General features: G+C 73.1%; 100 protein-coding genes and 3 pseudogenes (1 of these 103 only partly in view). 56 read left to right on the top strand and 47 right to left on the bottom strand.

The window, feature by feature from the left end; all coding sequences use genetic code 11:
* Together sucC and sucD are read left to right on the top strand one after the other, a co-directional pair.
* Window positions 1-858 carry the 3' portion of an ADP-forming succinate--CoA ligase subunit beta gene (gene sucC / locus ACIF6L_RS00515; protein WP_329488047.1) on the top strand. It extends 315 nt beyond the left edge of the window, so the window shows 858 of its 1,173 coding nt (coding positions 316-1,173); the start codon falls outside the window, past its left edge; the stop codon is at window positions 856-858.
* An 18-nt stretch (window positions 859-876) separates the two neighbouring features.
* A complete protein-coding gene (gene sucD / locus ACIF6L_RS00510) occupies window positions 877-1,761 on the top strand; it encodes a succinate--CoA ligase subunit alpha (protein WP_329488045.1) in 885 nt (294 codons plus the stop codon).
* 226 nt (window positions 1,762-1,987) lie between these two features.
* Here sucD and ACIF6L_RS00505 read toward each other — a convergent pair whose 3' ends face one another.
* Window positions 1,988-4,066, bottom strand: coding sequence for a LuxR C-terminal-related transcriptional regulator (locus ACIF6L_RS00505; RefSeq protein WP_396485582.1), 2,079 nt, complete (start codon window positions 4,064-4,066; stop codon window positions 1,988-1,990).
* A 135-nt stretch (window positions 4,067-4,201) separates the two neighbouring features.
* On the opposite strand from ACIF6L_RS00505, the gene ACIF6L_RS00500 reads away from it, so the two are divergent.
* A complete protein-coding gene (locus ACIF6L_RS00500; RefSeq protein ID WP_396485580.1) occupies window positions 4,202-5,803 on the top strand; it encodes a DUF6350 family protein in 1,602 nt (533 codons plus the stop codon).
* Window positions 5,804-5,833: 30 nt separating this feature from the next.
* Here the strand turns inward: ACIF6L_RS00500 and ACIF6L_RS00495 are convergent, their stop codons facing one another.
* Entirely contained in the window at window positions 5,834-6,508 is a 675-nt protein-coding gene (locus ACIF6L_RS00495) for a hypothetical protein (protein ID WP_396485578.1), read from the bottom strand.
* 535 nt (window positions 6,509-7,043) lie between these two features.
* Here ACIF6L_RS00495 and purN point away from each other — a divergent pair.
* Window positions 7,044-7,703 (top strand): phosphoribosylglycinamide formyltransferase, encoded by a 660-nt coding sequence (purN, locus tag ACIF6L_RS00490; RefSeq protein WP_359803543.1) that lies wholly within the window; start codon window positions 7,044-7,046, stop codon window positions 7,701-7,703.
* The gene (gene purH, locus ACIF6L_RS00485) at window positions 7,700-9,301 is read left to right on the top strand and encodes a bifunctional phosphoribosylaminoimidazolecarboxamide formyltransferase/IMP cyclohydrolase (protein WP_359803545.1); all 1,602 of its coding nucleotides are present in this window, start codon (window positions 7,700-7,702) and stop codon (window positions 9,299-9,301) included. The genes purN and purH overlap by 4 nt, the downstream gene beginning before the upstream one ends.
* A 119-nt stretch (window positions 9,302-9,420) precedes the next feature.
* On the opposite strand, the gene ACIF6L_RS00480 is transcribed toward purH, so the two are convergent.
* The gene (locus ACIF6L_RS00480) at window positions 9,421-10,167 is read right to left on the bottom strand and encodes an RDD family protein (RefSeq protein ID WP_329488037.1); all 747 of its coding nucleotides are present in this window, start codon (window positions 10,165-10,167) and stop codon (window positions 9,421-9,423) included.
* A 509-nt stretch (window positions 10,168-10,676) separates the two neighbouring features.
* Here ACIF6L_RS00480 and ACIF6L_RS00475 point away from each other — a divergent pair.
* The 6 genes from ACIF6L_RS00475 to ACIF6L_RS00450 all read left to right on the top strand — a co-directional run bounded on the left by ACIF6L_RS00475 (window position 10,677) and on the right by ACIF6L_RS00450 (window position 16,302).
* Window positions 10,677-11,531, top strand: a complete 855-nt coding sequence (locus ACIF6L_RS00475) for a bifunctional methylenetetrahydrofolate dehydrogenase/methenyltetrahydrofolate cyclohydrolase (protein WP_329488036.1) — start codon at window positions 10,677-10,679, stop codon at window positions 11,529-11,531.
* 151 nt (window positions 11,532-11,682) lie between these two features.
* Complete coding sequence (locus ACIF6L_RS00470) at window positions 11,683-12,069, top strand: DUF3017 domain-containing protein (protein WP_329488035.1); 387 nt, start codon at window positions 11,683-11,685, stop codon at window positions 12,067-12,069.
* A gap of 215 nt (window positions 12,070-12,284) precedes the next feature.
* Window positions 12,285-13,277, top strand: coding sequence for a malate dehydrogenase (locus tag ACIF6L_RS00465; protein ID WP_329488034.1), 993 nt, complete (start codon window positions 12,285-12,287; stop codon window positions 13,275-13,277).
* 80 nt (window positions 13,278-13,357) lie between these two features.
* Window positions 13,358-14,680 carry a hemolysin family protein gene (locus tag ACIF6L_RS00460; RefSeq protein ID WP_329488033.1) on the top strand — a complete coding sequence of 441 codons (1,323 nt, stop codon included), beginning with the start codon at window positions 13,358-13,360 and terminating at the stop codon, window positions 14,678-14,680.
* A gap of 30 nt (window positions 14,681-14,710) precedes the next feature.
* Window positions 14,711-15,751: a tryptophan--tRNA ligase gene (gene trpS / locus ACIF6L_RS00455; protein ID WP_396485574.1), complete on the top strand. Its 1,041-nt coding sequence runs from the start codon at window positions 14,711-14,713 to the stop codon at window positions 15,749-15,751.
* Between the two features lie 62 nt (window positions 15,752-15,813).
* Window positions 15,814-16,302 (top strand): 2'-5' RNA ligase family protein, encoded by a 489-nt coding sequence (locus ACIF6L_RS00450; protein WP_352291259.1) that lies wholly within the window; start codon window positions 15,814-15,816, stop codon window positions 16,300-16,302.
* Here ACIF6L_RS00450 and ACIF6L_RS00445 read toward each other — a convergent pair.
* Window positions 16,287-18,851 carry a CDP-glycerol glycerophosphotransferase family protein gene (locus ACIF6L_RS00445; protein WP_396485573.1) on the bottom strand — a complete coding sequence of 855 codons (2,565 nt, stop codon included), beginning with the start codon at window positions 18,849-18,851 and terminating at the stop codon, window positions 16,287-16,289. The genes ACIF6L_RS00450 and ACIF6L_RS00445 overlap by 16 nt on opposite strands.
* Before the next feature lie 306 nt (window positions 18,852-19,157).
* Window positions 19,158-22,730 (bottom strand): bifunctional glycosyltransferase family 2 protein/CDP-glycerol:glycerophosphate glycerophosphotransferase, encoded by a 3,573-nt coding sequence (locus ACIF6L_RS00440; RefSeq protein ID WP_329488029.1) that lies wholly within the window; start codon window positions 22,728-22,730, stop codon window positions 19,158-19,160.
* 196 nt (window positions 22,731-22,926) lie between these two features.
* On the opposite strand from ACIF6L_RS00440, the gene ACIF6L_RS00435 reads away from it, so the two are divergent.
* Entirely contained in the window at window positions 22,927-23,925 is a 999-nt protein-coding gene (locus tag ACIF6L_RS00435; RefSeq protein WP_329488028.1) for a glycosyltransferase, read from the top strand.
* An 86-nt stretch (window positions 23,926-24,011) separates the two neighbouring features.
* Entirely contained in the window at window positions 24,012-25,076 is a 1,065-nt protein-coding gene (locus ACIF6L_RS00430) for a YihY/virulence factor BrkB family protein (RefSeq protein ID WP_396485570.1), read from the top strand.
* A 25-nt stretch (window positions 25,077-25,101) separates the two neighbouring features.
* On the opposite strand, the gene ACIF6L_RS00425 is transcribed toward ACIF6L_RS00430, so the two are convergent.
* Complete coding sequence (locus ACIF6L_RS00425; protein ID WP_396485568.1) at window positions 25,102-26,316, bottom strand: D-alanyl-D-alanine carboxypeptidase family protein; 1,215 nt, start codon at window positions 26,314-26,316, stop codon at window positions 25,102-25,104.
* Window positions 26,317-26,458: 142 nt separating this feature from the next.
* Between ACIF6L_RS00425 and ACIF6L_RS00420 the strand changes: the two genes are divergently transcribed.
* The gene (locus ACIF6L_RS00420; protein ID WP_352291255.1) at window positions 26,459-26,716 is read left to right on the top strand and encodes an SCO4848 family membrane protein; all 258 of its coding nucleotides are present in this window, start codon (window positions 26,459-26,461) and stop codon (window positions 26,714-26,716) included.
* 64 nt (window positions 26,717-26,780) lie between these two features.
* Here ACIF6L_RS00420 and ACIF6L_RS00415 read toward each other — a convergent pair whose 3' ends face one another.
* From ACIF6L_RS00415 to sdhC, 4 genes are read right to left on the bottom strand one after another with little or no spacing between them, the layout of a single operon-like run.
* A complete protein-coding gene (locus ACIF6L_RS00415) occupies window positions 26,781-27,554 on the bottom strand; it encodes a succinate dehydrogenase iron-sulfur subunit (RefSeq protein WP_352291254.1) in 774 nt (257 codons plus the stop codon).
* Window positions 27,554-29,296 (bottom strand): succinate dehydrogenase flavoprotein subunit, encoded by a 1,743-nt coding sequence (sdhA, locus tag ACIF6L_RS00410; protein WP_329488024.1) that lies wholly within the window; start codon window positions 29,294-29,296, stop codon window positions 27,554-27,556. The genes ACIF6L_RS00415 and sdhA overlap by 1 nt, the downstream gene beginning before the upstream one ends.
* A gap of 32 nt (window positions 29,297-29,328) precedes the next feature.
* Entirely contained in the window at window positions 29,329-29,820 is a 492-nt protein-coding gene (locus ACIF6L_RS00405; RefSeq protein ID WP_329488023.1) for a succinate dehydrogenase hydrophobic membrane anchor subunit, read from the bottom strand.
* An 8-nt stretch (window positions 29,821-29,828) separates the two neighbouring features.
* A complete protein-coding gene (sdhC, locus tag ACIF6L_RS00400; RefSeq protein WP_329488022.1) occupies window positions 29,829-30,209 on the bottom strand; it encodes a succinate dehydrogenase, cytochrome b556 subunit in 381 nt (126 codons plus the stop codon).
* A 265-nt stretch (window positions 30,210-30,474) separates the two neighbouring features.
* Here sdhC and ACIF6L_RS00395 point away from each other — a divergent pair, with 265 nt between their 5' ends.
* Window positions 30,475-31,242 (top strand): hypothetical protein, encoded by a 768-nt coding sequence (locus tag ACIF6L_RS00395; RefSeq protein ID WP_396485565.1) that lies wholly within the window; start codon window positions 30,475-30,477, stop codon window positions 31,240-31,242.
* Window positions 31,243-31,255: 13 nt separating this feature from the next.
* Here ACIF6L_RS00395 and ACIF6L_RS00390 read toward each other — a convergent pair whose 3' ends face one another.
* From ACIF6L_RS00390 to ACIF6L_RS00380, 3 genes are all read right to left on the bottom strand, one after another.
* On the bottom strand, window positions 31,256-31,741 hold the full coding sequence (locus ACIF6L_RS00390) for a 2-oxo-4-hydroxy-4-carboxy-5-ureidoimidazoline decarboxylase (protein ID WP_329488020.1): 486 nt from the start codon (window positions 31,739-31,741) through the stop codon (window positions 31,256-31,258).
* 312 nt (window positions 31,742-32,053) lie between these two features.
* A complete protein-coding gene (locus tag ACIF6L_RS00385) occupies window positions 32,054-33,703 on the bottom strand; it encodes an alpha/beta hydrolase (RefSeq protein WP_396485563.1) in 1,650 nt (549 codons plus the stop codon).
* A gap of 78 nt (window positions 33,704-33,781) precedes the next feature.
* Entirely contained in the window at window positions 33,782-34,522 is a 741-nt protein-coding gene (locus ACIF6L_RS00380) for an SDR family oxidoreductase (RefSeq protein ID WP_396485561.1), read from the bottom strand.
* A gap of 354 nt (window positions 34,523-34,876) precedes the next feature.
* On the opposite strand from ACIF6L_RS00380, the gene ACIF6L_RS00375 reads away from it, so the two are divergent.
* The 7 genes from ACIF6L_RS00375 to ACIF6L_RS00345 all read left to right on the top strand — a co-directional run bounded on the left by ACIF6L_RS00375 (window position 34,877) and on the right by ACIF6L_RS00345 (window position 43,585).
* On the top strand, window positions 34,877-36,121 hold the full coding sequence (locus ACIF6L_RS00375) for an amidohydrolase (RefSeq protein ID WP_396486175.1): 1,245 nt from the start codon (window positions 34,877-34,879) through the stop codon (window positions 36,119-36,121).
* A 309-nt stretch (window positions 36,122-36,430) separates the two neighbouring features.
* Window positions 36,431-37,483, top strand: a complete 1,053-nt coding sequence (locus ACIF6L_RS00370; protein WP_329488017.1) for a BMP family ABC transporter substrate-binding protein — start codon at window positions 36,431-36,433, stop codon at window positions 37,481-37,483.
* 338 nt (window positions 37,484-37,821) lie between these two features.
* A complete protein-coding gene (locus tag ACIF6L_RS00365; RefSeq protein ID WP_396486174.1) occupies window positions 37,822-39,393 on the top strand; it encodes an ABC transporter ATP-binding protein in 1,572 nt (523 codons plus the stop codon).
* A gap of 4 nt (window positions 39,394-39,397) precedes the next feature.
* Window positions 39,398-40,552 carry an ABC transporter permease gene (locus ACIF6L_RS00360; RefSeq protein WP_329488016.1) on the top strand — a complete coding sequence of 385 codons (1,155 nt, stop codon included), beginning with the start codon at window positions 39,398-39,400 and terminating at the stop codon, window positions 40,550-40,552.
* Window positions 40,549-41,814 (top strand): ABC transporter permease, encoded by a 1,266-nt coding sequence (locus tag ACIF6L_RS00355; RefSeq protein WP_352291250.1) that lies wholly within the window; start codon window positions 40,549-40,551, stop codon window positions 41,812-41,814. The genes ACIF6L_RS00360 and ACIF6L_RS00355 overlap by 4 nt, the downstream gene beginning before the upstream one ends.
* Window positions 41,811-42,209: a cytidine deaminase gene (locus ACIF6L_RS00350; protein WP_329488014.1), complete on the top strand. Its 399-nt coding sequence runs from the start codon at window positions 41,811-41,813 to the stop codon at window positions 42,207-42,209. Before ACIF6L_RS00355 ends, ACIF6L_RS00350 begins: the two co-directional genes overlap by 4 nt.
* A 98-nt stretch (window positions 42,210-42,307) precedes the next feature.
* The gene (locus tag ACIF6L_RS00345) at window positions 42,308-43,585 is read left to right on the top strand and encodes a thymidine phosphorylase (RefSeq protein ID WP_359803565.1); all 1,278 of its coding nucleotides are present in this window, start codon (window positions 42,308-42,310) and stop codon (window positions 43,583-43,585) included.
* A gap of 27 nt (window positions 43,586-43,612) precedes the next feature.
* Here the strand turns inward: ACIF6L_RS00345 and ACIF6L_RS00340 are convergent, their stop codons facing one another.
* The 3 genes from ACIF6L_RS00340 to ACIF6L_RS00330 form a co-directional block, all read right to left on the bottom strand.
* Window positions 43,613-44,167: a Uma2 family endonuclease gene (locus ACIF6L_RS00340; protein WP_396485557.1), complete on the bottom strand. Its 555-nt coding sequence runs from the start codon at window positions 44,165-44,167 to the stop codon at window positions 43,613-43,615.
* Between the two features lie 41 nt (window positions 44,168-44,208).
* Window positions 44,209-44,883 carry an alpha/beta fold hydrolase gene (locus ACIF6L_RS00335; protein WP_396485556.1) on the bottom strand — a complete coding sequence of 225 codons (675 nt, stop codon included), beginning with the start codon at window positions 44,881-44,883 and terminating at the stop codon, window positions 44,209-44,211.
* Between the two features lie 115 nt (window positions 44,884-44,998).
* On the bottom strand, window positions 44,999-46,288 hold the full coding sequence (locus ACIF6L_RS00330; protein WP_396485554.1) for an MFS transporter: 1,290 nt from the start codon (window positions 46,286-46,288) through the stop codon (window positions 44,999-45,001).
* A 107-nt stretch (window positions 46,289-46,395) separates the two neighbouring features.
* On the opposite strand from ACIF6L_RS00330, the gene ACIF6L_RS00325 reads away from it, so the two are divergent.
* The 3 genes from ACIF6L_RS00325 (at window position 46,396) to ACIF6L_RS00315 (ending at window position 49,185) form a co-directional block, all read left to right on the top strand.
* The gene (locus tag ACIF6L_RS00325; protein ID WP_396485552.1) at window positions 46,396-47,358 is read left to right on the top strand and encodes a LysR family transcriptional regulator; all 963 of its coding nucleotides are present in this window, start codon (window positions 46,396-46,398) and stop codon (window positions 47,356-47,358) included.
* A 120-nt stretch (window positions 47,359-47,478) separates the two neighbouring features.
* Entirely contained in the window at window positions 47,479-48,627 is a 1,149-nt protein-coding gene (locus ACIF6L_RS00320; RefSeq protein WP_329488009.1) for an adenosine deaminase, read from the top strand.
* Between the two features lie 204 nt (window positions 48,628-48,831).
* Window positions 48,832-49,185 (top strand): ATP-binding protein, encoded by a 354-nt coding sequence (locus tag ACIF6L_RS00315; protein WP_396485549.1) that lies wholly within the window; start codon window positions 48,832-48,834, stop codon window positions 49,183-49,185.
* Window positions 49,186-49,340: 155 nt separating this feature from the next.
* On the opposite strand, the gene ACIF6L_RS00310 is transcribed toward ACIF6L_RS00315, so the two are convergent.
* A complete protein-coding gene (locus ACIF6L_RS00310) occupies window positions 49,341-49,523 on the bottom strand; it encodes a PspC domain-containing protein (protein ID WP_329488007.1) in 183 nt (60 codons plus the stop codon).
* 322 nt (window positions 49,524-49,845) lie between these two features.
* Here ACIF6L_RS00310 and ACIF6L_RS00305 point away from each other — a divergent pair, with 322 nt between their 5' ends.
* From ACIF6L_RS00305 to ACIF6L_RS00295, 3 genes are read left to right on the top strand one after another with little or no spacing between them, the layout of a single operon-like run.
* The gene (locus ACIF6L_RS00305) at window positions 49,846-50,256 is read left to right on the top strand and encodes a GntR family transcriptional regulator (RefSeq protein WP_396486173.1); all 411 of its coding nucleotides are present in this window, start codon (window positions 49,846-49,848) and stop codon (window positions 50,254-50,256) included.
* On the top strand, window positions 50,253-51,212 hold the full coding sequence (locus ACIF6L_RS00300) for an ABC transporter ATP-binding protein (protein WP_396485547.1): 960 nt from the start codon (window positions 50,253-50,255) through the stop codon (window positions 51,210-51,212). Before ACIF6L_RS00305 ends, ACIF6L_RS00300 begins: the two co-directional genes overlap by 4 nt.
* Window positions 51,209-52,300 carry a hypothetical protein gene (locus ACIF6L_RS00295; protein ID WP_396485545.1) on the top strand — a complete coding sequence of 364 codons (1,092 nt, stop codon included), beginning with the start codon at window positions 51,209-51,211 and terminating at the stop codon, window positions 52,298-52,300. The genes ACIF6L_RS00300 and ACIF6L_RS00295 overlap by 4 nt, the downstream gene beginning before the upstream one ends.
* A 167-nt stretch (window positions 52,301-52,467) precedes the next feature.
* On the opposite strand, the gene ACIF6L_RS00290 is transcribed toward ACIF6L_RS00295, so the two are convergent.
* From ACIF6L_RS00290 to ACIF6L_RS00280, 3 genes are all read right to left on the bottom strand, one after another.
* Entirely contained in the window at window positions 52,468-52,626 is a 159-nt protein-coding gene (locus ACIF6L_RS00290) for a hypothetical protein (RefSeq protein WP_396485543.1), read from the bottom strand.
* Window positions 52,620-52,859 (bottom strand): hypothetical protein, encoded by a 240-nt coding sequence (locus ACIF6L_RS00285; RefSeq protein WP_396485541.1) that lies wholly within the window; start codon window positions 52,857-52,859, stop codon window positions 52,620-52,622. Before ACIF6L_RS00285 ends, ACIF6L_RS00290 begins: the two co-directional genes overlap by 7 nt.
* Window positions 52,860-53,539: 680 nt before the next feature.
* Window positions 53,540-54,085 (bottom strand): glycine-rich domain-containing protein, encoded by a 546-nt coding sequence (locus ACIF6L_RS00280; RefSeq protein ID WP_396485539.1) that lies wholly within the window; start codon window positions 54,083-54,085, stop codon window positions 53,540-53,542.
* A gap of 917 nt (window positions 54,086-55,002) precedes the next feature.
* On the opposite strand from ACIF6L_RS00280, the gene ACIF6L_RS00275 reads away from it, so the two are divergent.
* Both ACIF6L_RS00275 and ACIF6L_RS00270 read left to right on the top strand, forming a co-directional pair.
* Window positions 55,003-55,758 (top strand): helix-turn-helix domain-containing protein, encoded by a 756-nt coding sequence (locus ACIF6L_RS00275; protein WP_396485537.1) that lies wholly within the window; start codon window positions 55,003-55,005, stop codon window positions 55,756-55,758.
* A 15-nt stretch (window positions 55,759-55,773) separates the two neighbouring features.
* On the top strand, window positions 55,774-56,184 hold the full coding sequence (locus tag ACIF6L_RS00270; RefSeq protein ID WP_396486172.1) for a DUF6879 family protein: 411 nt from the start codon (window positions 55,774-55,776) through the stop codon (window positions 56,182-56,184).
* A gap of 61 nt (window positions 56,185-56,245) precedes the next feature.
* Here the strand turns inward: ACIF6L_RS00270 and ACIF6L_RS00265 are convergent, their stop codons facing one another.
* Window positions 56,246-56,689, bottom strand: a complete 444-nt coding sequence (locus ACIF6L_RS00265) for a hypothetical protein (protein ID WP_396485535.1) — start codon at window positions 56,687-56,689, stop codon at window positions 56,246-56,248.
* 142 nt (window positions 56,690-56,831) lie between these two features.
* Here ACIF6L_RS00265 and ACIF6L_RS00260 point away from each other — a divergent pair, with 142 nt between their 5' ends.
* The 3 genes from ACIF6L_RS00260 to ACIF6L_RS00250 all read left to right on the top strand — a co-directional run bounded on the left by ACIF6L_RS00260 (window position 56,832) and on the right by ACIF6L_RS00250 (window position 59,554).
* Window positions 56,832-57,476, top strand: a complete 645-nt coding sequence (locus ACIF6L_RS00260) for a PhzF family phenazine biosynthesis protein (RefSeq protein ID WP_396485533.1) — start codon at window positions 56,832-56,834, stop codon at window positions 57,474-57,476.
* Between the two features lie 194 nt (window positions 57,477-57,670).
* Window positions 57,671-59,098 carry a hypothetical protein gene (locus ACIF6L_RS00255; RefSeq protein ID WP_396485531.1) on the top strand — a complete coding sequence of 476 codons (1,428 nt, stop codon included), beginning with the start codon at window positions 57,671-57,673 and terminating at the stop codon, window positions 59,096-59,098.
* Between the two features lie 99 nt (window positions 59,099-59,197).
* A complete protein-coding gene (locus tag ACIF6L_RS00250; protein WP_396485529.1) occupies window positions 59,198-59,554 on the top strand; it encodes a ribosomal protein L7/L12 in 357 nt (118 codons plus the stop codon).
* Here ACIF6L_RS00250 and ACIF6L_RS00245 read toward each other — a convergent pair.
* The 4 genes from ACIF6L_RS00245 to ACIF6L_RS00230 all read right to left on the bottom strand — a co-directional run bounded on the left by ACIF6L_RS00245 (window position 59,521) and on the right by ACIF6L_RS00230 (window position 63,043).
* Window positions 59,521-60,093 (bottom strand): VanZ family protein, encoded by a 573-nt coding sequence (locus ACIF6L_RS00245; RefSeq protein ID WP_359803606.1) that lies wholly within the window; start codon window positions 60,091-60,093, stop codon window positions 59,521-59,523. The two genes, ACIF6L_RS00250 and ACIF6L_RS00245, sit on opposite strands and share 34 nt — an antisense overlap.
* Before the next feature lie 188 nt (window positions 60,094-60,281).
* Window positions 60,282-60,710 (bottom strand): hypothetical protein, encoded by a 429-nt coding sequence (locus tag ACIF6L_RS00240; RefSeq protein WP_396485527.1) that lies wholly within the window; start codon window positions 60,708-60,710, stop codon window positions 60,282-60,284.
* Window positions 60,707-62,299 carry a HAMP domain-containing sensor histidine kinase gene (locus ACIF6L_RS00235; protein WP_359803610.1) on the bottom strand — a complete coding sequence of 531 codons (1,593 nt, stop codon included), beginning with the start codon at window positions 62,297-62,299 and terminating at the stop codon, window positions 60,707-60,709. The genes ACIF6L_RS00240 and ACIF6L_RS00235 overlap by 4 nt, the downstream gene beginning before the upstream one ends.
* A gap of 66 nt (window positions 62,300-62,365) precedes the next feature.
* Window positions 62,366-63,043, bottom strand: a complete 678-nt coding sequence (locus tag ACIF6L_RS00230) for a response regulator transcription factor (RefSeq protein ID WP_329487983.1) — start codon at window positions 63,041-63,043, stop codon at window positions 62,366-62,368.
* Window positions 63,044-63,601: 558 nt separating this feature from the next.
* Here ACIF6L_RS00230 and ACIF6L_RS00225 point away from each other — a divergent pair.
* Complete coding sequence (locus ACIF6L_RS00225; RefSeq protein ID WP_380386853.1) at window positions 63,602-64,306, top strand: SigE family RNA polymerase sigma factor; 705 nt, start codon at window positions 63,602-63,604, stop codon at window positions 64,304-64,306.
* Between the two features lie 215 nt (window positions 64,307-64,521).
* Here ACIF6L_RS00225 and ACIF6L_RS00220 read toward each other — a convergent pair whose 3' ends face one another.
* The 5 genes from ACIF6L_RS00220 to deoC all read right to left on the bottom strand — a co-directional run bounded on the left by ACIF6L_RS00220 (window position 64,522) and on the right by deoC (window position 69,274).
* Window positions 64,522-65,046, bottom strand: a complete 525-nt coding sequence (locus ACIF6L_RS00220) for an ATP-binding protein (RefSeq protein WP_396485525.1) — start codon at window positions 65,044-65,046, stop codon at window positions 64,522-64,524.
* A gap of 158 nt (window positions 65,047-65,204) precedes the next feature.
* Window positions 65,205-65,624: a hypothetical protein gene (locus ACIF6L_RS00215; protein WP_396485523.1), complete on the bottom strand. Its 420-nt coding sequence runs from the start codon at window positions 65,622-65,624 to the stop codon at window positions 65,205-65,207.
* A gap of 281 nt (window positions 65,625-65,905) precedes the next feature.
* Complete coding sequence (locus tag ACIF6L_RS00210; protein WP_329487980.1) at window positions 65,906-66,808, bottom strand: aldehyde dehydrogenase family protein; 903 nt, start codon at window positions 66,806-66,808, stop codon at window positions 65,906-65,908.
* Window positions 66,801-68,282 carry an aldehyde dehydrogenase family protein gene (locus ACIF6L_RS00205; protein WP_359803615.1) on the bottom strand — a complete coding sequence of 494 codons (1,482 nt, stop codon included), beginning with the start codon at window positions 68,280-68,282 and terminating at the stop codon, window positions 66,801-66,803. Before ACIF6L_RS00205 ends, ACIF6L_RS00210 begins: the two co-directional genes overlap by 8 nt.
* A gap of 5 nt (window positions 68,283-68,287) precedes the next feature.
* Window positions 68,288-69,274 (bottom strand): deoxyribose-phosphate aldolase, encoded by a 987-nt coding sequence (deoC, locus tag ACIF6L_RS00200; protein ID WP_329487978.1) that lies wholly within the window; start codon window positions 69,272-69,274, stop codon window positions 68,288-68,290.
* Window positions 69,275-69,522: 248 nt separating this feature from the next.
* On the opposite strand from deoC, the gene ACIF6L_RS00195 reads away from it, so the two are divergent.
* Window positions 69,523-70,200: a PH domain-containing protein gene (locus ACIF6L_RS00195; protein ID WP_329487977.1), complete on the top strand. Its 678-nt coding sequence runs from the start codon at window positions 69,523-69,525 to the stop codon at window positions 70,198-70,200.
* A 67-nt stretch (window positions 70,201-70,267) separates the two neighbouring features.
* On the opposite strand, the gene ACIF6L_RS00190 is transcribed toward ACIF6L_RS00195, so the two are convergent.
* From ACIF6L_RS00190 to ACIF6L_RS00180, 3 genes are all read right to left on the bottom strand, one after another.
* Window positions 70,268-71,983 (bottom strand): phospho-sugar mutase, encoded by a 1,716-nt coding sequence (locus ACIF6L_RS00190; protein WP_359803618.1) that lies wholly within the window; start codon window positions 71,981-71,983, stop codon window positions 70,268-70,270.
* Between the two features lie 154 nt (window positions 71,984-72,137).
* A complete protein-coding gene (locus ACIF6L_RS00185) occupies window positions 72,138-72,959 on the bottom strand; it encodes a purine-nucleoside phosphorylase (protein WP_329487975.1) in 822 nt (273 codons plus the stop codon).
* 250 nt (window positions 72,960-73,209) lie between these two features.
* Window positions 73,210-73,647: a gamma-glutamylcyclotransferase gene (locus ACIF6L_RS00180; RefSeq protein ID WP_329487974.1), complete on the bottom strand. Its 438-nt coding sequence runs from the start codon at window positions 73,645-73,647 to the stop codon at window positions 73,210-73,212.
* Between the two features lie 78 nt (window positions 73,648-73,725).
* Here ACIF6L_RS00180 and ACIF6L_RS00175 point away from each other — a divergent pair, with 78 nt between their 5' ends.
* The gene (locus tag ACIF6L_RS00175; protein ID WP_352295404.1) at window positions 73,726-75,180 is read left to right on the top strand and encodes an NAD(P)H-quinone dehydrogenase; all 1,455 of its coding nucleotides are present in this window, start codon (window positions 73,726-73,728) and stop codon (window positions 75,178-75,180) included.
* A gap of 236 nt (window positions 75,181-75,416) precedes the next feature.
* Entirely contained in the window at window positions 75,417-76,379 is a 963-nt protein-coding gene (locus ACIF6L_RS00170; protein WP_396486171.1) for a DeoR/GlpR family DNA-binding transcription regulator, read from the top strand.
* Window positions 76,380-76,502: 123 nt separating this feature from the next.
* Here the strand turns inward: ACIF6L_RS00170 and ACIF6L_RS00165 are convergent, their stop codons facing one another.
* From ACIF6L_RS00165 to ACIF6L_RS00140, 6 genes are all read right to left on the bottom strand, one after another.
* Window positions 76,503-78,278, bottom strand: a complete 1,776-nt coding sequence (locus ACIF6L_RS00165) for a biotin carboxylase N-terminal domain-containing protein (protein WP_329487972.1) — start codon at window positions 78,276-78,278, stop codon at window positions 76,503-76,505.
* Window positions 78,279-78,498: 220 nt separating this feature from the next.
* Window positions 78,499-79,236 carry a hypothetical protein gene (locus tag ACIF6L_RS00160; RefSeq protein WP_329487971.1) on the bottom strand — a complete coding sequence of 246 codons (738 nt, stop codon included), beginning with the start codon at window positions 79,234-79,236 and terminating at the stop codon, window positions 78,499-78,501.
* 118 nt (window positions 79,237-79,354) lie between these two features.
* Window positions 79,355-79,954, bottom strand: coding sequence for a nucleoside triphosphate pyrophosphatase (locus tag ACIF6L_RS00155; RefSeq protein WP_329487970.1), 600 nt, complete (start codon window positions 79,952-79,954; stop codon window positions 79,355-79,357).
* A gap of 80 nt (window positions 79,955-80,034) precedes the next feature.
* Window positions 80,035-80,160 carry a morphogenic membrane protein MmpB gene (gene mmpB / locus ACIF6L_RS00150; protein ID WP_329487969.1) on the bottom strand — a complete coding sequence of 42 codons (126 nt, stop codon included), beginning with the start codon at window positions 80,158-80,160 and terminating at the stop codon, window positions 80,035-80,037.
* Between the two features lie 127 nt (window positions 80,161-80,287).
* A complete protein-coding gene (locus tag ACIF6L_RS00145) occupies window positions 80,288-80,509 on the bottom strand; it encodes an acyl-CoA carboxylase subunit epsilon (RefSeq protein WP_093861821.1) in 222 nt (73 codons plus the stop codon).
* 24 nt (window positions 80,510-80,533) lie between these two features.
* Window positions 80,534-82,126, bottom strand: coding sequence for an acyl-CoA carboxylase subunit beta (locus ACIF6L_RS00140; protein WP_329487968.1), 1,593 nt, complete (start codon window positions 82,124-82,126; stop codon window positions 80,534-80,536).
* A 236-nt stretch (window positions 82,127-82,362) separates the two neighbouring features.
* Here ACIF6L_RS00140 and ACIF6L_RS00135 point away from each other — a divergent pair, with 236 nt between their 5' ends.
* The 4 genes and pseudogenes from ACIF6L_RS00135 to ACIF6L_RS00120 all read left to right on the top strand — a co-directional run bounded on the left by ACIF6L_RS00135 (window position 82,363) and on the right by ACIF6L_RS00120 (window position 87,243).
* Window positions 82,363-83,256 carry a biotin--[acetyl-CoA-carboxylase] ligase gene (locus ACIF6L_RS00135; protein WP_329487967.1) on the top strand — a complete coding sequence of 298 codons (894 nt, stop codon included), beginning with the start codon at window positions 82,363-82,365 and terminating at the stop codon, window positions 83,254-83,256.
* 169 nt (window positions 83,257-83,425) lie between these two features.
* Complete coding sequence (locus ACIF6L_RS00130) at window positions 83,426-84,550, top strand: adenylate/guanylate cyclase domain-containing protein (RefSeq protein ID WP_329487966.1); 1,125 nt, start codon at window positions 83,426-83,428, stop codon at window positions 84,548-84,550.
* 413 nt (window positions 84,551-84,963) lie between these two features.
* A pseudogene (locus ACIF6L_RS00125) lies at window positions 84,964-86,106 on the top strand (diguanylate cyclase domain-containing protein); the annotation flags it as partial.
* Between the two features lie 765 nt (window positions 86,107-86,871).
* The gene (locus tag ACIF6L_RS00120) at window positions 86,872-87,243 is read left to right on the top strand and encodes a hypothetical protein (protein WP_396485516.1); all 372 of its coding nucleotides are present in this window, start codon (window positions 86,872-86,874) and stop codon (window positions 87,241-87,243) included.
* Between the two features lie 51 nt (window positions 87,244-87,294).
* Here ACIF6L_RS00120 and ACIF6L_RS00115 read toward each other — a convergent pair whose 3' ends face one another.
* A complete protein-coding gene (locus tag ACIF6L_RS00115) occupies window positions 87,295-87,891 on the bottom strand; it encodes a TetR/AcrR family transcriptional regulator (RefSeq protein ID WP_396485514.1) in 597 nt (198 codons plus the stop codon).
* A gap of 116 nt (window positions 87,892-88,007) precedes the next feature.
* Window positions 88,008-88,832, bottom strand: a complete 825-nt coding sequence (fdhD, locus tag ACIF6L_RS00110) for a formate dehydrogenase accessory sulfurtransferase FdhD (protein ID WP_396485512.1) — start codon at window positions 88,830-88,832, stop codon at window positions 88,008-88,010.
* 324 nt (window positions 88,833-89,156) lie between these two features.
* On the opposite strand from fdhD, the gene hutH reads away from it, so the two are divergent.
* A complete protein-coding gene (gene hutH, locus ACIF6L_RS00105; protein WP_359803632.1) occupies window positions 89,157-90,740 on the top strand; it encodes a histidine ammonia-lyase in 1,584 nt (527 codons plus the stop codon).
* A gap of 31 nt (window positions 90,741-90,771) precedes the next feature.
* Here the strand turns inward: hutH and ACIF6L_RS00100 are convergent, their stop codons facing one another.
* Window positions 90,772-91,185: a hypothetical protein gene (locus tag ACIF6L_RS00100; RefSeq protein WP_359803634.1), complete on the bottom strand. Its 414-nt coding sequence runs from the start codon at window positions 91,183-91,185 to the stop codon at window positions 90,772-90,774.
* 210 nt (window positions 91,186-91,395) lie between these two features.
* Between ACIF6L_RS00100 and ACIF6L_RS00095 the strand changes: the two genes are divergently transcribed.
* From ACIF6L_RS00095 to hutI, 6 genes are all read left to right on the top strand, one after another.
* The gene (locus tag ACIF6L_RS00095; protein WP_359803636.1) at window positions 91,396-92,265 is read left to right on the top strand and encodes a MurR/RpiR family transcriptional regulator; all 870 of its coding nucleotides are present in this window, start codon (window positions 91,396-91,398) and stop codon (window positions 92,263-92,265) included.
* A gap of 69 nt (window positions 92,266-92,334) precedes the next feature.
* The gene (locus ACIF6L_RS00090; protein WP_396485509.1) at window positions 92,335-92,664 is read left to right on the top strand and encodes a hypothetical protein; all 330 of its coding nucleotides are present in this window, start codon (window positions 92,335-92,337) and stop codon (window positions 92,662-92,664) included.
* A gap of 341 nt (window positions 92,665-93,005) precedes the next feature.
* Complete coding sequence (gene hutU / locus ACIF6L_RS00085) at window positions 93,006-94,694, top strand: urocanate hydratase (RefSeq protein WP_352295424.1); 1,689 nt, start codon at window positions 93,006-93,008, stop codon at window positions 94,692-94,694.
* 11 nt (window positions 94,695-94,705) lie between these two features.
* Window positions 94,706-95,908 carry an allantoate amidohydrolase gene (locus ACIF6L_RS00080; RefSeq protein ID WP_359803686.1) on the top strand — a complete coding sequence of 401 codons (1,203 nt, stop codon included), beginning with the start codon at window positions 94,706-94,708 and terminating at the stop codon, window positions 95,906-95,908.
* 20 nt (window positions 95,909-95,928) lie between these two features.
* Window positions 95,929-97,275, top strand: coding sequence for a formimidoylglutamate deiminase (locus ACIF6L_RS00075; RefSeq protein WP_396485507.1), 1,347 nt, complete (start codon window positions 95,929-95,931; stop codon window positions 97,273-97,275).
* A gap of 104 nt (window positions 97,276-97,379) precedes the next feature.
* On the top strand, window positions 97,380-98,549 hold the full coding sequence (gene hutI / locus ACIF6L_RS00070) for an imidazolonepropionase (RefSeq protein ID WP_396486170.1): 1,170 nt from the start codon (window positions 97,380-97,382) through the stop codon (window positions 98,547-98,549).
* 56 nt (window positions 98,550-98,605) lie between these two features.
* On the opposite strand, the gene ACIF6L_RS00065 is transcribed toward hutI, so the two are convergent.
* Together ACIF6L_RS00065 and ACIF6L_RS00060 are read right to left on the bottom strand one after the other, a co-directional pair.
* Window positions 98,606-100,699, bottom strand: a complete 2,094-nt coding sequence (locus ACIF6L_RS00065; protein ID WP_396485505.1) for a prolyl oligopeptidase family serine peptidase — start codon at window positions 100,697-100,699, stop codon at window positions 98,606-98,608.
* A 118-nt stretch (window positions 100,700-100,817) separates the two neighbouring features.
* Window positions 100,818-102,326 carry an oligopeptide:H+ symporter gene (locus ACIF6L_RS00060; RefSeq protein WP_359803648.1) on the bottom strand — a complete coding sequence of 503 codons (1,509 nt, stop codon included), beginning with the start codon at window positions 102,324-102,326 and terminating at the stop codon, window positions 100,818-100,820.
* A 327-nt stretch (window positions 102,327-102,653) separates the two neighbouring features.
* Here ACIF6L_RS00060 and ACIF6L_RS00055 point away from each other — a divergent pair, with 327 nt between their 5' ends.
* A complete protein-coding gene (locus ACIF6L_RS00055; RefSeq protein ID WP_073924168.1) occupies window positions 102,654-103,328 on the top strand; it encodes a response regulator transcription factor in 675 nt (224 codons plus the stop codon).
* Between the two features lie 58 nt (window positions 103,329-103,386).
* Window positions 103,387-104,634, top strand: coding sequence for an ATP-binding protein (locus tag ACIF6L_RS00050; RefSeq protein WP_329487954.1), 1,248 nt, complete (start codon window positions 103,387-103,389; stop codon window positions 104,632-104,634).
* Window positions 104,635-104,694: 60 nt separating this feature from the next.
* Here the strand turns inward: ACIF6L_RS00050 and ACIF6L_RS00045 are convergent.
* Both ACIF6L_RS00045 and ACIF6L_RS00040 read right to left on the bottom strand, forming a co-directional pair.
* Window positions 104,695-104,979 (bottom strand): annotated as a pseudogene (locus ACIF6L_RS00045) (ester cyclase); the annotation flags it as partial.
* Between the two features lie 103 nt (window positions 104,980-105,082).
* Window positions 105,083-105,622 carry a GtrA family protein gene (locus ACIF6L_RS00040; protein WP_329487953.1) on the bottom strand — a complete coding sequence of 180 codons (540 nt, stop codon included), beginning with the start codon at window positions 105,620-105,622 and terminating at the stop codon, window positions 105,083-105,085.
* A gap of 207 nt (window positions 105,623-105,829) precedes the next feature.
* Here ACIF6L_RS00040 and ACIF6L_RS00035 point away from each other — a divergent pair, with 207 nt between their 5' ends.
* The 4 genes from ACIF6L_RS00035 to ACIF6L_RS00020 all read left to right on the top strand — a co-directional run bounded on the left by ACIF6L_RS00035 (window position 105,830) and on the right by ACIF6L_RS00020 (window position 109,383).
* A complete protein-coding gene (locus tag ACIF6L_RS00035) occupies window positions 105,830-107,020 on the top strand; it encodes a 5-(carboxyamino)imidazole ribonucleotide synthase (RefSeq protein WP_396485502.1) in 1,191 nt (396 codons plus the stop codon).
* Window positions 107,017-107,553, top strand: coding sequence for a 5-(carboxyamino)imidazole ribonucleotide mutase (purE, locus tag ACIF6L_RS00030; protein ID WP_329487951.1), 537 nt, complete (start codon window positions 107,017-107,019; stop codon window positions 107,551-107,553). Before ACIF6L_RS00035 ends, purE begins: the two co-directional genes overlap by 4 nt.
* A gap of 23 nt (window positions 107,554-107,576) precedes the next feature.
* Window positions 107,577-108,821, top strand: coding sequence for a dipeptidase (locus ACIF6L_RS00025; protein WP_396485499.1), 1,245 nt, complete (start codon window positions 107,577-107,579; stop codon window positions 108,819-108,821).
* Between the two features lie 130 nt (window positions 108,822-108,951).
* Window positions 108,952-109,383, top strand: a complete 432-nt coding sequence (locus ACIF6L_RS00020; RefSeq protein ID WP_396485497.1) for a CoA-binding protein — start codon at window positions 108,952-108,954, stop codon at window positions 109,381-109,383.
* A gap of 56 nt (window positions 109,384-109,439) precedes the next feature.
* Here ACIF6L_RS00020 and ACIF6L_RS00015 read toward each other — a convergent pair whose 3' ends face one another.
* Window positions 109,440-110,777 (bottom strand): UDP-glucose/GDP-mannose dehydrogenase family protein, encoded by a 1,338-nt coding sequence (locus ACIF6L_RS00015; RefSeq protein ID WP_329487948.1) that lies wholly within the window; start codon window positions 110,775-110,777, stop codon window positions 109,440-109,442.
* Between the two features lie 214 nt (window positions 110,778-110,991).
* Between ACIF6L_RS00015 and ACIF6L_RS00010 the strand changes: the two genes are divergently transcribed.
* Both ACIF6L_RS00010 and ACIF6L_RS00005 read left to right on the top strand, forming a co-directional pair.
* Window positions 110,992-112,236, top strand: coding sequence for an LCP family protein (locus ACIF6L_RS00010; protein ID WP_396485495.1), 1,245 nt, complete (start codon window positions 110,992-110,994; stop codon window positions 112,234-112,236).
* A gap of 74 nt (window positions 112,237-112,310) precedes the next feature.
* Window positions 112,311-112,428, top strand: a pseudogene (locus ACIF6L_RS00005) (acyl-CoA dehydrogenase); the annotation flags it as partial.

The raw sequence follows: 112,428 nt of genomic DNA, 5'->3' as shown, positions 1-112,428 counted from the left end.
CTGGACCGCACCAACCGCACCTTCCTGGCCATGGCCAGCGTGGAGGGCGGTGTGGAGATCGAGGTCGTCGCGGAGGAGAACCCCGAGGCGCTCGCCAAGATCCCGGTCGACGCCAACGAGGGCTGCACCCCGGAGAAGGCCGCCGAGATCGTCGCCGCCGCGAAGTTCCCGGCGGAGATCGCGGACCAGGTCGCCGATGTCCTGCAGAAGCTCTGGGTCGTCTTCATCAAGGAGGACGCCCTCCTCGTCGAGGTCAACCCGCTGATCAAGTCCGGCGACGGCAAGATCATCGCGCTCGACGGCAAGGTCTCCCTGGACGAGAACGCCGAGTTCCGCCAGCCCGAGCACGAGGCGCTCGAGGACAAGGCCGCCGCCAACCCGCTGGAGGCGGCGGCGAAGGCCAAGGGCCTGAACTACGTCAAGCTCGACGGCCAGGTCGGCATCATCGGCAACGGCGCGGGTCTCGTCATGAGCACCCTCGACGTGGTCGCCTACGCGGGCGAGAGCCACGGCGGCGTCAAGCCCGCCAACTTCCTCGACATCGGTGGCGGCGCGTCCGCCGAGGTCATGGCGAACGGCCTGGAGATCATCCTGGGCGACCCCGACGTCAAGTCGGTCTTCGTCAACGTCTTCGGTGGCATCACCGCGTGCGACGCCGTCGCGAACGGCATCGTGCAGGCCCTGGCCCTGCTGGAGTCCAAGGGCGAGAACGTCTCCAAGCCGCTGGTCGTCCGCCTGGACGGCAACAACGCCGAGCTTGGTCGCAAGATCCTCGACGACGCCAACCACCCGCTGGTGCAGCGCGTCGACACCATGGACGGCGCCGCCGACCGTGCCGCCGAGCTGGCCAACAAGTAAGGAAGGGGACTTAACACCATGGCTATCTTCCTTACCAAGGACAGCAAGGTCATCGTCCAGGGCATGACCGGCTCCGAGGGCATGAAGCACACCCGCCGCATGCTCGCCTCGGGCACCCAGATCGTCGGTGGCGTGAACCCGCGCAAGGCCGGCACCACGGTCGACGTCGACGGCACCGACGTGCCCGTCTTCGGCTCCGTCGCCGAGGCCATCGAGAAGACCGGTGCCGACGTCACCGTCATCTTCGTGCCGCCGAAGTTCACCAAGGACGCCGTCGTCGAGGCCATCGACGCCGAGATCGGCCTCGCGGTCGTCATCACCGAGGGTGTCCCGGTCCACGACTCGGCCGCCTTCTGGGCGTACGCGGGCTCGAAGGGCAACAAGACCCGGATCATCGGCCCGAACTGCCCGGGCCTGATCAGCCCCGGGCAGTCCAACGCCGGCATCATCCCGGCGGACATCACCCAGGCCGGCAAGATCGGCCTGGTGTCGAAGTCCGGCACCCTGACCTACCAGCTCATGTACGAGCTGCGGGACATCGGCTTCTCCTCGGCCGTGGGCATCGGCGGTGACCCGGTCATCGGGACCACCCACATCGACGCTCTCAAGGCCTTCCAGGAGGACCCGGAGACCGAGCTCATCGTCATGATCGGTGAGATCGGTGGCGACGCCGAGGAGCGTGCCGCGGCCTACATCGCCGAGCACGTCACCAAGCCGGTCGTCGGCTACGTCGCGGGCTTCACCGCCCCCGAGGGCAAGACCATGGGCCACGCCGGCGCCATCGTCTCCGGCTCCTCGGGCACCGCGCAGGCGAAGAAGGAGGCCCTGGAGGCCGCCGGCGTCAAGGTCGGCAAGACGCCGTCCGAGACCGCCCGCCTGGCGCGTGAGCTGATCAACGGCTGACGCTCGCCCCGCGCATCGAGCGCCCCGTCCGGATCTCCGGGCGGGGCGCTCGCCGTTGTGGCGGGGCCTGCGGCCGGGAGCGCGGCGGCCCCACGCGCGCCGATCCGGCCGCGGCTCCGGCCGTCGCCGGTGAGGTGTGGCCAGTCGCCCCGTCGCCCCGTCGCCCCGTCGCCCCGGCGTCCGACCTGGCCCGGGTCGGACGCCGGGGACTCCGTCGGCGGGCCGCTCAGCGGTCCGCCGGGCAGGGGAGGAGCGACCAGCGGGTGCAGGCCGCCGGCCCGCCCGCCGAGCCGGGCGGGGGCAGGGCCGCCGCGGCGCGCGCGGCGGCCGGCAGCTCCCACAGCGGCGCCCGGGGCGGCGGCGGGTCCGCCACGACCGGCTCGACCCCGGGCGTCGGACTGCACCAGAGGCTGCGGATGCCCGTCGGCGGACCGTCCGGGACGAGCGGCACGGCGGAGCCGTTGACCGCGCCGCAGACCGCCTGCTTCGGCGGCTCGGGGGCCCGGTGGAACAGCGACCCCGGGCCGCTGCCGGCCAGTGTCGCCGCCGCCGCGCCGCCGACCGCCACCGTGATCAGCACCGCCGCCCCGGTCCGGGTGGCGTTTGCCAGTCGGTGCCGGGCGCGCAGCACCGGCACCGGAGGCCGTTGCGGCTCCGGGCAGCCGCGGACGGCGGCCCGGTGCAGCAGTCCGGCGAGCCCGTCGGCGAAACCCTCGGCAGCCGGATCGGGCCCGACCAGGTCCGGCACCCACTCCGCCAACGCCGCCCGGGCGGCCCACACCCGGCCCTCGGCGGCCGCCACGGTCGACTCCACCTCGACGGCCACGGCGGCGGCGGGCAGGCCCAGGCCGTCGTGCAGCACCAGCGCCCGGCGCTGCGGGCGGGAGAGCCGCTTGAGCGCCTTGAGCAGTGCGCGGTCCCGGTCGGTGAGCCGGTCGTGGTCCGGCAGTACGGCCTGCGACTCGTCGGCCGGGCGGACCTTGATCCGCCGGTGCGGCAGCCGCCAGACGTGCGTCCGCCGCGGACCGCCCCGGTGCCACGGCGAGAGCGCCGCCTCACAGGCCCGCGCCCGCACCCAGCCCTCCGGATCGGCCCCGGCCGCCACCTCGTCCCAGTGCCGGCGCGCCTCGCCGAAGGCCAGCCGCACGCAGTGCACGGCGCGGTGCTTGCAGGAGGTGAGCAGGAAGACCTGTTGGACCAGGCGGGTGTGGGCGGCCTCGTACAGCTCCTCGAACGACGGTACGGGTACGGCGTCCAGGGGCTCCGAGGTCGCACCTGCCGCGTTCGCGGCGGCCAGCGCGGCGGCGGCGGGCCTGTGGTCGTTCGGCTCGGGGGCGCTCCCGCCGTCGGTGCGAGGCGACCCGGCGGGTGTGGGGCCCTCGGCGGGGTTCGTCCGGGCGGGCGGCTTCGCGGCGGTGCCGGCCGGCCTGCCGCCGTTCGGCCGGGACGGTGCGCCTGACGCCGGTCCGGTCCGGGGGGCGGTGCGGCCGTCGGTGCGGGGCGTCCCGGAGGCGGCGGGGGTGTTCACCGCGCCGGTGGCCGGGGCGTCGGGTGTGCGGCCGTCGGTGCGGGGCGTCCCGGAGGCGGCGGGGGTGTGCGCGGCACCGGCCTTGCCGCCGTTCGGCCGGGGTGTCCCGGGGCGCGTGGGGTTCGGGTCGGCGGCGGGTCGCGGCGTGGGGGCCTCCTCCCCGGGGCGCGGGGCTCCGTGGGAGGCGGCGTCGCCCGGGCCGGTCGGCCGGGCCTTGGTGTGCCCGCGCCGTTCCCGCCCGGCCGGTTGCTCCACCGGGGTGCCGAGCCCCGGCGTGTCCGGCGGGCCCGCCGGACCGCCGGAGGCGCCCTGAGCGGGGCTCAGCAGTGCGGCGAAGGCGACGATCTCGGCGTGGGTCCGCGTGCCGAGCTTGCGCATGGCCCGGTGCTGGTAGCTGCGTGCGGTGGCTGGGGTGACGCCGAGCGCCGCCGCCGACTGGGCGAGGTCCAGGCCCGCCGCGAGGTGGGCGAGGGCCTGGGCTTCACGCGGCGTCAACTGCCGCAGCAGCCGGAGCGCCTCGCTCTGCCCTACGGCCGGCCCGTTCGCCTCGGTGGCCCGGCCGGGCCCGGCGGCACCGGCGGCACCGGCGGCACCGGCGACACCCGCAGCACCTGCGGCGGCCTGCGCCCCCCGGCCCCGTTCGGTCCGGCCCTTTCCGGGGCGTTCCTTCCCGGGGCGTCCCTGGGGTGCCGGGGGGTCGGCGGATCCGGCGGTCCGGGCGGGGTGGTTGGCGGCGGCGGCGTCGGCCGGGCGCTCGGCGGTCGGCGGCGTGGTCATCAGACGCTCCGGGCCGGAGCGGGGGCGACGGCATGAGGGCAGGGTCTGAAAATGCGCATAAGCCAATAATCTGGGACACGACGGTGGTTTGCCTCTTCACGGAGCATGGCGAGTCGCCTTGGCACCATGAGGCGCATGACGCAGCTGATGGGCCGTCCGATCCTGGAAGTGCCGGGCGAGCTGGGCGCCAGACCCGTCCTGGCCGACGTGCTCACCGGGGTGCGGACGGCGCTGCTCGGCCTGGCGGTGGTCGCCGTCCCGGTCCTCGGGCTCTGGGTGGTGACCCCGTACGCGGACGACGGCGCGGCCGGCGCCGTCCGGCTGGCCGGGGCGCTCTGGCTGCTCGGGCACGGCGCGCCGGTGCTCCGCGGTGCCCTGGACGCCCCGCTGACCGTGACTCCGCTGCTGCTCGGCCTGCTGGCGGTGGGCCAGCTCCACCGCGCGGGTGCCCGGGCGGCGGCCCGGCGCCGGCTGCGGCCGCGCTGGAGCGGCCCGTTGGCGGTGTGGTCCGGCTACTGCGCGGTCGCCGTGGTGGTGGTCGCGCAGTGTTCGGGCGCGGGCCTGTTCCGCGCGCGGGTGCTGCCGGACGTCCTGGTGGTGGCGCTGGTGGCGGCCGTCGCGACGGCCGTCGGCGCCCGGGCGACCGGGGCGCCCTCGCCGAGGTCCGGACCGGCGTCCTGGCCGGCCTCCTGGACGGCGCCCTGGCAGGTGCTCCGGCGGCGGGCGCTGGACGGGCTGCCCGCCTGGGCCCGCCTGGACGGGGGCGCGGCGGCGATCCGGTCGGCGGCGCTGGCCGCCGGTGCGGGGCTGGTGGCGGCGGGTGCGGCGGTGGTCGCGGTGGCGGCGCTGCTGGACGCGGTGACCGGGGGCGGCCACGGCACGGTGGCGCTCGCGCAGGGCCCGGCCGCGGTCGCCGGACTGCTGCTGCTCAGCGTGGCACTGCTGCCGAACGCGGTGCTCTGGGGGGCGGCCTACGCGCTGGGCCCGGGGTTCGCGGCGGGTGCGGGGACGGTGGTGGCGCCGTCCGGAACGGTGCGGGGGCCGGTGCCGGACTTCCCGCTGTTCGCCCTGCTGGCGGAGCCCGGCGCGGGCGGTTGGCGGCAGCTGGTCTGCCTGCTGCCGGCCCTGGCCGGGGTGGTCCCGGCCGTCCTGATCGGCCGTGCGGCGGCCGGGGCCCGGTACCCGGGCGGCGCGGACCGGACCATCCGGCAGCGGGAGGAGCCGGCGCCGGCCCGGCCCGGTGCGTGGCGGCCGGCGGGGACGGCCGTCGCCGTGCTGGCGGTGGCCCTGCTGACCGGTGCGGCCGCCGCAGTGCTCGGCTGGCTCTCCGGCGGGGCGCTGGCCGGCGGCCGGATGGCGGAGCTGGGCCCGGTGCCGTGGCGGACGGGGCTGGCGGCGGCGGGTTGGATCGCCGCGGTGGCCGTCCCGGGCGCGCTGCTGACCCGGGCCCGGGTCGCGGCCCGGACGTCGGCCACCACGGCGGCGGCCGGTGCGGACACCGGACTCGATACCGACGCGGTCGGCCTGCCCCGGGGCGGGACTGTCGGCGTTCCCGGAACCGTCGGCGTGCCCGGGGCCGTCGTCGCCCCCGGGAGCGGCGCGATCGCCGGCCGCGCGCGCCGGGGCGTGCTGTGGCTGCGCGCCCGCGTGTACGCCGTGGTGCTGCGGCTGGGTCGGTCGGCCGACGGCGCGGAGGCGGCCGCGGAGGACGCGACCGGCCCGGAGGAGCTGGACTGACGGCGGCGCCGTCCGTCCGCCCGCTACCCGCTACTCGCTCTTCGAGGTGATGTCCACGTACCACTTCGGCGCGAGGCGCTCGCAGTTGTCCGCGCCGGTCGAGGTGAGCGAGTCCCGGACGCAGGTCACGTAGTCGTTGTAGTAGAGGCTGAGGCCGATCACCGAGGAGACGAAGACCACCGTCATCGCGCCGGTGAGCACCCCGGCGAGGGCGGCCGGGGTCAGCGGGTTGGGGGCGGCGGACTCGCCGGCGGCGGGTGCCGCCCCGCCGGTCGCGGTCGCGGCGGCCGGCTTGGGGGCCCGCATCGCGGCGACTCCCCAGACGATGGCCAGCGCGCCGACGAACAGCGCCACGTAGTGCAGCGAGGCGAACGCGCAGACCAGCGCGCCCATACCGGCCAGCGCGGCGTTGCGGGCCTTGCGCTGCGCCGGGTCGCTCGGGTCGAGCTTGGGCGGCTGCGGGGCGGGCGGGCGGGGGTGCCAGCCGCCGCCCTGGTAGCCGGGGCTCCACGGGTGCGGCGGCGGGACCTCGGGCCGCTCGTCCGGGTTCCCGCCGCCGTCGGTGCCGTCGGTGCCGTCGGCACCGCTGGAACCGCTGGAACCTCCGGTGGGCCCGGGGTTGCGGGGCTGCCACGGCTGGTCCGGGGCATCCGCCGGCGGCGGCGCGAAGGGGTTGCGCTCGCCGGTGTTGTCACCGCTGCTCATGGTTCAGCCATTCCTTCTCGGTCGGTGGGGCGGACGCCCGCGCCACCCTATGATCCCGCAGTCGCCCGTGGGGCCTTCGGCGGCCTGCCTTCGGGGCGCGTTCCACCGCACCGGCGAACCCGCGAGGGGCCGCCCGCCCGGCCGCACTCGACGTCCCGCCCCCGGGCCCGCCGCCCCACTCCGCCGGCGCCCCGCCCCGCCCGGCCGGCCACCGCCGGCAGCTCCGCACCACCCCGTCGCTGCCGTCGGCCCGCCGTCCGCGCACGGCCGGCGGGCGGACGCCGGGCCGACGGCGGGTGAACGGCGCCCCGATGGAGATCCCCGTCTCAACTACGCGCGTAGCGCCGCCAGGGCGTTTCAAGGGCCGTCCGACCAGCCGTTATCGTGGTGACGGTCAGCAGCTCAGATAGGTTCCCCGGGCCCGCATCGCGGCGGGTTCCTCCGGTGTTCCCCCTCGCTCGACCTGCCGTTCGTAGTGGCCCCACCGCCGGTGGATGTACCAGCGGGCGGCGCCCGACCTACGGAGAATCGCGCAGTGGCCGCCGCCCCCGCTCAACTCTTCCCGCCCCGCACTCCCGGCCCGGCCCGGCTGGTGGTGCTGGTCTCCGGCTCCGGCACCAACCTACAGGCGCTGATCGACGCCGTGGCCGATCCGGCCTTCGGCGCAAAGATCGTCGCCGTCGGTGCCGACCGTGACGGCATCGCGGGCCTGGAGCGCGCCGAGCGGGCCGGGCTGCCGGTCTTCGTGCACCGACTGAAGGACTTCGCCGACCGCGCCGCGTGGGACGGCGCGCTGACCGCCTCCGTCGCGGAGCACCGGCCGGACCTCGTGGTCACGGCGGGCTTCATGAAGATCCTCGGCCCCGCGTTCATCGCGGCCTTCGCCGGTCGGATCATCAACACCCACCCCGCACTGCTGCCCGCCTTCCCCGGCGCCCACGGCGTCACCGACGCGCTCGCGTACGGGGTGAAGGTCACCGGCTGCACCGTCCACCTGGTCGACGCCGGGGTGGACACCGGGCCGATCATCGCGCAGGGCGTCGTCGAGGTCACCGACGCCGACCACGCCGATGGCGGCGACGCGCTGCACGAGCGCATCAAGACTGTCGAGCGAAAGCTGCTCGTCGACATCGTGGGCCGGCTGGCCCGCGAGGGTCACCGCATCGAGGACCGAAAGGTATGGATCCCGGCATGAGCGCCGCCCCCAGCACCACGTCCCCCGTCACCGCCCCCCTCGACGAGGAGAGCGGCGTCCGCCCGATCCGTCGCGCGCTGATCAGCGTGTACGACAAGACCGGTCTGGAGGAGCTGGCCCAGGGCCTGCACGCCGCCGGGGTCGCCATCGTCTCCACCGGATCCACCGCCGGCCGGATCGCCGCCGCGGGCGTCCCGGTGACCGAGGTCTCCGAGCTGACCGGCTTCCCCGAGTGCCTCGACGGGCGCGTGAAGACGCTGCACCCCCGCGTGCACGCCGGTGTGCTCGCCGACCTGCGGCTGGAGTCGCACCGCGCGCAGCTCGCCGAGCTGGGCGTCGAGCCCTTCGAGCTGGTCGTGGTGAACCTCTACCCGTTCAAGGCCACCGTCGCCTCCGGCGCGAGCCCGGACGAGTGCGTCGAGCAGATCGACATCGGCGGCCCGAGCATGGTCCGCGCCGCGGCCAAGAACCACCCGTCGGTCGCCGTCGTGGTGGACCCGGCCCGCTACGGCGACGTGCTGAAGGCCGTCCAGGAGGGCGGCTTCGACCTGGCCACCCGCAAGCGCCTGGCCGGTGCCGCGTTCGCGCACACCGCCGCCTACGACGTCGCGGTGGCCTCCTGGTTCGAGGCCGGCTACGCGGCCGGCGACGTCGAGGGCTTCCCGGAGTTCCTGGGCGCCACCTACGAGCGCCAGAACGTGCTGCGCTACGGCGAGAACCCGCACCAGGGCGCCGCGCTCTACAGCGACGGCACCGGCGGCCTGGCCGGCGCCGAGCAGCTGCACGGCAAGGAGATGTCGTACAACAACTACGTCGACACCGATGCCGCCCGTCGCGCCGCGTACGACCACGCCGAGCCGGCCGTCGCGATCATCAAGCACGCCAACCCGTGCGGCATCGCCACCGGCGCGGACGTCGCCGAGGCGCACCGCAAGGCGCACGAGTGCGACCCGGTCTCCGCGTACGGCGGCGTGATCGCGGTCAACCGCCCGGTGACCGTCGAGCTGGCCGAGCAGATCGCCCCGATCTTCACCGAGGTCGTCGTCGCCCCCGGGTACGAGGACGGCGCCGTCGAGGTGCTGGCGCGCAAGAAGAACCTGCGGGTGCTGGTCGCACCGGAGGCGCCGGCCAACCGCCAGGAGGTGCGCCCGATCTCCGGTGGCGTGCTGCTCCAGGACGCCGACCGGATCCACGCCGCGGGCGACGACCCGGCGAGCTGGACGCTGGCCACCGGCGAGGCGCTCCCCGCGGCCGAGCTGGCCGAGCTGGCGTTCGCCTGGCGGGCCTGCCGGGCCGTCAAGTCCAACGCGATCCTGCTGGCCAAGGGCGGTGCCTCGGTGGGCGTCGGGATGGGCCAGGTCAACCGGGTCGACTCGGCGAAGCTCGCCGTGGAGCGGGCCGGCGAGCGGGCCCGGGGCTCCTACGCGGCCTCCGACGCCTTCTTCCCGTTCGCGGACGGCCTGCAGATCCTGCTCGACGGCGGCGTCAAGGCCGTGGTGCAGCCGGGCGGTTCGATCCGGGACGAGGAGGTCGTCGCGGCCGCCGCCGCGGCCGGCGTGACGATGTACTTCACCGGTACCCGCCACTTCTTCCACTGACGCCGACGCCGGTGCCGGGCCGGGAGGATCCCGGTCCGGCACCGGCGGTGTGACGGTACGACGGAGCGGCCCGGCCCCCTGGGAAGGGGACCGGGCCGCTCCGCTGTCGCCGGTGGGTGTTACTTCTTGATCACCAGGGTGCCGGCGGCACGGTCGTGCCAGCCCTGCAGCTTCCCGGAGTTGTCGAAGAACGGGGACAGGTAGACCAGCGCGGCGCCGATGTAGCAGAGGAACGCGCCGACGATCGGGATGATGAAGCGGATGAAGCCGCCGCCCAGGCCGGGGACCTGGCCGTTGCTCTCCTTGACGACGCGCAGGCCCAGGGCCATCTTGCCGAGGGTGGCGCCCGCGAAGGAGACCATCAGCCACTCGTACAGCAGGTTGAACACCGAGAGCACGCCGACCATGATCAGCATGGTGACGAAGAAGCCCGCGGCGGCGTCGTTGTTGGCGTTCAGGCAGTCGTAGTACGCCGAGTTGGAGCCGCCGTAGGTGTACTTGCCGCTGCAGTCCTGGGTGTCCTTGGCGATGCCGAGCGCGCTGGCCAGGCCGAGCGCCATCACCAGGGCGACGACCGCGCCGATCGCGAGGCCGTCGATCAGGCGGGCCAGGAAGCGCTGGCCCATGGTGGCGATCTTCACCGTGCCCAGCTGGGCGATGTTGATGTAGCCGTTGTTGGCCTGGAGGGTGCCCGGCATCGGCGCGTACCCGTACGCCGGCTGCTGCGGCACACCGTACTGCGGGGCCTGCGGCGGCTGCTGCGGGTAGCCGTACCCGGCGGCCGGCGGGGCCTGCTGGGGGTAGCCGTAGCCCTGCTGAGGGGGCTGCTGGCCGTACGGGTTGTTCGGGTCGGGCGGGTAACTCATCGATGCCTCCGGGCAGGGATGTGGGGACGTGGGACGGGACAGCGCTGGGTCCGGAACGCACCGGCGGGGCGAACTGCCGAGCGGACGGGACGATAGCGGAGCGCGGTGACAACGGGGGCGGACACGGTCCGGCGCCCGCCGGCACGGGCTGGCTCAGGAACGTGGGTGGCGCCGGTCCGGCGCGAACGGGAGCATCGACGGCTGCGGTCCTGGCAGCACGCGGCCGTGGCGGTCGGGCGGCACGGTGTGGTGTGGTCGGCTCACTCTGTTCTTCCCCCGGGTACGCCCCGCCGGTGTCCGTCGGCCCGTCACCGGGCCGGAGGCGGCAGGGAATGCCCGCTTATCGTCGACCGGGCGGCCCGGCGCTGTCCAGCCGCGCCCGCGTGGCGGACCGGACTGTGGCGCAACCGCAACGTGGTCCGAACGGTTTTCGAGCCGCCGGGGCTCCCCGGCACCGCTGTCGCCGGGGGCTGGCGCCGTCCGCCTCCGGCATCCGGGAGAATGGGGTCATGACTGCCCAGATTCTCGATGGCAAGGCCACCGCCGCCGCGATCAAGTCCGAACTCGCCGCCCGTGTGGTGGCCCTTCGTGCCAAGGGCGTCACGCCCGGTCTCGGCACCGTCCTGGTCGGCGACGATCCCGGCAGCCGCTGGTACGTCAACGGCAAGCACAAGGACTGCGCCGAGGTCGGCATCGCCTCCATCCAGCGCGAACTGCCCGCCACCGCCACCCAGGAGGACGTCGAGAACGTCGTCCGCGAGCTGAACGCCGACCCGGCCTGCACCGGCTACATCGTCCAGCTCCCGCTGCCCAAGGGCCTGGACCAGAACCCCGTCCTGGAGCTGATGGACCCGGACAAGGACGCCGACGGCCTGCACCCCACCTCGCTCGGCCGGCTCGCGCTGGGCATCGAGGGCCCGCTGCCCTGCACCCCGCTCGGCATCGTCGAGCTGCTGCGCCGCCACGACGTGGCGATCGACGGGGCCGAGGTGGTCGTGATCGGCCGCGGTGTCACCGTCGGCCGCTCGATCGGCCTGCTGCTCACCCGCCGCAGCGAGAACGCCACCGTGACCCTCTGCCACACCGGCACCCGGGACCTCGCCTACCACCTGCGCAAGGCCGACATCGTGGTCGCCGCCGCCGGGGTGCCGCACCTGGTCAAGCCGGAGGACGTCAAGCCCGGCGCGGCCGTGCTGGACGTCGGCGTCAGCCGCAGCGAGGGCAAGATCGTCGGTGACGTCCACCCGGGCGTGGCCGAGGTGGCCGGCTGGATCTCCCCGAACCCGGGCGGCGTCGGCCCGATGACCCGCGCCATGCTGCTGAACAACATCGTCGTGGCGGCCGAGCGCCGCGCCGGCCTCTGAACGACCGCGATCCGACTCCGGAAGGACGGCGAGCTATGAACGGGCGGACCGAGCGAAGGCCGGCGAGCCGCGCGTTTCACGACGCGGCGGCCGAGCGGGGCGGGGTGGGCCGATGAGCGGGCCACGGCCGGCGAGCTCCCGGCGCAGGCCGGTGAAGACCACCGGAACGCTGCCCCCCGAGGGCTCGGCGGCGGCGCTGGGGCGTGACCACGCCCTGCCGGTGCGCCAGTGGCCGATAACCCTCGTCCTGCTGGTGGTCGGCGCCGGGCTCGCCGTCACCTGGTTCGCCGACTTCAAGGACGGCTTCAAGTACGGGCTGCTGATCCTCGGCGGCGGCGTGCTGCTCGGCGCGCTGCTGCGGCTGGTGCTGCCCGAGGTCGGCATGCTGGCGGTGCGCAGCCGGTTCACCGACGTGATCGTGCTGACCTTCCTGGGCGTCTCGATCGTGCTGCTGACCCTGGTGGCCCAGCCCAACCCGTGGCTGGAGATCCCGCTGCTGGACAACGTCGGCGAGCTGGTCGGGCGGCCGAAGCACTGACCCGCCCGGCCCGCCCGCCCGGCCCGATCGGCCCCCGCCCGCACCGTCGGGACGGGGGCCGTCATCGTCTGTGACCAATCAGTCACGACGGCACCCGCGGCATACGCTTCGCTTTGCGATAACCTGACGCCGGTCTCTCGATGTCGAGAGATCATCCTCGGCTCCAGTGCGCCGGTGTGCCTGGGGCACCTGGCGATTTGCTGGAGAAGGTAGAAATGACCCGCACCCCCGTCAACGTCACCATCACCGGAGCGGCCGGCCAGATCGGCTACGCGCTGCTCTTCCGCATCGCCTCGGGCCACCTGCTCGGCGCCGACGTGCCGGTGAACCTGCGCCTCCTGGAGATCCCGCAGGGCCTGAAGGCCGCCGAGGGCACCGCGATGGAGCTTGTCGACTGCGCCTTCCCGCTGCTGCGCGACATCAAGATCACCGACAACGCCAACGAGGCCTTCGACGGCGCCAACGTCGCGCTGCTGGTCGGCGCCCGTCCGCGCACCGCCGGCATGGAGCGCGGCGACCTGCTGCAGGCCAACGGCGGCATCTTCGGCCCGCAGGGCAAGGCCATCAACGACCACGCCGCGGACGACATCAAGGTTCTGGTCGTCGGCAACCCGGCCAACACCAACGCCCTGATCGCCCAGCGCAACGCCCCGGACGTGCCGGCCGCGCGCTTCACCGCGATGACGCGCCTGGACCACAACCGCGCGCTCGGCCAGCTGGCCGCCAAGACCGGTGCCGCCGTGTCGGAGATCAAGAAGGTCACCATCTGGGGCAACCACTCGGCGACCCAGTACCCGGACATCTTCCAGGCCGAGATCGCCGGCAAGCCGGCCTTCGAGGCCGTCGGCGCCGACCAGGCGTGGCTGGAGGGCGACTTCATCCCGACCGTCGCCAAGCGCGGTGCGGCCATCATCGAGGCCCGTGGCGCCTCCTCGGCCGCCTCGGCCGCCAACGCCGCCATCGACCACGTGTACACCTGGGTCAACGGCACCGCCGAGGGCGACTGGACCTCCATGGGTGTCGTCTCCGACGGCTCCTACGGCGTTCCGGCCGGTCTGATCTCCTCCTTCCCGGTCACCACCAAGGACGGCGAGTTCCAGATCGTCCAGGGCCTGGAGATCTCCGACTTCTCCCGCGGCCGCATCGACGCCTCGGTCCAGGAGCTGGTCGAGGAGCGCGACGCCGTCACGGAGCTCGGCCTCATCTGAGCCCGTTCCCGGCAGGACCTTCGGCGGCCCGCCGCCTCCTTGACCGGAGGCGGCGGGCCGTCGCCCTACACTGACCCGCTGTGAACGAAACCCTGGAGGACGCGGCCCTCGTCCTCGTCTTCATCATGCTGGGTGGCCTGTTCAACGTCGCCGAGATCTCGCTGATCTCGCTGCGCGAGGGCCAGATCAGGTCACTGGAGGGGCGCGGGACCCGGCGCGCGGCCCGCGCCGCACACCTGGCTGCCGACCCGAACCGCTTCCTGGCCGCCGTGCAGGTCGGGGTGACCTGCATGGGCTTCCTGTCCGCCGCCTTCGGCGCGGACACCCTGGCCGGCAAGGTGGCGCCGCTGTTCGTCCGGGCCGGGCTGTCCGCGGGCGTCGCCGACGCGCTCGCCCTGGTCGGCCTCACCCTGCTGATCAGCTACGCCTCGCTGGTGCTCGGCGAGCTCACCCCCAAGCGGATCGGCCTCCAGCGCGCCGACTCCATCGCCGTCCTCGCCGCCCCCGTGGTGGACGTGATGTCGGTGGCGCTGCGCCCGGTGATCTGGCTGCTCGGCCACTCCACCAACCTGATGGTCCGCCTGCTCGGCGGCGACCCGGCGGCCGGGCGCGGCTCGATGAGCTCCGAGGAGCTCCGCGGCCTGGTCGCCACCAACACCGAACTCGGAAGCGACGAGCGGGCGTTGATCGCCGACGTGTTCGCCGCGGGGGAGCGCCAGCTGCGCGAGGTGATGGTCCCGCGCACCGAGGTGACCTTCCTGGACGCCGAGCGCCCGCTCGCCGAGGTCCGCGAGCAGGCCGACTCCTCGCCGCACTCGCGCTATCCGGTGGTCGAGGGCAGCTACGACGCGGTCACCGGCTTCGTCCACGTCCGCGACCTGTACGGTGCCCGCGGCGAGCAGGCGGTGAAGGTGCGCGACCTGGCCCGCCCGATCAAGCTGCTGCCCGGCACCAAGCGGGTGCTGGCGGCGATGGGCGAGATGCGCCGGGAGGGCCACCACCTGGCCATCGTGGTGGACGAGTACGGCGGCACCGCCGGCATCGTCACCCTGGAGGACCTGGTCGAGGAGGTGATCGGCGAGATCCGTGACGAGTACGACTCCCAGGAGCCGAGCACCACCCGCCGGCTGGCCGGCGGCGCCATGGAGCTGGACGGCCTGCTGAACCTCGGCGACTTCACCGAGGAGACCGGCGTCACCCTGCCCGAGGGCCCGTACGAGACGGTGGCCGGCTGCCTGGTGGCCGCGCTCGGCCGGCTGCCCGTCGACGGTGACCAGGTCCGGATCCCGATCGGCGCCGAGGAGGTCCGGCTGACGGTGGCCAAGCTGGAGGGCCGGCGGATCGCCCGGGTCGGGGTGAGTGCGGTCACACTGTCGGAACCTCCGGGGGCAGAGGTTTCCTGACCGGTCGGTGGAACTGGAACAATGGCCCGCATGGTCAACGCAGCGGTCACTGGTCCGGTCAAGGACCGTCCCCGGGTACTCTCCGGCATCCAGCCCACCTCCGGCTCGTTCCACCTGGGCAACTACCTCGGTGCCGTCCGCCAGTGGGTCGATCTCCAGGAGGCCAACGACGCCTTCTACATGGTGGTCGACCTGCACGCGATCACCGTGGAGCAGGACCCGGCGACGCTGCGCCAGAACACCCGGGTCTCCGCCGCCCAGCTGCTCGGCGCCGGCCTGGACCCGGAGCGCTGCACCCTGTTCGTCCAGTCCCACGTGCCCGAGCACGCGCAGCTCGGCTGGGTGATGAACTGCCTCACCGGCTTCGGCGAGGCCTCCCGGATGACCCAGTTCAAGGACAAGTCCGCCAAGCAGGGCGCCGCGAGCACCTCGGTCGGCCTCTTCACCTACCCGATCCTGCAGATCGCCGACATCCTGCTCTACCAGGCGGACGCGGTGCCGGTCGGCGAGGACCAGCGCCAGCACGTGGAGCTCACCCGGGACCTCGCGGAGCGCTTCAACACCCGCTACAGCCCGACCTTCACCGTCCCGAAGCCGTACATCCTCAAGGAGACGGCGAAGATCCAGGACCTCCAGGACCCGGGCATCAAGATGAGCAAGTCGGCCTCCTCGACCAAGGGCCTGGTCAGCCTGCTGGACGAGCCGAAGGTCAGCGCCAAGAAGTTCAAGAGCGCCGTCACCGACACCGGCACCGTCGTCTCCTACGACGAGGAGGAGAAGGCCGGCGTCTCCAACCTGCTGCGCATCCACTCCGCGCTCAGCGGCCAGTCGGTCGACCAGTTGGTGGCGCACTTCGAGGGCAAGATGTACGGCGCCCTGAAGACCGAGCTGGCCGAGCTGTTCACCGAGTGGGTGACGCCCTTCCAGGAGCGCACCCGCACCTTCCTGGACGACCCGGCCGAGCTGGACCGGGTGCTGGCGATCGGTGCGGAGAAGGCCCGCACGGTGGCGTCGCAGACGCTGGAGACGGTGTACGACCGGATCGGCTTCCTCCCGGCCGCCAAGCGGTGACAGCCCTGACGAGCCTGCCCGATGGTGACGATCTCCCCGAGCTCGTCACCATCGGCGTGTCCGTGAGCGTCCCGGATCCGTACGGCTCGGCGATCCAGGACGCGCGGGCCGGGTTCGGCGATCCGCTGGCCCGGTCGATACCCACGCACGTCACCCTGCTGCCGCCGACCGAGGTGGCGGCCGCCGAGCTGCCGAAGATCGAGGAGCACCTGGCGGCGGTGGCCCGGGCGCACCGGCCGTTCCGGATGCTGCTGCGCGGCAGCGGGACCTTCCGGCCGGTCTCGCCGGTGGTCTTCGTCCGGGTCGAGGGGGGCGCCCAGGAGTGCCGGCTGCTGGAGGCGGACATCCGCTCCGGCCCGCTGGCCCGGGAGCTGGCCTTCCCGTACCACCCGCACGTCACGGTGGCGCACGGGCTGGCGGAGGACGTGCTGGACCAGGCGTACGGGCAGACCCGTGGCTTCCGGGCGGCCTTCGCGGTGCCGGGCTTCGGCCTGTCCCGGTTCGACGCCGACGAGGTCTGGCGCCCCTGGCGCTCCTACGACTTCGGCTGACCCGCGCCGCCGCCGGCGGCCGCGCGGCCGCCGGGCCGCGGTGCCCCGTGCCCGCCCGCCCGGCCGAGGTCGAGCATCCGGTCGACCACCCGGCGCGCGGCCCCGCCGTCCTCCAGCCCGCAGTGCGTGGCGCGGAACGCGCGGTAGCGCTCCCGGTACCCGGGCGGCGGGCCGGAGCCGTCGCCGGCGAGCCCGCGCAGTGCGTCGAGCAGCCCGGCCGAGTCGGGAATGAGCGGGCCGGGAGCCTGCGCCTCGAAGTCGAAGGAGAAGCCGCGCAGCGTGTCGCGGTAGTGCTCCAGGTCGTAGGTGAAGAAGAGCACCGGGCGGCCGGTGATCGCGAAGTCGAACGTGATCGACGAGTAGTCGGTGACCAGCACGTCCGCGATCAGCAGCAGTTCCTGGACGTCGGGGTAGTCCCCGCAGTCGAGGACGAAGCCGTCCCCGGCGCCGGGCAGCGGCTCGCGGACGTGCGCGTGCGGGCGGATCAGCAGGACGTGGTCGTGGCCGAGGGCGCGCCGGGCCCGGTCCAGGTCGATCCGCAGGTCGAGGCGGAACCCGTCGCCGTCGCCGCGCCGCTGGTCCTCCCGCCAGGTCGGGGCGTAGAGCACCACGCGCCTGCCGTCGGGGATGCCGAGCCGGCGCCGGACGGCCGCCGCCCGCCCGGCGTCCGGCCGGGCCAGCACGTCGTTGCGCGGGTAGCCGGACTCCAGGACCTCGCCCCCGAAGCGGAACGCCCGGCGCAGCAGCGGGGTGGCGAACGGGCTGGGCGAGAGCAGCAGGCTCCACTGCGGGGTCTCCCGGTCGAGCGCCGCCAGGTAGCCGTGGTCGGCGAGCCAGGGGTTCTCGACGTCGTGCGCGATCCGCTTGAGCAGCGAGCCGTGCCAGGTCTGGACGACCACCTGGCCGTCCCGGCGGTCCAGGAAGTCGGGGAAGTGCGTGTTGCCGACCAGGTACCGGCTGGTGGCCAGCGCGCGGTACCACTCGGGGCTCCAGACCCGGACCGCGCGGACACCGGCGGGCAGTTCGGCCTGGGCGTCGTCGACCGCCCAGAGGTGCTCCAACGGCTCGCCGCGCCGGGCGAGTTCGGCGTGCACCGCGCGCGGTGAGTCGGCGTACCCGCGGCCGCCGAACACGTCGTACAGCACGGCGTCGCGCAGCGGCTCCCGGCGGGCGGCCGGGTACCCGTCGGCGCGCTGGCGGGCCTGGCTCCAGGCGCTGCGCTCGGCGGGCGAGAGGACGGGGGTGGAGTCCACCAGCAGGGTGTCGTGCCAGCGGCGTTGGAGCAGGATCCGCTTGCCGCCGGCCCCGGTGGCGGCGGGCAGCGCGGGGAGCGCCGCGGGGGCGGCGATCAGCGGCCGGGGTGCTCCCGGCCGGCCGGACGGCTGCAGCGAGGCCTCCCAGACGCCCTTGCGCAACGGTAGCGCGGTGCCGTCGGAGCCGGTGCGGGTGGCGGGCAGCCGGACGGTGAAGCGGCCGTCCGCCCCGCGGTCGACCCGGTGGCGGACCTCGCCGGCCGTCCCGGTGTGCCGCAGGACGAGGTCGAGCGGCTCGCGGCCGGGGCAGTGCCCGGTGAGCTCGAAGCCGCCGGCCCGCACCGCGATCCGCTCGACGTAGCCGGCCGCGGGCTGGACGCAGAACTGCAGCCGGCCGTCGGCGAGGTGCTTCAGGTAGAGGACCCGGTCCGCAGTGTCGGGCAGGGGGTGCTGACCGGCGACCGGGCCGCCGCGCTCGTCCAGGGTCAGCTGCTCGGTGGAGCCGTCCGGGCGCAGCAGTTCGGCGTCCCAGTGCTCCAGGTGGCCGGCGCCGCGCCCGTCGGCGGTGAACGGCCGGTACGGCAGGTGGAGGGCGAAGGTGTTGCCGGTCCGGGCGACCGGCCGCAGCAGGACGGCGTCGCTCTCCCGGTGGCGCAGCCGCAGCGCGGTGCCGGGCGGGCAGTGCCCGGCGGTGCCGCGCAGGTCGAGGCCGTCCGGGGCGGGGGCGGCGTGGGTGAGCCGGACGCCGGGGCGTTCGAGCCGCAGCCGTAGCCGGCCGTCGGCGAAGTGCGGCTGGAGGCGGACGTCGTGGTCGACCCAGCGGGCCGGCGGGTACTCGCCGGAGCCGCACCAGTGCGGGGCGAGGGCGCCGTACTGGCGGCGCAGCCGGGTGGGCCGGGGGCGGGTGAACAGGGTGACCCCGATCCGCCAGTCGCCGAGCAGCCACTCCTCGGCCTGCCGCAGCCGGCGCGGTTCGACCAGGGCGGTGAAGCCGGACCAGTCGTGGTTGTGGTCGGGCTGGGCGCTGTCGTCGGTGATCTCGGGCAGCCGGCGCGGCCGGGACCGGAGGTGGAGGGGCGGTTCGGCGTCGTCCCGGAGCAGGGTCAGCCAGGTCCAGGCCGAGCCGGGGCGGGCGGTGTTCAGGTCGTCGGGGCGGGCGAAGCCGGTGAGTTCGAGGCCGCGGGCGTGCCAGCGGGCGCGCAGCAGGCCGAAGGCGACGCCCTCGTCGGCGGCGGGCAGGTCGTCGTGCGAGTGGGGGGCGGCCTGCGGGAGGACGAACCGCGTGAGGACAGGCATGGGGTGGCCCTTCGGCAGCGGGATCCCGGCCCATGGCGGCGGTCCGGGGCGGCATGCGTACCGGGGGAGCGGACGAAGCCGATTCAATATCGAATACCGAAATGACACCCGGGGTCAACTGAGAAATCCGGAGGAATAGCTGGGAAATCCGTCGGCGAAACATGGGTTCGATTGAATTGTTCATATGAATCTCCGGCGACTCCCGGAAAGCGCCCAGAAAAGTCCGGAAAGCTGTCCGGAGCGGCCCGGAAAACACGGAGGCGCCCGACGCGGGATTCGCGTCGGGCGCCTCCGGGGCGGTACCGGTTACTGCTGGCGGAGCATGCCGTCCACCACGCGGGCCGCGGCCTGGCCGTCGTCCAGGTCGCAGTACGCCTCGCGGAACGCCGTGTACTTCTCGGCGTACTCACCCGTCAGCTCGTCAACCCGGCCCAGCGCCGCGACCAGCTCCTCGGAGGTGGCCAGCAGCGGGCCGGGCATCTCCGCCTCGTAGTCGAGGCTGAAGCCGCGCAGGTTGTCGCGGTAGTGCTCCAGGTCGTGCGTGAAGAACAGGACCGGCTTGCCGGTGGTGGCGAAGTCGAACACCGTCGCCGAGTAGTCGGTGACCAGGACGTCCGCGATCAGCAGCAGCTCGGCCATGTCGGGGTAGCTGCCGACGTCCCAGATGTAGCCGTTGCCGGCACCGGGGATCTGACCGCACATCACGCTGTGCCGGCGGACCAGCAGCACCTGGTCGTCGCCGAGCGCCGCCTTGGCCGCCTCCAGGTCGATCCGCAGGTCGATCTGGTAGCCGCCGTTCGGGCGGCGGCGGTCCTCACGGAAGGTCGGCGCGTAGAGCACGACCTTCTTGCCCTCGGGCAGCCCGAGCCGCTCGCGGACCTGCTCGGCGGTCTTCTCCCGGTCGGGGGCGAACAGCAGGTCGTTGCGCGGCGCGCCGCTCTCCAGGATCTCGCCCTTGAAATCGAACGCGCGGCGCAGCACCGGAGCCGACCAGCTGTTGCCGGCCACCAGCATGCTCCAGTTCGGGACCTCCTTGACGACGCCCTTCAGGTAGTTGGCGTCGGTGAACCAGACCTTCTCGAAGTCGTACCCGATCTGCTTCAGCGGGGTGCCGTGCCAGGTCTGCACGACCACCTGGCCGGGGCGCCGGACGAAGAAGTCCGGCAGGTGCGCGCTGGTGACGATGTACTTGGCGGTGGCCAGCGTCTCGAACCACTCGGGGCTCCAGAGCCGGATCGCGCCCGCCGTCTGCGGCAGTTCGGCCTGCAGGTCGTCGCTGCCCCAGAGGTGCTCCAGCGGCAGGCCGCGGCGGACCAGCTCCTCGTGGATCGCCCGCGGCGAGTCCGCGTAGAGGCCGCCCAGCGCGACGTTGTAGAGCACGGTGTCACGCAGCGGGAGCCGGCGGGCCGACGGGTAGTCGGTGGTGCGCAGCTGGCGCTGCCGGAAGCCGCTGCGCTCCTCGGGCAGCAGCGCGGAGTGCGACTCCAGCGAGAGGCCGTCGTAGTGGCGGCGCTCCAGCACGATCCGCTTGCCGCGCGACTCCACCTCCAGCGGCAGGGTGGCGAAGCACTCCGGGGCGATCAGCGCGTAGCGGGTCGCCAGGGTCTCGACCGGCTCGCCGAGCGGGCGGAAGAAGACGTCCCAGGTGCCCTGGGCGAGCGGCACCCGGCCGGCGAAGGAGGCCGTCGGCACCGCCGGCAGCGCGGCCCGGAACCCGCCGTCCGCGATCTCCACGGGGTAGACGTGCTCCTCCTCGCGCCAGTTGTGCCGCACGACGAGCTCCCAGCGGTGCGTGCCGGGCAGCGGGAAGGTGCCGCTGAGCAGGTAGCCGTCCGCGCCGCGCGAGGCGACCTCGGTCACCACCGGCTGCAGCAGCTGGTCGGAGAGCTGGAGGTAGCCGCCGGGGGAGGGCTTCGAGTACAGCGCGCGGCGCTCGTCGACCGGGGCGTCCGGGTTCAGCGGCAGGTGCAGCTGCTCGGGTGCGTTGCGGTCGTCCCAGGCCACCGGCACGGTGCTGCCGTCGGCGAGCAGTATGGCGGTGTCCCAGCGGTCCCGGGCCCGCTCCGGGGCGACCGGGTCCAGCTCGGCCCAGGCCTCGCGGACGGCCGTCAGCTCGTCGACCGGGGCGGTGACGGTGAACGGCTGGAGGGTGCCGACCGGGGCGGTGAGCTCCAGCGGGTAGACCACCTCGCGGTCCGACTCGACGTGGGTCAGCTTGAAGCGGGCCCCGGCGAGGTTCGGGCCGGAGCGGGCGGCGCCGGAGATCTCCAGCCGGCCGTCCCGCACGGCGAGCCCGGTCACCCTGGTCCGGACCGTCTCCACCCGCAGGTAGACGCTGCCGTCGCGGACCCACGGCACGATCCGCACGTCCGGCTCGACCCAGTGCGCGGGGAGGTACTGGGCGGTGTCGCTCCAGCCCGCCGAGATCCGGCCCTTGTAGACGCCGCCCTTGCCGGCGCCGGCCACCAGGACGCGCCAGTTGCCGTCCTTCCACTGGCCCCGGTGCTTGAGCCGCTTGGGGTCGATGGCGGCGGTGAAGCCGGCCCAGTCGCAGTTGTACAGGTCGTGGTGGCAGCTGGCGGTCGCCTCCGGGCTGTACTGCGTCCTGGTGGGCACGGCCAGCACGCGCCGGCCCTTGGTCTCGCGGAGCACCAGCACCCGGACCATGTCGTGCCGGTTCTCGGCGCCCAGCTGCTCCGGGTACGCGTGCCCGGTCAGCTGCAGCTTGCCGCCCTCCCAGGCCGACTCGTACAGCCGGCTGCGCATCACCAGCGAGTTGTCCAGCTTGAGGATGCCGGCCGGCACGCTCTTGCGGCCGCCGCGCAGGAACGGGTAGTCGGCGTACGGGCGCAGCAGGCCGCGCGCGGCGACGCCGCCGTTGCTCTCGCCCTCGTACTTGATCTGCTCGACGAACTCGTCGATCCGGCCCGCCAGGGTCAGGTGGTACTTCAGCCGCAGCGGCGCGCGCAGCTTGCGGACCTGCTCGGGGCCGATCGACCGGAGCAGCCGGCCGACGTTCTTCTGGTAGGCGTCCCGGTACTCCTTGTCGCCGTCCACGACGGACCAGAAGAACATCGGGATCTCCTCGACGAGGGTGTTCTCGTCGTAGGAGCGCAGGTACTCGGCGAAGCGCGGGTCGGTCTGCTTCTTCAGCCAGGTGCGGACCAGCTCCACCGAGGTGACGCGGTCGACCAGGCCCTTGGGGTTGGTCCGCATCTGTGTGATCGACATCTCGCCGACCTCGCGCTCGCGCCAGTGGTAGATCGGCTCGGAGAGCACGTCCACGCTCGTGGCGAGGTAGTGGTGCGGCACGCTGACCGGGGCGTCCTCGTACAGGATGCCCTCGGGGTAGAGGATGCCGGCCGCGTCGAAGAAGGAGCGGCGGTACACCTTGTTCCACGCCGTGCGGTCGGTGACCAGCGCGGGGATCTCGGTGATGTGGGTCTTGAGCCTGGTCTCCTTGAACGGCCGCGAGTGCCCGCCGGACTGGTAGTAGCCCACCGCGCGGAACCGCAGGACGTTGCCGGTGGCGAAGTCCGAGCCGGTCTCGTCGAGCGTGTTGATCATCAGCTCGTAGGCGCTCGGCGGCATCGAGTCGTCGGAGTCGACGAAGCAGAGGAACTCGCCGTCCGGGTCGATGTGGCGGATGCCGGTGTTGCGGGCCGCGCCGAGGCCCTTGTTCACCTGGCGGACCAGCCGGAACCGGGAGTCCTTGGCGGCGTACGCCTCGGCGAGTGCCGCGCTGCCGTCCTTCGAACCGTCGTCGACCATGACGCACTCGAAGTCCGTGAAGGTCTGGGCGGCGATCGAGTCGAGGCATTCCACGAGGTAGCGCTCGACGTTGTAGATCGGAACGACGATGGAGAGGCGGGGAGCCATCGGCTACGCAGGCCTTTCTTGGGAAGGAGCGTGGCAGCCCGGTCGGGGTCTGGCCGCACTTTGAACCGGTGCGTACGTGCCCACCGATCCTACCGTCCGGTCCCGGGGGCCCTCCGGGGCCGTCGGTCCGCCCGCGGGCGCCCGGGTGCCCGGGCGCGGTGGGTCCGGCCGTCCGGGGGGCCACTACTCTGTGGCCATGCCCCGCTTCAGCGTCATCGTCCCCGTCCACAAGGTCGAGGAGTACCTTCCCGAGTGCCTCGACTCGGTGCTCGGCCAGGGCGGTCCGGACTTCGAACTGATCGCGGTGGACGACCGCTCCCCGGACGGCTGCGGCGCGATCCTCGACGAGGCCGCCGCCCGCGACCCGCGCGTGCGGGTGCTGCACCTGGCGGAGAACGTCGGCCTCGGCCGGGCCCGCAACGCCGGTCTGGCGGTCGCCACCGGCGACTACGTGATCTTCCTGGACAGTGACGACACGCTCACCCCCGGCCTGCTCAAGGCCGTCGACGACCGGCTGGCGGCCGGCGGCGACCCGGACGTCCTGGTCTACGACTACGCCCGCACCTACGCCGACGGCCGGATCACCAAGGCCGCCTCGGCGCACGTCTTCGGCGCCGACTCCCCGGACGTCTTCGACCTCGACCGCCGCCCCGACCTGCTGGACCTCCTCCAGGTGGTCTGGAACAAGGCCTACCGCCGCGGCTTCGTCGCCGAGCAGGGCCTCACCTTCCCCGCCGGGTACTACGAGGACACCCCCTGGACCTACCCGGCGCTGCTCGCCGCCGGGAGCATCACCCTGCTCGACCAGGTCGGCGTCCACTACCGCCAGCGCCAGGAGGGCGGCAACATCCTCGCCACCGCCTCGCGCAAGCACTTCGACGTCTTCGCCCAGTACGACCTGGTCTTCGCCTTCCTGGACGGCCGCCCGGACCTCGACCGCTGGCGCCCGGTGGTCTACGGCCGGATGCTGCACCACCTGAACACCGTGGTCTCCAAGCCCGGCCGGGTCCCGCCCCGCGACCGCCGCGAGTACTTCCGCCGGGCCGCCGAGCACTGCGCCCGGCTGCGCCCGGCCGGCTACACGCCGCCCGCCGGGGTGGCGGGGGTGCGCACCGAGCTGCTGAGCCACGGCCGGTACGGCGCCTACCGCACGGTCCGGGTGCTGGCCGGGGCCCGCCGTCTGCTGAAGCGCTGACCCCGGCCGCCGCGGCGCCCGTCGAACCCCTTGCCGCCCGCCGAGCCTGACGGCCGTTCGGGCGAACGGCCGGTATAACCGGACAGGTGGACTTCCTCACCCGGCTCCCGGTCATCGGCCCGCTCGTGGCGCGGGTCCTGCGCAGCCACCCGTACCGCGTGTACGAGCACTTCACCGCCGCGCGCGGCAACCGGCTGGCGGGCGCGGTCACCTTCTTCGGCTTCCTGGCGCTCTTCCCGCTGCTCACCGTGGCGCTGGCGATCGCGGTCGCCACCCTGACCGACTCCCGGGTCGACGAGATCCAGAAGCACATCTCCGACCAGCTGCCGGGGATCTCGGACGCGCTCAACCTCAACGCGCTGGTGGCCAACGCGGGCGCCGTCGGCCTGGTCAGCGGCGTGCTGCTGCTGATCTCCGGCCTCGGCTGGGTCGACACCATGCGCACCTCGATCCGGGACGTCTGGCAGCTTCCGGAGGAGGAGGGCAACCCGATCCTGCGCAAGGCCTGGGACTGCCTGGTGCTGGGCGGCCTGGGCCTGGTCTCGCTGTTCTCGCTGGCGGCCTCCGCCGCCGGGACGACGCTGGCCGGCCGGATCGCCGGCTGGATCGGCCTGGGGACGGGCGGGCCCGGCGGCTACCTGCTGACCGGCGTCGGCCTGCTGATCGCCGTCGCCTCCGACATGGTGCTCTTCGCCTACCTGCTGGCGCCCTTCCCCCGGATCGGCGGCCAGCACCGGTGGGACGTGGTGCAGGGCGCGCTGATCGGCGGGGTCGGCTTCGAGCTGCTGAAGATCCTGCTCGCCTCCTACCTGGGCTCGGTCGCGGGCAAGAGCCTCTACGGGGCCTTCGGGGTGCCGGTGGCGCTGCTGCTCTGGATCAACTTCGTCTCCCGGCTGCTGATGTACTGCGTCGCCTGGACGGCGCTGGCCGACCCGGCCGCCGCCCGCGACCGGGCCCGCGAGCGCGCCGGGGCCATGCTGAAGGCCGCGAACGAGGCTGAGGCGGCCGAGCGGGACGACGCCGCCACCGCGGGCAAGGAAGGCAAGCACGGCAAGGACGGCAAGGACGGCAAGGACGGCGGGGGTGACGGGGACGGTGAGGGTGACGGGGACGGCGGGGACGGCACGCCGAAGGGCCGGCCCCAGGAGTGAGACCGGCCCCCGGACGGCACCGCCGTCAGTCGGCGGCGGGGCCGCCGCGCCGCCGTAGCAGGAACAGTGCACCGGCGCCGCCCGCCGCGAGGGCCAGCGCGATCCCCACCCAGCCGACCGGGCCGGGGCCCGAGCCCCCGTCACCACCGGCCGCGGCGGCCGCCGGGGCGGTCGGGGAGGCGCTCGGGGAGGGGTGCGGCGGCGGCGCGGGCGCACCGGCGGTGCCACCCGCCTGTCCGGTCGGCTCCCCGCCGGCCGGCGCCTCGTCCACCAGCCTGCCGACCGGGGTGACCTTGTCGGCCGCCGCGAACCCCCAGTCCAGCAGCGCCGCCGTCTCGTCGTAGACCTTCTGGTACGTCGAGGGGTGCATCACCGTCACCAGCAGGGTGCGGCCGTTCCGTTCGGCGGCGCCGACGAAGGTCGAGCCGGCCTCGGTGGTGAAACCGTTCTTCACGCCGATCAGGCCCGGGTACTTGCCGAGCAGCCGGTCGGTGTTGGCGATCCCGAAGCTGCCCCGCTGCCCGGTGTTCTTGTCCACCGCGCCGGGGAACTGCGCGTCCCGGGTGGCGCAGTACATCCGGAAGTCGGGATTGCGCAGTCCGGCCCGGGCGAACAGGGTCAGGTCGTAGGCCGAGGAGAGCTGGCCGTCCATGTCGTAGCCGTCCGGGGAGATCACCCGGGTGTCCCGGGCCTGCAGCGCGTCCGCGCGGGCCTGCATCTCGGCGACGGTCTGCTGGACCCCGCCGTTCATGTGCGACAGGACGTGCACCGCGTCGTTGCCCGAGCTGAGGAAGACCCCGCGCCAGAGGTCCTCGACCCGGTAGTCCAGGTTCTCCTTGATGCCGACCAGGCTGCTGCCGGCGCCGATCCCCTGGATCTCCGCGTCCTCGACCCGGTGCACCAGGTTGCGGTCGAACTTCGGCAGCACGGTGTCCGCGAAGAGGATCTTCAGGGTGCTGGCCGGCGCGAGCCGCAGATGGGGGTTGCTGGCCGCCAGCACATCTCCTGACGTCGCGTCGGCGACTATCCAGGACCGCCCGGTGAGATCCCCCGGCAGGGCCGGGGCGCCGGGCAGGGGTGCCACCTGGGCACCGGAGAGCCCCAGTCTCTCGCCCCCGATCGCGGCCGGCGGGGGCGGCGGCTCGTGCGGGGCCGCGACGGCCACCGGGGCGGCGAGGAGGACGGGGAGCGCCGCGGCGTACGCGACGAGCAGGTGTGCGAGCTTACGGCGTGTGGGCACCAGCAGACCGTACCCAGTCGGGGCCGCCGCCGTCCGCCCCTTCGGCCCCGTCCTCCGCAGGAGGGGGCCACCGTACGCCGAACGGCCGCCCGCGCATACTGGAACCGCACACCATCTTCACCTCAGCCGCCGAGGACGCTCCATGAAGCTCAGCCGCCGCACCTCCTGGTTCCTGACCGCCTTCGGCGTCTGGTCCATGATCATCTGGATCACCTTCGTCAAGAACCTCTGGAAGGACTCCGGCGGCCAGGCCTTCACCGACGGCGACCACTCCCAGCCGACCGCCTTCTTCTGGATCCACCTCCTGCTCGCCGTGACCTCCTTCGTCCTCGGCGTCGCCGTCGGCGCCATCGGTCTCCGCGGCCTCCGCGCCACCCGCCGCGAGCCCGCCGCCGAGTAGCCGCAACGCCGAGGCCCCGTCCGATCGGGTGATCGGACGGGGCCTCGGCGTGCTCGGGCAGGAACTAGAAGCGGCGGGTGACCAGGGCCCGCTTCACTTCCTGGATCGCCTTGGTGACCTCGATGCCGCGGGGGCAGGCCTCCGAGCAGTTGAAGGTGGTCCGGCAGCGCCAGACGCCCTCACGGTCGTTCAGGATCTCCAGCCGCTGCTCCGCACCCTCGTCGCGCGAGTCGAAGATGAAGCGGTGCGCGTTGACGATCGCGGCCGGGCCGAAGTACTGGCCGTCGTTCCAGAAGACCGGGCAGGACGACGTGCACGCGGCGCACAGGATGCACTTGGTGGTGTCGTCGAACCGCTCGCGGTCCTCGGCGGACTGCAGGCGCTCGCGGGTCGGGTCGTTCCCCTTGGTGATGAGGAACGGCATGACGTCCTTGTACGCCTGGAAGAACGGGTCCATGTCCACGACCAGGTCCTTGAGGACCGTGAGGCCCTTGATGGCCTCGATCGTGATCGGCTTCTCCGGGTTGACGTCCTTGATCAGGGTCTTGCACGCCAGCCGGTTGCGCCCGTTGATCCGCATCGCGTCGGAGCCGCAGATGCCGTGCGCGCAGGAGCGGCGGTAGGTGAGGGTGCCGTCCTGCTCCCACTTGATCTTGTTGAGCGCGTCCAGGACGCGCTCCTTCGGGTCCAGGGTCAGCTGGTAGTCGACCCACACCGGGTCCGGGTGCTCCTCCGGGTTGAACCGGCGGATCCGGAAGGTGACGGTGATCAGCTGGACGCCGCCCGCCTCGGCCGCGTCCAGAGCGGCCGAGTGCTTCTCCGCAGTAGGAGTGCTCATCAGTACTTACGCTCCATCGGCTGGTACCGGGTCGTGACGACCGGCTTGTAGTCGAGGCGGATGGAGGTGGTGCCGTCCTCGGCGACCTCCTGGTACGCCATGGTGTGCTGCATGAACTTCACGTCGTCACGGGTCGGGAAGTCCTCGCGGTAGTGACCGCCGCGCGACTCCTCGCGGGCGAGCGCGGAGACGGCCAGCACCTCGGCCAGGTCGAGCAGGTTGCCCAGCTCGACGGCCTCCAGGAGGTCCGTGTTGTAACGGAAGCCCTTGTCCTGGATGGAGACGTTCTTGTAGCGCTCGCGCAGCGCGGCGATGTCCTCGACCGCCTGCTTCAGCGTCGCGCCGGTGCGGTAGACCATGGCGTTGGTGTCCATGGTCTCCTGCAGCTCCTTGCGGATCTGCGCCACGGACTCGGTCCCGGTGGACTCGCGCAGGCCCTCGACCAGCGCCTGCACCTTCTCGGCCGGGTTCTCGGGCAGCTCGGTGTAGTCCACCGTCTGCGCGTAGTCGGCGGCGGCGATGCCCGCGCGCTTGCCGAACACGTTGATGTCCAGCAGCGAGTTGGTGCCCAGGCGGTTGGCGCCGTGCACCGAGACGCAGGCGACCTCGCCGGCCGCGTACAGGCCCGGGACGACGTCGGTGTTGTTGCGCAGCACCTCACCGGCGACGTTGGTCGGGATGCCGCCCATCGCGTAGTGCGCGGTGGGCTGGATCGGGATCGGGTCCGTGTAGGGCTCGATGCCGAGGTAGGTGCGCGCGAACTCGGTGATGTCCGGGAGCTTGGCGTCCAGCTGCTCCGGCGGCAGGTGGGTGAGGTCCAGGTAGACGTGGTCGCCGTCCGGACCGCAGCCGCGGCCTTCGCGGATCTCGGTGTAGATCGCGCGGGAGCAGACGTCACGGGACGCGAGGTCCTTCATGACGGGGGCGTAGCGCTCCATGAAGCGCTCGCCGTCCTTGTTGCGCAGGATGCCGCCCTCGCCGCGGGCGCCCTCGGTGAGGAGGATGCCCATGCGCCAGATGCCCGTCGGGTGGAACTGGAAGAACTCCATGTCCTCCAGCGGCAGGCCGCGGCGGTACACCAGGGCCTGGCCGTCACCGGTGAGGGTGTGGGCGTTGGAGGAGACCTTGAAGAACTTGCCGGTGCCGCCGGAGGCGAACACGACCGACTTGGCCTGGAAGACGTGGATCTCGCCGGTGGCCAGCTCGTAGGCGACGACGCCGGCCGTCCTGCCCTCGTTGATCAGCAGGTCGAGGACGTAGAACTCGTTGAAGAACTCGACACCGTGCTTGACGCAGTTCTGGAACAGCGTCTGGAGGATCATGTGGCCGGTGCGGTCCGCCGCGTAGCAGGACCGGCGGACCGGGGCCTCGCCGTGGTTGCGGGAGTGACCGCCGAAGCGGCGCTGGTCGATCCGGCCCTGCTCGGTGCGGGAGAAGGGCAGGCCCATCTTCTCCAGGTCGAGGACGGCGTCGATGGCCTCCTTGCACATGATCTCGGCGGCGTCCTGGTCGACCAGGTAGTCACCGCCCTTGACCGTGTCGAAGGTGTGCCACTCCCAGTTGTCCTCCTCGACGTTGGCGAGGGCGGCGCACATGCCGCCCTGGGCCGCGCCGGTGTGGGACCGGGTGGGGTAGAGCTTGGTGAGCACCGCGGTGCGGCTGCGCTGGGTCGACTCGATGGCCGCGCGCATGCCGGCGCCGCCGGCGCCGACGATGACGGTGTCGTACTGGTGAATCTGCATGGGGGTTCTAACTCGCCTCTGGCCTCTGCCGATTAGATGTTCGGGTCGAAGGTGAAGATGACCAGGGTGCCGAGCAGCACGGTGAAGACCGTTGCGGCGCCCATGAGGCCCTTCAGCCAGAGCCGGGTGGAGTCCTTCTCGGCGTAGTCGTTGATGACCGTCCGCATGCCGTTGGCGCCGTGCAGCATGGCGAGCCAGAGCATCAGGAGGTCCCAGCCCTGCCAGAACGGCGAGGCCCAGCGGCCGGCCACGAAGGCGAAGCCGATCTTGGAGACGCCACCGTCGAGCACCAGCATGATCAGCAGGTGGCCGAGGATCAGGACCACCAGGACGATGCCGGACAGGCGCATGAAGAGCCACGCCAGCATCTCGAAGTTGGTCCGGGTGCGGCGCGGGGTCTTCTTGGTCCGCTGGCGGGCCGGCTCGACCACGAAGGCGTCGGCGGGGTTGCCGGTGCCGAGGCCCTTGCCGGTGTGCGCGTGGGCGGAGGGAACCACCAGGGCGTCGGAGATTTCCGTGGACATGTCTCAGATCACTTCCCGAACCAGGTGGTCAGCGTGTGCTGAAGGATCGGGTAGAAGGCGCCCGCCATCAGGACGACCCACACCCCGACCACGGTCCAGAGCATCTGCTTCTGGAACTTCGGACCCTTCGACCAGAAGTCGACGGCGACGACCCGCAGGCCGTTGAGGGCGTGGAACAGGATGGCGGCCACCAGGCCGTACTCCATCAGGTTCACCAGGGGCGTCTTGTACGTCTGAATCACAGAGTCGTACGCCTCGGGCGACACTCGCACCAGTGCGGTGTCCAGGACATGAGCGAACAGGAAGAAGAAGATGAGGACGCCGGTGACTCGATGAGCCACCCAGCTCCACATGCCTTCCCGGCCGCGGTACAGCGTTCCAGCCGGCACGGAAAAACCCTCCGGAAGCGATTGGGGGCTCGGCCGGCTTCGGTGTCGGTCAGCCCGGCCGGGTACGGTCCACCGGCCGCCAGCATCCTATCGACGCGTTATTGCGAACCGCCTCCGGGGGCCCGAGGTGTGATCAATCAGGCACGACTGGCCTAGTGCGGCGGGAACCCGGGCGGCTCCGGAGGCCCCACGGCCACGCAGGGTGACCGTTCGACTGCGCTACCGTGGCCGCCGCTTCCGTCGCCGACACTCTGCCGAGGCCCCCGTGCCGCTCAGCCCGCCCCGCCGCCCGTCCCCCGCCGTCGCGGTCTGCGCCCTGCTGCTCGCCGCGGGCTGCACCACGGTCGGCGGCTCCGCCGACCGGGCCGCGCCGGCCCGCGAGCTGTCCGCCGCCGAGTTGCGGGCGGCCGCGGTGGCCGACGGCGACCTGGGGGCCGGGTACACGGTGACGGTGATGACGCCCGGTCACGGCGAGACCGGCTCGGGCGGCGGCCGGGAGGTCTCCGACCTGCCCGTCTGCCAGCCGCTGCTGGACGCGGTGACCCCGGCGGTGGCGGCGGGCGGCGCCACCGCCTCGCCGGGCTCGGGGGATCCGTACGCGGAGACCGATCTGAGCGTGGCGCGGGCGGCCGATCCCCAGGGGGGCGTGTACGGAGGACTGCTCGGCTACCGGACCGGGCGGGCGGCGCAGCTGCAGTCGGAGCTGGAGAAGCTGTTCGGCCCGTGCGCCTCGTTCGTCTCCAGCGCGCCGCCGCCGCCGGCGGAGAAGAGCCGCAAGCCGGTGCGGACCAGGCACCGGTTGACCCGGGACGACACGCCCACGCCCGGGGGAGCCGACGCGGTGACCGGGTTCACCCTGACGAGTGAGTCGGGCAGCGTGGTGCTCGCCCAGCGTGCCGTGGTGGCCCGGGTCGGACCGGTGCTGGCGGTGCTCACCACCGTCGGCGTCGGCGCGGAGCCCGCCCCCGTGCCGGACGAGCGGATCGTCCGGCAGCAGGTGGCGAAGCTCCGCGCCGCGCAGGCGCACGGGTGAGGGCGGGCCCTGCTCAGCGGGCTCCGGCTTCGGAGTGGGTGGCGACCAGGTGCTCCAACCGGGTCAGGGCGATCCGGCGGAGCTCGTCCGAGGCGATCAGCCGTTCCTCGTCCGGGTCGTGCGCCAGCCGGGTGCGGATCGAGCTGAGCACGGTGTCGAGCATCTCCTCGGGGGCGACCCCTTCCAGGCAGACCACGAAGACGTGCCCGAACCGGGCCTCGTACGCGGCGTGGGCGGCGCGAAGGGCGGTGTGCGCCGCCTGGCTGCCGGGTGCGCGCATGCCCAGGAGCGGCTGCGGCATCCAGCTCTCGTCCGCCAGCGCCTCGGCCAGGTCGGCCGGTCGCAGGTCGTAGGAGGCCTCGCTGGCCGCGGCCAGCAGGGACTCTATGTCGGGGTAGGGCCGGTGGGCGGTGAGCCGCAGGGCCCAGCGGTGGCTGCCGCAGCAGGCCAGGAGGGCCTCCTCGGCCGCGCCGGCGTCGGCCTCGTTGAAGCGGTGCAACCCGAGGAGGGTCGGCTCGGAGCTGGGATCGAGCCGCGGTGACGGGATGTCGCTGGCCAGCGGGTCCTCCTCGTGAGGGCGGGAAGGTGCCGGTGAAAGGGGGTGGTGAAGCAGGTGAAGTATGAGGCCGCGGGGCGGTGTTCGAGACCCGCCGGGCAGCGGCTCAACGGTAGTTGAGCGGTCATCAGTTGGGGAGAGCGCACGCGGAATTCATCCGATCGAGCTATCAAGTTGTGACGTTGACACCTCGGTGTCAGCGCCCTCCCCGTTCACATCTGCTAATCGTCCAGGCCTTTCGGCCGCCGGCTCCACTCAGGAGCAGCGCGTCCCCGGCGCCGGCATCGTCCCCTCGACGAGGTACGCGGTCAGCGCGGCGTCGACGCAGCCGTTGCCCTTGCCGAAGGCGCCGTGCCCCTCGCCGACCCGGGTCAGCAGGGTGGCGTCGGCGAAGCCCTTGGCGAGCGCCTCGGCGGAGGCGTACGGGGTGGCCGGGTCGCCGGTGGTGCCGACCACCAGGATCGGCGCGCTGCCCTCGGCGCGGACGGCGTGCGGCCGCTCCGTCGTCCGGAACGGCCAGCGGGCGCAGCCGGCCTCGCTGTAGTCCTCCACCGTGACGCCCTTGGAGACCAGCGGGGCCTCGGCCAGGAGCCTGGCCACCGCCTGCTGGGCGCGCTCCGCGGTGGGCGCCGGCGGGGCGGCGTCGGCGCAGCTGATCGCGCGGTTCGCCTCCTCCATCGGGCTGAAGTGGCCCTTCTCGTCGCGGCCGTCGTAGCCGTCGGCGGAGGCGAGCAGCGGGTCCACCTTGTGGCCGACCATGGCCCAGCCGAGCGCGTTGCGCAGGTACGTCCAGGACGTCTTCTCGTCGCCGTAGAGCGCGCTGATGACGCCCGTCCAGGCGAGGTCGCGGCCGACCTTCCGGCCGTCGGACGCGGTCATCGGGTGGCCGTACAGGCCGTCCAGGAAGTCGGCGGCCTTCTGGGCGGCCTTGGCCGGGTCCTTGCCGAGCGGGCACTCGGCCGCGTGGTTCTTCACGCAGTCGGCGGCGAAGCGCTCGAAGGACTTCTCGAAGCCGATCTGCTGGTCGACGCCGTGGTCCAGCCGGTCCTGGGCGGGGTCGACGGCGCCGTCCAGGATCAGCCGGCCGGTGTTCTGCGGGAACTCCTCGGCGTAGAGCGCGCCGAGGTAGGTGCCGTAGGAGATGCCGAGGTAGTTGAGCTTCCGGTCGCCGACGGCGGCGCGCAGCACGTCCAGGTCGCGGGCGGCGTTGCGGGTGCCGACGAAGGGCAGCAGCCGGCCGGACTTCGCCTGGCAGGCGGCGGCGTGGTCGGTGGCGTTCCCGACCCGGTCTGCGGTGCGGGCGGCCGGCTCCAGCGGGGTGTCACGCTGGTTGACCTCGTCGTGCTGCTTGTCGTCGTAGCAGACCACCGGGGAGCTCTCGCCGGTGCCGCGCGGGTCGAAGCCGACCACGTCGAAGCGGTCGTGCAGGGTGCCGTCGTACTCCGTGGCGCCGTACTTGACCATCTCGACGCCGGAGGCGCCCGGGCCGCCCGGGTTGACCATGAGCGAGCCGAGCCGCTGGTCCGGCCGGGCGGCGGGCAGCTTGATCAGCGCGAGGTCGAGGGCGTCGGCGGCGGGGGCGGTGTAGTCGAGCGGGACGTGCAGCCGGCCGCAGAGCATCGCGGATATGTCGATCTTGGCCCGGGCGGCCTGCGGGTCGGCCGGGCAGGCGGCCCAGGCGATCTGCTGGCCGTAGAACGGCTTGAGCGCGGGGTCGTCGGCGCCGGTGGGCTTGGCGGTCGGCGTCGGGGTGGCCGTCGGGGTGGCCGGGGCGGCCGACGGGGCCGCGGCGGCCCCGTCCTGGGCGGGCTTGGTGCTGTCGTTGCAGGCGGAGCCGAGAAGCAGGGTGCCGGCCGCGAAAGCGGTCAGCAGAAAGCGCGGGCGGGCGGCCCGAAGAGATCTCATCGCACGTATGTATCACTGCCGGGTGACCGCGTGGATCATGGCCCCGGCGTCGGACCGCCCGCCCGCGCCGCCCGGACGTCAGACCCGGTGCACCTTGTGGTTGGCGGCCTGGGCGCGTGGGCGGACGACCAGCAGGTCGATGTTGACGTGCGGGGGCCGGGTCACCGCCCAGGCGACGGTGTCCGCGACGTCGTCCGAGGTCAGCGGCTCGGCGACGCCCGCGTACACGGCCGCGGCCTTCTCCTCGTCGCCCCGGAAGCGGGTGACGGCGAAGCCCTCGGACTTGACCATGCCGGGGGCGATCTCGATCACCCGGATCGGCTCCCCGCACAGCTCCAGCCGCAGGGTGGCCGCGATGGTGTGGGCCGCGTGCTTGGCCGCCACGTAGCCGCCGCCGCCCTCGTACGCGGCCAGCGCCGCGGTGGAGGAGAGCACCAGCACGGTGCCGTCGCCGCTCGCCCGCAGCGCGGGCAGCAGGGCCTGCGTCATGTGCAGCACGCCGAGCACGTTCACCTGGTACATCGCCAGCCAGTCGGCCGGGTCGGCGGTCTCGACCGGCTCCGCGCCGATCGCCCCGCCGGCGTTGTTGACCAGGACGTCCACCCGGCCGACCTCGGCCGCGAAGGCGTCCACGGCCGCCCGGTCGGTGACGTCCAGGGTGTGGGCGCGGCCGCCGAGCTCCTTGGCGAGCTCCTCGATCCGCTCGGTGCGGCGGGCGGTCAGCACCACCTCGAAGCCCTCGGCCGCGAGCCGGCGGGCGGTCGCCGCGCCGATTCCACTGCTGGCTCCGGTGACCACGGCCACCTTCTGCTCGGTCATTGCCACTCCCTGGAGGAACGCGTCGGTCGGGGGAAGTACGTCGGTCGCTCGTCCGATCATCTCAATGACGCCGACCGGGCCCGCGCCGCGGTGGGGGACGTCCACCCCGGTGGGTCCTCCAGCCGTCCCGACCGGCGTCAATCCCCCGTCGGAGTGGCCCCGTGACCGCCGGTGCGGGTCGTCGTTGCACAGGGCACGCAACCCGGGGAAGGCGACTGAAACGAGATGTCATACCCACCTGCTCAGCCCCTATGCGCCCATACGGGGACTTCTTTTCGGGAAGTCGGGCCAAATCCCCCCAACAGGCCTACCCTTGTTGAGATGAACCGTCCTGAGTCCGCCCAGCCGGCCGTCATGCCCACCGCTGCCCGCCCCGTCGCCGCCCTGCGCGACCGTGTCGCGGCGCTGGAGCCGGAGCTGATCGCGTTCCGCCGCGATCTGCACCGCCACCCGGAGCTGGGCCGCCAGGAGTTCCGCACCACCGCCCTGCTGCGCGACCGGCTGACGGCCGCCGGTCTGGCCCCCCGGGTGCTGCCCGGCGGCACCGGGATGATCGTCGACATCGTCCCGGAGGGCGCCCCGCGCGGCGCCGAGTTCCTGGCCTTCCGCGCCGACATCGACGCGCTGCCCATCGACGACGCCAAGACGGACGTGCCGTACCGGTCGACCGTCGCCGGCCGGGCCCACGCCTGCGGGCACGACGTGCACACCTCCGTCGTGCTGGGCACCGCCCTGGTGCTCGCCGAGGCAGCCCGGTCCGGCGAGCTGCGCCGCCCGGTCCGGCTGATCTTCCAGCCCGCCGAGGAGCTGATGCCCGGCGGCGCGCTGGACGTGATCGCCGCCGGCGGGATGGACCGCGTCGGCCGGATCTTCGCGGTGCACTGCGACCCGAAGGTGGAGGCCGGCCGGATCGCGCTGCGCACCGGGGCGATCACCTCGGCCTGCGACCGCCTGGTGCTGCACCTGGACGGCCCCGGCGGCCACACCGCCCGCCCGCACCTGACCACCGACCTGGTGACCGCGATCGCCCGGATGGCCGCCGACCTGCCGGCCGCGCTGTCCCGCCGGATGGACCCGCGCTGGGGCGTCAGCCTGGTCTGGGGCCGGATCGCCTCGGGCTCGGCCCCCAACGTCATCCCGCAGCACGCCGAGCTGGAGGGCACCGTCCGCTGCCTGGAGCTGGAGGGCTGGCGCGAGGCGCCGGACCTGCTGCACGAGCTGATCGCCAAGCTGGCCGAGACCTACCGGGCGAAGTGGACGCTCGACTACCACCGCGGGGTGCCGCCGGTGGTCAACGAGGCCGTCTCGGTGGGCCTGCTGGAGGCCGCGATGACGGCCCGTTTCGGGCACCGGGACGAGGGGCGCGCCACGGCGGCCGCCGAGCAGGTGGTGGAGGACACCGAGCAGAGCCTCGGCGGCGAGGACTTCTCCTGGTACCTGGAGCACGCCCCGGGCGCGCTGGCCCGGCTCGGCGTCCGCACTCCCGGCGACAGCACGGTCCGTGACCTTCACCAGGGCCGTTTCGACGCGGACGAGCGGGCGATCGGGATCGGCGTGGAGCTGTTCGCGGCGCTGGCGCTGGAGACCGAGGGGGCGTAGTCCGCTCCCCGGTGGGCGTCCCGGGCCCGGTCCGCAACGGACCGGGCCCGCCGTCGGTTCACCGGGCCGGGCCTCGATCGAGCAACGCCCGATTTACCTGCTTCCTGGCTTTTTGTCCGGTTACGTACACTGGGCAGCGCCAGTTCCGATCACCCTCCGCGTACGGGAAAGGGGCCCCGGGAAGACTGTCAGACCACGGTTTGATAACAACCCGAATGCTCCGGCGACCTGTGACCCAACCGTGTTCTACGCGCGTTACGGTGGCGTCCGACCACGCTAAACGGGTGCGTGTGAGAAGGAGATACTCCCTTGCGCCGTTCTACTAAGCTCGCTGCGGTTGTGCTCTCGGGTTCCCTGGGCATCGCCTCGCTCGCCGCTTGCGGCGCAAAGAGCAACGACACCACCGCTTCCTCCGGCTCGTCCGAGGGCGGCCTGAAGGTCGGTATGGCCTACGACATCGGTGGTCGTGGCGACCAGTCGTTCAACGACTCCGCCGCCCGCGGTCTCGACAAGGCCAAGGCCGACCTGGGCGTCGCCGTCACCGAGGCCGACGCCAAGACCGGTGAGGCCGAGGCCGACAAGGAGACCCGGCTCAAGAACCTGGTCACCGCCGGCTACAACCCGATCATCGCGGTCGGCTTCGTGTACCAGGGCGCCGTCGAGAAGGTCGCCAAGGACAACCCGAACACCAAGTTCGCGATCATCGACTCGGCGTCCGACACCCAGCCGAGCAACGTCACCTCGCTGACGTTCTCGGAGCAGGAGGGTTCGTACCTGGCCGGTGTGGCCGCCGCCCTCAAGACGAAGACCAAGCACGTCGGCTTCATCGGCGGTGTGCAGTCCGAGCTGATCAAGAAGTTCGAGGCCGGTTACAAGGCGGGTGTGAAGTCCGTCGACCCGAGCATGGCGGTCGAGACCACCTACCTGACCACCCCCCCGGACTTCTCCGGCTTCAACTCGCCCGACAAGGGCAAGGAGGCCGCGCAGGGTCAGCTGGACAAGGGCGCGGACGTCATCTACACCGCCGCCGGCTCCTCCGGCAACGGTGCCATCGAGGCCGTCGCCAACGCCGGCAAGCTGGCGATCGGCGTCGACTCCGACCAGGCCGCCCAGCCCGCCCTGGCGAAGTACAAGGCCAGCATCCTCACCTCGATGGTGAAGAACGTCGACAAGGCCGTCTTCGCCTACATCGACTCCGCCAAGAAGGGCTCCCCCTTCACCGGCGTGAAGAACTTCGACCTGAAGGCCGACGGCGTCTCGCTCGCCACCACCGGCGGCAAGATCGACGACATCCAGGGCAAGCTCAACGACGCCGCCACCGCCATCAAGAGCGGCGCCACCACCGTCCCGACCGCTCCGTAAGGCGCGCCCGGACGTCGCTGCCGCTGCCGCCTGCCCGGCAGCGCAATGATTGACGCAGCATCAGGGAGGGGCCCGGAAGGGTGCGCTCAGTGCGTACCCCCGGGCCCCGTCCCGTACCCCACCGTTTTTTCTTGGCCCTCCAGCGCAACGACGCGCCTCCAGACCACCAGGAGATCGCCATCACCGCATCCGACCCCGCCCTCAGCAAGGGCGGTACCCCCAGCGCGGGGACGGCGACACCGGCCGTCGAACTGCGCGGCATCACCAAGCGCTTCCCCGGCGTCGTGGCCAACCACGACATCAACCTCACCGTCCGCACCGGCACCGTGCACGCCCTCATGGGTGAGAACGGCGCCGGCAAGTCGACGCTGATGAAGATCCTCTACGGCATGCAGAAGCCGGACGAGGGCACCATCGCGATCAACGGCGAGCAGTGCGAGTTCAACACCCCGGGTGACGCCATCTCGCGCGGCATCGGCATGGTGCACCAGCACTTCATGCTCGCCGACAACCTCACCGTCTGGGAGAACGTCGTCCTCGGCGGCGAGAAGCTCCACGGCATCGGGGCCAAGGCGAAGGCGAAGATCAAGGAGATCTCCGACCAGTACGGCCTGGGCGTGCGCCCGGACGCGCTGGTCGAGGACCTCGGCGTGGCCGACCGCCAGCGGGTCGAGATCCTCAAGGTGCTCTACCGCGGCGCCAAGATCCTGATCCTCGACGAGCCCACCGCGGTGCTCGTCCCGCAGGAGGTCGAGGCGCTCTTCGGCAACCTGCGCGAGCTCAAGGCCGAGGGCGTCACCGTCATCTTCATCTCGCACAAGCTGCACGAGGTGCTGTCGGTGGCGGACGCGATCAGCGTCATCCGGCGCGGCACCACGGTCGGCGACGCCGACCCGGCGAACGTCACCGCGCGCCAGCTGGCCGAGCTGATGGTCGGCGCCGAGCTGCCCTCCCCGGGGAGCCGCGAGTCGACCGTCACCACCACCGAGATGCTCGACGTCCGGGACCTGCGGATCGCCAAGACCGACGCCGAGGGCATCGAGCGCGTGGTGCTCGACGACATCTCGCTGCGGATCCACAAGGGCGAGATCCTCGGCATCGCCGGTGTCGAGGGCAACGGCCAGGCCGAGCTGGTCGAGGCCATCATGGGCATGCTGCCGCTGGACGGCGGCGCCGTCACACTGGACGGCAAGGACCTCTCCGGCTCGCTCACCCGCAGCCGCCGCGAGGCCGGCATCGGCTACATCCCCGAGGACCGCCACCGCCACGGCCTGCTGCTGGAGGCCCCGCTCTGGGAGAACCGGATCCTCGGTCACGTCACCGAGAGCCCGAACTCCAAGGGCCTGCTGCTCGACCCGGCCGGTGCCCGCAAGGACACCCAGCGGATCGTCGACGAGTACGACGTCCGCACCCCCGGCATCGAGGTCACCGCGGCATCGCTCTCCGGCGGCAACCAGCAGAAGCTGATCATCGGCCGCGAGATGAGCCACGACCCCAAGCTGCTGATCGCCGCCCACCCCACCCGCGGGGTGGACGTCGGCGCGCAGGCGCAGATCTGGGAGCACATCCGGACCGCCCAGCGGGCCGGTCTCGCGGTGCTGCTGATCTCCGCCGACCTGGACGAGCTGATCGGCCTCTCCGACACCATCCGGGTGATCTACCGCGGCCGTCTGGTGGCCGACGCCGACCCGGCCACGGTCACCGCCGAGGACCTGGGTACCGCGATGACCGGTGCCGCCCGCGGCCACATCGAGTCCGAGCCCGAGGCCGTCGAGGAGTTCCACGCGGTCACCGCGGAGGGCACCGAGGCCGAGGCCGCCGGGACCGGCTCCACCGAGGACGCCGCCGCCCAGGACGCCACCTCGTCCGACACCCCCACCGACACCGCCGACCCGCAGGCGGGGGAGTAGCCACATGACCAGTCCCAACCCCGCGGCCAAGAGCAAGCTGGCGCAGCGGTTCGACGGCGAGAAGATCGTGCTCGCCCTCGCAGCACCGGTGCTCGCCGTGCTGCTCTCCGTCGTGATCTGTTCGGTGCTCCTGGCGACCTCGGGCAAGAACCCGTTCGACGCCTGGAACGTGATGATCACGTACGCCACCAAGTCGGACGGCCAGGTGGCCATCCTCAACCGGTCCACCACGTACTACCTGGCCGCCGCGGCCGCCGCCTTCGGCTTCCGGATGAACCTCTTCAACATCGGTGTCGAGGGCCAGTACAAGGTCGCGGCGCTGTTCGCGGCGTTCGTCGGCAGCCGGCTCGACCTGCCGTCGTTCATCCAGATCCCGCTGCTGCTGATCACCGCCATGCTGGTCGGTGGCCTGTACGCGAGCATCGCCGGTCTGCTGAAGGTCTTCCGCGGCGTCAGCGAGGTCATCTCGACCATCATGCTGAACGCCATCGCGGTGGCGATCGTCGGTCTGCTGCTCGTCCCCGGCATCTTCGCGCCGGAGAAGAGCTCGACCAGCAACTCCATCCAGACCAGCCCGGTCTCGGAGTCCAGCCACTTCTTCGCGATCAACACCGACGGCGGGCCGCTCTACGGCTTCCTCTTCATCGCGATCCTGGTCGGCGTGGCCTTCCAGTTCACCCTGACCCGCACCCGCTTCGGCTTCGACCTGCGCGCCACCGGCCGCTCCGAGACCGCCGCGACCGCCTCCGGCGTGAACGTCAAGCGCATGGTCGTCACCTCGATGGTGGTCTCCGGTGCGCTGGCCGGCCTGATCGGCATGCCCGAGCTGCTGCAGAACTCGTACAACTTCGGTCAGAGCTTCCAGGGCGGCCTCGGCTTCCTCGGCATCTCGGTCGCCCTGCTCGGCCGCAACAGCCCGATCGGCATGGCCTTCGCCGCGCTGCTGTTCGCCTTCCTGGACGCCACCGGCTCGCAGCTGCCCCTCCAGGGCGGCTTCCCGTTCGAGATCGTCCCGGTCATGCAGGGCACCATCGTCATCTGCGTCGTCGTCGCCTACGAGCTGGTGCGCCGCTACGGCCTCAAGCGCCAGCAGCAGAAGGTCGGCGCCGAGCTCGCGGCCCAGGCTGCCGCCAACGAGAAGAAGGAGGTGTCCGCATGAGCACGGCCACCGCTGCCCGCGCGAAGGCGCCGGGCGCTCCCGCCAAGAAGCGCAAGTTGTCCTGGCCGGTGGTGCTGCTGCTGATCGCGGGCGCCCTGGTCCTCTTCTCCGCCGTGGGCATGGCCACCGGCAACCACTCGCTGACCTCCTCCGGCCAGGTCACCGCCGCGCTCAGCGCCGCCGTGCCGATCGGCATGGCCGGTCTGGGCGGCCTCTGGTCCGAGCGGGCCGGCGTGGTCAACATCGGCCTCGAAGGCATGATGGTCGCCGGCACCTTCTGCGGCGCCTGGGGCGGCTACCTGGTCAACCCGTGGTTCGGCCTGGTGGCCGGCATGCTCGGCGGTGCGCTCGGCGGTCTGCTGCACGCCGTCATCACGGTGACCTTCGGCGTCGACCACATCGTCTCCGGTGTCGGCGTCAACCTGCTGATCCCCGGCATCTGCGCGTACGTCAACCGGATCTACTACAAGGACTACATCTCCGTCGGCGCCGGGGCGAACCAGTCCCCGCCGGCCGATCCGCTGCCGTACATCACCATCCCCGGGCTCTCCTCCGGGCTGAAGGACATCGAGACCCACCACTGGTTCCTGGTGTCCGACGTCGCGGGCGTGCTCGGCGGTCTGGTCACCAACATCTCGGTGGTCGTGCTGCTGGCCGGCGCGCTGATCGTGGTCAGCTACTTCGCCCTCTGGCGCACCGTGTTCGGCCTGCGCCTGCGCTCCTGCGGCGAGAACCCGACGGCGGCCGAGTCGCTGGGCGTCAACGTCTACAAGTACAAGTACCTCGCGGTCATCACCTCGGGCGCCTTCGCGGGCCTCGGCGGCGCGTACCTCTCGCTGGTCGCGGCGCACTTCTACAAGGACGGCCAGACCAACGGCCGAGGCTTCATCGGCCTCGCGGCGATGATCTTCGGCAACTGGATGCCGGGCGGCCTCGCCATGGGCGCCGGTCTGTTCGGCTTCACCGACAGCCTCCAGCTGCGTGACCCGGAGTCGGTGCACGTGCTGATCCTGGTGGTCGCCATCGCGATGTTCCTGCTGGCCCTCTGGAACCTGTACCGCCGCAAGATCCCGGCCGCGCTGATCACCTTCGTGGTGGCCGGCGGCCTGGCGGTCTGGTACGCCACCACCGAGGAGGTGCAGCGTCCGCTGATCGTGGCGACGCCGTACGTGATCACCCTGGTGGTGCTCTCGCTGGCCTCGCAGCGGCTGCGGCCGCCGAAGGCCGACGGCCAGATCTACCGCAAGGGCCAGGGCAAGTGACGGCCCCCGCGGCGGCGGTCGACTGGGAGGCACTGCGGGCGGCGGCGCGCGAGGCGATGACCCACGCCTACGCCCCGTACAGCAGGTTCCCGGTCGGCGCGGCCGCGCTGGTGGACGACGGTCGGGTGGTCACCGGCTGCAACGTGGAGAACGCCTCGTACGGACTCGCGCTCTGCGCCGAGTGCGGCCTGGTCTCCATGCTGCACGCCACCGGTGGCGGCCGGCTGACCGCGTTCACCTGTGTGGACGGCAGCGGCGGTCTGCTGATGCCGTGCGGCCGCTGCCGCCAGCTGCTGTACGAGCACGGCGGGCCCGATCTGCTGGTCGAGCTGCCGTCCGGCGTGAAGCCGATGAGCGAGGTCCTGCCCGACGCGTTCGGGCCGGAGCGGCTCTAGTCTTTGTTTCTGTTACGCGCGTAGAGTGTCGCGAGTGGGGCCGCAATCCGGCCAGCTCGCGACACTCTTCGCATTTTGAACCCCCTCTTGGAGCAGCCATGGACGCCATCTCCGTCATCAGGACCAAGCGCGACCGCGGAGAGCTGAGCGACGCTCAGATCGACTGGGTCATCGACGCCTACACCCGCGGCGACGTCGCCGACGAGCAGATGTCCGCCCTCGCCATGGCGATCCTGCTGAACGGCATGAACCCGCGCGAGATCAGCCGCTGGACCGACGCGATGATCCGCTCCGGCGTCCGGATGGACTTCTCCTCCCTCGCGCAGCCCACCAGCGACAAGCACTCCACCGGTGGCGTCGGCGACAAGATCACCCTGCCGCTCGCCCCGCTGGTCGCCGCCTGCGGAGCCGCCGTCCCGCAGCTCTCCGGCCGCGGCCTCGGCCACACCGGCGGCACCCTGGACAAGCTGGAGTCGATCCCCGGCTGGCGCGCCCTGCTCTCCAACGACGAGATGATGAAGGTGCTGCACGACGCCGGCGCGGTCATCTGCGCCGCCGGTGACGGTCTGGCCCCCGCCGACAAGAAGCTGTACGCGCTGCGCGACGTCACCGGCACCGTCGAGGCCATCCCGCTGATCGCCTCCTCGATCATGTCCAAGAAGATCGCCGAGGGCACCGGCGCCCTCGTCCTGGACGTGAAGGTCGGCTCCGGCGCCTTCATGAAGAACCTGGACAACGCCCGCGAGCTGGCCCGCACCATGGTCGGCCTGGGCACCGCGGCCGGCGTCAACACCGTCGCGCTGCTGACCGACATGTCGACCCCGCTCGGCCTCACCGCCGGCAACGCGCTGGAGGTCCGCGAGTCGGTCGAGGTGCTGGCCGGCGGCGGCCCGGCCGACGTCGTCGAGCTCACCCTGGCGCTGGCCCGCGAGATGCTCGCCGCGGCCGGCGTGCACGGCAAGGACCCGGCCGACGCGCTGCGCGACGGCTCCGCGATGGACCACTGGCGCCGCATGATCTCCGCCCAGGGCGGCGACGTCGACGCCCCGCTGCCGGTCGCCCGCGAGCAGCACGTCATCCCGGCCCCGGCCTCGGGCGTGCTCACCGCGCTGGACGCGTACGCGGTGGGCGTCTGCGCCTGGCGCCTGGGCGCCGGCCGGGCCCGCAAGGAGGACCCGGTGCAGGCCGGCGCCGGCGTCGAGATGCACGCCAAGCCCGGCGACACCGTGGTGGCCGGCCAGCCGCTGCTGACCCTGCACACCGACACCCCCGAGCGCTACGACTACGCGATCGAGGCGCTGGCCGGCGGCATCGAGGTCGCCCCGGCGGGCACCGCGTTCACCCCGAACCCGATCGTGCTGGACCGCATCGCGTGACCCGCCGTCCTGCGCACGTGCGGCCGCTCAGGCGTACGTGCGCAGGACACCGGTGTCCAGCGTCCACGGGCCGACGGTGACGGTGTCGCCGAAGGCGAACGCCCTGCGGGACGGGTAGCCGGGCCCGTCGTGGACGATGCCGGTGCCCTTGCGGGGGTCGACCAGCAGGTAGAGCGGGATGCCCATGGCGGCGTAGTCGCGGACCTTGCCGTGGTAGTCGTTCTCCGGGTTCGACTTCGAGACGATCTCCGCCACCAGCAGGATCTCGTGGGGGAGCAGAGCTCGTCCCTCGTCGTCCAGGGCGGCTTCGGGGAACACCATCAGGTCGGGATTGCGCAGCCGTCCCAGTCCGACGTCCTCCAGATCCGCGCCACCGTGGGCGATGTAGCCGGGGTGGGTGTTCGGCAACTGGGCGTTCAGTTGCCGGGCCAGGCGGATCACGGCGAGCTCGTGCCGTTTCACCGGGGACATCATCATGACGATCTCGCCGTCAGCGATCTCGACCTTCCCTATTCCGGGAATCTGCGGCAGCTGATCGGCGATCTCGCGCAACCGGGCGTACGCAGCAGGATCGATGCTCATGCTCGGAGTGTATCGACGGGCCCCGGCAGCCGCGCCGTCGCTCAGCCGGCCGCCGTGAGGGCGATCTTCAGGAACTCCTCGGGGGCCTCGTGGATCAGATCGTGGCCGACCGGGAGGGTGTGCACGGCCCAGGCCGGGTCGTCGCGCAGGCGGTCGAAGGTCTCCAGCAGCGGGCTGTCCTCGAAGCGCTCGGCGTGGATGTAGACCCGGCGGGTGACGGCGTCGGCCGCACCGGTGAGGGCGATCGGCTGGAGGAGGCTGGCCACCGGGTGGACGGTGGCGCGCGGGTCGAGGGCGGGGTTCGATCCGACCACGGTGACACCGCCGCCCGCCGCGGCGCCGGCCAGGTAGCGCTGCTTCCAGACCTCGTTGACGATCCGGTAGGCCGACTCGCCGTCGCGGGGGACGAAGGCGTCCGCGTACACCAGCGCCCCGACCCGCTCCGGCACCCGGTCGGCGACCCCGGAGAGGACCATCCCGCCGTAGCTGTGCCCGACCAGCACCACGTCGGTGAGCCGCTCCGCCTCCAGCAGTCCGACCACGTCCTGCACGTGGGTGTCCAGGTCGACCGCCGCGTTGTTCAGGTGCCCGCGCTCGGAGACGCCGGTCAGCGTCACCGGGTACACCTCGTGCCCGGCGGCGCGGAGCCCCTGGGTGAGCGGCCGGTACCACCAGGCGCCGTGCAGCATGCCGGGGACGAGTACGTAGGTGGCCATGGCGTCTTCTTCCTCTGGTCCGTCGGTCGACGGTCGAACGGGCTGGGTGACGAGAGGAAGCTACGGCGGATACCCGACACCCTGTGTCAGGTATCCGCCGGGGAGAAGCCGATCGTCAGCGCCCCACCGGGACGGCCGCACGGCGGGTGGTGTGGGCGCGGCGGGTGGCGTAGAGGGTGACGCCGGCGGCGAGGGTCATCGCGGTGAGGCCGACGGCGGCCGCGCCGGGCCAGCCGGTGGAGTGGTAGGCGTCGGCGCCGATGGTGCCGCCGAGGCTGTTGCCCAGGTAGTAGGCGATCAGGTACAGCGCGGAGGCCTGGGCGCGGCCCTCGGTGGCGGTGCGGCCGACGGCGGAGGACGCGGTGGCGTGGCCGGCGAAGAAGCCGGCGGTGATCAGCACCAGGCCGAGCAGCGCGCAGAGCAGTGAGTCGGCGAGCGAGAGCAGCAGGCCGGCGGTGGTCACGCCGATCGCCACGTACAGCGCGCCGCGTCGGCCGAGGCGGCCGGAGAGCCGTCCGGCGGCGGCCGAGGTGCCGGTGCCGACCAGGTAGACGACGAAGATCGAGGCCGCCACCGACTCCGGCAGGTGGAACGGCGCGGAGATCAGGCGGTAGCCGACGGTGTTGTAGACCGCGCCGAACACCGCCATGAAGAGCAGCCCGAGCGCGTACAGCCGGACCAGCAGCGGGTTGCCCAGGTGGCGGCCGACGGTGCGGGCCAGCGCGCGGGCGTCCACCGGGGCGGGTGTGAAGTGGCGGGCGGGCGGGATCAGCAGCCGGAAGGCGAGCGCGGCCAGCAGCGCGAGGGCGGCGGAGGCGGCCAGGCCCCAGCGCCAGCCGAAGCCGGCGGCCGTCCAGCCGGAGATCAGCCGCCCGCCCATGCCGCCGATGCTGTTGCCCGCCACGTACAGCCCCATCGCGGAGGCCAGTGCGCTGGGGTGGATCTCCTCGGCGAGGTACGCCATCGCGGTGGCGGGGAGCCCGGCGAGGGCGGCGCCCTGGAGGACGCGCAGCACGACCAGGGTGGTGAGGTCCGGCGCGAAGGGCAGGGCCAGGGCGAGCGCGGAGGCGGCGAGCACGGAGGCCGTCATCACCGCGGTGCGTCCGTACCGGTCGGAGAGGGCGCTGGCCGGGAGCAGCGCGAGGGCGAGGCCGAGGGTGGCGGCGGAGGCCGTCCAGCTGGCCTGGCCGGGGGTGAGGTCGAGGTCGGCCGAGAGGACCGGCAGCAGGCCCTGGGTGGAGTAGAGGAGGACGAACGTCGCGATGCCGGCGGCGAAGAGGGCCAGGTTGGCGCGGCGGAAGGCGCGCTGCCCGGGGCGGTGGCGGGCGTCGTCGGTGGCGCGCGGGGACGGCTTGGTGAGGGCATCCGGCACGGTCGCGGACGCCCCGGTACTGGCGGGCTGCATGTCGTCGACGTTAGGACCGGCCGCGCTGATGCGTCCAATGCATGAATGCGGGAGAATCGATGCGCAGGAGTATGAGTGCAGGTCGAAGCGGTGAGGATGGCGCGGGAGTGGCGGAGGGCACGGACGAGGCCGATCGCCCGCACCGGCCGGCCGAGCTGGGGCCGGAGTTGCCGGCCGTCCAACTCGCGCCCCGGCTGGCGCAGTTCGCGGCGGTGGCCCGGCTGGAGCACATGACGCAGGCGGCCGCGCTGCTGGGCGTGCCACAGCCGACGCTGTCCCGGGCGGTGGCCCGGCTGGAGGCCGAGCTGGGCGTGGACCTGCTGGCCCGTCAGGGCCGGACCGTCCGGCTGACCAGGGCCGGCCGGCTGCTGCTGGCCTCGGTGGAGCGGGCGCTGGCCGAGGTCGAACGCGGTGCCGAGGCGGCCCGGGCGGAGGCGGACCCGGCGGCCGGGCGGGTGGTCTTCGGCTTCCTGCACACGATGGGGACGGACGCGGTGCCGGCGCTGCTGCGGGGGTTCCGGGCGGCGCACCCGCAGGTGCGGTTCCAGCTGGTGCAGGACTACGTCGGCGCGATGCTGGAGCGGTTGCTGGCCGGCGAGCTGGACCTCTGCCTGGTCTCGCCGGTGCCGGACGACCCGGCGCTGGTGGCCCGCCCGCTGGACGAGCAGCGGCTGCACCTGGTGGTGCCGGCCGACCACCGGCTGGCCGGGCGGCGCCGGATCCGGCTGGCCGAGGTGGCCCGGGACCCGTTCGTCGGGCTGGAGCGCGGCTACGGGCTGCGCGCGATCACCGACGGCTTCTGCGCCGAGGCCGGGTTCGTGCCGCGGCTCGCCTTCGAGGGCGAGGACGCCGAGACGCTGCGCGGCCTGGTCGCGGCCGGGCTCGGGGTGGCGCTGCTGCCGCCCGCGCTGGTGCCCCGGCCGGGGGTGGTCGAGCTGGAGGTGACGGCGCCGCGCACCCGGCGGGCGATCGGCCTGGCCTGGGCGGCGGGCCGGCCGCCGACCCCGCCGGTGGCGGCGTTCCGCGACTTCGTGCTTGCCCGCCGGGGGCGGTTGTTGCAGCACGACTGACCGGGCGCGCCGCGCGCCCGTGCGCCGCGCTCGGCCCTTCGGAGGAATTCCCGGTGCACATTGGCCGAACCGGCCGCGCGGGTGTGGCCTGTCTACGCGCGTAGGAGCTACACTCCCGCAATGGAGAACCAGACCCCTGTCACCACCGCGGGCACCGGCCCCCGGATCCCCACCCCCGACCAGATCGCCCGCGCCCCGAAGGTGCTCCTGCACGACCACCTCGACGGCGGGCTGCGGCCCGAGACCATCGTCGAGCTGGCCGCCGCGGTCGGCTACGAGGGCCTCCCCACCACCGACCCGAAGGAACTCGGCGAGTGGTTCCGCGAGGCCGCCGACTCCGGCTCGCTGGTCCGCTACCTGGAGACCTTCGCGCACACCTGTGCCGTGATGCAGACCCGCGAGGCCCTGATCAAGGTCGCCGCGGACTGCGCCGAGGACCTGGCCGCCGACGGCGTCGTGTACGCCGAGGTCCGCTACGCCCCCGAGCAGCACCTGGAGGCCGGCCTCACCCTCGACGAGGTCGTCGACGCCGTCAACGAGGGCTTCCGCCTCGGCGAGGCGAACGCCCGCGCGGCCGGTCACCGGATCCGCGTCGGCACCCTGATCACCGCGATGCGGCACGCGGCCCGCTCCTCGGAGATCGCCGAGCTGGCCAACCGCCACCGCGACCGCGGCGTGGTCGGCTTCGACATCGCCGGTGCCGAGGCGGGGTACCCCCCCACCCGCCACCAGGCCGCCTTCGACTACCTCAAGGGCGAGAACAACCACTTCACCATCCACGCGGGCGAGGCCTTCGGCCTGCCGTCGATCTGGGAGGCCCTGCAGTGCTGCGGCGCCGACCGGCTCGGCCACGGCGTGCGGATCGTCGACGACATCACGGTGAACGAGGACGGCAGCGTCGAGCTGGGCCGGCTGGCCGCGTACGTGCGCGACAAGCGCGTCCCGCTGGAGATGTGCCCGACCTCCAACCTGCAGACGGCGGCCGCCACGTCGTACGCCGAGCACCCGATCGGGCTGCTCAGCCGGCTGAAGTTCCGGGTCACGGTCAACACCGACAACCGGCTGATGAGCGGCACCAGCATGAGCCGCGAGTTCGGGCACCTGGTGGAGGCGTTCGGCTACACGCTGGGCGACATGGAGTGGTTCACCGTGAACGCGATGAAGTCGGCGTTCCTGCCGTTCGACGAGCGGCTGGCGATGATCAACGACGTGATCAAGCCGGGCTACGCCGAGCTCAAGGCGGAGTGGCTGTTCAGCGCGACCTCCTGAGGCGGTGCGGTCGGTCGGGTGAACGCCCTGGTCACCCCTGGGTGTTGGCGTTCATCTGACTACCCACTCGTGTGGGTTAACGGCCTTTGGTCCCCGTGCGATCCGATCACTACGGTGTGGCAGTCAACGCCGACCGGCGGAGGTGGCGGAACCCGCTACCCCGCCGTGAATGTCGGCCACCGACGAGGATCCAAGGGGACGAACATGAAGCAGGCCACTCTCAAGGCCGCCGGCACCGCCGTGCTCGGGCTCGCCATCGCGGCGGTCGGCGCCGGCAGCGCGTCCGCCGACCCGGTCGCCGCGGGTGGCCTCGGGCTTCCCACCGGTGCCGTGACCAACCCCGCCGTGACCGGCGCGGTCACCGACACCGCGAGCAAGCTGCCCGGCGGTGACAAGGTCGCCGGCACCCTCGGCACCCTGGCCCCGAGCGCCGGCCAGGCGATGGCCCCGGCCGCGGACGCCGCCCCCCGCGCCGGCGTGCCGAGCATCCCGGGTCTCGGCAGCACCCCGGTCGGTGGCCTGACCCAGGCCCTCCCGCTGCCCGGCCTCGGCGGCTGACGCTCCCGCCACGGCCGACGGGCCGCCCGCACCCCGGTGATCCCGGGGCGCGGGCGGCCCGTTTCGGCGTTCGGACTCAGTTGCGTGGGTGCGTGGGTGCGTGGGTGCGTGGGTGCTGGGCGCCAGAGGCGTAGGGGGCGTGGGGGCGCCGGGGCTCACGGCTCCTGGGGGAGCAGCAGCCAGAGCGCCAGGTAGATCAGGAACTGCGGGCCGGGGAGCAGGCAGGACGCGAGGAAGATGATCCGGACGGTCCACGGGGTCAGGCCGAAGCGCTCGGCGATCCCGGCGCAGACGCCGGCGATGACGCGGTTGTGGCGGGGGCGGGCGAGGCGGCTCATGGCGGTCTCCGTGTTCCTGGCGCCCGGTCCGGGCTCTCCGGAGGGCGTACTTCCATACTCCGCCGCCTCCACCCCCGGATCCTCAGCCTCGGCGGCGATCCCGACCCTGGCCTTTGTCCCCGGTGAGGAGGACCCGACCTCGGGGTTTGTCTCGGGGGTGCCCCGGAGGTTCGCCTGCGCAGGAGCGGGAAGTCGGGCGGGCCGACTTCCGGTGCGAGGGGGCTGGAGGGCCGCTCGCGGGGGCGACGGTCCGGTCCGGAGTTGACGGCCGATCATCTCAGGTGCACTATTCCACTAGTTAACTAGTGGAAAGGTGGATGTCATCGTCGAGTACCTCATCGACCGTCGCGGCGGCCTCTCGCCGTATCTGCAGATCATCGAGCAGACAAAGCGGGCACTGCGGCTCGGAGTGCTCCGACCCGGGGACCAACTCCCCACCGCCCGCGAGGTGGTGGAGGCGACGGCGATCAATCCGAACACCGTGCTCAAGGCCTACCGCGAGCTCGAACGCGAAGGCCTGGTCGAGAGCAGGAGGGGTGTCGGGACCTTCGTCCGGAAGTCCCTCGCCAAACCGCCGACCGTCGAGGACTCGGCCCTGCGCGTCGACCTCGCCGACTGGATCGCCCGGGCGCGGGACGCGGGCCTGGAACGCGAGGACGTCGCCGCTCTCGTCGACACCGCCCTCGACCGCGCCTACCCCACCAGCACCGAGGCCCCCGAGGAGTCCGGGTGAACCACCCCGCAGCAGAGCACCGACCGACCGAGGACGTCCCCGCGCTGGAGGCGACCGGCCTCGGTCTGAAGTACCGCCGGCGCTGGGCCCTGCGCGACTGCGAACTCCGGCTCCCGGCCGGCCGCGTCTGCGCGCTCGTCGGCCCGAACGGCGCCGGCAAGAGCACCCTGATGGCGCTCGCCGCCGGACTCCTCGCGCCGACCGAGGGAACGGTCGCGGTGTTCGGGACCGGACCGGGCGGAGCCGCCGCCCTGCGGCGCACCGCCTACCTGCGGCAGGACAAGCCGCTCTACCCGCGGTTCACCGTCGCGGAGACCCTGCGCGCCGGCCGGGAGCTCAACCCGGGCTGGGACCAGGAGATCGCGGAGCGGATCGTCCGGCTGGGCGACCTCCCGCAGAACGCCAGGGTGGGCACGCTCACCGCCGGCCAGCGCACCCGGGTCGCCCTCGCGCTCGTCCTCGGCAAGCGCCCCGACCTGCTGATGCTCGACGAGCCGCTCGCCGACGTCGACCCGGTGGCCCGTCAGGAACTCACCGGCATCCTGATGGCCGAGGCGGCGGAGCACGGGACGACCATCCTCATCTCCTCGCACGTCCTCGCCGAGCTGGACGGCGTCTGCGACCACGTCACCGTGCTGCGCGACGGGCGGATCCGGCTCAGCGGTGACGTCGACGACCTGCTGGACGACCACCGCCTGGTGGTCGGCGCCACCGAGGGCACCGACGGCACCCCGGCCGAGCTGGCGCGCCACGAGATCGTCGAGCTGCGCCGCACCGGCCGCCAGGCGACCGCGCTGCTCAGGCCCCACGGAGAGATCGACCCGCGCTGGGACGTCAGCCGGCCGAACCTGGAGGAGATTCTGATCGCCTATCTGCGTACCGCCGCCCCGCAGGGCCGGCCCCCGGTCGAGGTCGGCGCGCACACCGCCGGTCGCGAGGAGGTGGCGGCCCGATGAGTACCGCCGACCTCGCCACCCTGCCGCGGAGCCGCCCGTCCGGGCGTCGCCTGCTGAGCGGCACCACCTGGCTGGGCCTGCGTCAGGACCGCACGCCGCTCCTGATCGCCGGTTCCGTCCTGGTGCTGCTCTGCGGCTGGATGGTCTACCTGCACAGCCGGATCGCCGACCAGATAGCCGAATGGCATCTCCAGGGCTGCACCGTCGTCTACTTCCCGGCGGAGTGCGAGGCCAGTCAGGCGATCGCACTGGACGCGCACTGGGGCGTCGCCGTGATGATCACCGGCTGGCTGCTGGTGATCCTGCCGATCGCCTTCGGTCTCTTCTACGCGGCGCCCTTGCTGGCACGGGAGTTCGAGACCGGGACGTACGCGCTGGCCTGGACGCAGTCCGTGTCGCGGCAGCGCTGGCTGGCGGCCCGGCTGGGCGTGCCGCTGCTCCTGACCCTGGTGGGGTCGAGCCTGCTCGCGGTCGTCTCGACCCGGTTCGTCCACCAGGTCGAGGGGCGGTTCTCCCTCCCCGGCCTGTACCACTGGTTCAGCTGGATGAGCCGCAGTGCCTCCGGGCCGTCGCTGGTCGCGTCCTGCCTGCTCTCCGTCGCGCTCGGGGCCGCCGTCGGACTGGTGGTGCGGCGGGTGGTGGCCTCGATCGTGGTCACGGCGGTGCTGACCGTCGCCGTACGGTTCGCGGTGGACTCCGGGCGGTACCTGCTGACGCCGGCGCGGGAGGCGCTGGCGAGCGTCCGGATGGCTGCGCCCGATGCGGTCGGCCCGATGTCCGTGGTCCAGACCGGACGGGTGACGACGTCCTCGCCGCTCGAATCGCACATCGTGGAGAACGGTTTCCTGACCCGTGACGGCCTGCGGATCCCTTCCGACGGTGACTGGATCGGCACCCTCCCGGACGGGACGGCCGTCTGCCCCACCGATGCCTGTAAGGCCCACTACGACGTCATCGACCGGGCCTACACGCTCTACCACCCGCCGGCCGACGAGTGGGTGATGCACTGGACGCAGACCGGGCTGAGCCTGCTGGCCACGGCGGCGCTGCTGGTCTTCTGCGCGCTGTGGGTGCGCCGCGTGCGCTGAGCCGGCGTGGGGTGCGGTTGTCGGGCAGGGCCTCCCTCGTGGGGCCCTGCCTTCCGCTTGCCCGGGTGAGGTGGCAACTCTGCAATGGAGTGGGACGTCGGGCGGGCCGACTTCCTGTGCGTCGGGAGGTCGCGGCGGCTGGGGCGGCAGCCGCCGGGCGGGGTGGGTCAGCGTGGCAGCCGCTCGCGTTCGGAGTCGTCCTCGGTGCGCCGGTTCACGCTGAGCGCCGTGATCACGCCGAGCACGACGGTGAGGAGCGCGAGGGCGAGGAGGAGCACGAAGGCGGTGGCGACGAGGAAGCCGGCGGTGCCGCCGGCCCTCACCACCGGACGCCGATGACGCGGCGGCCGAGCCGGGCGGCGAGTGCGTGGAGCAGTTCGTCGGCCTGGTCGCGGGTGAGCGGGAGGGCGAGGTGCTCGCCGGGGCCGGCGTTGACGTCGAGGTCGACGGCGACGCGGAGTTGGAGCGCGGCGTCGGGAACGGTCTCCACGGCGAGGTAGGCCACGGTGGTGCGCTCGGTGTGGATCGCCTGGGTGAGGAGCGGGATCAGGACGCCCACGGGTCACCCCGTTCGGCGGCGCTCGCGGCGGCGCGCAGGAGGCCGAGGAGGTTGAGGAGGGTGGCGACGGGGGCGTTGCCGAAGCCGATGAGGACGCGGCCGTCGGCGCTGCCGTTGGTGGCGGCCGAGCCCCAGGCGATGCCGAACGGGCGCCCGCGCTCGTGGAGTTCGGCGAGCAGTGCGGCGACCTGGGGTTCGGTTCCTTACACGCCATCAGGCACCCACCCCCGCGGTGCAGCTCGAACGGGACTATGGAGTGGCGCGCGCAACCGTCCAGAAGGTCACGGCGTCGCTGCGCGCTGACGGGTTGATCCGAACCGAGACAGGGATGGGCAGCTTCGTCACGGGCCCAACAAAGAAGTAGCCCCGCCCAGGCGAACCCGGACAGGGCCGTTTCGAGGGGCGCTGATCAGCGAGGGGTGGGAACGATGAATCCCCGCGTCGGACCGCTCGGACCGTCTTGCCGGGACCGTCCCGCAATGACTGTCAGCACTTCGTCAGTGATGTCCCGCCGGGCAACGGGGTCACTGCTGTCGTACACCCGCCATTGTCCGTCCGTGCTGTCGAGGTCTTCAGGGGACACAACTCCCCGAATCCCCAACCGGCGGAGCTTGTTGGCCACTTGCTGGGCTTCGTTCTCGTCCACGGTTCCCGCCCTTTCGGAGTTCGGTGCGCCCAGGCTAGCGGGCGCCGCCGCCCCCACCCCCGCCTCCGCGGCCCCCGTTGCAGTGCGACGCGCACCCGCCGGGGTTGATCGGGCCGCACCCGCCGGGCACCGGGGTGTGGGAGCAGTTCGCGGCCACGGACACAAGGGCGCGGGTCGGCCCGGTCCACAGCTCGTGGTCCGGGGTGTAACCGGCCTCTTCGATGAGAGCCACGGTCCGGGCGAGCGCGTCCGCGTCGTGACGCGTCGGGTCGGGCCGCTCCGGGTAGTGATGGACGAATCCACCGAGCTTGCCGCACAGCTCGGCGTAGACACGCGTGTGCAGGATGAGCGCGTGCCACCCCTCGTCCACGACGTTCGACGGCGTGACCCGCGTGTCGGGGAACATACGGGCGGTGGCGACGAACTTGAGCGCTTCGGTAACGATGCGCTCAGCCGTGTCCGTGGCCATACCGGGGTTGTTGTCCAGGACGGTGAAGACAGTCCCGTCGAACTGCGCGGGGTTCAGCAGGTTGTGGGCCCCAGGGCCGGTGTCGCCGGGCGGACGCTCAGGCGTGGTCATACTGGTGTCTCCTCGCATCGTGCGGAGCCTGGGCACCGCTTGGTGTCCGGGTCGTGCGGTGTTGCGGAGCCCGCTCCGGTCGGCTGCCTGCCAGGGATAACCGGCCGGAGCGGGAGTCTTGTAGATCGTTTCCGTCGACTAGCTGTTCACGGCGGTAGCCGGTTGGAACGGGAGTCTCACGCGTGTCGGCGGCCGACCGATTCGGCTCCGCTCGTACCGGTTCTCGATCACAGGCGCGTCGGCGCAGCGGACGGTCTTGAAGATCGGCCGCCCGTCCTCCATGCACCGAAGGAGAACGGTCGTGGATCGCACCGCGCCGCTCACCGGGTCGGCCGCTCGCTCCCGCCCCAGCACGGTCCACACGCGGCGGTAGCGGTCGCGGAACTGTTCTTGCAGCCCGGGTAGCCCAAGGTCTTCGACGCAGCCACCTTCGATGCGACTGGGGCACTGGCAGCCCTTCGCGCTCTCGCCAGGGTCGAACTCCGGGGCGGTGCCAAAAGATTCGATGCTGTCATCCGGCATCGATACCGTCGGTTCATCGGGCGATCGCCTCAGGCGGGGCACAACTAGCCTTCCTGGTTGATCTGTTGGTCAGGGTCGACCCCGCCCGTCTCGCCGGCGGGGCGGACGGGACCGGGCTCACGGGCTGCGGGGCCCGGAGCTGCCCAGCGGTGGAGCTGGGAGGACGCCCACCACCGGGGCTGGAGCCCGCCCCAACCGCAATTCCTTGGACGGCCGTTGCGGCCGGGACGGGGGTCGGGTTGCGCTTCGTCACTGCCGCTCCTCTGTGTCCACGGAGGACTTGATGGTGCTCTGGGAGGGCGAACCATTGCGACGCCACGACGGCGTCTCTCCGACGTCTTGGCAAGACGTCATTTCGGTGTCGTACAACAGCGACCGGTTCTATCGTGGAGTGCATGACGACGCCGAACGAGACACTGCGCGCCGTACGCCTCGGACTTCGCCTCAGTCAAGACGAGTTCGCGAAGCGCCTGAGGGAGGATGGGGTTGCCCGGGGGGAACCCAACGACGCAAGCAAGCGCCTTGTGCAGCGCTGGGAGTCCGGAGATGTCAAGGCCCCCCGCCCGGTGTACGTTCGAGCTCTTGAGGCAGTCACGAAGCTTTCCGTGAACCGCCTTGGCTTCGACTCGCCACAGCTGTCACTAACGGTCAGCGTGGACGGCACGGGAGGGCATGACGTGACTATCAATGAACCGGGCATGCCTGTGCAGACTGAACCCGCTCCTACAGGTGAGGACTACTCAGGAGTCTGGATCAGTCACTATGAGTTCTTCAGTAGCAGCCGGGAGAGCACGTTCACTGGCCTGCACCACGTCGTACTGTCCCAGAGGGGGAATCGGATCACCGGCCGCTCCCTTCCCGGGGCGTCGTCCAACCCCGACTCACCACTGTCGTTCGATCTCACTGTTGATCGGAACATCGTGACGGGATCATGGGTGGAGCAGACCGCGCAGGATGGCTACTACCAGGGAGCGAGGTACCACGGCGCCATTCAGTTGCTGGTCGATCCAACCGGGCGCCGCATGGCTGGCAAGTGGGTCGGATTCGGCAAGGAATTTGACGTCAACACCGGCCCCTGGGAACTCCGGTTGCTGGACAAGTCCACAGCGGACGAAGTTCTGAGCCGTTACAGCGTGCCGCCGGAGAGGTAGCACGCGGCATAATGGATAAAGACCCCAGCGGATCACGCCTACCGGGCCTCCTGGTGGGGGTCCTGGCACGAGGTGGTCAGCGCGGCGGTCGCCCGGGGCGTGGTGGTCCGACGGGCCCGCGTCGTCTCCGAACCGATCAGCGACTACATCCGCTACGAGTACGACGAGACGTTCGCCAACCGCGCCGCCGGGGAGCTGGTCCGCTGGCTGCCCAGGCGCCAGACCCGCGACCTGGCCCTGCCGGGACCAGACTTCTGGGTCTTCGACGACGAGACGGTGCTCTTCCATCACTTCACCGGGGACGGTCAACTCGACGCCGACGGCCGCGAGTACGTGACCGATCCCGATCTGGCGAAGCTGTGCGGATCGGCCTTCGAATCCGTCTGGCGGCGGGCCGTCCCCCACGAGGACTATCACCCGCGTTGATCAGGCCCGGCCGCCGTCCGCCGGGCGGGTGCCCGGCGGACGGCGTGGGGATGCGAGCCGGTCAGCCGGCCGGGGGAGCCTGCGGGGCCGGCGGCTGGGCGACCGGGGCCGCCTGCGGGGCCGGGGCGGGCTGGGCGTAGGGGTTCTGCGCCGCGTTCGGGTTGTACGGGGCGTTCGGGTCGTACGTGGCCTGGTAGGCCGCCGGCTGCGGGGCCGCCGGGGCGTTGCTGCGGGCGACCAGGGCCTTCACGGCGTTGGCGATCAGCAGCACGGGGAGGATGAACGCCTGGAAGAACATCCGGTACTCACCGCCCTCGAAGACGAACGCGAGGTAGTACGCGTAGCCGGCGAACGCGATGCCGGCGATCACGTTGATGACCCGCCAGCCGCCGCTCAGGCCGCCGCCGACGTTGACGGCGCCGAGCACGACCATGGCGATGCCGCTGATGGCCAGCAGCACGACGTACCAGGAGAAAAGCGGGTCAACGGTGAAGTCGAGATTCACGGAGTCAATTCCTGTGGGAGGTGAGAGAAAGAAATCCTTGGGGACGAGTGGGCACAGTACTGGACCCCGCGGACAATCGCCGCCACGTTTTCGTCACGAACTCGTATACCGGCGGCGCCCCCACCCGTGGTTGGGTGGGTGAATGACTGACTATGAGGTCCTTCGGGTCTTTTGCGGCCCCGATGGCGGCCACGGGAACCCGCTCGGCGTGGTCCGCGACGGCGCCGCCGTTCCCGGTGCGGCCGACCGGCTGGCCGTCGCCCGGCAGCTCGGTTTCAGCGAGACCGTCTTCGTCGACGACGCGGAGCGCGGTGTGATCGACATCTACACGCCGAGCCTTCGCCTGCCCTTCGCCGGGCACCCCTGTGTCGGTGTGGCCTGGCTGCTGGGCGTGGACCGGCTCGTGACCGCCGCCGGCGCCGTCGGGGTGCGCCGCGACGGCGAGTTCACCCGCATCGAGGGCCGCGCCGCCTGGGCGCCGGGCCGCACGCTGAGGCGGTACGGGTCCGCCGCCGAGGTGGACGTGCTGGACGTCCCGCCGCCGGGGGAGTGGATCTACGCCTGGGCCTGGCAGGACGAGCGGGCGGGTACGGTACGGGCGCGCGCCTTCCCCGGCCGCGGTGACGGGATCGACGAGGACGAGGCCACCGGCGCCGCCGCGATCCTGCTCACGGCCGAGCTCGGGCGCGACCTGATCATCACTCAAGGCGTCGGCTCCCAGCTCGTCACCGGCGTCCGGCCCGGCGGCCTGATCGAGGTCGGCGGCCGGGTGCGGCGAGCGGCGTGACAGCCGTCACTCGGCGTTCGTCCCGGCGACCGATACTCCTTCACGAATGGTCCACACGTTCGGATATGATGCCGCCGTTGCTGGAGGTTTGGGGGCGAAGCAGCGGGACGGACATGGCCTGCGACGAGGTTCCCTCTCAGTCCAGGCGACCCATCGTCTGCCGGGCTCGGCCCGCTCTCCTCCGTGAGGTCCCCTTGCGCACTCAGCACCGCAGTCTCCTCGCTCTGGCGGCCACAGCCACCCTGGTCTCCGGCACCGCCGTCGCCGCCGCCCCGGCGGCGCTCGCCGCCCCCTCGATCACCCGGCACACCCAGGGCACCCTGGGCGCCCAGGCCCAGAACGGGCCCGTGTCGATCACGCTGAGCGGCCTGCCCAGCACCTTCACCGCCGGTGCGGCGCCGGTCGAGTTCACCGCGACCCTGAAGAACTCCGCCGACCACGCGGTCGACGCCACGACCGGCTTCACCCTGGCCGACGTCAACTCCGGCATCAAGGAGACCCAGCTCAAGCTGGAGTTCCAGTCGCCCGGCGGCACGCAGTGGAAGAACGCCCTGCTCAGCCCCGGCCAGTCGGTCGGCGCGGTGTGGGAGCTGGACACCTTCGCCACCAGGATCAGCGTGCCGGCCGGTGCTTCGGTCACCTACCGGCTGCGTCTCGCCGTCACCGCCGGCGCCGTCGGCGGCACGGCCACGGCTGGGTTCCGGGCCGTGGTGTCGGACCCGACGCTGCCCCCGGAGCAGCGGATCTCCACCCCGGCCAGCGAGTTCGGACGTTTCACCATCGCCCCGGTGGGCGGCCCCAGCACCCCGCCGGTGACCGCTCCCGGCCCGGCCGAGCCGAGCGTCGAGGGCGTCCCCGCCTCCTTCACCACGGGCGGCGAGGCGAAGGCCTTCAAGCTGGTCCTCGCCAACCACAGCGGCAAGGACATCCGTGTCCTCCCCGAGGTCACCCTCCAGGCCGGGAGCACGCTGCCCGCCGACGCGGTCCGGTTCGAGTTCCAGTCCCCGGAGGGCGAGTGGCTGGCCGCCAGGCCCCTCCCGGAGCCGGCGACGAGCAGGCTGATCCTGGGGCTCCCGTCGGGCAGCAAGGACGCCGACCTCGTGAAGCTGCACGACGGCGAGTCCCGCACGATCAACGTCCGGCTGGCCTTCGCCAAGGATGCCCCGGTCGGTGCCGCGTCCGTGCTGCTCACCGGGCACAGCATGCCGGAGGTCAGCGGGCTCGGCGTCACGACGTCCAGCCGGGCGGTCCCGTTCGGCATCGCGGCGCCGGGCGGCGCCGGTACCCCGTCCGCCACGGCGTCTGCGACGCCCTCCGCCACCGCGACCGCCACCGGGACGGCGAGCGCTCCGGCGAGCCCCGCTCCCGTGCCGACCGCGCCGTCGGTGGCCGCGGTGGTCGTCGCGCAGGTCACCGCCTCGGCGCCGAACGGTTCGGCGACCACGGCCGCTCCGGTGCCGGTGCCCGTCCCCGTGCCGGACCAGGCCTCCGGGCTGGCGTCGACGGGCGGCGGGTCTTCCTCCGCGCCGATGGCTATCACCGGCGGCATGGCGATCGCGATGGGGCTGGGTGCCCTGGTGGTGCTGCGCCGCCGGCAGCGCACGCAGCGCCCCGGCCGCTGACCGCCCGCCGGGTACGCCCGGCCGGGCGGAGCGAGCCGAAGCAGGCAGGCGGGCCGGAGCAGGTGGGCCGGAGCGGGCGGGCCGGGGAGGGCCGGGCGGATGGAGGAACCGGAGTTCGTCGCCGAGCTGACCGGCGCGGGGGAGCGGCGGATCGAGCTGCTCCGCGCCCTCCGCGCCGTGACCGGGCTGAGCCTCTGGCACGGCAGGCTGCTGCTGGACGACCTGCCCGCCCCCGTGCGGGACGGAAACCTGCGGGACCTCGACGTCGCGGTGGCCCGCCTGCGGGCGGCGGGTGGGCGGGTCACGGTGCGCTGCCGGGCGTGCGGGCGGGTCGCCCCCGACGACGGGCGGCTGCTCGACCCGGGCTCGTGCGCGGTGGCGGCTCCCGGCTGCTTTTCCTGCCCGGCGAGCAGCGAGCCGCCTCAGCGGCCGTGGGAGGAGACGGGCTCCGCGTAGACGGGAGCGTGGGTCGGTGCGTGGACCGGTGTGCGAGGCGGCGTGTGGGCCGGCGCGGGGGCCCGGGCGGGCGCCGGGCGGTCGGCGCCCGCGCGGCGGGGCCGGAGCAGCAGGGACCGGCAGCCGGGCACCAGGGCCAGGTGGACGATCGCCACGCCGACGCTGGCGAGCAGTATGTGGTCCACGTTCAGGATGTGGCCCGGGGCCCAGGAGGAGAGGAACTCCAGGGCGGTGGCCAGCAGGGCGGAGGCGCCGGTGGTGCGGAGGAAGGACGGGAGCCAGGGGGCTCGCAGGCGGCCGCCCGCGAGCGGGAGCAGGACGCCGAGCGGGGCCAGCAGCAGCAGTTCGCCGAGGACCTGCCAGGCGGTGGAGGAGCGGAGCGAGGCCAGCGGCGTCAGGTTGGCGTCGTAGACCCAGGCCACCGGCAACGGTCTCAGCACCAGCCAGCCCGCCAGGGCCAGGTGGAGGGTGAGGCCGACGAGGCCGACCAGCCGTAGGGGACGGTGGACGGCCGCCGCCGGCCCGGTCTCGGTCCGCACGCCGGAACGCTCGTCGCGTGCCCTGGTGCCATCTCGCTGCACGCGGGGAAGGACGTGAGCCGGTGGCGCGGCGGTTCCACGCCCGGCGTGAACATTCCGCCGCACGCCCGGAGCGGACCGAAACGGCCCGGAGCGCCCCCGTTCGGACCCGATCCGGTCGAGATGCGGCCCGGATCCCACGGAGTCGATCAGCGGCAGGTGGCCGACGCCGTCGGCGACGGCGTCGCCACCGCGGTGAACACGTTGTCCGCCGGCGGGGTGGACGGCCCCGGGGTCACCCGGGTGACCGACGGGGACGGGCTCCCGAAGAACTTCGCCGAGGAGTGCGCGGCGGGCGGAGTCGGGCCGACCGGTGACGGTGCGGCCGGCACCGTCGGTATCTGCGGCGCGGTCGGGCAGGCCGTCCGGCTGGCGGGCGCGCCGGCGTCCACCGGGACGGCGGTCGGGCGGATGCCGCACCCGGCGGCGAGGGCGGCCAGCGCCACCAGGGCGGCGGCGCCGAACACCCGGCCCGGGCGGGAACCACGGTCCGGGCGGGAACCGCGGCCCGGGCCGGAACCGCGGACGGCGCGGGCCCGGTCGGCCGGACCCGCCGGAACGGACGGGCGGGAGGTCACAGCGCACTCTCCTCGGAGTCGTCGGCCGACGGCGGAGGCTGGGTCCGCGGCAGCGTCAGCGTGAACACCGCCCCCACCTCCCCGTTCGCGGCCGTGATCGTCCCCCCGTGGATCTGCGCGTTGGCCATCGCGATCGACAGGCCCAGACCGCTGCCCTCCGAACGCGCCCGCCCCTTGTCCGCCTTGTAGAACCGGTCGAAGACGTGCGGCAGCACGTCCTCGGGGATGCCGGGGCCGCTGTCCGAGACCTCGACGATCACCGTTCCGACCGCCGGGCCGACCACCGGGCCGTCATCCTCCCGGCCGTCCGTCGGGCCGTCGGCCGGGCCGTCCGCCGGAGCCTGCGCGGGGCCCTCCTCCCGGACCGTCACCCGCACCGGCGAGCCGCCGTGCTTGAGCGCGTTGCCGATCAGGTTGGCGAAGACGACGTCCAGCCGGCGCGGGTCGACCACGGCCCGGACACCGCGCGGCGCGTCCAGCTCCACCGCGTCGTACCAGGCCCGGCCGTCGATGCAGGACATGATCAGATCGGCGATGTCCACCTCGTCGGCGACCAGCTTGGCCGTACCGGCGTCGAAGCGGGTCACCTCCATCAGGTTCTCCACCAGGTCGGAGAGCCGGCGCGTCTCGTTGACCACCAGCCGCACGGCCGGCTCGATCATCGGGTCCAGCGACTCTGCCTCGTCCTCCAGGATGTCCGTCACGGCGGTCATCGCGGTCAGCGGCGTCCGCAGCTCGTGCGACATGTCGGCGACGAACCGCCGGCTCTGCGCCTCCCGCGCGCTCAGCTCCTCGACCTGCTCGTGCAGCGACTCCGCGGTGCGGTTGAACGTCCTTGCCAGATCGGCGAGTTCGTCCGAGCCCTCGACTTCGAGCCGGGTGTCCAGATGGCCCTCGCCGAGCCGCCGGGCGGCCTCGCCGAGCCGCTTGACCGGGCGCAGCACCGTCGCCGACGCGGCCTGGGCGAGCAGCGCCGAGCCGATCAGCGCCAGCAGCGTGGCGATCGCCAGCGACCAGCCGAGCGTGCTCAGGTCGGCCCGCTCGTTCTCCAGCGACTTGAACATGTAGGCCGTCGGCCCGGTCGGCACCACCTTGGTGCCGCCGATCACGAACGGCCGCCCCTCCAGGTTCTGCCGCTGCCAGTACAGGTGGAACGCGTACGGGTTGTTCTCGGTGAGCTCGCGCGGCTTCGCGACGGTGTCCCGCAGCTTGGCCGGGACGTCGGCGAGCGTGTAGGTCAGCGGGGCCGAGGAGGCGAGGCAGTCCGGGTGGGCGGGGTCGGAGACCACCACCTCGTAGCTGAGCCCGGAGCTGGCGACGCTGGCGGCGAGCTGGTTCAGCTCGGCGCAGGTGGCGTTCAGCGGCAGCTCGGAGACGTTGCGGGTGAGCGAGACCCGGAAGTCGTTGAGCGCGGTGTTCTGGGCGCGCTTGAGCACCGCGTCCCGGTTGAGCCAGTACGCGATGCCGGAGGCCGAGACGGCGGCGAGCAGCGCGACCGCGGCGAACACCGCGATCAGCCGCACCCGCAGGGAACGCAGCCGTCGCCACGGGCCCGAGGAGAAGCGGCTGGTCGTCTGAAGGTCAGTCACGGGAGCCTGTCGTTGCGGAAGATCAGGAGAGGCGGGATATCAGCAGCGGGGCGCTGCCGGGCGCGGTCACGCCGGCGGGTCCAGACGGTAGCCGACCCCGCGCACCGTGCGGATCAGGGTGGGCGCCGAGGGCACGTCCTCGACCTTCGCCCGCAGCCGCTGGACGCACGCGTCCACCAGCCGGGAGTCGCCGAGGTAGTCGTGTTCCCAGACCAGGCGCAGCAGTTGCTGGCGGGAGAGGGCCTGCCCGGGCCGGCGGCTGAGCTCCAGCAGCAGCCGCAGCTCGGTCGGCGTGAGCTGGAGGTCCTCGCCGTCCTTGGTGACGGTCATCGCCGCGCGGTCGATCACCACGGTCCCGTACGCGGAGGAGTCCGAGCTCTCCCGCTCGCCGCGTCGCAGCACGGCCCGGATCCGGGCGTCCAGGACGCGCGGCTGCACCGGCTTGACGACGTAGTCGTCCGCGCCGGACTCCAGGCCGACCACGACATCGATGTCGTCGGACCGGGCGGTGAGCAGGATGATCGGAAGCTGGTCGGTGCGGCGGATCCGGCGGCAGACCTCGAAGCCGTCGATTCCGGGCAGCATGACGTCCAGCACGATGAGGTCCGGCCGCTGCTCCTTGAAGAGCCTCAGACCGTCCTCGCCGGAGGCGGCGGTGGCCACTTTGTGGCCCTGGCGGGTGAGAGCGAGTTCGAGGCCGGTACGGATGGCGTCGTCGTCCTCGATCAGTAGGAGGAAAGGCACGGCCTCATTCTGGCTCACCCGGAGCGCCGAATCACCCCCCGGCACCGGTCACCGACCGGGTGGGAACCGGAACCCGAGCCACCGGCGTCCGTCACGGCGGGAGGCGATGCGGGACGAAAGCCCCGCCCCTGTGACAGCCCTGTGACAGTCGACGGACAGCGTCATCACAACCGGCGGGCAAGATTTTCCATGTCGCCGCAGGACAGCGGGCCAACTGGCCGGCTGAACGGCGGCAACAGGAACCGCTCGTACCGACCAAGGGGGCGCACGATGAACGCCAGGCTGCAGACCCGGACCAACCCGGCTGACCGCACCGCGCGTTCGTCATCGGCCACCCACCGGACCCGGTACGAGGTCAGGACCGACGAGACCTCCGGTGCCGTGACCGTGCGGGGGTGCGCGCACAGCGCCGGTGGAAACACTGTCGCCCGCCGGGTGAGCGGCGGCGGCAGGCAGGGGGAGCTGTACGGGATCGGCCACCGGGGGAACGTGGCCGACTCCGCCAACACCCTGACGCTGCGGGGGATCCTCCCCGTCCGCGTCGAGGGCAAGGACACCCTGGGGGGGAACGGGGGAACCCGGGGGATCGGGGGGAGCGGGCTGCGGAAGGTCGACTCGGGGGAGTCGGCCGGCCGCGGGGCCGCGGGTGCGACGCTGCTGCGGCTGAACCCCGCGGCGACCCGCACCGCCGAGGCGGGACAGGGAGACGCGCAGGGGGAGCACCCGGCCGTCGCGGAGGACTACACCACGGAGTTCACCGCGTACGTGCGCGAGCGCCGCGCCTCCCTGTACGCCACGGCGTACCACCTGACCGGTGACCGCTTCGAGGCCGAGGACCTGCTGCAGAGCGCGCTCTTCAGCACCTACCGGGCCTGGGGCCGGATCACCGACAAGGCCGCGGTGGGGGGCTACCTCCGCCGCACCATGACCAACCTGCACATCTCCGCCTGGCGGCGCCGCAAGGTCAACGAGTACCCGACCGAGGAGCTGCCGGAGACGGTCGGCGACACCGACGCGATGGGCGGCACCGAGCTGCGCGCCGTGCTCTGGCAGGCGCTGGCCAAGCTGCCGGAGAACCAGCGCACCATGCTGGTGCTGCGCTACTACGAGGGCAAGACCGACCCGGAGATCGCCGACGTGCTCGGCATCAGCGTCGGCACGGTCAAGAGCAGCATCTGGCGCGCGCTGCGCCGGCTGCGCGACGACGAGCACCTGAACAAGTCGGGCGACACCGCCCGGGCGTTCGGCGAGCTGGTCGCCTGAGAACGGCCCCGCGAGGGGCGAGGGACTCCCGTCGGGGGACGGGTGAGGACGGTCAGGGAAACTGGCAGCGCCGGCTCGGGGGAGCGGCGTAACCGGGGGAGCCCGATGACCGTCCGGGAAGGCGGCGGGCCCGGTGCGGGGGAGACGCACCGGGCCCGCCGTTCTTCGTGCGGGCGTGCGGGCGTGCCTGCGGGCGTGCCGGCCCGCGGTGGAGCTCAGACCGCGGCGAGCTGCCGTCCGGCCGCCGCGCGGATCCGCCGGTCCGCCTCCGGGCCGGTGCAGGGGTGGGCGCCCAGTTCGACCTGTCGGCCGACGATCGAGCGCTCGGCCCGCATCAGCCGCCAGCCGCGGCGCACCAGGACGGGCAGCGACTTGCGGCTCTCCCGGACGTCCCGGCGCAGCCGCCGCCAGGCGGTGGTGAGGGCGCCGTTGCGCAGGCACAGGGCGTCGCCCAGCAGGCCCTCGGCGGCGCAGGCGCCGGCGATCTCGGCGGCGAAGATGCCCTCGGCGATGAACGCGGGCGCCCCGGCGAGGTCCAGCACCTGGGTGGAGACGCGGCCGTTGGCCGGGATCGAGTACACCGGGACTTCGGCGCGGCCGCTCTCGTGGAGGCCGCGGATCGCCGCCAGGGCCTCGTCACGGTGCCAGGCGAGCGGGGAGTCCCAGTCGACCGCGCCGTCGTCCAGCAGCGGCAGGGTGGGGTCGTCCCCGTCCTTGTAGAAGTCGTCGAGCTGGAGCACCGGCAGGCCGCTCCGTTCCGCCAGTGAGGACTTCCCCGATCCGGAGGGCCCGGACAGCAGGACCACTCGGGCACGGGCTATCGGTGCGGCATTCAGCGGGGAGTCACTCACGGGACACCAGTCTGACGCATCGGGGCCGGATGCCGAAACCCGTCGGGTCACCCATTGTGCGGCGACTGCGGTGCGGCGAGGGCGAGGTGCAGCAGCGGCAGGTACCGGCTGTCGGCCTGGAGGAAGACCGGCTGCCCGGCGCCGGGTGCCAGGTAGGCGGTGGCGGCCCAGTCGTGGTCGTGCCAGGTGTCCGGCTCGGGGGCCCGGAAGGCCCCGCCGGCGGCCAGTACGACCGGGCCGGCGCCGTCGAGCTCGCGCGAGCCGAACTCGGCGCTCGCGGCGCCCGGTGTGACGCGGATCCCCCCGTTGACGTAGCGCGGCGGCCAGCCGGGACCGTCGGAGCGGGCCGAGCAGGGGATCCGGACCGGCTTGCCGGCGGCCAGCCGGCGCCGGGCGCGGGCCACGGACAGCCTGCGGACGAACCCGTCCGCGAACAGTGCCATCAGCTCGCCGGCGATCTCTCCCACGCGGTGCCCCCTCGGTGTGCGGTGTCGCCCCAGTCTGCGCGGGGGCGGGGGCCGGCCGGGAGCGCCGAAAGGATGGCGGGCCGGCGACGAAAGTCGACGGATCCAGGGAGGAGAGCCGCCGGGACACCGGAGGCGGAAAGTCGACGGACCCGCGCCAGGGGGGGAGAGGCGCGGGTCCGTCCAATGACCGTCCGGGCCCTGGGGGGGTGAGGGCACTGGGGACGGCCAGCTTGTGGAGTTGTTACTCGGTGGGCCCACCGGGCCCGGGGGTGACGAGGAGGTCAGATCCCCATCGGGTGCCAGACCGTCTTCGTCTCCAGGAACGAGAGTAGCCGGTCGGTACCGGGAGCATTGGTCCAGTCCTGGGCGAACGGGTCCAGCTCCGGACGGACCACCCTCTTCAGGGTATCCGCGGCGGCGGCTTCCAGCGCGCCCGCCGCGCCGGGACCGTCGGCGGCGATGGCGCCGGTGAGGTCCACCGCGTTGACGTCCTGGTGCGAGGCCAGGGTGGGCGCGATGTCGGCGGTCCGGCCCGAGATGATGTTGACCACGCCGCCGGGGACGTCCGAGGTGGCCAGCACCTCGCCCAGCGACAGGGCCGGCAGCGGGGCGTCCGCGGCCGCCGCGACCACCACGGTGTTGCCGGTGGCGATGGCGGGCGCGATCACCGAGACCAGGCCGAGCAGCGAGTGCCCGTAACCGGCCTGCGGGGCGACGATCCCGACCACACCGGTCGGCTCCGGGGTGGAGAGGTTGAAGAACGGCCCGGCGACCGGGTTGGCGCCGCCCGCGATCTGGGCGACCTTGTCGGTCCAGCCCGCGTACCAGACCCAGCGGTCGATGGCGGCGTCCACCAGGGCGGCGGCCTTCTTCGGGCCGACGCCCTCGGAGAGCGCCACCTCGGCGGCGAACTGCTCGCGCCGGCCCTGCAGCATCTCGGCGACGCGGTACAGCACCTGGCCGCGGTTGTACGCGGTGGTTCCGGCCCAGCCCTTGACGGCCGCGCGGGCCGCCAGCACGGCGTCCCGGGCGTCCTTGCGGGTGCCGAGCGGGGCGTTGGCCAGCCACTCGCCCTTCGAGTCCGTCACCTCGTACACCCGCCCGCTCTCGGAGCGCGGGAACTTCCCGCCGACGTACAGCTTGTAGGTCTTGAGGACATCAAGACGGCTCACGACATCAGACATCGAGGTAGGCCTCCAGACCGTGGCGGCCACCTTCGCGGCCGTAACCCGACTCCTTGTAGCCGCCGAACGGCGAGGTCGGGTCGAACTTGTTGAAGGTGTTGGCCCAGACCACGCCGGCCTTGAGCCGGTTGGCGGTCCAGAGGATGCGCGAGCCCTTCTCCGTCCAGATGCCGGCGGAGAGGCCGTAGGGGGTGTTGTTGGCCTTGTCGACCGCCTCGGCCGGGGTGCGGAAGGTCAGCACCGACAGGACCGGCCCGAAGATCTCCTCCTGGGCGATCCGGTGGGCCTGGCTGACGCCGGTGAAGACGGTCGGCCTGAACCAGAAGCCGGTGCCGGGCAGCTCGCAGGCGGGCGACCAGCGCTCGGCGCCCTCGGCCTCGCCGGCGTCGGTCAGCGCGGTGATCCGGGCCAGCTGGGCGGCCGAGTTGATGGCGCCGATGTCGGTGTTCTTGTCCAGCGGGTCGCCGACCCGCAGGGTGCCCATCCGGCGCTTCAGGGCGTCCAGCAGCTCGTCGTGGATCGACTCCTGGACCAGCAGGCGCGAACCCGCGCAGCAGACGTGGCCCTGGTTGAAGAAGATGCCGTTGACGATGCCCTCGACCGCCTGGTCGATCGGCGCGTCGTCGAAGACGATGTTCGCGGCCTTGCCGCCGAGCTCCAGCGAGAGCTTCTTGCGGGTGCCCGCGATCTGCTTGGCGATCGCCCGGCCGACCGGGGTGGAGCCGGTGAAGGCGACCTTGTTGACGTCCGGGTGCGAGGTGAGCGCGGCGCCGGTGCGGCCGTCACCGGTGACGATGTTGACGACGCCCTTCGGCAGGCCCGCCTGGCGGCAGATCTCGGCGAAGCGCAGCGCGGTCAGCGGGGTGGTCTCGGCCGGCTTCAGCACCACGGTGTTGCCGGTGGCCAGCGCCGGGGCGATCTTCCACGCCAGCATCAGCAGCGGGAAGTTCCACGGGATGACCTGGCCGGCCACGCCCAGCGGGCGCGGGTTCGCGCCGTAGCCGGCGAAGTCGAGCTTGTCGGCCCAGCCCGCGTAGTAGAAGAAGTGCGCGGCGACCAGCGGCAGGTCGACGTCGCGGGTCTCGCGGATCGGCTTGCCGTTGTCGATGGACTCCAGCACGGCCAGCTCGCGGCTGCGCTCCTGGATGATCCGGGCGATCCGGAACAGGTACTTGGCGCGCTCGCTGCCGGGCAGCGCCGACCAGTCGGTGAAGGCCCTGCGGGCGGCGGCGACCGCGCGGTCGACGTCCTCCTCGGTGCCCTGGGCGAACTCGGCGAGCACCTGCTCGGTGGCCGGGTTGACCGTCTTCAGGGCCTCGCTGCCGGAGGAGTCGACGAACTCGCCGCCGATGAAGTGGCCGTACGAGGTGGCGATGTCACCCGCGGCGGCGGGAGACTCGGGCGCCGGGGCGTAGCTGAAGAGGCCGCCGGTCGGCTGGGCCGCGGGCTCCTCGATGTTCTTCTTCTTGGCCATGGTGATCAGTCCACCGTCACGTAGTCGGGGCCGGAGTACCGTCCGGTGGTCAGCTTCTGACGCTGCATCAGCAGGTCGTTGAGCAGGCTGGAGGCGCCGAAGCGGAACCAGTGCGGGGTCAGCCAGTCGTCGCCGAGGGTCTCGTTGACCATCACCAGGTACTTCATGGCGTCCTTGGTGGTCTTGATGCCACCGGCGGGCTTCACGCCGACCTGGACGCCGGTCTGCGCCTTGAAGTCGCGCACGGCCTCCAGCATCAGCAGGGTGACCGGCGGGGTCGCGTTGACGGCGACCTTGCCGGTGGAGGTCTTGATGAAGTCGGCGCCGGCCAGCATCGCCAGCCAGGAGACGCGGCGCACGTTGTCGTACGTCTGCAGCTCGCCGGTCTCGAAGATCACCTTGAGGTGGGCGGCGGTGCCGTCGGGGCGCTTGCACGCCTCCTTGACGGCGACGATCTCGTTGAAGACGTCCAGGTAGCGGCCGGAGAGGAAGGCGCCCCGGTCGATCACCATGTCGATCTCGTCGGCGCCGGCCGCGACCGCGTCGGCGGTGTCGGCGAGCTTGACCGGGAGCGCGGCGCGCCCGGCCGGGAAGGCGGTGGCGACGGAGGCGACCTGGATGTCGGTGCCGCGCAGGGCGTCCTTCGCGGTGGCGACCATGTCCGGATAGACACAGATGGCGGCGACGCGCGGGGTGGCCGGGTCGGACGGATCCGGGGTCCGGCCCTTGGCGCACAGCGCGCGCACCTTGCCGGCGGTGTCCGCGCCTTCGAGGGTGGTCAGGTCGATCATCGAGATGGCCAGGTCGATGGCGTACGCCTTCGCCGAGGTCTTGATCGAGCGGGTACCGAGAGTGGCGGCGCGCGCCTCCAGGCCGACCTGGTCGACGCCGGGCAGGCCGTGCAGGAAGCGGCGGAGCGAGGCCTCGGACGCCGCAACGTCCTCAAGACCGCTGCCCGCAGCGCCGGGGGCATTGGCTGCAAGAGTGGACATAGTCACCACACCAGCATATCTACGCGCGTAGCCAACCGCTAGGGGGCCCGCTTTTCGATGCCGGACCGAGATCTCGGCCCGGTGGGCCCGGCCCGGGAGCGGCTCGCGGCGGGGGAGTGGCCGGGAAGTGGCGGGGAGCGGCGGGAGGAACGGCGGGGCCCGGCCGCCGGGCCGGGGGCGACGGCCGGGGCCACCACGGTGATCGCCACCCCTGTAGATCACGGGGTGCATGGGGCAGAATCGTCGCCATGACCGAATCCGACGGCAAGCCCCACCAGGGCTCGGCCGGCTCCGACGGGGAGCCCGTGTACGCCGACCGCGTGTACCGCTCCATTCCCGGTGTGATCTCCGGTGTGCTCCTGCTGGCCGTGGCCGGGTGGCTGATCGGGGACGCGGTGCTGAACGGGACGGGCAGGACCCCGTACGTCGCGCTGGCCGCGGTACCGGTGTTCGCCTTCCCGGTGATCGCCTACACGCTGCGGCCGGCCGTGCGGGTGAACGACCGCCGGCTGGTGGTGCGCAACCCGCTGCGGACGATCACCGCGCCGTGGGCGGCCGTGGACGCCCTGCGCGCGGGGTACTCGGTGGAACTGCTGGCCGGGGGCCACAAGTACCAGGTGTGGGCCGTGCCGGTGTCGCTGCGCCAGCGCAAGCGGGCCAACCGGATCCAGCAGCGCGGCGGCGGGCAGCAGCACGCGTCCCGGCTGGGCACGGCCTTCGGGCGGCCGGCGCCGTCGGTGGTCGAGGGCGCGCCGGACCCGAACCGGGCCTGGTCCGACCAGGTGGTCGCGATCCTCCAGGAGACCGCCGAGCGGAACGCGGGCCGCCCCGACGCGGCAGGCCCGCTGGTCGTGCGGTGGTGCTGGTGGATCATCGCGCCGACCCTGCTCGGTCTGGTCGCGCTGATCGCCGCGATCGTCGCCTGAGCACGCCGAGGAGCACGACGAAGGGGCCCGCCGGGAACGGCGGGCCCCTTCGTCGTGCGCGGGTGGATCAGGCGTCGATGCCGGCGGCCGCGGCCAGGTCGCGCTTGATCGCGCCCAGCAGCTCGGCGGCGCGCTCCCGGGCGGGTGCCAGGTCGGCGGCCGAGCCGACCGGGAGGACGACCTCCAGGTAGCACTTCAGCTTGGGCTCGGTGCCGGACGGCCGGACCACGATCCGGGCCGAGCGGACGCCCTCGCCGGCCAGGTAGTAGCGCAGGCCGTCGGTGGGCGGCAGGTCGGCGGAGCCGGCGGTCAGGTCGTCGGCCCGGGTGACCGTCAGGCCGGCCAGCACGGTCGGCGGCCGCTCGCGCAGGCGCTGCATCGCCTCCGCGATCAGCGCGAGGTCCTCCACCCGGACGGAGAGCTGGTCGGTGGCGTGCAGGCCGTGCTCCAGCGCCAGGTCGTCCAGCAGGTCGGCCAGGGTGCGGCCGGACCGCTTGAGGGTCGCGGCCAGCTCGGCGACCAGCAGGGCGGCGGTGATGCCGTCCTTGTCGCGCACGCCCTGCGGGTCGACGCAGTAGCCCAGCGCCTCCTCGAAGCCGTAGCGCAGGCCGTCGGCGCGGGCGATCCACTTGAAGCCGGTCAGCGTCTCGGCGTAACCCAGCCCGGCCGCCTCGGCGATCCGGCCGAGCAGGGTGGAGGAGACGATGGTGGTGGCGAAGGTGCCGGTGGCCCGCTTGGCGACCAGCGCGGCGCCCAGCAGCGCCCCCACGTCGTCGCCGCGCAGCATCCGCCAGCCGGTGCCGTCGCCGTCGGCGGTGCCGTTGGCCGGGACGGCCACCGCGCAGCGGTCGGCGTCCGGGTCGTTGGCGATGACGATGTCCGGGCCGACCGCGGCGGCGGTGCGGAAGGCGAGGTCCATCGCCCCCGGCTCCTCCGGGTTGGGGAAGGCCACGGTCGGGAAGTCCGGGTCGGGCTCGGCCTGTTCGGCGACCACGGTGGGCGCGGGGAAGCCGGCCCGGTCGAAGGCGGCGACCAGGGTGTCCCGGCCGACGCCGTGCATCGGGGTGTAGACGACGGCCAGGTCGCGCGGGCTGTGCGGGTCCACGATGGAGACGGCGCGGGCCAGGTAGGCGTCCACGACGTCCTCGCCGACGACGTCCCAGCCGTCCTCGGCGAGCGGGACCTCGGCGAGCGAGCCGATCGCGTCGATCTCGGCGGCGATCCCGGCGTCGGCCGGCGGGACGATCTGCGAGCCGTCGCCCAGGTAGACCTTGTAGCCGTTGTCCTGCGGCGGGTTGTGGCTGGCGGTCACGGTGACGCCGGCGGCCGCGCCCAGGTGGCGGACCGCGAAGGCGAGCACCGGGGTGGGCAGCGCGCGCGGCAGCAGGGCGGCCCGCAGGCCGGCGCCGACCACCACGGCGGCGGTGTCCCGGGCGAAGTCGAAGGACTTGTGCCGGGCGTCGTAGCCGATGACGACGAGGTCGCCCAGGTTCTCCTTCTTCACGTACGCCACCAGGCCGGCGGCGGCCCGGATCACCACGGCGCGGTTCATCCGCATCGGGCCCGCGCCCAGCTCGCCGCGCAGGCCGGCGGTGCCGAACTGGAGGCGGTCGGAGAACCGCTCGGCCAGCCGCGACCAGGCGAGCTTGCTGTCCGACTCGGCGTCCGGGCCCTCGGCCGCGGCCAGCAGCGCGGCCAGCTCCTCGCGGGTCTGCGGGTCGGGGTCCTCGGCCAGCCAGGTCCGGGCCCGGGCGAGGAGATCGGTGGTGGGTGCCTGCGTCATGGCTGCGACTCCATGGGGAAGTGCGTCGGTTCGGTCGGCCGGAGGGTTCCGCGAGAGTGGGGCGCGCATGCGGACGGGGCCCGCGGGCGGGTGTGATCAGCGGATCACAGCCGCCCGCGAACCCCGTCGCTCACGATTGTGCGTCAGAGCCGGATCAGATCCGCTCAAGGACCTTCGCGAGCAGCGCGCCCATGCGCTCGGCGGAGGCCTTGCCGGCCTCCAGCACCTCGGCGTGGTTGAGCGGCTCACCGGTGATGCCGGCCGCCAGGTTGGTGACCAGCGAGATGCCGAGCACCTCGGCGCCGGCCTCGCGGGCGGCGATGGCCTCCAGCGTGGTGGACATGCCGACCAGCTCGCCACCGATCACCCGGGCCATGTGGACCTCGGCCGGGGTCTCGTAGTGCGGGCCGCGGAACTGCACGTAGACGGCCTCGTCGAGGGTGGAGTCCACCTCGCGGCAGAGGTCGCGCAGCCGCTTGGAGTAGAGGTCCGTCAGGTCGACGAAGTTGGCGCCGACGATCGGGGAGTCCGCGGTCAGGTTGATGTGGTCGCTGATCAGGACCGGCTGGCCGGGGACCCAGCCGTCGCGCAGACCGCCGCAGCCGTTGGTCAGCACGATGATGCCGCAGCCGGCGGCGGCGGCGGTGCGCACGCCGTGGACCACGGTGGCCACGCCGTGGCCCTCGTAGTAGTGGTTGCGGCCCAGGAAGATCAGGGCGCGCTTGTCGCCGATCTTCACCGAGCGGATCGTGCCGGCGTGGCCGGCCACGGCGGGGGCGGGGAAGCCCGGGAGGTCGGTGACCGGGAACTCCGCCACGGTCTCGCCGAGGGCGTCGGCGGCCGGCACCCAGCCGGAGCCCATCACCAGGGCGACGTCGTGGCGCTCGGCGCCGGTCAGCTCGCGCAGGCGCTCGGCGGCGGCCTGGGCGGCGGCGTAGGGGTCGGCGGAGACGACCGACTGAGGAGATGCGTTCACAGGTCCGAGGATAGACGGGAATCGGCTACGCGCGTAGAAGATCCCGGTACGACGTGCCGGATCGTTACCCGGATGGCGTGAAAGTACAGCTCGCAGGCCTGCTTCCGGCGGCCCTGGTGGGAGCAAGCTACAGCCGTCCGGCGCCGCGCGGCCGCCGAGCCGTGCGCCGGCCCGGGGCGGGGGGCGCCCGGGCCGGGGGGAGTCGGGGCCGGGGGGAGTCGAGGGCGGCGGTGCCGCGCGGGCCCGGAGGTCAGCAGGGGCGGCGGCGCAGGTCCAGGACGTAGTCGTGCGGCGCCCCGGCGCTCTCCGCCGCGTCGGCGACCAGGCCCAGGTAGCGGGCGGCGGGCAGGCCGCCCTCGTAGTCGTTGAGCACGTACGTCCAGACCGGGATGTCGCCGTCCAGGGTGTGCGCGCGCAGCTTGATCTTGCGGTAGATGCCGAGCTGGACGCCCTCCCAGCGGTCCAGGCCCTCCTCGTCCATCGGCGCGACGTCGTAGAGCGAGACGAAGACCTGCTCCTTCTCGTCCTCGACCACGGTGGCCAGCGAGCCCTCCCAGCCGAGCTGCTCGCCGCCGAAGGTGAGCCGCCAGCCGTCCAGCCACCCGGTACCGCGCAGCGGGGAGTGCGGAGCGCGGCGGGTCATCTGCCGAGCATCGAGGTTGGTGGCATACGCGGCGTAGAGGGGCATGGGGTGCAGCCTACGGCGACTGGGCGATCGGACAGAAGCCCCGACCCCGGCGTGGCAGCGCGCTCGGCATACGGGACAATGGTGGACGTGACTCGGATCGTGATCATCGGTGGCGGACCCGGCGGCTACGAGGCGGCGCTCGTCGCCTCCCAGCTCGGCGCGGAGGTGACCGTCGTCGACCGCGACGGTCTGGGCGGATCGGCGGTGCTCACGGACTGCGTGCCGTCGAAGACCCTGATCGCGACCGCGGAGGTGATGACGACCTTCGACAGCTCGTACGAAGAGCTGGGCATCATCGTCGCCGACGACACCCCACCGCTGGAGCGGCAGGCCCGGGTGGTCGGCGTGGACCTCGGCAAGGTCAACCGACGCGTCAAGCGCCTCGCCATCGCGCAGTCCCACGACATCACCCAGTCGGTGACCCGGGCCGGGGTCACCGTGCTGCGCGGCCGGGGCCGGCTCGGCGGCGGCGGGCAGGCCGTGGACGGCTCCCGCGAGGTGCTGGTGGACGCGCCCGACGGCAGCGTCCAGTCGCTGCACGCGGACGCGGTGCTGATCGCCACCGGCGCGCACCCGCGCGAGCTGCCGGACGCCCAGCCGGACGGCGAGCGGATCCTGACCTGGACCCAGGTGTACGACCTGGAGGAGCTGCCGGCCGAGCTGATCGTGGTCGGGTCCGGTGTGACCGGCGCCGAGTTCGCGGGCGCCTACCAGGCGCTCGGTTCCAAGGTCACCCTGGTGTCGAGCCGCGACCGGGTGCTGCCGGGTGAGGACCCGGACGCCGCCGAGGTGCTGGAGGAGGTCTTCCGCCGCCGCGGCATGAACGTGATGGGCCGCAGCCGGGCCGAGACGGTCAAGCGGGTCGGCGACCACGTCGAGGTGACGCTCTCCGACGGCAAGGTGATCAGGGGCACGCACTGCCTGATGGCGGTCGGCTCGATCCCCAACACCGCCGAGATGGGCCTGGAGGAGGCGGGGGTGAAGCTCAACGACTGGGGTCAGATCAAGGTCGACCGGGTCTCCCGCACCAGTGCCCCCGGCGTGTACGCGGCCGGTGACTGCACCGGCGTCTTCATGCTCGCCTCGGTGGCGGCCATGCAGGGCCGGATCGCGATGTACCACGCGCTCGGCGACGCGGTGCAGCCGCTGAACCTGAAGACCGTGGCCTCCAACGTCTTCACCGACCCGGAGATCGCCACCGTCGGCTACACCGCCGCCGACGTGAGTTGCGGCAAGATGGACGCGGTCGAGGTCAAGCTGCCGCTGCGGGGCAACCCGCGGGCCAAGATGCAGGGCATCCGGGACGGCTTCGTGAAGCTGTTCTGCCGCCCGGGCACCGGCATCGTGGTCGGCGGCGTGGTGGTCGCCCCGCGCGCCAGCGAGCTGATCCACCCGATCGCGCTCGCGGTGGACGCCAATCTGACGGTCGAACAGGTGGCCAGCGCCTTCACCGTCTACCCGTCCGTCTCCGGCTCGACCGCCGAGGCCGCCCGGCAGCTGCACATCCGCAAGCGGGCTGACGGCGAATCCTGAGCACCGGACGCGCAGTTGGGGGCGGCTGCCGGTCGGCGGCCGCCCTTCGCGCTGGCGGGTCCGTCACCCGGACGGCGGGCGCAGTCCCGGGTTGCTGACGGCGCGTATTGTACGGTCACGCGCCGCTCGTGCGTGAGCAATTCCCGCTACTAGCTGCAAACGCCTGAAAGCAGACGGTCACGCAGGTTACCGTCGGTTCTGTGTTTGCAGCAGAACGTCGCCAGTTGATCCTCGAAATGGTGCGCGCCAACGGAGCTGTGTCGCTCCGCGAACTGGCCCGCGTCGTCCAGACCTCCGAAGTGACCGTACGTCGTGACGTACGGGCACTGGAGGCAGAAGGGCTCCTCGACCGCCGGCACGGCGGCGCGGTGCTCCCCGGCGGCTTCAGCCGCGAACCCGGCTATCCGCAGAAGACCCACCTCTCCGCGGCCGAGAAGAGCGCCATCGCCGATCTCGCCGCGGGCCTGGTGGAGGAGGGTGACGCGGTGGTGGTCGGCGCCGGTACCACCACGCAGGAGCTGGCCCGCCGACTGGCCCGGGTGCCCGGGCTGACGGTGGTCACCAACTCCCTGCTGGTCGCGCAGGCGCTGGCGCACGCCAACCGGGTGGAGGTGGTGATGACCGGCGGCACCCTGCGGGGTTCCAACTACGCCCTGGTGGGCAGTGGCGCCGAGCAGTCGCTGCACGGGCTGCGGGTCTCCAAGGCGTTCATCTCCGGCAGTGGACTGACCGCCGAGCGCGGGCTGTCGACCACGAACATGCTCTCCGCGAGCGTGGACCGGGCTCTGGTGCAGTCGGCTGCCGAGGTCATCGTCCTCGCCGACCACACCAAGCTCGGCGCGGACACCATGTTCCAGACCGTCCCGACCGAGACCATCACCCGGCTGGTCACCGACGAGCACGCCGCCGCCGACGACACCACCGCCCGCGAGCTGGACGCGCTCGCCGACTGCGGGGTGCAGATCGACCTGGCGCCGCTGAGCGCCGCGCCGACCGGAGACGCCCCCGTGCACGGCACCGGCAGCGGGCCCGTCCACCAGACCCAGCCCGGCCCGCTGGCCCGGCGCGCGGCCCCGCCGCCCGGCGGTGCCCCGCTGCCCGGTCAGCGCCGCCCCGGCGCGCACGGCGGCCCCGGTGGGCCGGGCGGTCCGCTGCCGGCCCGGCTCGCCGAGCTGGGGGCCGCCCCGCGCGGGCGCTGACGCCGCCACCGGGCGGGCGCCGTGCCGGTGGCGGCGCCGACCGGTACCGCCGTCGCGGGGCCGGAAACGGAACCGGTCCGCACACCCCGAGGGGCGTACGGACCGGTCCGGCGGCCTGAGCCGTCAGTCCTTGATCTCGCAGAGCGCGGCGCCGCTGCTGACGCTGCCGCCGACCTCGGCCTTGAGACCGACCACGGTGCCCGCCTTGTGGGCGTTCAGCGGCTGCTCCATCTTCATCGCCTCCAGGACGACGATCAGCTCGCCCTCGGCGACGACCTGGCCCTCCTCGACGGCGACCTTGACGATGGTGCCCTGCATCGGGGAGGCCAGGGTGTCACCGCTGACCGCCGAGCCGGCCTTCTTGGCGCCGACCCGGCGCTTGGCCTTGGCCGCACCGCCGGTGGCGGCCGCCGGGGCGGACGCGACGCCCAGCGAGGACGGCAGCGAGACCTCGATCCGCTTGCCGCCCACCTCGACCACCACGGTCTCGCGGCCCTCGGCCTCCTCGCCCTCGCCGGGCGCACCGGCGAACGCGGGGATGGTGTTCTGGAACTCGGTCTCGATCCACCGGGTGAAGACCGTGAACGGTCCGTCGCCGCCGTGCACCTCGGGCGCGAACGCCGGGTCCGTCACGACCGCGCGGTGGAACGGGATGGCCGTGGCCATGCCCTCGACCTTGAACTCGGCCAGCGCCCGGGCGGCGCGCTGCAGCGCCTGCTTGCGGGTGGTGCCGGTGACGATCAGCTTGGCGAGCAGCGAGTCCCAGGCGGGGCCGATGACCGAGCCGGTCTCGACGCCCGCGTCCAGCCGGACGCCGGGGCCGGACGGCGGCGCGAACAGCGTCACCGTGCCGGGCGCGGGCAGGAAGCCGCGGCCCGGGTCCTCGCCGTTGATGCGGAACTCGATCGAGTGACCCCGCACCTCCGGGTCGTCGTACCCGAGCTCCTCGCCGTCGGCGATCCGGAACATCTCGCGGACCAGGTCGATCCCGGTGACCTCCTCGGAGACCGGGTGCTCGACCTGGAGGCGGGTGTTGACCTCCAGGAAGGAGATCAGCCCGTCCTGGGAGACCAGGAACTCGCAGGTCCCGGCGCCGACGTAGCCGGCCTCCTTGAGGATGGCCTTGGACGCCCGGTACAGCTCGGCGTTCTGCTCGGGGGTGAGGAACGGCGCGGGCGCCTCCTCGACGAGCTTCTGGTGCCGGCGCTGCAGCGAGCAGTCACGGGTGGAGACGACCACCACGTTGCCGTGCCGGTCGGCCAGGCACTGGGTCTCGACGTGCCGGGGGTTGTCCAGGTACTGCTCGACGAAACACTCGCCGCGACCGAAGGCGGCGACCGCCTCGCGAACCGCGGACTCGTAGAGCTCCGGGATCTCCTCCAGCGTGCGGGCGACCTTGAGGCCGCGGCCGCCACCGCCGAACGCCGCCTTGATGGCGACCGGGAGGCCGTGCTCCTGGGCGAAGACGACGACCTCGTCGGCGCCCGAGACCGGGTCCGGCGTGCCGGCGACCAGCGGGGCACCGGCGCGCTGCGCCACGTGCCGGGCGGTGACCTTGTCACCGAGGTCGCGGATGGCCTGCGGGGGCGGGCCGATCCAGGTCAGGCCCGCGTCGAGGACGGCCTGGGCGAACTCGGCGTTCTCCGACAGGAAGCCGTAGCCGGGGTGGACGGCGTCCGCCCCCGAGTCGGCGGCGGCCTTCAGGACCTTCGCGATGTCGAGGTAGCTGGTACCGGGGGTGTCGCCGCCCAGCGCGTAAGCCTCGTCGGCCGCGCGGACGTGCAGCGCATCCCGGTCCGGCTCGGCGTAGACGGCGACGCTGGCGATACCGGCGTCCGAGCAGGCCCGGGCGACGCGGACGGCGATTTCTCCGCGGTTGGCGATGAGCACCTTGCGCACTGTGGCTCCCTTCTTGAACCTGGTCGAGTTTATGGATTTCTGGGTGGTACCGGCGAGTAGCCCCAGGTTGTGAACTATCCCACACGGAGGGTGATGCGTTCGGGGACCCGATCCGCGACCCGGTCGGGGTCTTCCCAGGTGGGTGCCGGTGCCGTCGCCGCGAGCCGTCCCGTGCGGACGGTGACGGGGCGGCGCGGCGACGCGGTGGCCTTGGCCACACTCACCCCGCGGGGGCCGCGGAGGCGGCCCGCTCGCGGGCCGGCGCGGTGATGTCGGCGGCCAGTTCCACCACATCGGGGCCGTAGGCCTTCGGGTTGACGACCTTCAGGACCAGGGCGAACGAACCGTCCTCACCGTACCGGCGGGCGAGCCGGCGGTGGTTGGCGACGAGGTAGCGGACGCCGGCGTGGTTGGCGATGCCGGTCTGGCCGGATATCAGGAAGACCGGGCGCCCGCCCTCGGGGGTGGCGAGGCGCGCCAGCAGGGCGTACACCTCGGTGTCCCAGTCGACGGTGAAGGTCCGGTCGCCCACCACGATGACGTTGTTCGGGCCCTCCGAGCCGTTGGTGACCGTCACTCCGGGCAGCCCCCAGGCCAGGTGGGCGGCCATCCGCTCGTTGCTGCTGGGGCCGCCGAAGCAGAACTCGGTCTTGGTGCCCAGGCCGCGGTGGACGGCGTCGTGCGCGACCAGGTCGGTCCGCGCGTCGCACTCCTTCACCAGGGCGGCCAGCTCCATCAGCGCGTAGGCGTCGCGCCGGGTGACCGTCCGGGCGTGCGCCCCGACCCCGACGCTGCGGTTCACCACGATCAGGCACTCGCTGCCGGCCGGCAGGCCGAAGAAGGCGCGGACCCGCTCCAGCCGCCGGCGGCGGCGCAGGTTCTGCGCGAGCCAGGCGAGCGCGGCACTGATCGCGCTCGCCACCAGCCCCAGCAGCACGTTGAGCAGACTGTCGGTCATCGGCCTGTCCCCTCCCCGTTCGAACGGCGGCGGTCAGCCTAGCGGGCTCCCGCGAGGGCCACGGGGACGGACGGTGAGGGGACCGGTCGGTCCTCGTGGCGGGGGAGCCGACGGCGGATCAGGCCCAGAGGTCGGTGATCCGGACGCCGAGGTCGGCGAGCAGCCGGCGGAGCAGCGGCAGGGAGAGGCCGATGACGTTGCCCGGGTCGCCGTCGATGCCCTCGACGAACGGCGCCGAGCGGCCGTCCAGGGTGAACGCGCCGGCCACGTGCAGCGGCTCGCCGGAGGCGATGTAGGCGGCGACCTCGTCGTCGTCCGGGGTGCCGAAGCGGACGGTGGTGGAGGCGGTGGCCGAGGACTGCTCGCCGGTGGCGGTGTCGATCACGCAGTGCCCGGTGCGCAGCACCCCGGACCGGCCGCGCATCGCCTGCCAGCGGGCGAGGGCCTCGGCGGCGTCGGCGGGCTTGCCGAGCGCCTGCCCGTCCAGCTCCAGCACCGAGTCGCAGCCGATCACCAGCTCGCCGCCGGTCAGCTCGGCGGCGACCGCCTTGGCCTTGGCCTCGGCGAGGACGAGGGCGAGCTCGGCGGGGCTCGCGGCGGTGATCGCGTCCTCGTCGACGCCGCTGACCACCACGCGCGGGTCGAGGCCCGCCTGGCGCAGCAGCCCGAGGCGGGCGGGGGAGGCGGAGGCGAGGACGAGGGCGCGGCGGTCGGTCATGCCCACCAGGGTAGGGGGTGGCCGCCGTCGCTCCGCCCGCCCGCCGGGGGCCGGTTCGGGCGCCGGACAGACCACACCGGTCAGACCATCAGCAGGACGGCGATCAGCAGGAGGCAGGCCGCGAGCACATGGCCGGCGCGGCGGAGCCTCTCCTGCAGTCGGCGGGCCTCCGGGGAGGGCTCGTCGCGGGGGTCGGACCAGAGCACCTGTCCAGGGTGCGTCGCGCCGCCGCGGTGACGCCTGAGTACGCGTACTCAGCTTTCGGGGCAATCCGGGCGCGCGAAGGGGGTGGGACGCCGGACGGGCCGGCCTCCCACCCCCTTCCCGGCGGTGCTAGCCGGCCCAGCCCGAGGTGCGCCAGGCGTTGACGCCCGGGCGGGGGGTGGCGCGCAGCCGGCGGGCGCGGTCGTTCCAGGCGGAGTCCGGGCCGGCGCCGGCCCGGCGGGCCGCCTCGGCGGCCGCCTGCGCGGCGGCGGCCCGGGACTGGACCACCGCCAGGACGGTGGCCAGCTCCTCGGGGGTCGGCTGCCCGTGCAGCACGTGGATCGGGGCCATGGCTCAATCCTCTCGCGGCAGCGCTTACAGGGGGATGTTTCCGTGCTTCTTCGGCGGCAGCACCTCACGCTTGCCGCGCAGCGCGCGCAGCCCGCGGACGATGTGCCGGCGGGTGTCGCTCGGCGCGATGACGGCGTCCACGTAGCCGCGCTCGGCGGCCAGGTACGGGTTGAGCAGGGTGTCCTCGTACTCGGAGACCAGCTCGGCCCGGCGGGCGTCGACGTCGGCGCCCGCGGCGGCGGCCTCGGCCAGCTCGCGCCGGTAGACGATGTTGGCCGCGCCCTGCGCGCCCATCACCGCGATCTGCGCGGTCGGCCAGGCCAGGTTGAGGTCGGCGCCCAGGTGCTTGGAGCCCATGACGTCGTACGCGCCGCCGAAGGCCTTGCGGGTGATCACGGTGATCATCGGCACGGTGGCCTCGGCGTAGGCGTAGATCAGCTTGGCGCCGCGGCGGATGATGCCGTCCCACTCCTGCTCGGTGCCGGGCAGGAAGCCGGGCACGTCCACGAAGGTGATCACCGGGATGTTGAAGCTGTCGCAGGTCCGGATGAACCGGGCGGCCTTCTCGCTGGCGTTGATGTCCAGGCAGCCGGCCAGGTCCATCGGCTGGTTGCCGACGATGCCGACCGGGTGGCCCTCGACCCGGCCGAAGCCGGTGATGATGTTGCCCGCGTACAGCGCCTGGGTCTCCAGGAACTCGCCGTCGTCCAGGACGTGCTCGATCACCGTGTGCATGTCGTACGGCTGGTTCGCCGAGTCCGGCACGAGGGTGTCGAGTTCGAGGTCCTCGTCGGTGACGGAGAGGTCCGCCTCCTCGGGGAAGGCCGGCGGGTCGGAGAGGTTGTTGGAGGGCAGGTACGAGAGCAGGCTCTTGACGTACTCGATCGCCTCCTTCTCGTCCGCGGCCAGGTAGTGCGCGTTGCCGGACTTGGTGTTGTGGGTGCGCGCGCCGCCCAGCTCCTCCATGCCGACGTCCTCACCGGTGACGGTCTTGATCACGTCCGGGCCGGTGATGAACATGTGCGAGGTCTGATCGGCCATCACCACGAAGTCGGTGATCGCGGGCGAGTACACCGCGCCGCCCGCGCAGGGGCCCATGATCAGCGAGATCTGCGGGACGACTCCGGAGGCGTGCACGTTGCGGCGGAAGATCTCGCCGTACAGGCCGAGCGAGACCACGCCCTCCTGGATCCGGGCGCCGCCGGAGTCGTTGATGCCGATGACCGGGCAGCCGGTCTTCAGCGCGAAGTCCATCACCTTGACGATCTTCTCGCCGAACACCTCGCCGAGCGAGCCGCCGAAGACGGTGAAGTCCTGCGCGAAGACGGCGACCTGACGGCCGTCGACGGTGCCGTAGCCGGTCACCACGCCGTCGCCGTACGGGCGGTTCTTCTCCTGGCCGAAGTTGGTCGAGCGGTGCCGGGCGAACTCGTCGAACTCCACGAAGGAGCCCTCGTCCATCAGCTCGACGACGCGCTCACGCGCGGTCAGCTTCCCCTTGGCGTGCTGCTTCTCCACGGCCTTGGCGGAGCCGGAGTGCACCGCCTCGTCGATCCTGCGCCGCAGGTCGGCGAGCTTGCCGGCGGTGGTGTGGGGGTCGTACGGGGCCTCGGTCATCGGGTGGGCTCTCCCTGATCCATGGGCCGCGGCCTGTTCGGTGGTACGCGCGTCTGGGCGGGGACACGCGCATGAGGGCAGGGCGGCGCAACGAACTACCGTCGAGTAGCGTAGCCAGCACCGGGGCTTTCCGGTTATGGCCAGCGACACAGTGTGTCAACGCCCGTTCTGCGGGACGATATGGCGGCCTACGGCCACCGCGCGGCGGGCGGGGCGAAACCCCTAGTCTCGTGGTCATGACCGACTCCGACACCCCCCGCCGCAGTGGACTGCGCGGCTTCGGCCACGCCGGGCCGTCGCCCTGGACCGATCTGGACCGGCCGCCGCTGGACGCCGAGGCGCTGCGCCGCGACCTCGTCCGGCCGGGCGGGTTCTGGACCGCGCTGGACGTCGTCACCGAGACCGGTTCCACCAACAGCGACCTCGCCGCCCGGGCCGGGGCCGGCGCGCCGCAGGGCGCCGTGCTGGTCGCCGAGGCGCAGAGCGCCGGGCGCGGGCGGCTGGAGCGGCAGTGGACGGCGCCGCCCCGGTCGGGGCTCTTCCTCTCCGTCCTGCTTCGCCCGGACGAGGTACCCGTCGAACGGTACGGCTGGTTGCCGATCCTGGTCGGCGTCGCCGCGGCCGCCACGCTGAGCCGGGTCGCCGAGGTCGAGGTCGGCCTGAAGTGGCCCAACGACCTCCAGGTCACCGTCGACGGCGCGGAGCGCAAGCTCGGCGGCATCCTCACCGAGCTCAGCGGCGGGGCGGTGGTGGCCGGCCTCGGCCTCAACGTGTCGCTGCGCGAGGGCGAGCTGCCCGTCCCGACCGCCGCCTCGCTGCTGCTGGCCGGCGCCGCGGTGACCGACCGGTCCACCCTGCTCCGCGCGCTGCTGCGCGAGTTCGCCGTCCTCTACACCGAGTGGACGGCCGCGGCCGGCGACCCGCACGCCAGCGGTCTGCTGGCCGCCTACGCGGACCGGTGCACCACGCTCGGCCGTCCGGTCAAGGTCCACCTGCCGGGCGACCGTGAGCTCGTCGGCGAGGCGGTGGCGATCGACGGCGACGGCCGGCTGGTGGTCCGCACCCCCGACGGTGCACGGCGTCCGGTGGGCGCGGGAGACGTCGTACATGTGCGCCCCGAGCCGCGCTGAGCGGCACTCTTCACCTCTCCTTGACCCGGGCGGATGCCCCGGATCGCGGGATTCCGTGCGAACATTCCACCTGGCAGCAGTGTGAGGCGCGCCACTGCCCGGCGGGTGGCGGGCGCGTTCGGACAGGCAGGACACGAGGCAAGTGCGGCGACCGCACGGGGACGGACCGGTGGCAGAGGACGGCGGCAACGGCGGTACGGCGGGCTCCGACGACCAGACGGTCGCGCTCGACCTGGAACGCCTGATCCTGGACGCGCCACGCCGCTACACCCCGTACCAGGCCGCGCGGGCCGCCGACGTCCCGATGGAGCTGGCCACCCGCTTCTGGCGGGCGATGGGCTTCCCGGACATCGGGCAGTCCCGGGCGCTCACCGACGGCGACGTGATCGCGCTGCGCCGGCTCGCCGGCCTGGTGGAGTCGGGCCTGCTCAGCGAGCCGATGGCGATCCAGGTCGCCCGCTCGACCGGGCAGACCACCGCCCGGCTGGCCGGCTGGCAGATGGACACCTTCCTGGAGAACCTCACCCAGTCCGTCGAGCCCGGGCTGACCCGCGCCGACGTGGCCTACCCGCTGGTCGAGCTGCTGCTGCCGGAGCTGGAGCAGTTCCTGGTGTACGTCTGGCGCCGCCAGCTGGCCGCCGTCACCGGCCGGGTGGTGCAGGCCGCCGAGGACACCGAGATCACCAGTGGCCGGCTGGCCGTCGGCTTCGCCGACCTGGTCGGCTTCACCCGGCTCTCGCGCCGGCTGGAGGAGGAGGAGCTCGGCGAGCTGGTCGAGACCTTCGAGAACACCTGCTCCGACCTGATCGCCGGCCAGGGCGGCCGGGTGATCAAGACCCTCGGCGACGAGATCCTGTACGTCTCCGAGGACCCGGGGACGGCCGCCGAGATCGCGTTCAGCCTGATCGAGGCGCTGGCCGAGGACGACACCATCCCCGCGCTGCGGGTCGGCATGGCCTTCGGCACCGTCACCTCGCGGATGGGCGACGTCTTCGGCACCACGGTCAACCTGGCCAGCCGGCTCACCTCGATCGCCCCGAAGGACGCGGTGCTGATCGACGGCGAGTTCGCGGCCGCGCTGGAGCAGAACGGCAGTGTCGCCCCGGCCGACGCGGACGGGCCGGGGCTGGCCGAGGCGCTGTCGGCCGCCTCCGGACTGCCCGCCTCCGGGCTCCCGGTGCCGGCGCCGGACGCGGGGCGCCGGTTCAGCCTCCAGCCGATGTGGCGCCGGCCGGTGCGCGGGCTGGGGCTGGTCGAGCCGTGGCTGCTGTCGCGGCGGCCGCGCGGCGAGTAGCGGCCGCCGCCCCGGACCGCCGGGCTCCCGGAGGCCGCGGGGAGTACCCCGCCGCTCACGGGGTAGGCCGACGTCCGGGCAGGGCGCGGCGGAGTCCGGGCCGGCGGCACGGTCACCCAGCGGGGCCGGTGGCCGTCGTCCGAAAGCCGTACGGCTGAAACCGGTCCGGCCGGGCGGATCCGTGCGGGCAAACGGGGCATAACCGAGCGAAACCGCCCTAGTCTTGGTGCAGGCGGACGGGTCCGGTTCGCGGTGGGTGAGCCACCGCGCCGGACGGGACCGAGCACAGGGAACGGGGCGAGCCGGTGGGCAGTGAGGCGATCACGACGGACCGCGGTTGCGTGTGCGACCGCCCGGAGCTGCCGGCCGTCCCCGACCCGCGGCTGACGTCCGTGGTGGAGCTCGCCCAGGACATGGCGGGGGCGCTCACCCCGCTGGAGGCGGTCCGCGCGGCCGCCGTCCGTGCCACCGAGGCCCTCGGCGCCACCATGGCGGCCGTCTCGGTCTGGGACCGGGAGTCCGGCCGGCTGCGGGTCCTGGTCAACTACGGGGAGCTGGCGCCGGGCGAGGAGGAGCTGCCGGAGGACGAGTCCTACCCGGTGGCGGACTTCCCCGAGATCGTCACCTACCTGGAGGAGCGCTGGACCACCGGACGGCTGCCCCGCGCCTGGCTGCAGAGCGCCGAGAACACCGAACTGCACGCCGGGCACGCGCACCCCACCGCCGGGGCCTACTGCCAGGAGCGGGCCGCCGCGCTGCGCCGGCGCGGCCGGGGCTGCTGCGTGGTCGCCCCGATCGTGCTGCACGGACAGGCCTGGGGGGAGCTCTACCTGGCCAGGTCCACCGGGACGGCGGAGTTCACCGAGGGTGACGCCGAGTACGCCACCCTGCTCGCCGCCCAGATCTCGGCCGGGCTCGCGCAGACCGAGCGCCTCGCCGACCTGCGCAAGCTCGCCTTCTCCGACCCGCTGACCGGGCTGGCCAACCGGCGGGCGGTGGACGCCCGGCTGGAGAGCGCGCTGGAGGCGCACAACCGCGACGGCACGGTGGTCTCGCTGGTGGTCTGCGACGTCAACGGCCTGAAGCGGGTCAACGACCAGCTCGGGCACGAGATGGGCGACCGGCTGCTGGAGCGCTTCGCCCACCAGCTGTCGCTGGCCGCCGCCAGGCTGCCCGGCAGCCTCGCCGCCCGTCTCGGCGGCGACGAGTTCTGCCTGCTGGTGGAGGGCCAGAAGGCGGACGAGGTGGTCGCCGTCGCCGAGGAGCTGTGCGCGCGGGCCCTGGCGCTGGCCGAGGGCGAGGGCGTCGCCTGCGGGGTCGCCTCCACCGGGGACTCGATCGGCCCGGTCACCACGCCCGACCGGCTGTTCCGGCTAGCCGACGCCGCGCAGTACCGGGCCAAGGCCGCCCGCGCCGCACATCCCGTGGTGGCCGGCCGCAGCCACGGCCCCGGCCTGTCGCCGGACCCGACCGTGCTGCTGGCCGACGCCGCCGATCCGCACCACCGGGCCGACGGCCGGGGGCGCGTCCCGGGCCGGCCGGGCGCCGGCGACCGGCGGCGGTTCCGCGGCGCCGCGCACAGCGCCGACCCGGGACAGCTGCTCACCGCCGTGCTCGCCGCCCTGGACCAGCGCGGGGTCACCCGCTCGGTCCACCCCGCCGACACCATCGGCAAGCTGGCGGTGGTCGCGGAGACGGCCTCCCGGCTGCTCGACGCGGTCGGCTGGTGGGTCTCCTACGTGCCGCCCGGCTCGCACCTGATGCGCACCGCCCAGCACGCCGTGTACCGGATGACCAGCGGACCGAGCAGCTCGCGGGCGGAGACCCAGCGGGCCCAGATCGAGGCCCCGGACGCCGTCTTCGACCTGCGGCACTACCCGATGACCCGGCAGGCGGTGCGCGGCGGGTCCTTCGCGCTGCGCGCGGGCGCGGCCGGGAACGACCCGTCCGAGGAGGCCATGCTGGTGGTCAGCGGCTACCGGGGGATGGTCGCGGCGGGCGGCCAGAACCCGGCCGGCGGCTGGCTGGTGGAACTGTTCGCCGACGACGCGACGCTGCCGCTCGGACAGGTCGCCAGCGCGATGCGGGCCCTGGTCGCCGTGGCGCTCTCCGGCCCGGCCTCCCCGCCGCCGGGCTGAGGCGGGCCCGGTTCGTGGACGGACCGGGCGGGGGGCTTGTGCCGGTTCGGTGACCGGCCTGTTCCGAGCCGGTCGCGGTCCGGTGCGGAGGCTGCCGCGGGGCTGGGCGGCGAGCCCCGGACGTGGGATGGTATCCGCCGTCGGCGGGCCACGGGGGCCGGGCCGGAACGGGGGTCGAAACCCATGCGCGCTCGTCTGACGAGCCTTGTCCTCTCCGCGGTGCTGGCGCTGGGCGGTGCCACGCTGGCAGCCGCCCCGGCGGCCGAGGCCGCGCCGCGCGCCGCCGCGGTCAGCACCGCCGCCGGTTCTGCCGCCGGTGCTGCCGCCGCGGGGGGCGCCGTCCAGGCGGCCCAGGCGGCCCCGGCCGTGGCCGGGCAGCAGGACGGCACCCGGCTGGCCGGGTCCAAGGACAAGTCCAAGTCGAAGTCGAAGAAAAAGAAGAAGGGCTTCTTCGGCAAGATCATCGGTGTGGTGATCGGCATCGTGGTGGTGCTGATCGTGATCGCCGTGATCATCGCGGTGGTCGTGATGCTCCGCCGCCGCAACCGGCAGTAGACCGCGCGGGCCCGTGGACCCGGTGGGTCCACGGGCCGGCCGCCGGACCGGTCACGGCCGCAGGGCGCGCAGGACGCCCGCCACCAGACGGTCCGCGTAGGCGTGGTCGAGCGGGCCGAGGCCGTGCAGCCAGCGGTAGTACATCGGGCCGTAGAGCAGTTCGACGGCGAGGTCGAGGTCGGCGTCGGCGGCGATCTGCCCGGCCTCGCGGGCGGTGCGCAGGCGCTCCCGGGTGACCTCCAGCAGAGGGTCCAGCAGGCGCTCGCGGTACTCCCGCAGCAGGGCCGGGTCGCGCAGGTGCTCGGAGACCAGGCCGCGGCCGGTGTTGTCGAAGCCCGGGTCGGCGAGCTGGTCGGCCGTCGGCCGCAGGACGGCGCGCAGGTCGGCGGCGAGGTCGCCGGTGTCGGGCAGCGCCAGACTGCCGGAGGCGTTCTCGTTGGCGGCCTGGAAGGCGTCGAAGACCACCGCGCCCTTGGAGGGCCACCAGCGGTAGATGGTCTGCTTGCCGACGCCGGCCCGGGCGGCGATCGCCTCGATGGTCAGCTTGCCGAAGCCCACCTCGGCCACCAGTTCGGCGGCGGCGGTGAGGACGGCCTGGCGGGAGCGCTCGCTGCGGCGGGCGGGATCGGGAGAGCTGCTGCGGGTCATGGGCCCATTCTAGGGCGCTGACGAAACGATACGTCTCGTCTTGCTGGAGGTTCGGACCGAGCCCGCACGCTCCGCGGCGGGTCGGCTCGCCGGTGGGGCGGGCGGTGGCCGGCCGGTCAGTCGCTGATCCGGTCCGGGCGGGTGTAGACGTTGGCGCGTTCGCCGCGCAGGAAGCCGACCAGGGTCAGGCCCAGCTCCTCGGCGAGGTCCACCGCGAGGGAGGACGGCGCGGAGACGGCGGCCAGCAGGGGGACGCCCGCCAGCGCGGCCTTCTGGGTCAGCTCGAACGAGGCGCGACCGCTGACCAGCAGCACGTGCCCGGTCAGCGGCAGCCGGCCCGCGCGCAGCGCCCAGCCGACCACCTTGTCCACCGCGTTGTGCCGGCCCACGTCCTCGCGGGCGCAGAGCAGTGCGCCGCTCGTCCCGTCGAACAGCCCGGCCGCGTGCAGGCCGCCGGTCGAGTCGAAGGTCCGCTGGGTGGCCCGGAGCCGGTCCGCCAGCCCGTACAGCAGGGCCGGGGGGACGGTCAGCGGGTCGTCCCCGACGGGGTGGCGGACGTGGGTGCGGACGGCGTCCACCGTGTCGCGGCCGCAGAGGCCGCAGGCGCTGGTGGTGAGCAGGTTGCGGTGGGCGGAGAGCGGGAGGGCGCGGGCGCCGCGCAGGGCCGCGTCCACCACGTTGTAGGTGTTCGCGCCGTCCTCGTCCGTCCCGGCGCAGTAGCGCAGGGCCGCGAGGTCCTCGGCCGTGTGCACCAGCCCCTCGCCGACCAGGAAGCCGGCCACCAGGTCGAAGTCCTGGCCGGGTGTGCGCATGGTCACCGTCAGCGGCTCGCCGCCGACCCGGATCTCCAGCGGCTCCTCCGCCGCGAGGGCGTCCGGTCGCGTGCTGCGGCCGTCCCCGTGCAGCCGCACCACTCGCCGCCGTGCCGTCGCCCGCGTCATCGGTCCTCCGCCTCCGTGCCGTCCGTCGACCCCAGCGTGCGGTATCGGGGTGGCGCTTCGGAAATCGGGGTGGGGCCGGTGGCCGGGCGCCGGTGGGGGCGACTCGTGGGCGGGCGCCCGTCACCTGATCGGCGATGCCGTGAGGCGGCCGGCGCCCGCCGTCGGCGAAGGTGGCGTGGAGGTCCCGGCCGGGGCCGTCGGAGCCGGCGCGCCCTCCGGCGGGACGCGGAGGGCGGCCGCGGCCGGCTCCGTCCGGCGGGCGGGAGTCCGCCAGGTGGGATCCACTGGTTGTCATATCTTCATTCAGCTGGTGTGATGATGCATATGGATATGCACAGTGCTGTGGCCCCCGATGCGCCCCTCGTCCAGGTCGGCAAGGCCGACGTCAGCGCCGAGGACGTGCTGGCCGTCGCCCGGGGCAACGCCCGGGTAGAGATCGGTCCGGACGCGCTCGCCGAGATGGCGACCGCGCGGGCCCGGATCGAGGCCCTCGCGGCCGAGCCGCGCCCCGTCTACGGCGTCTCCACCGGCTTCGGCGCGCTCGCCGTCCGGCACATCAGCCCCGAGCTCCGCGCCCAGCTGCAGCGCTCGCTGGTGCGTTCGCACGCCGCCGGGATGGGCCCGGCGGTGGAGCGCGAGGTGGTCCGCGCGCTGATGTTCCTGCGGATGAAGACGCTGGCCTCCGGCCGGACCGGCGTGCGCCCGGTGGTCGCCCAGACCATGGCGGCCATCCTGAACGCCGGCATCACGCCGGTGGTCCGCGAGTTCGGCTCGCTCGGCTGCTCCGGCGACCTCGCCCCGCTCTCGCACTGTGCGCTGGTCCTGATGGGCGAGGGCGTGGCGACCGGCCCGGACGGCGTCGACAAGCCCTCCGGCGAGCTGCTCGCCGCGGCCGGCATCGAGCCGGTCGAGCTGCTGGAGAAGGAGGGCCTGGCCCTCATCAACGGCACCGACGGCATGCTCGGCATGCTGGTGATGGCCATCGCCGACCTCCAGCGCCTGTTCACCACCGCCGACATCACCGCCGCGATGACCCTGGAGGCGCTGCTCGGCACCGACAAGGTGCTCGCCCCCGAGCTGCACGCCCCGATCCGCCCCCACCCCGGCCAGGCGCTGAGCGCCGCCAACATGCTGGCCGTCCTCAAGGGCTCCGGCCTCACCGGCCACCACCAGGACGACGCCCCGCGCGTCCAGGACGCCTACTCGATCCGCTGCGCCCCCCAGGTCGCCGGCGCCGGCCGCGACACGGTGGCCCACGCCGCCCTGGTCGCCTCCCGCGAGCTGGCCGCCTCGGTCGACAACCCGGTGGTGCTGCCGGACGGCCGGGTCGAGTCCAACGGCAACTTCCACGGCGCCCCGGTCGCCTACGTGCTGGACTTCCTCGCCATCGCGGCCGCCGACCTCGGCTCGATCTCCGAGCGCCGTACCGACCGGCTGCTGGACAAGGCCCGCTCGCACGGCCTGCCGGCCTTCCTCGCCGACGACCCGGGCGTGGACTCCGGTCTGATGATCGCCCAGTACACCCAGGCGGCCCTGGTCAGCGAGAACAAGCGGCTCGCCGTGCCGGCCTCGGTCGACTCGATCCCGTCCTCCGCGATGCAGGAGGACCACGTCTCGATGGGCTGGTCGGCCGCCCGCAAGCTGCGCCAGTCCGTCGAGAACCTCGGCCGGATCCTGGCCGTCGAGCTGACCGCCGCCTCCCGCGCGCTGGAGATCCGCCGGCAGGCCGACGCCAGCGGCACGCCCTCGCCGGCGACCCTCGCCGCGCTGGCCGTCGCCCGGGAGGCCGGGGTCGGCGGCGCCGGCCGCGACCGCTTCCTCTCGCCGGACCTGGAGGCCGCCGCCGCGCTGGTCGCCTCCGGCGAACTGGTGCGGGCCGTCGAGAAGGTCACCGGGCCGCTGGCCTGACGAGGCCGCCGCCGCCCGGGGCGGGCGGGAGTCAGTCCCACTCGCCCCGCGGCGGCCGGGCGCGCTTCTCCTCGCGCCGGTCGGCGGCGATGGCGGCGTAGTTGACGCCGACGATGCCGGCCCAGCAGACCAGCAGGCCCATGAAGCCGTTCGAGCCGCTGGTCGCGATGCCGGTCAGCGGGATGCCGAGGACCAGCGAGATCAGCGGCAGCTTCGAGCCGGAACGGCCGAAGGGGCGCCGGCGCAGGTGCTCCGCCGGGCCGTAGCCGTCGAGCCGCTCCGCCACCCGGCGCTCCACCCGGGCGTCGAGGCGGGCGTCCAACCGGGCGTCCAGCCGGGCGAGGAACGAGTCGACGATCTCCGACTCGTACTCCTCGCCCAGCTCCTTGCGGGTCTGCAGAGCCGCGTCGAGGTCGCGTCGCAGTTCGTCCTGGCGTGTGTCCATGGCGCTCAGCCTGGTGCAGCGCCGGGGCTCCAGTCCATCGGTTCGCGCCGGGATCGGGGCGGATCAGGGGGAAATCAGGGTCACCCGGAGGGGTGATCCGCACCGCCGGGGGGTCTCATCGGGCGTCCCGGCGTACGAGACGTCTTTGCCAGCGGCAGTCCGCTGCTGCACAGTCGTCGTCCGAACAGCTCGCACCCGGAGGTACCGCTGATGACCGCCACCGACGACACCGGCACGGTAGGCCCCTCCGCCCGACTCCTCCAGCTCTTCGAGGGCCACCGGCTCACCCCCACCCAGCGCCGGATCGCCCACTCGCTCGTCCGGCACGCCACCGAGGCGCCGTTCCTCTCCAGCGTCGAGGTCGCCGAACTGGCCGGCGTCAGCCAGCCCTCGGTCACCCGCTTCGCGGTGGCCCTCGGCTACGACGGCTACCCGGCGCTGCGCAAGCAGCTGCGCGAGCTGGGCGCGGGGGAGCCGAGCGCCCCGGAGACCCCGGACGACGTGGTGCGCAACGAGCACCAGCAGGCCGTCCTCGCCGAGATCGAGCACCTGCGGCTGCTCGCCGAGCTGCTCGCCGACCCCGAGCCGATCATCCGCGCGGCCCGGCTGCTCGCCGCCTCCCGCCCGCTGCCCGTCCTCGGCCTGCGGGCCGCCTCCGCGCAGGCCCGCGGCTTCGCCTACTTCGCGGCCAAGGTGCACCCGGACATCCGGCTGCTCGACGAGGGCGGCAGCATGCTCGCCGACCGCCTGGAACAGGCCGCCGCCGCCGGCGCCTCCGCGCTGCTCTGCTTCGCCCTGCCGCGCTACCCGCGCGAGCTGATGGACGCCCTGACGGTGGCCCGGGACTGCGGTCTGACGGTGCTGACCGTCGCCGACAGTGCCTTCGCGCCGGTCGCCAAGCTCTCCGACCTGATGCTGCCGGCCGCCGTCGGCACCGGCCTGGTCTTCGACACCGCGTGCGCGCCGATGATGCTCGGCCGGGTGCTGCTCCAGACGATGTGCGACGAACTCCCCGGCGCCGAGGCCCGGTTGGAGTCGATCGAGCAGTCCGCGACGGCTCGTGGGCTGTTTTTGGAGTAGGACCGTACTTGGGGCGGGAATCCTGTCAACAGGCCCCGGAGCAGGGCCGACCGGCAGGGGGAGCCTGTGATGCGCGTGATCCACGAGATGAAGTTCGTCGGCCGACTCGCCTCGGGCGCCGACGAATGGTCCTGCCCGGCCTGCGGACGCCGCGTCACTCTGCGGCGGCTGCCCGAACCCGAACTCGTCGTCCTCGACGCCGGTGACGAGAGCGCCGTCCACGTCGGCGTCATCGAGCCCGACGGCCGCGCCGCGGCGGCCGCCGACAAGTACGGCCTCGGCCCCGTCCAGGAGATCCCCCGCCCGCCGCGCCCGGCCGCGCCCGCGGACCCCGACGCCGACGACCGCCGCTGGCTCGCCGAGATCGGCATCGACTGGGACGGCGACGCGGCGGCCTGACGCCGGGTCGGGTCGGCCGTCCGCCTCGCGCGCCCGCCGGGCAGGGCCGGGCGGCTCCCGCGACGATCCCACGCGCGCCGGCCCGTGCCTCGCCCGGACTCCCTGGCGGCCGTCGCGCGGCCGGCGCGCGGCCGTCCGGGGCGTACGGCGGGGGGCGTCGCCGTGCCCTCCACCCGGCGGCGCCTGGGCCGAGTGGCTGGTGTTCGCCCGACTCGGGGTAGCGCGGCGGGGTTGTCGCGAGGCCGGCTGATCGGATGCGCTCAGGTCTGGCCGGAGACTGAATGATTGGATATATTCAGCCAAGTCGAGCTTGAATGAATTCATCCGTAGGGAGCCGGGACATGGTGCAGCAGCAGGCGAGCGGGCCGCGCGAGGTGCGGGCGGCGCGCGGTACGGGGCTGACGGCGCAGGGGTGGCAGCAGGAGGCTGCCCTGCGGATGCTGATGAACAACCTCGACCCCGAGGTGGCCGAGCACCCGTCGAAGCTCGTCGTCTACGGCGGCACCGGCAAGGCGGCGCGGGACTGGCGCTCGTTCGACGCCATGGTGCGCACGCTGGAGACGCTGAAGCAGGACGAGACCATGCTGGTCCAGTCCGGGCGGCCGGTCGGCGTCATGCAGACGCACGAGTGGGCGCCGCGCGTGCTCATCGCCAACTCCAACCTGGTCGGCGACTGGGCGAACTGGGAGGAGTTCCGGCGGCTGGAGAGCCTCGGCCTCACCATGTACGGCCAGATGACCGCCGGATCGTGGATCTACATCGGCACCCAGGGCATCCTCCAGGGCACCTACGAGACCTTCGCCGCCGTCGCCAACAAGCGGTTCGACGGCACCCTGGCGGGGACGATCACCCTCACCGCCGGCCTCGGCGGCATGGGCGGCGCCCAGCCGCTGGCCGTGACGATGAACGGCGGCGTGGCGATCTGCGTCGACTGCGACCCGTCCCGGATCTCCCGCCGGATCGAGCACCGCTACCTGGACGTCGAGGCCAAGAACCTCGCGCACGCGCTGGAGCTGGCCACCGCCGCCCGCGACCGCCGCGAGCCGCTCTCCATCGGCCTGCTGGGCAACGCCGCCGAGGTGTTCCCGCAGCTGCTCTCGATGGACGCGCCGATCGACATCGTCACCGACCAGACCAGCGCCCACGACCCGCTGAGCTACCTGCCGGTCGGCGTCGCCTTCGACGACATGGCGACCTACGCGGCCGAGAAGCCCGCCGAGTTCACCCAGCGCTCGCGCGAGTCGATGGCCCGGCACGTCGAGGCGATGGTCGGCTTCATGGACGCCGGCGCCGAGGTGTTCGACTACGGAAACTCGATCCGCGGTGAGGCCCAGCTGGCCGGCTACGACCGCGCGTTCGCCTTCCCGGGTTTCGTCCCGGCCTACATCCGGCCGCTGTTCTGCGAGGGCAAGGGCCCGTTCCGCTGGGCGGCGCTCTCCGGCGACCCGCAGGACATCGCCAAGACCGACAAGGCCGTGCTCGACCTCTTCCCGGAGAACGAGTCGCTGCACCGCTGGATCAAGATGGCCCAGGAGAAGGTGCACTTCCAGGGCCTGCCGGCGCGGATCTGCTGGCTCGGCTACGGCGAGCGCGACAAGGCCGGCGAGCGGTTCAACGACATGGTCGCCTCCGGCGAGCTGTCCGCGCCGATCGTGATCGGCCGCGACCACCTGGACTGCGGCTCGGTCGCCTCCCCGTACCGGGAGACCGAGGCGATGCTGGACGGCTCCGACGCGATCGCCGACTGGCCGCTGCTCAACGCCATGGTCAACGTCGCCTCCGGCGCGTCCTGGGTCTCCATCCACCACGGCGGCGGCGTCGGCATCGGCCGCTCGATCCACGCGGGCCAGGTCACGGTGGCCGACGGCACCGCGCTGGCCGGCGAGAAGATCCGCCGGGTGCTCACCAACGACCCGGGCATGGGCGTGATCCGCCACGTCGACGCCGGCTACGACCGGGCCGACGAGGTCGCCGCCGAGCGCGGCGTCCGCGTCCCGATGAACGAGCACGGCCCGATGGGTGAGCTGTGACCTTCGAAGAGATGTGGGCGGAGCTGCTCCCGGTGGGCCGCTCCGCCTCCTCCGGCGGCTACCGCCGCTTCGCCTGGAACTCCGCCGACGCCGAGTGCCGGTCCTGGTTCGAGGAGCAGGCCCGCGGCCGCGGGCTGACCTACGAGCTGGACCGCAACGGCAACCAGTGGGCCTGGCTGGGCGACCCGGCGGGCGAGGGCGCGATCGTCACCGGCTCGCACCTGGACTCCGTCCCCGACGGCGGCGCCTTCGACGGCCCGCTCGGGGTGGTCTCCTCCTTCGCCGCGCTGGACGAACTCCGCGGGCGGGGAGCCGAGTTCGACCGGCCGCTGGCCATCGTCAACTTCGGTGACGAGGAGGGCGCCCGGTTCGGCGTGGCCTGCATCGGCTCCCGGCTGAGCGCGGGCGTGCTCGGCCGCGACCAGGCGTACGAGCTACGCGACGCCGACGGCGTCCGGCTGCCCGACGCGATGGAGAAGGCCGGCTACGACCCGGCCGGGATCGGTGCGGACGGCGACCGGCTGGCCCGGATCGGCGCCTTCGTCGAACTCCACGTCGAGCAGGGCCGCTACCTCGCCGAGGACCAGCCGGTCGGCGTGGCCGGCGCGATCTGGCCGCACGGCCGCTGGCGGTTCGACTTCCACGGGGAGGCGAACCACGCCGGCACCACCCGGATCGAGGACCGCCGCGACCCGATGCTCACCTACGCCAACACCGTGCTCGCGGCGCGGAAGAAGGCGCGGACGGCAGGGGCGCTGGCCACCTTCGGCAAGGTCGCGGTCGAGCCCAACGGCACCAACGCGATCGCCTCCCTGGTGCGCGGCTGGCTGGACTCCCGGGCCGCCGACGAGCAGACGCTCACCGCCCTGGTCGAGGAGATCGAGCGGGCGGCGTACGAGCGCGGCGACCGCGACGGCGTCCGGGTCGAACTGACCCGCGAGTCCTACACCCCGGTGGTGGAGTTCGACGGCCCGCTGCGCGACCGGCTCGCCCGGCGGCTCAACGCGGCGGGCGCCCCCGACGGCGTGCCCGTCCTGCCCACCGGCGCGGGACACGACGCCGGAATCCTGGCATCGGCGATCCCGACCGCCATGCTGTTCGTACGTAACCCGAGCGGGGTCTCGCACTCCCCGGCCGAGCACGCGGAGACGGCCGACTGCCTGGCCGGCGTGACCGCCCTCGCCGACGTACTGGAGGACCTGGCGTGTCAGTAGGCCGTGCCGGAGGCGCGCAAATGACGACTTACTGGGCGGAGCACGCCTGGCTGCCGCACGCCAACGGGCCGGTGGTCGAGCAGGACGTGCTGATCGCCACCGGCCCCGGCGGCCGGATCACCGCGGTGACGCCGGACAGCGGGCCCTGCCCGCCCGGCGCCGTCCGGCTGGCCGGGCTGCTGCTGCCCGGCCAGGCCAACGCGCACTCGCACGCCTTCCACCGGGCGCTGCGCGGCCACGTGCAGGTCGGCTCCGGCACCTTCTGGACCTGGCGCGACACCATGTACCGGTTCGCCGGGGCGCTCGACCCGGACAGCTACCTGGAGCTCGCCACCGCCGTCTACGCCGAGATGGCGCTGGCCGGGATCACCGCGGTGGGGGAGTTCCACTACCTGCACCACGCGCCCGGCGGGAGCCGCTACGACGATCCGAACGCGATGGGCGAGGCGCTGATCGAGGCCGCCGCCCGGGCCGGGATCCGGATCACCCTGCTGGACACCTGCTACCTGTCGGCCGGCTTCGGCGCCGAGCCGACCAGGCCGCAGCTCCGGTTCAGCGACGGCGACGCCGACGCCTGGGCCGAGCGGGTGGAGGCGCTCAAGCCGCGCGAGCACGCCCGGATCGGCGCCGCGATCCACTCTGTGCGGGCAGTACCGGCGGAGCAGCTCGGCACCGTCGCGCGGTGGACGGACGGCCGCCGGGCCCCGCTGCACGTCCACCTCTCCGAGCAGACCGCCGAGAACGACGCCTGCCTCACCGCGCACGGCGTCACCCCGACCAGGCTGCTCGCCGACCACGGCGCGCTCGGCCCGCGCACCTCGGCGGTGCACGCCACCCACCTCACCGACGAGGACATCAAGCTCCTCAGCGACTCCTCGACCGCCATCTGCATGTGCCCCACCACCGAGCGGGACCTCGCCGACGGCATCGGTCCGGCCCGCCGGCTCGCCTCGGCGGGCTGCCCGATCACCCTGGGCAGTGACAGCCACGCCGTCATCGACCCGTTCGAGGAGGCCCGCGCGCTGGAGCTGGACGAGCGGCTGCGGAGCAGGACCCGGGGCCACTGGACGGCCAACTCGCTGCTGCGGGCGGGCACCGAGGACGGACACGCCTCGCTCGGCTGGCCGGAGGCGGGGCGGATCGAGGCCGGCGCCCTGGCCGACTTCACCGTGATCGCCCTGGACTCGGTGCGCACCGCCGGGCCGCCGAGCCGGCTCGGCGCCGAGATCGCGGTGTTCGCCGCCTCGGCCGCCGACGTGCGGCACGTGGTGGTCGGCGGACGGCAGATCGTCCGGGACGGCGTCCACCAGCTGGTGCCCGACGTCCCGGGCGCGCTGCGGTCCTCGATCGCCGCGCTGAGCTGCTGAGTCCCCGTACCTCCCGGGGGCGGGCGGGGGCCGACCCCGCCCGCCCCGGGTCCAGCCCCGAAAGGCCTGATGTGAGCACCCCGAGCAGCCCGCAGAGCCAGGGCATGCCGAGCACCCTGATCACCGGGATCGGCAGCCTGGTCACCAACGACCCCGCGTACGGGACCGGGCCGCTCGGCCTGCTCACCGACGCGGCCGTGGTGGTGGACGGCGGCACGGTCGCCTGGGTCGGGCCGGCGGCCGAGGCGCCCGCCGCGGACGAGCGGTTCGACGCGGCCGGGCGGGCGCTGCTGCCCGGCTTCGTCGACTCGCACGCCCACCTGGTGTTCGCCGGGGACCGCACCGCGGAGTTCAACGCCCGGATGTCCGGCCAGTCGTACACCGCGGGCGGGATCCGGACGACGGTGGCCGCCACCCGGGCCGCGAGCGACGCCGAACTCGACGCCAACCTGGCCCGGTTCGTGCGTGAGGCGCTGCGGCAGGGGACGACCGCGATCGAGTGCAAGTCCGGCTACGGGCTGACCGTCGTCGACGAGGCCCGGGCGCTGCGGATCGCCTCCTCGTACACCTCCGAGACCACCTACCTGGGCGCCCACGTGGTCGCCCCCGAGTACGCCGACGACCCGGCGGGCTACGTGGACCTGGTCACCGGCGACATGCTGGACGCCTGCGCGCCCTACGCCCGCTGGGTGGACGTCTTCTGCGAGAACGGCGCCTTCGACGGGGACCAGGCCCGGGCGATCCTGACCGCCGGGATCGAGCGCGGTCTCACCCCCCGGGTGCACGCCAACCAGCTCTCCTACGGCCCGGGCGTCCAGCTCGCCGTCGAGCTGGGGGCGGCCTCGGCCGACCACTGCACCCACCTCACCGACGAGGACGTGGCCGCGCTGGCCGGCTCGGAGACGGTGGCGACGCTGCTGCCGGGCGCGGAGTTCTCCACCCGCGCCGCCTACCCGGACGCGCGCCGGCTGCTCGCCGCGGGCGCCGTCGTCGCGCTCTCCACCGACTGCAACCCGGGCTCCAGCTTCACCAGTTCGATGGCGTTCTGCATCGCGGTCGCGGTCCGGGAGATGGGGATGACGCCGGACGAGGCGGTCTGGGCCGCCACCGCGGGCGGCGCCCGGGCGCTGCAGCGCACCGACGTCGGCGTGGTGACGGTCGGCGCCCGGGCCGACCTCCAGCTGCTGGAGGCGCCCTCGCACGTCCACCTCGCGTACCGGCCGGGCGTCCCGCTGACGGCGGCGGTCTGGCGGGCCGGGGTCCGCGAGGTCTGACCTTCACGGCTCCGGGGGCCGGGGGGCGACGGCGACCGCCGTCGCCCCCCGGGCCGTTACCGGCCCCGCGCGGCGAGGCCGCGGCGCAGGAAGTCCAGCTGGTGCAGCAGCAGGTTCTCCGCCACCGTCTCGTCGCTGGGGGAGTGGGTGGCCCCGCTGAGCGGCAGCAGCTCGTGCGGGCGGCCGGCGGCGAGCAGGGCGGCGGAGAGCCGCAGCGTGTGCGCGGGCAGCACGTTGTCGTCGGCCAGGCCGTGCACCAGCAGCAGCGGCCGGCGCAGGCCGGCGGCGTCGGGGATCAGCGAGCAGGCGTCGTAGCGCTCCGGGTGCTCGTCCGGGTGGCCGAGGAAGCGCTCCTTCCAGTGGGTGTCGTACAGCCGGTGGTCGGTGGGCGCGGCCCCGGCCACCGCGGCGTGGAAGACGTCCGGGCGGCGCAGCACGGCCAGGGCGGCCAGGAAGCCGCCGAAGGACCAGCCCCGGACGGCGACCCGGTCGAGGTCCAGCAGCCCGGGGCGGGCCAGTGCGGCCTCCCGCAGGGCCTCGACCTGGTCGTCCAGGACCGGCGTGGCGATGTCCGCGAACACGGCCTTCTCCCAGTGCGGGCCCCGGCCGGGAGTGCCGCGCCCGTCCACCACCAGGACGGCGAAGCCCTGGTCGGCGAACCACTGCGAGACCAGGTCGGGCCAGCCGCCGGCCGCGGTGGCCTTCTGCAGCGCGGGCCCGCCGTAGGGGTCGAGCAGGACGGGCAGCGGGCCGTCGCCGGGGCGGTGGCCGGTGGGCCGGAAGAGCGTGGCGCGAAGCTCGCGCGGGCCCAGCCGGAGCAGCTCGGGCCGGGCGGTGAGGACGGGGCGCCGCGCGTGCGAGCGCAGGTCGACGGCGGGGCGCCCGTTCCGGTGGACGGTGGTGTGCCCGCCGGGCGCACCGGGCGTCCGCGCGGTGTGGACGAGGGTGCCGTCGCTCCGTACGCCGGTGTGCGCGCCGGGCGCGGAGCTGAGCCGTACGGCGCCCTCGGCCGGGTCGTACGACCACAGGTGGGTTTCGGTCGGCTCGGTGGAGGCGGTGAAGAGGACCTGTTCGCCGTCGGTCCCGAGCACCGAGCGCAGTTGGAGACCGGGCGGGGTGACGGGCTCGCCGCCCACGGTGAGCCGGCGGGTGTCGCCGAGGTCCGCGGCGTCGACCAGGACCCCGGCGGCGGTGCGGACGGGCAGGCCGGGGACGAGTTCGACCCAGTGCTCGTCCCGCTGCTCGGCGAGCGTCCGGGTGGCGCCGTCGGCCGGATCCACGGCGAGGGTGCGGACGGTGCGCTGGTCCCGGCTCTGCACGGCGGCGAAGGGGCCGTGGGCGTCCCAGCCGGCGGCGGCCAGGTACTCGAACCCGGCGCGGTCCCAGCGGGCCTCGGTACGGCCGCCGTCGAGGTCCAGCAGCCAGAGCGAGACGTCGGCGTTGGCGGTGCCGGCCAGCGGGTAGCGCAGGACGCGCGGCGGCCGCGCGGGATCGGCCGGGTCGGCGAGGTGGAGGCGGGCGAGCGGGCCGTTGTCCACCCGGGCGGCCAGCAGCCGGGTGCCGTCCGGCGACCACCAGTACGCCCGGGTGCGGTGCATGGACTCGGCGGCGACGTGGTCGGGGACGCCGTACGCGACCTCGGCGTGCTCGGGCTCGGCCAGCGCGCGGTCCCCGGTGCCGTCCACCCCGATGACGCGCAGCGCCCCGTCGCCCACGTAGGCGATCCGGCGGCCGGTCGGGTCCGGGCGCGGGTCGTAGACGCCGGTGGCGGTCGGTATCCGGCGGACGCCGCCACCGACGGGGTCCGCCACCCAGAGCTCCCCGCCCAGGGCGAAGACGACCGTCCGGCCGGCCCGGTCGGCGGCGAAGGCGGTGATTCCGGTGGCGTGCACGCGGGAGCGCTCGCGGCGGGTCCGCTCCGCCTCGGGGACGTCCCGGCCCTCGCCGCCCAGCCCGGCCGGATCGGCCAGCAGCCACTCCTCGCCGCTGTCGGCGTCCAGCGCCCAGAGACAGCCGACCGGGTCGTCCCCGGCCCGGCTGCGCAGGAACAGCACCGTCCGCCCGCCGTCGCAGACGACCGGATGGGAGGGCACCCCGAGGGAGAACCGACGGGTACGGGCGAGCTGACGGGGCAGCGATTCACTCGACATGCCCGACACCCTGACACGCCTCAGGGCGGTCACGCGTCCGAAAAAGGGGCCGGTACGGATCTTCCGATCCGTACCGGCCCCTCGTGCCGGGGCGTGCCCGGCGGTGCTTCGGGGTGCGTCAGTGGACGTTGCCCATCAGCTTCACGACCTTCTTGCGGTACATCGCCAGACCGATGCCCGCGACGATCGCCATCGCACCCTGGACCGCGAAGTACCAGGTGCTGCCGACCACGCTGTCGCCGAGGACGAGCTGGAAGATGGCCGCGACGCAGTCACCGGCGGTGACGGCGAGGAACCAGACGCCCATCATCTGGCTGGCGTACTTCGCCGGGGCCAGCTTGGTGGTGACGGACAGGCCCACCGGGGAGAGCGTCAGCTCACCGACCGTCTGGATCAGGTACACCATGGCCAGCCAGAGCGGGGTGACCTTGGTGCCGCCCGCGGCAGCCGCCATGGCCAGCATCATGACGAGGAAGGAGGCGCCGATCATCAGCAGACCGAACGCGAACTTCATGGTGGTGCTGGGGTTCTTGGCCTTGCGGGAGAGGGCCACCCAGAGCCAGGCGAAGACCGGGGCCAGCGCCATGATGTACAGCGGGTTCAGCGACTGGAACCAGGTCGACGGGAAGTCGAAGCCGAACAGCGTGGACGAGGTGTTCTCGTCCGCGAAGATGCTCAGAGTCGAGCCCGACTGGTCGTAGATCATCCAGAACACGGCGGCGGCCACGAAGAACCAGATGTAACCGCTCATCTTGGACTGCTCGCCCGCGTCGAGGTCCTTGTCGCGCTTCACCTTGGCGAAGACGAACACGGGAAGCGCGATGCCGGCGATGGAGAGCGGCCAGATCGCCCAGTTGATCGTGAAGTGGCCGGTCAGCGCGACGACCGCGTAGAACACGGTGGCCAGCGCCAGCCAGAAGCCGGCCTTCCTGAAGATCACGCGCTTCTCGGCTGCCGAGATCGGCGAGGTCACCACGTCGCTCTTGGCGCTCAGGTGGCGGCTGCCCAGCATGAACTGGATCAGGCCGATCGCCATGCCGACACCGGCGAGGGCGAAACCGAGGTGCCAGTTGACGCTCTGGCCGATGGTGCCGATCACCAGCGGCGCCGCGAAGGCACCGAGGTTGATGCCCATGTAGAAGATGGTGAAGCCACCGTCACGGCGAGGGTCGTTCGGACCGTCGTACAGGTGGCCGACCATCGTCGAGATGTTGGCCTTCAGCAGGCCGGAGCCGAGCGCGATGAACGCCAGGCCGACGAAGAACGACACGCTCGCCGGAACGGCCAGCAGGAAGTGGCCGATCATGATGATCGAGCCGCCCACCGCGACGGTCTTGCGGGCACCGAGGAATCGGTCGGCGATCCAGCCGCCCGGCAGGGCCAGCAGGTAGACCATGGCCGTGTACACGCTGTAGACCGCGCTGGCCACGGCCATCTTCATGCCGAGACCGCCCTCCGTGATGGAGGCGGTCATGTAAAGGACCAGCAGGGCGCGCATGCCGTAGTAGCTGAAGCGCTCCCACATCTCACTCATGAAGAGAGTGGCGAGTCCACGGGGGTGCCCGAGGAAGGTCTTGCCGCTGGGAGAGGCCGACTGAACGCCGGACTCCAGGGTCGTAGACGCCATGTGTAGTGGTTCCTTGCTGACAGCGTCCGCCTAGGGGGGTACGGCGGACGTGGACCAAACCACTGTACGTGGCCAGATTTGGCGTTATCAGCTGACAAAACACGCCAATTAGGTATGGCGATGGCAAAGTCTGCGATCAATCTGATCGATAGATCCATGGTAGGGCTGGACATGTTCCTTCGGATGCAAGACCCAGCCGTGGAATCTTCGCCGAACAGGCGGTTGGGGCATGTTCGTTGAGCGGTGATCGCGCTCCGTATAACGATCACGCTCTGTGAACTACCTCACAGCGCAGGCCCCCTATCCCCGGCGGACTACCATCACCACATGACCTGTGTGCTGCTCGCCGAGGACGATCCGGCGATCTCCGAACCGCTCGCCCGGGCCCTGCGACGCGAGGGCTATGAGGTGCTCGTCCGCGAGGACGGTCCGGCCGCACTGGCCGCCGGGCTCACCGAGGAGGTCGACCTCGTCGTCCTCGACCTCGGTCTTCCCGAGATGGACGGCCTGGAGGTCTGCCGCCGCCTGCGGGCCGACGGCAAGAGCTGCCCCGTCCTCGTCCTCACCGCCCGTGCGGACGAGGTGGACACCGTGGTCGGCCTGGACGCCGGTGCCGACGACTACGTCACCAAGCCCTTCCGCCTCGCCGAACTGCTCGCCCGCGTCCGGGCCCTGCTCCGGCGCGGCAACGTGGACCAGCTCACCACCGGCGCGCACGGGGTGAAGATCGACATCGAGTCCCACCGTGCCTGGCTCGGCGAGGAGGAGCTGACGCTCTCCGCCAAGGAGTTCGAGCTGCTGCGGGTGCTGGTCCGGGATGCCGGGCGGGTGGTCACCCGGGAGGAGATCATGCGCCAGGTCTGGGACACCACCTGGTGGACCTCCACCAAGACGCTGGACATGCACATCTCCTGGCTGCGCAAGAAGCTCGGCGACGACGCGGCCAACCCCCGCTACATCGCCACCGTGCGCGGAGTGGGCTTCCGCTTCGAGAAGAACTAGCCCCTGTAAGAAGAACTGGCCCCCGTAAGGGGAACGAACCACCACGGGGAGCGGCAGCGTGAAGCGCCGGATGATCAACTCGCTGCTGGGCGTCGTCCTGGTGGTGGTCGCGGTGTTCTGCGTCCCGCTCGCCCTGGTCGAGAAGCGCACCATCGTGAACTCGGCGCAGGACCGGGTGGACGCGGCCGCCGTCCGGGTGCTCGCGCTGGTGGAGAACCGGCTCTCCGCGGGCGAGCCGGTCACCGGCGACAAGTTCGCCAACCAGGTCACCGACGGCCAGTACGTCGAGGTGGACATCCCCGGCAAGTCCGTCGTCTCCAGCGGCGAGCGGCCGGCCGGGACCCATCTGCTGAAGTCCGTCGAGCAGGGCGCCAGCGGTGAGACCGTCACCGTCGAGCAGTCCCGGGCCGGCGTCGACCACGAGATCGCCAACATGCTGCTGCTGCTCGGCGTGGTGGCACTGCTCGCCGTCCAGGCGGCCGTCGCCCTGGCCGTCTGGCAGGCCAAGCGGCTGGCCCGGCCGCTCACCGACCTCGCCGAGACGGCCGAGCGGCTCGGCTCCGGCGACCCGCGCCCGCGCGACCGCCGCTACGGGGTGCCCGAGCTGGACCGGGTCGCCGAGGTGCTGGACGTCAGCGCCGAGCGGATCGCCCGGATGCTCACCGCCGAACGGCGGCTCGCCGCCGACGCCTCGCACCAGCTGCGCACCCCGCTCACCGCGCTCTCCATGCGGCTGGAGGAGATCACCGCGGTCGCCGAGGATCCGGAGACCGTCAAGGAGGAGGCGACCATCGCCCTCCAGCAGGTCGAGCGGCTCACCGACGTCGTCCAGCGGCTGCTCACCACCCAGCGGGACCCGCGCAGCCCCACCGCCGTCGCCTTCGACCTGGACGACGTGGTCAAGCAGCAGGTGGAGGAGTGGGGCCCGTCGCTGCGCGGCACCGGCCGGGTGCTCCAGGTGGAAGGCCTGCACGGGGTCACCGCCGTCGGCACCCCCGGCACGGTGGCCCAGGTGCTGGCCACCCTGATCGAGAACTCGCTGATGCACGGCGCCGGGCTGATCACCCTGCGGGTGCGGCCGTCGGGGACGTCGGTGGTGGTCGAGGTGCAGGACCAGGGCGCCGGGGTGCCGCCGGAGCTGGGCAACCGGGTCTTCGAACGGGCGGTCAGCGGGCGCAACTCGACGGGGATCGGCCTGGCGGTGGCCCGCGACCTCGCGGAGGCGGACGGCGGCCGGCTCGAACTGCTCTCGCTGAAGCCGCCGGTGTTCGCCATCTTCCTGGGCCGCAGCCAGCGCGAGGCCTGAGCGGCAGGTCCTTCGCGCGGCGCTCCCGGTCCGGCCCCTGCGGTGCTCTCAGAACCGGGTGTCGCGGACCACGTCCAGGTCGGTGAAGGTCGGCGGCTCGTCGCAGAGCGCGACCATCTCCCGGAAGATCCGGTCGGTCTCGGGCAGCGCGGAGTTCTTCATCGCGTCCTCGTAGGAGGCGAACTCGACGATCTCCACCAGGTGCCGCGGGTCCGCGCGGTCGGCGCCGACCATCGCGTGTCCGACCGTCCGCCGGCCCTCGGTCTGTTCGGCCCAGCTGTCCATCAGCCGGTTGAGGTCGTCCACCTTGTCGGTCTTGCAGTCGATGATCTGGACGAACGCCATGGCGAGCCTCCTGGGATCCCCCGGGCCTCGATCGTTCGCCGGCCGTGCTCGCCCTCGGTCACCACTGTCCTCCCGCCCGAGCGGGCGGGGCAAGGGGGTGGGCCTATTCGGCCTTGGCGTACCGGATCTCCTCGGCGGCGAGCACCAGCTCGGCCTGCGCGACGACCTCGGCCGCCGGGGCGGGCTCGGCGCCGGTCTCCGGGACGGCCGTGAAGACCCACGTCCGGTAGGAGACGAAGCGGAACACCGTGGCCACCGCGAGGCCGGCCACCTTGGCGGCCAGCTGCTCGAAGTGCGAGTCCAGGCCGAGCACGTAGACCGAGAAGCCCAGCACCCCGGTCTCGATCAGCATCCCGGCGCCGCTGAACAGCAGGAACAGCGTGATCTCGCGCTTGCGCGAGGCGGCGTCGCGGTCCCGGTACAGCCAGTAGCGGTAGCCGAGGTAGTTGGTCGCGATGGCCACCAGGGTGGCGGCGATGTTGGACCGCAGCGAGGCCAGGTGGAACCCGTTGATGCAGATCCAGAAGACGGCGAAGTTGACCACCACACCGCTCAGGCCGACGATGCCGAACTTCACCACCTCGCCCGACAGACCGCGCAGTCTCTGCGTCAGCGGGGGGTTCGACGCTGCGGTCGTCGCCATACCGGGCTGCCTCCATGTGCTGCGGACGAGGGGGCCCGGAGCGGATGCGCGGCTGGCCCCTTGAGCCCTGCGTGCACGCACATGATCGGACCACGCGTACCAGGACCTAGCGGTCCAGGCTACCCGGTTCCGCCGATCGGCTCAGCCCCCAGGGCTCCTCGCTCCCTGGGACGGTGCCCGCCGACCCTACGGTTCCATGGCGGTTCCATGGCCCCCGACCGGCCCGGATATCCTGGCGGGGTGACTTCCCCGGGCAATGCGAATTTTCCAGTAGTGGGCATGATCGGCGGCGGGCAGCTGGCCCGGATGGCACACCAGGCGGGCATCCCGCTCGGCGTCCGGTTCAAACTCCTCGCCGACACGCCCCAGGACTCCGCCGCGCAGGTGGTCTCCGACACCGTCCTCGGCGACTACCGCGACCTCGACACGCTGCGCCGCTTCGCGGCTGGCTGCGATGTGATCACCTTCGACCACGAGCACGTGCCGACCGAGCACCTGCGGGCCCTGCAGGCCGACGGCGTGGCCGTCCGGCCCGGCCCGGAGGCGCTGGTCAACGCCCAGGACAAGGGCGTGATGCGGGCCAGGCTCGACTCCATCGGGGTGCCCTGCCCCCGGCACCGGATCGTCTCCGGCCCGACCGACGTGACGGCCTTCGCCGAGGAGGGCGCCGGCTACCCGGTCGTCCTCAAGACCGTCCGCGGCGGCTACGACGGCAAGGGCGTCTGGGTCGTCGACGACGAGGAGCAGGCGCACGCGCCGTTCCTGGCCGGCGTCCCCGTGCTGGCCGAGGAGAAGGTGGACTTCGTCCGCGAGCTGGCCGCCAACGTGGTCCGCTCGCCCAGCGGCCAGGCCGTCGCCTACCCGGTGGTGGAGAGCGTCCAGGAGAACGGCGTCTGCGCCGAGGTGACCGCCCCGGCGCCGGACCTCGACCCGGCGCTGTCCGACGAGGCCCAGCAGCTGGCCCTGCGGATCGCCGGCGAGCTGGACATCACCGGCCACCTGGCGGTCGAGCTGTTCCAGACCCGGGACGGCCGGATCCTGGTCAACGAGCTGGCCATGCGCCCGCACAACTCCGGGCACTGGTCCCAGGACGGCGCCGTCACCTCGCAGTTCGAGAACCACCTGCGGGCCGTGCTCGACCTGCCGCTCGGCGACCCCCGGCCGCGCGCCAAGTGGACCGTCATGGTCAACGTGCTCGGCGGCGACTACCCGGACATGTACCACGCCTTCCTGCACTGCATGGCCCGTGACCCCGGCCTGCGGATCCACATGTACGGGAAGGACGTGAAGCCCGGCCGCAAGGTCGGTCACGTCAACGTCTTCGGGGACGACCTCGACGACGTCCGCGAGCGCGCCCGTCACGCGGCCGCCTACCTGCGAGGAACGATCACCGAATGACCTCCTCTTCCCACGGCCCCCTGGTCGGTATCGTGATGGGCTCGGACTCCGACTGGCCGGTCATGGAGGCCGCGGCCCAGGCCCTCGACGAGTTCGAGATCCCCTACGAGGTGGACGTCGTCTCCGCGCACCGGATGCCGCGCGAGATGGTCGCGTACGGCGAGGAGGCCCACCGGCGCGGCCTGAAGGCGATCATCGCGGGCGCCGGCGGCGCCGCCCACCTGCCGGGCATGCTCGCCTCGGTCACCCCGCTGCCGGTCATCGGCGTCCCGGTGCCGCTGCGCTACCTGGACGGCATGGACAGCCTGCTGTCGATCGTCCAGATGCCGGCCGGGGTGCCGGTGGCCACCGTCTCGGTGGCGGGTGCGCGCAACGCGGGCCTGCTGGCGGTGCGGATGCTGGCCGCGTTCGACCCGGAGCTGACCGAGAAGATGACCGACTTCCAGGCCGAGCTGAACAGCCAGGCCACCGAGAAGGGGAAGAAGCTGCGGGCCAAGGTGGCGGGTTCCGCCTCCTTCGGCTTTGGAAAGTAGTCATATCGGATACAACAGCTCGTATGACCTCTGAGCTGTTGGACTCCGCTGAGCAGCCCGACCCGGCCGCCCTGCTGGACCGTGCCCGTGCCCTCCTCCGCGACACCCCCGTGGTGGACGGCCACAACGACCTCCCCTGGGCGATGCGTGAGCAGGTCGGCTACGACCTCGACACGCTCGACCTGGCCGCCGACCAGAGTTCACGGCTGCACACCGACCTCGCCCGCCTCACCGCGGGCGGGGTCGGCGCGCAGTTCTGGTCCGTCTACGTCCCCTCGCGGCTGGCCGGCGACCACGCCGTCAGCGCCACCCTGGAGCAGATCGACTTCGTCCGGGCCCTGGCCGCGCGCTTCCCCGACCGGCTCCGCCTCGCGTTCACCGCCGAGGACATGGAGGCCGCCCGCGCCGACGGCCGGATCGCCTCCCTGATGGGCGCCGAGGGCGGCCACTCCATCGACTCCTCGCTGGCCACCCTGCGCGCCCTGTACGAGCTCGGCGTCCGGTACCTGACGCTCACCCACAACGACAACACCCCGTGGGCCGACTCCGCGACCGACAAGCCGGCGGCCGGGGGCCTGACCCGGTTCGGCGAGGAGGTCGTCCGGGAGATGAACCGGCTCGGCATGCTGGTCGACCTCTCGCACGTCTCCGCCGACACCATGCGCGACGCGCTGCGGGTCAGCGAGGCGCCGGTGCTCTTCTCGCACTCCTCGGCGCGCGCCGTCTGCGACCACCCGCGAAACGTCCCGGACGACGTGCTCGGCCGGCTGGCGGCCAACGGCGGCGTGGCGATGGCCACCTTCGTCCCGAAGTTCATCCTGCCCGCCGCCATCGAGTGGACCGCCGCCGCGGACGAGAACATGCGCGCCCACGGCTTCGACCACCTCGACACCACCCCGGCCGGGATGGCCTGCCAGCGGGCCTTCGAGCAGGCCACCCCGCGCCCGGTCGCCACCCCGGCCACCGTCGCCGACCACCTCGACCACATGCGCGAGGTGGCCGGCATCGACCACATCGGCATCGGCGGCGACTTCGACGGCACGGCGTTCCTCCCGGCCGGGCTGGACGACGTGGCCGGCTACCCCAACCTGATCGCCGAACTGCTCGGCCGGGGCTGGTCGCCGACCGACCTCGGGAAGCTCACCTGGCACAACGCGGTACGCGTGCTGCGCGACGCCGAGGCCGTCGCGCGTGAGCTGCGGACCACCCGCCGTCCGTCCATCGCCACCCTCGCGCAGCTCGACGGCCTCGACGGCCTCGACGTCTGAGCACGACGTCGACGGCCTCGACGGCTGAGCACCAGCGCGGCCGGCCGTTCCCGGCCCGGTCCGCCCGGGAATGGCCGGGCGGACCGGGGTGCTGCCAGTGGTTGAGTCCGCGGCTGCGAGGAGGCAGGGCATGTACGGCGACCCGGAGACGGTCCGCAAGATCCTTACCGAGCTGGGCGACACCTGGGCCGTGGTCGGCCTGTCGTCCAACCGCCGGCGCGCCGCGTACGGCGTCGCCGAGGTGCTGCAGCGCTTCGGGAAGCGGATCGTGCCCGTGCACCCGAAGGCCGAGACCGTTCACGGGGAGCAGGGGTACGCCTCGCTGGCGGACATCCCGTTCGAGGTCGACGTGGTCGACACCTTCGTCCGGTCCGACCTCGCCGGCGCGGTGGCCGACGAAGCCGTGGCCATCGGTGCCAAGGGCGTCTGGTTCCAGCTCGACGTGGTGGACGAGGCCGCCTACGAGCGGGCCCGCGCGGCCGGTCTCGCGATGGTGATGGACAAGTGCCCCGCCATCGAGATCCCCCGGCTCGGGCTCGGGCTCGGCGGGCGGTTCGGTTAGCACGCACGAGGCCCGCCGGTCGTCGGAACGACCGGCGGGCCTCGGCGCGTGCCGCGTCAGCTCGGGCGGCCCAGCGCCCGGTACGTCCAGCCGGCCGCGCGCCAGGCGTCGGCGTCCAGGGCGTTGCGGCCGTCCAGCAGGCGGCGCTCGGCGACCACCGTGCCCAGCTCGGCCGGGTCGAGGTCGCGGAACTCCTGCCACTCGGTGAGGTGCAGGACCACGTGCGCGCCCTCGGCGGCCTCCAGCGGGGACTGCGCGTAGGCCAGGCCCGGGAACATCTTGCGGGCGTTGTCCATCGCCTTCGGGTCGTACACCGTGACCTGCGCGCCCTGGAGCTGGATCTGGGCGGCGACGTTGAGCGCGGGGGAGTCCCGGATGTCGTCGGAGTTGGGCTTGAAGGCGGCGCCGAGGACGGCGACCCGGCGGCCGAGGAAGCCGCCGCCGCACTGCTCGCGGGCCAGCTCGACCATCCGGGAGCGGCGCCGCATGTTGATCGAGTCGACCTCGCGCAGGAAGGCCAGCGCCTGGTCGGCGCCCAGCTCCCCGGCCCGGGCCATGAACGCGCGGATGTCCTTGGGCAGGCAGCCGCCGCCGAAGCCCAGGCCCGCGTTGAGGAACTTGCGGCCGATCCGGTCGTCGTGGCCGAGCGCGGTGGAGAGCAGGGTGACGTCGGCGCCGGCCGCCTCGCAGACCTCGGCCATCGCGTTGATGAACGAGATCTTGGTGGCCAGGAAGGAGTTGGCGGCGGCCTTGACCAGCTCGGCGGTGGCGAAGTCGGTGACCACGAACGGCACGCCGGCCGCGATCGGCTCGGCGTACACCTCGCGCAGCAGCCGCTCGGCGCGCTCGCTGCGGGCGCCGACCACGATCCGGTCCGGCCGCAGGGTGTCCTGGACGGCGAAGCCCTCGCGCAGGAACTCCGGGTTCCAGGCGAGCTCGGCGTCCTCGCCGACCGGCGCCAGCGCGGCCAGCCGCTCGGCCAGCCGGTTCGCGGAGCCGACCGGCACGGTGGACTTGCCGACCACCAGCACCGGCCGGGTCAGGTGCGGGGCCAGCTCGTCGATCGCGGCGTCCACGTAGGACATGTCGGCGGCGAACTCGCCCTTGCGCTGCGGGGTGTTGACGCAGACGAAGTGCACGTCGCCGAACTCCGCGGCCTCCTGGGCGGAGGTGGTGAAGCGCAGCCGGCCGGTCGAACCCTCGTGGCCCGCCACGTGCTTGAGCAGCAGCTCGGACAGGCCCGGCTCGTACATCGGCACCCGGCCGGCGGTCAGCGTGGCGATCTTCTCGGGGTCGATGTCCAGACCCAGCACCTCGAAGCCGAACTCCGCCATGGCGGCGGCGTGGGTGGCACCGAGATAGCCGGTGCCGATCACGGAGATGCGGAGGGTCACGGGTTCCCCTTTGCGGAATCTCGACCTTGCCTGCCGTGGGACGGGCAGGACGTGCGAGCACCGATGCTATCCGCCCGTCCGGACCCGGCCCAGGCCGTCCCGCCTGCGCCGATGTTTCGGGCACCCGGGCGCTGCCGCCGGGCGCCGGGTGTGCGCCGGGCGGGATCCGGCGGAACCCCCACACGGGTGCTGTGACCGGCGGCACAATGCGCGCATGGATCCGAAGCCCGAGAGCACGGACACACCGGACACACCCCACGCCGAAGAACCGCCCCACGCCGACGAGGCGCCCCCCACCGACGAGGCGCCCCCCACCGAAGAACCGCCGCGTCCCGACGGGTCCGGCGGGCCGGCGGAGGGGCTCAGCCTCTTCGAGCCGCGCGCCGGCGGCGCGGAGGCCGCCGGGCCGGGCCGGGGCCCAGAGCCGCCGGCCCGCCGCCGTCGCACCCGCCGCGTCCTGCTCTGGACGCTCTCCGCGCTGCTGGTGGTGGTCCTCGGTACGGGCGGCGCGCTCTTCTGGGCGGCCGAGCACTACGCCTCCTCGGTCACCCGGATCCCGGACGCCTTCCCGACGGCGCCGGAGTCCGCCCAGCCGAGGCCCGTCCCGGCGAGCGGCCTCAACCTGCTGCTGGTCGGCCTGGACGCCCGCTCCGACGTGCCGACCACCGGCAGTGTGGCGAAGGCCCCAGTCTGGCAGGAGGGCGCGGCCCGCAGCGACACCATGATGCTGCTGCACCTGTCCGAGGACGGCCGCAGCGCCTCGCTGGTCTCGCTGGCCCGCGACACCTGGGTGGACGTCCCCGGGCACGGCAAGGCCAAGCTGAACGCCGCGTACTCATGGGGAGGCCCGGCCCTGATGACCGAGACCGTGCAGAACCTCACCGGCATCCGGATCGACCACCTCGCCGTGGTCGACTGGAACGGCTTCCGCGCCCTCACCGACGCCGTCGGCGGCGTGGACATCACCATTCCGCGCACCATCGAGGCGGCCGGCGAGGCCCGCGCCTGGGAGGCCGGGACCCATCACATGGACGGCGCCCAGGCGCTGCTGTACGTCCGTGAGCGCTACGGCCTGCCCGGCGGGGACCTCGACCGCACCAAGCGGCAGCAGAACTTCCTGCGCGCGCTGATGCTCCGGGTCATGGACTCCGGCACGCTGGCCAGTCCGTCCCGCCTCGGCGGCCTGCTGCAGTCGGTCGGCGAGGTGGTCAGCGTGGACGACCGGCTCTCCAACACCGACCTCTTCCAGCTCGCCTGGGGCCTGCGCTCGCTGCGCGCCGACGACGTCCGCTTCATGAACGCGCCGTTCGGCGGCTTCGACACCCGCGACGGCCAGAGCGTCGTGCTGCTGGACGAGCGTCCGGCGGCGCAGCTCTGGGAGGCGATGCGCAACGACCGGATGCCGGAGTACTTCCAGGAGCACCGGGCCGGCGACACCCTCGGGTCCGACGTCGACTGAACCTAGGCAGCCGCAGGTCGGAGCCCTAGGATCTACTTAACGGTAACTAACAACTGAGCGGCGAGGCAGGCATCATGGCGGGCAGCGCAGGGTCGGCGGACTTCGATCTCTTCCGGATCTCCGAGGAGCACGAGATGCTGCGTGAGGCGGTGCGTTCGCTGGCCGAGGCGAAGATCGCTCCGTTCGCGGCGG

It is taken from the genome of Kitasatospora sp. NPDC086009, assembly GCF_044540385.1.
GTDB lineage: Bacteria > Actinomycetota > Actinomycetes > Streptomycetales > Streptomycetaceae > Kitasatospora.
Note: the sequence above shows the minus strand (reverse complement) of the source record. Positions and strands in the feature narration are given on the sequence as shown.

Bases quoted from the DNA above. Each gene is read 5' to 3' on its own strand.
- ACIF6L_RS00385 (WP_396485563.1), bottom strand. From the start codon at position 33,703: ATGAGATCTCTTCGGGCCGCCCGCCCGCGCTTTCTGCTGACCGCTTTC.
- ACIF6L_RS00075 (WP_396485507.1), top strand. From the start codon at position 95,929: ATGACGACTTACTGGGCGGAGCACGCCTGGCTGCCGCACGCCAACGGG.
- ACIF6L_RS00090 (WP_396485509.1), top strand. From the start codon at position 92,335: ATGCGCGTGATCCACGAGATGAAGTTCGTCGGCCGACTCGCCTCGGGC.
- ACIF6L_RS00135 (WP_329487967.1), top strand. From the start codon at position 82,363: ATGACCGACTCCGACACCCCCCGCCGCAGTGGACTGCGCGGCTTCGGC.
- ACIF6L_RS00415 (WP_352291254.1), bottom strand. From the start codon at position 27,554: ATGAGCACTCCTACTGCGGAGAAGCACTCGGCCGCTCTGGACGCGGCC.
- ACIF6L_RS00140 (WP_329487968.1), bottom strand. From the start codon at position 82,126: ATGACCGAGGCCCCGTACGACCCCCACACCACCGCCGGCAAGCTCGCC.
- ACIF6L_RS00060 (WP_359803648.1), bottom strand. From the start codon at position 102,326: ATGGCGTCTACGACCCTGGAGTCCGGCGTTCAGTCGGCCTCTCCCAGC.
- deoC (WP_329487978.1), bottom strand. From the start codon at position 69,274: ATGTCCACTCTTGCAGCCAATGCCCCCGGCGCTGCGGGCAGCGGTCTT.
- ACIF6L_RS00155 (WP_329487970.1), bottom strand. From the start codon at position 79,954: ATGACCGACCGCCGCGCCCTCGTCCTCGCCTCCGCCTCCCCCGCCCGC.
- ACIF6L_RS00170 (WP_396486171.1), top strand. From the start codon at position 75,417: ATGGTGCGCGCCAACGGAGCTGTGTCGCTCCGCGAACTGGCCCGCGTC.
- ACIF6L_RS00065 (WP_396485505.1), bottom strand. From the start codon at position 100,699: ATGTCGAGTGAATCGCTGCCCCGTCAGCTCGCCCGTACCCGTCGGTTC.
- ACIF6L_RS00495 (WP_396485578.1), bottom strand. From the start codon at position 6,508: ATGAGCAGCGGTGACAACACCGGCGAGCGCAACCCCTTCGCGCCGCCG.
- ACIF6L_RS00145 (WP_093861821.1), bottom strand. From the start codon at position 80,509: ATGGCCCCGATCCACGTGCTGCACGGGCAGCCGACCCCCGAGGAGCTG.
- ACIF6L_RS00320 (WP_329488009.1), top strand. From the start codon at position 47,479: ATGGAGAACCAGACCCCTGTCACCACCGCGGGCACCGGCCCCCGGATC.
- ACIF6L_RS00190 (WP_359803618.1), bottom strand. From the start codon at position 71,983: ATGACGCAGGCACCCACCACCGATCTCCTCGCCCGGGCCCGGACCTGG.
- ACIF6L_RS00160 (WP_329487971.1), bottom strand. From the start codon at position 79,236: ATGACCGACAGTCTGCTCAACGTGCTGCTGGGGCTGGTGGCGAGCGCG.
- ACIF6L_RS00100 (WP_359803634.1), bottom strand. From the start codon at position 91,185: ATGGACACACGCCAGGACGAACTGCGACGCGACCTCGACGCGGCTCTG.
- ACIF6L_RS00445 (WP_396485573.1), bottom strand. From the start codon at position 18,851: ATGCCTGTCCTCACGCGGTTCGTCCTCCCGCAGGCCGCCCCCCACTCG.
- ACIF6L_RS00210 (WP_329487980.1), bottom strand. From the start codon at position 66,808: ATGTCTGATGTCGTGAGCCGTCTTGATGTCCTCAAGACCTACAAGCTG.
- ACIF6L_RS00380 (WP_396485561.1), bottom strand. From the start codon at position 34,522: ATGACCGAGCAGAAGGTGGCCGTGGTCACCGGAGCCAGCAGTGGAATC.
- ACIF6L_RS00195 (WP_329487977.1), top strand. From the start codon at position 69,523: ATGACCGAATCCGACGGCAAGCCCCACCAGGGCTCGGCCGGCTCCGAC.
- ACIF6L_RS00250 (WP_396485529.1), top strand. From the start codon at position 59,198: ATGGAGGAACCGGAGTTCGTCGCCGAGCTGACCGGCGCGGGGGAGCGG.
- ACIF6L_RS00095 (WP_359803636.1), top strand. From the start codon at position 91,396: ATGACCGCCACCGACGACACCGGCACGGTAGGCCCCTCCGCCCGACTC.
- ACIF6L_RS00275 (WP_396485537.1), top strand. From the start codon at position 55,003: ATGACGACGCCGAACGAGACACTGCGCGCCGTACGCCTCGGACTTCGC.
- ACIF6L_RS00355 (WP_352291250.1), top strand. From the start codon at position 40,549: ATGAGCACGGCCACCGCTGCCCGCGCGAAGGCGCCGGGCGCTCCCGCC.
- hutH (WP_359803632.1), top strand. From the start codon at position 89,157: ATGGATATGCACAGTGCTGTGGCCCCCGATGCGCCCCTCGTCCAGGTC.
- sucD (WP_329488045.1), top strand. From the start codon at position 877: ATGGCTATCTTCCTTACCAAGGACAGCAAGGTCATCGTCCAGGGCATG.
- ACIF6L_RS00480 (WP_329488037.1), bottom strand. From the start codon at position 10,167: ATGAGTTACCCGCCCGACCCGAACAACCCGTACGGCCAGCAGCCCCCT.
- ACIF6L_RS00280 (WP_396485539.1), bottom strand. From the start codon at position 54,085: ATGACCACGCCTGAGCGTCCGCCCGGCGACACCGGCCCTGGGGCCCAC.
- ACIF6L_RS00440 (WP_329488029.1), bottom strand. From the start codon at position 22,730: ATGGCTCCCCGCCTCTCCATCGTCGTTCCGATCTACAACGTCGAGCGC.
- ACIF6L_RS00310 (WP_329488007.1), bottom strand. From the start codon at position 49,523: ATGAGCCGCCTCGCCCGCCCCCGCCACAACCGCGTCATCGCCGGCGTC.
- ACIF6L_RS00375 (WP_396486175.1), top strand. From the start codon at position 34,877: ATGCCCACCGCTGCCCGCCCCGTCGCCGCCCTGCGCGACCGTGTCGCG.
- purH (WP_359803545.1), top strand. From the start codon at position 7,700: ATGAGCGCCGCCCCCAGCACCACGTCCCCCGTCACCGCCCCCCTCGAC.
- trpS (WP_396485574.1), top strand. From the start codon at position 14,711: ATGGTCAACGCAGCGGTCACTGGTCCGGTCAAGGACCGTCCCCGGGTA.
- ACIF6L_RS00175 (WP_352295404.1), top strand. From the start codon at position 73,726: ATGGTGGACGTGACTCGGATCGTGATCATCGGTGGCGGACCCGGCGGC.
- ACIF6L_RS00080 (WP_359803686.1), top strand. From the start codon at position 94,706: ATGTGGGCGGAGCTGCTCCCGGTGGGCCGCTCCGCCTCCTCCGGCGGC.
- ACIF6L_RS00315 (WP_396485549.1), top strand. From the start codon at position 48,832: ATGAAGCAGGCCACTCTCAAGGCCGCCGGCACCGCCGTGCTCGGGCTC.
- ACIF6L_RS00295 (WP_396485545.1), top strand. From the start codon at position 51,209: ATGAGTACCGCCGACCTCGCCACCCTGCCGCGGAGCCGCCCGTCCGGG.
- ACIF6L_RS00465 (WP_329488034.1), top strand. From the start codon at position 12,285: ATGACCCGCACCCCCGTCAACGTCACCATCACCGGAGCGGCCGGCCAG.
- ACIF6L_RS00365 (WP_396486174.1), top strand. From the start codon at position 37,822: ATGGGTGAGAACGGCGCCGGCAAGTCGACGCTGATGAAGATCCTCTAC.
- purE (WP_329487951.1), top strand. From the start codon at position 107,017: ATGACCTCCTCTTCCCACGGCCCCCTGGTCGGTATCGTGATGGGCTCG.
- ACIF6L_RS00360 (WP_329488016.1), top strand. From the start codon at position 39,398: ATGACCAGTCCCAACCCCGCGGCCAAGAGCAAGCTGGCGCAGCGGTTC.
- ACIF6L_RS00020 (WP_396485497.1), top strand. From the start codon at position 108,952: ATGTACGGCGACCCGGAGACGGTCCGCAAGATCCTTACCGAGCTGGGC.
- ACIF6L_RS00205 (WP_359803615.1), bottom strand. From the start codon at position 68,282: ATGGCCAAGAAGAAGAACATCGAGGAGCCCGCGGCCCAGCCGACCGGC.
- sdhA (WP_329488024.1), bottom strand. From the start codon at position 29,296: ATGCAGATTCACCAGTACGACACCGTCATCGTCGGCGCCGGCGGCGCC.
- ACIF6L_RS00405 (WP_329488023.1), bottom strand. From the start codon at position 29,820: ATGTCCACGGAAATCTCCGACGCCCTGGTGGTTCCCTCCGCCCACGCG.
- ACIF6L_RS00040 (WP_329487953.1), bottom strand. From the start codon at position 105,622: ATGGCGACGACCGCAGCGTCGAACCCCCCGCTGACGCAGAGACTGCGC.
- ACIF6L_RS00115 (WP_396485514.1), bottom strand. From the start codon at position 87,891: ATGACCCGCAGCAGCTCTCCCGATCCCGCCCGCCGCAGCGAGCGCTCC.
- hutU (WP_352295424.1), top strand. From the start codon at position 93,006: ATGGTGCAGCAGCAGGCGAGCGGGCCGCGCGAGGTGCGGGCGGCGCGC.
- ACIF6L_RS00035 (WP_396485502.1), top strand. From the start codon at position 105,830: ATGGCCCCCGACCGGCCCGGATATCCTGGCGGGGTGACTTCCCCGGGC.
- ACIF6L_RS00340 (WP_396485557.1), bottom strand. From the start codon at position 44,167: ATGAGCATCGATCCTGCTGCGTACGCCCGGTTGCGCGAGATCGCCGAT.
- ACIF6L_RS00335 (WP_396485556.1), bottom strand. From the start codon at position 44,883: ATGGCCACCTACGTACTCGTCCCCGGCATGCTGCACGGCGCCTGGTGG.
- fdhD (WP_396485512.1), bottom strand. From the start codon at position 88,832: ATGACGCGGGCGACGGCACGGCGGCGAGTGGTGCGGCTGCACGGGGAC.
- ACIF6L_RS00505 (WP_396485582.1), bottom strand. From the start codon at position 4,066: ATGACCACGCCGCCGACCGCCGAGCGCCCGGCCGACGCCGCCGCCGCC.
- ACIF6L_RS00345 (WP_359803565.1), top strand. From the start codon at position 42,308: ATGGACGCCATCTCCGTCATCAGGACCAAGCGCGACCGCGGAGAGCTG.
- ACIF6L_RS00260 (WP_396485533.1), top strand. From the start codon at position 56,832: ATGACTGACTATGAGGTCCTTCGGGTCTTTTGCGGCCCCGATGGCGGC.
- ACIF6L_RS00500 (WP_396485580.1), top strand. From the start codon at position 4,202: ATGACGCAGCTGATGGGCCGTCCGATCCTGGAAGTGCCGGGCGAGCTG.
- ACIF6L_RS00330 (WP_396485554.1), bottom strand. From the start codon at position 46,288: ATGCAGCCCGCCAGTACCGGGGCGTCCGCGACCGTGCCGGATGCCCTC.
- ACIF6L_RS00180 (WP_329487974.1), bottom strand. From the start codon at position 73,647: ATGCCCCTCTACGCCGCGTATGCCACCAACCTCGATGCTCGGCAGATG.
- ACIF6L_RS00435 (WP_329488028.1), top strand. From the start codon at position 22,927: ATGCCCCGCTTCAGCGTCATCGTCCCCGTCCACAAGGTCGAGGAGTAC.
- ACIF6L_RS00475 (WP_329488036.1), top strand. From the start codon at position 10,677: ATGACTGCCCAGATTCTCGATGGCAAGGCCACCGCCGCCGCGATCAAG.
- hutI (WP_396486170.1), top strand. From the start codon at position 97,380: ATGCCGAGCACCCTGATCACCGGGATCGGCAGCCTGGTCACCAACGAC.
- ACIF6L_RS00055 (WP_073924168.1), top strand. From the start codon at position 102,654: ATGACCTGTGTGCTGCTCGCCGAGGACGATCCGGCGATCTCCGAACCG.
- ACIF6L_RS00420 (WP_352291255.1), top strand. From the start codon at position 26,459: ATGAAGCTCAGCCGCCGCACCTCCTGGTTCCTGACCGCCTTCGGCGTC.
- ACIF6L_RS00025 (WP_396485499.1), top strand. From the start codon at position 107,577: ATGACCTCTGAGCTGTTGGACTCCGCTGAGCAGCCCGACCCGGCCGCC.
- ACIF6L_RS00120 (WP_396485516.1), top strand. From the start codon at position 86,872: ATGCGCGCTCGTCTGACGAGCCTTGTCCTCTCCGCGGTGCTGGCGCTG.
- ACIF6L_RS00010 (WP_396485495.1), top strand. From the start codon at position 110,992: ATGGATCCGAAGCCCGAGAGCACGGACACACCGGACACACCCCACGCC.